The sequence below is a fragment of the Vibrio sp. Sgm 5 genome (assembly GCF_026241575.1).
Classification (GTDB): domain Bacteria; phylum Pseudomonadota; class Gammaproteobacteria; order Enterobacterales; family Vibrionaceae; genus Vibrio; species Vibrio jasicida.
This window is the reverse complement of the sequence record NZ_JAPHPY010000001.1, coordinates 115,344-230,686: the sequence shown is the minus strand read 5'-3', so window position 1 is coordinate 230,686 and position 115,343 is coordinate 115,344. Positions and strand designations below refer to the sequence as shown.

General features: G+C 44.5%; 107 protein-coding genes, 1 tRNA gene and 2 riboswitches (1 of these 110 only partly in view). Of the genes, 47 read left to right on the top strand and 61 right to left on the bottom strand.

The features are described from left to right. The first annotated feature begins 74 nt into the window (after nt 1–74). The 10 genes from OQJ86_RS01015 to OQJ86_RS00970 all read left to right on the top strand — a co-directional run bounded on the left by OQJ86_RS01015 (nt 75) and on the right by OQJ86_RS00970 (nt 7,921). A complete protein-coding gene (locus OQJ86_RS01015; RefSeq protein WP_265985253.1) occupies nt 75–1,400 on the top strand; it encodes a phage tail sheath family protein in 1,326 nt (441 codons plus the stop codon). Then, on the top strand, nt 1,397–1,882 hold the full coding sequence (locus OQJ86_RS01010) for a phage major tail tube protein (RefSeq protein WP_265985251.1): 486 nt from the start codon (nt 1,397–1,399) through the stop codon (nt 1,880–1,882). Before OQJ86_RS01015 ends, OQJ86_RS01010 begins: the two co-directional genes overlap by 4 nt. A 2-nt stretch (nt 1,883–1,884) precedes the next feature. Beyond that, nucleotides 1,885–2,853: a hypothetical protein gene (locus OQJ86_RS01005; RefSeq protein WP_265985250.1), complete on the top strand. Its 969-nt coding sequence runs from the start codon at nt 1,885–1,887 to the stop codon at nt 2,851–2,853. A gap of 2 nt (nt 2,854–2,855) precedes the next feature. After that, nucleotides 2,856–3,188: a hypothetical protein gene (locus OQJ86_RS01000; protein WP_265985248.1), complete on the top strand. Its 333-nt coding sequence runs from the start codon at nt 2,856–2,858 to the stop codon at nt 3,186–3,188. A gap of 1 nt (nt 3,189) precedes the next feature. Further along, nucleotides 3,190–3,555 (top strand): hypothetical protein, encoded by a 366-nt coding sequence (locus OQJ86_RS00995; RefSeq protein WP_265985246.1) that lies wholly within the window; start codon nt 3,190–3,192, stop codon nt 3,553–3,555. 59 nt (nt 3,556–3,614) lie between these two features. Next, nucleotides 3,615–4,619, top strand: a complete 1,005-nt coding sequence (locus OQJ86_RS00990) for a major capsid protein (RefSeq protein ID WP_265985245.1) — start codon at nt 3,615–3,617, stop codon at nt 4,617–4,619. 10 nt (nt 4,620–4,629) lie between these two features. After that, on the top strand, nt 4,630–5,163 hold the full coding sequence (locus OQJ86_RS00985) for a hypothetical protein (protein ID WP_265985243.1): 534 nt from the start codon (nt 4,630–4,632) through the stop codon (nt 5,161–5,163). Further along, the gene (locus OQJ86_RS00980) at nt 5,102–6,211 is read left to right on the top strand and encodes a phage portal protein family protein (protein ID WP_265985241.1); all 1,110 of its coding nucleotides are present in this window, start codon (nt 5,102–5,104) and stop codon (nt 6,209–6,211) included. Before OQJ86_RS00985 ends, OQJ86_RS00980 begins: the two co-directional genes overlap by 62 nt. After that, entirely contained in the window at nt 6,202–7,491 is a 1,290-nt protein-coding gene (locus OQJ86_RS00975) for a phage minor head protein (protein WP_265985239.1), read from the top strand. The genes OQJ86_RS00980 and OQJ86_RS00975 overlap by 10 nt, the downstream gene beginning before the upstream one ends. Before the next feature lie 172 nt (nt 7,492–7,663). Then, the gene (locus OQJ86_RS00970; RefSeq protein WP_265985237.1) at nt 7,664–7,921 is read left to right on the top strand and encodes a hypothetical protein; all 258 of its coding nucleotides are present in this window, start codon (nt 7,664–7,666) and stop codon (nt 7,919–7,921) included. A gap of 153 nt (nt 7,922–8,074) precedes the next feature. Here the strand turns inward: OQJ86_RS00970 and OQJ86_RS00965 are convergent, their stop codons facing one another. The 4 genes from OQJ86_RS00965 to OQJ86_RS00950 form a co-directional block, all read right to left on the bottom strand. Further along, the gene (locus OQJ86_RS00965) at nt 8,075–8,569 is read right to left on the bottom strand and encodes a hypothetical protein (protein WP_265985235.1); all 495 of its coding nucleotides are present in this window, start codon (nt 8,567–8,569) and stop codon (nt 8,075–8,077) included. Further along, nucleotides 8,566–9,075 carry a Panacea domain-containing protein gene (locus tag OQJ86_RS00960; RefSeq protein ID WP_265985233.1) on the bottom strand — a complete coding sequence of 170 codons (510 nt, stop codon included), beginning with the start codon at nt 9,073–9,075 and terminating at the stop codon, nt 8,566–8,568. The genes OQJ86_RS00965 and OQJ86_RS00960 overlap by 4 nt, the downstream gene beginning before the upstream one ends. 229 nt (nt 9,076–9,304) lie before the next feature. Beyond that, nucleotides 9,305–11,590, bottom strand: coding sequence for a phage tail tape measure protein (locus OQJ86_RS00955; protein WP_265985232.1), 2,286 nt, complete (start codon nt 11,588–11,590; stop codon nt 9,305–9,307). A gap of 66 nt (nt 11,591–11,656) precedes the next feature. Next, nucleotides 11,657–12,115: a hypothetical protein gene (locus tag OQJ86_RS00950; RefSeq protein WP_265985231.1), complete on the bottom strand. Its 459-nt coding sequence runs from the start codon at nt 12,113–12,115 to the stop codon at nt 11,657–11,659. Between the two features lie 121 nt (nt 12,116–12,236). Here OQJ86_RS00950 and OQJ86_RS00945 point away from each other — a divergent pair, with 121 nt between their 5' ends. Genes OQJ86_RS00945 through OQJ86_RS00925 form a run of 5 tightly spaced genes read left to right on the top strand, consistent with a single transcriptional unit; the run spans nt 12,237 to nt 16,826 of the window. Beyond that, nucleotides 12,237–12,857 carry a phage tail protein I gene (locus tag OQJ86_RS00945; protein WP_265985230.1) on the top strand — a complete coding sequence of 207 codons (621 nt, stop codon included), beginning with the start codon at nt 12,237–12,239 and terminating at the stop codon, nt 12,855–12,857. Continuing rightward, entirely contained in the window at nt 12,854–13,738 is an 885-nt protein-coding gene (locus OQJ86_RS00940) for a phage tail protein (RefSeq protein ID WP_265985229.1), read from the top strand. The genes OQJ86_RS00945 and OQJ86_RS00940 overlap by 4 nt, the downstream gene beginning before the upstream one ends. A gap of 9 nt (nt 13,739–13,747) precedes the next feature. Then, nucleotides 13,748–14,782, top strand: a complete 1,035-nt coding sequence (locus OQJ86_RS00935; protein ID WP_265985227.1) for a hypothetical protein — start codon at nt 13,748–13,750, stop codon at nt 14,780–14,782. Further along, the gene (locus OQJ86_RS00930) at nt 14,782–15,051 is read left to right on the top strand and encodes a hypothetical protein (RefSeq protein WP_265985225.1); all 270 of its coding nucleotides are present in this window, start codon (nt 14,782–14,784) and stop codon (nt 15,049–15,051) included. The genes OQJ86_RS00935 and OQJ86_RS00930 overlap by 1 nt, the downstream gene beginning before the upstream one ends. Then, entirely contained in the window at nt 15,048–16,826 is a 1,779-nt protein-coding gene (locus OQJ86_RS00925) for a tail fiber protein (RefSeq protein ID WP_265985223.1), read from the top strand. The genes OQJ86_RS00930 and OQJ86_RS00925 overlap by 4 nt, the downstream gene beginning before the upstream one ends. 236 nt (nt 16,827–17,062) lie before the next feature. Here the strand turns inward: OQJ86_RS00925 and OQJ86_RS00920 are convergent, their stop codons facing one another. The 4 genes from OQJ86_RS00920 to OQJ86_RS00905 all read right to left on the bottom strand — a co-directional run bounded on the left by OQJ86_RS00920 (nt 17,063) and on the right by OQJ86_RS00905 (nt 22,565). Continuing rightward, a complete protein-coding gene (locus tag OQJ86_RS00920) occupies nt 17,063–17,284 on the bottom strand; it encodes a hypothetical protein (RefSeq protein ID WP_265985221.1) in 222 nt (73 codons plus the stop codon). A gap of 344 nt (nt 17,285–17,628) precedes the next feature. Continuing rightward, nucleotides 17,629–19,503: a nuclease domain-containing protein gene (locus OQJ86_RS00915; protein WP_265985219.1), complete on the bottom strand. Its 1,875-nt coding sequence runs from the start codon at nt 19,501–19,503 to the stop codon at nt 17,629–17,631. 8 nt (nt 19,504–19,511) lie between these two features. Continuing rightward, complete coding sequence (locus tag OQJ86_RS00910; protein WP_265985217.1) at nt 19,512–22,010, bottom strand: AAA family ATPase; 2,499 nt, start codon at nt 22,008–22,010, stop codon at nt 19,512–19,514. 363 nt (nt 22,011–22,373) lie between these two features. Next, a complete protein-coding gene (locus OQJ86_RS00905; RefSeq protein WP_265985215.1) occupies nt 22,374–22,565 on the bottom strand; it encodes an AlpA family phage regulatory protein in 192 nt (63 codons plus the stop codon). 390 nt (nt 22,566–22,955) lie between these two features. Here OQJ86_RS00905 and OQJ86_RS00900 point away from each other — a divergent pair, with 390 nt between their 5' ends. Continuing rightward, nucleotides 22,956–23,537, top strand: coding sequence for a helix-turn-helix domain-containing protein (locus tag OQJ86_RS00900; RefSeq protein ID WP_155396573.1), 582 nt, complete (start codon nt 22,956–22,958; stop codon nt 23,535–23,537). 333 nt (nt 23,538–23,870) lie between these two features. On the opposite strand, the gene OQJ86_RS00895 is transcribed toward OQJ86_RS00900, so the two are convergent. Next, nucleotides 23,871–24,248, bottom strand: a complete 378-nt coding sequence (locus tag OQJ86_RS00895; RefSeq protein WP_235860722.1) for a hypothetical protein — start codon at nt 24,246–24,248, stop codon at nt 23,871–23,873. A 121-nt stretch (nt 24,249–24,369) separates the two neighbouring features. Between OQJ86_RS00895 and OQJ86_RS00890 the strand changes: the two genes are divergently transcribed. After that, complete coding sequence (locus OQJ86_RS00890; RefSeq protein ID WP_063345401.1) at nt 24,370–24,594, top strand: helix-turn-helix domain-containing protein; 225 nt, start codon at nt 24,370–24,372, stop codon at nt 24,592–24,594. A gap of 188 nt (nt 24,595–24,782) precedes the next feature. Here the strand turns inward: OQJ86_RS00890 and OQJ86_RS00885 are convergent, their stop codons facing one another. Both OQJ86_RS00885 and OQJ86_RS00880 read right to left on the bottom strand, forming a co-directional pair. After that, the gene (locus tag OQJ86_RS00885; RefSeq protein ID WP_063345400.1) at nt 24,783–26,099 is read right to left on the bottom strand and encodes a DUF6575 domain-containing protein; all 1,317 of its coding nucleotides are present in this window, start codon (nt 26,097–26,099) and stop codon (nt 24,783–24,785) included. Beyond that, on the bottom strand, nt 26,099–26,512 hold the full coding sequence (locus OQJ86_RS00880) for a hypothetical protein (RefSeq protein ID WP_063345399.1): 414 nt from the start codon (nt 26,510–26,512) through the stop codon (nt 26,099–26,101). The genes OQJ86_RS00885 and OQJ86_RS00880 overlap by 1 nt, the downstream gene beginning before the upstream one ends. Nucleotides 26,513–26,674: 162 nt before the next feature. Here OQJ86_RS00880 and OQJ86_RS00875 point away from each other — a divergent pair, with 162 nt between their 5' ends. Next, nucleotides 26,675–27,220 carry a hypothetical protein gene (locus OQJ86_RS00875; protein WP_084413424.1) on the top strand — a complete coding sequence of 182 codons (546 nt, stop codon included), beginning with the start codon at nt 26,675–26,677 and terminating at the stop codon, nt 27,218–27,220. A gap of 19 nt (nt 27,221–27,239) precedes the next feature. Here OQJ86_RS00875 and OQJ86_RS00870 read toward each other — a convergent pair whose 3' ends face one another. From OQJ86_RS00870 to OQJ86_RS00855, 4 genes are all read right to left on the bottom strand, one after another. Beyond that, nucleotides 27,240–28,379, bottom strand: a complete 1,140-nt coding sequence (locus tag OQJ86_RS00870; RefSeq protein ID WP_265985203.1) for a site-specific integrase — start codon at nt 28,377–28,379, stop codon at nt 27,240–27,242. 83 nt (nt 28,380–28,462) lie between these two features. Then, nucleotides 28,463–28,550: transfer RNA gene (locus OQJ86_RS00865), tRNA-Ser, on the bottom strand. Between the two features lie 145 nt (nt 28,551–28,695). Continuing rightward, nucleotides 28,696–29,145: an L-alanine exporter AlaE gene (locus OQJ86_RS00860; protein WP_038866830.1), complete on the bottom strand. Its 450-nt coding sequence runs from the start codon at nt 29,143–29,145 to the stop codon at nt 28,696–28,698. A 440-nt stretch (nt 29,146–29,585) separates the two neighbouring features. Then, complete coding sequence (locus OQJ86_RS00855) at nt 29,586–32,006, bottom strand: hybrid sensor histidine kinase/response regulator (protein ID WP_265985199.1); 2,421 nt, start codon at nt 32,004–32,006, stop codon at nt 29,586–29,588. Nucleotides 32,007–32,059: 53 nt separating this feature from the next. On the opposite strand from OQJ86_RS00855, the gene OQJ86_RS00850 reads away from it, so the two are divergent. Then, nucleotides 32,060–32,671 carry a YecA family protein gene (locus OQJ86_RS00850; protein ID WP_096030927.1) on the top strand — a complete coding sequence of 204 codons (612 nt, stop codon included), beginning with the start codon at nt 32,060–32,062 and terminating at the stop codon, nt 32,669–32,671. A 62-nt stretch (nt 32,672–32,733) separates the two neighbouring features. Here the strand turns inward: OQJ86_RS00850 and OQJ86_RS00845 are convergent, their stop codons facing one another. From OQJ86_RS00845 to aspS, 22 genes are all read right to left on the bottom strand, one after another. After that, the gene (locus tag OQJ86_RS00845) at nt 32,734–33,900 is read right to left on the bottom strand and encodes a glutathionylspermidine synthase family protein (RefSeq protein ID WP_248873823.1); all 1,167 of its coding nucleotides are present in this window, start codon (nt 33,898–33,900) and stop codon (nt 32,734–32,736) included. Between the two features lie 8 nt (nt 33,901–33,908). Then, complete coding sequence (locus tag OQJ86_RS00840; protein WP_038866823.1) at nt 33,909–34,478, bottom strand: DUF1190 domain-containing protein; 570 nt, start codon at nt 34,476–34,478, stop codon at nt 33,909–33,911. An 8-nt stretch (nt 34,479–34,486) separates the two neighbouring features. Further along, nucleotides 34,487–34,903 (bottom strand): DUF350 domain-containing protein, encoded by a 417-nt coding sequence (locus OQJ86_RS00835; RefSeq protein WP_038866820.1) that lies wholly within the window; start codon nt 34,901–34,903, stop codon nt 34,487–34,489. Next, a complete protein-coding gene (locus OQJ86_RS00830) occupies nt 34,903–35,946 on the bottom strand; it encodes a potassium channel protein (protein WP_038866818.1) in 1,044 nt (347 codons plus the stop codon). Before OQJ86_RS00830 ends, OQJ86_RS00835 begins: the two co-directional genes overlap by 1 nt. A 132-nt stretch (nt 35,947–36,078) precedes the next feature. Then, nucleotides 36,079–37,140 carry a quinolinate synthase NadA gene (nadA, locus tag OQJ86_RS00825; RefSeq protein WP_038875982.1) on the bottom strand — a complete coding sequence of 354 codons (1,062 nt, stop codon included), beginning with the start codon at nt 37,138–37,140 and terminating at the stop codon, nt 36,079–36,081. A gap of 233 nt (nt 37,141–37,373) precedes the next feature. After that, nucleotides 37,374–38,129, bottom strand: coding sequence for a tol-pal system protein YbgF (gene ybgF / locus OQJ86_RS00820; RefSeq protein ID WP_038866815.1), 756 nt, complete (start codon nt 38,127–38,129; stop codon nt 37,374–37,376). Nucleotides 38,130–38,144: 15 nt separating this feature from the next. Next, nucleotides 38,145–38,666 carry a peptidoglycan-associated lipoprotein Pal gene (gene pal, locus OQJ86_RS00815; protein ID WP_038866814.1) on the bottom strand — a complete coding sequence of 174 codons (522 nt, stop codon included), beginning with the start codon at nt 38,664–38,666 and terminating at the stop codon, nt 38,145–38,147. A gap of 30 nt (nt 38,667–38,696) precedes the next feature. After that, nucleotides 38,697–40,049 (bottom strand): Tol-Pal system beta propeller repeat protein TolB, encoded by a 1,353-nt coding sequence (gene tolB / locus OQJ86_RS00810; protein WP_080869721.1) that lies wholly within the window; start codon nt 40,047–40,049, stop codon nt 38,697–38,699. A gap of 16 nt (nt 40,050–40,065) precedes the next feature. Continuing rightward, nucleotides 40,066–41,088, bottom strand: a complete 1,023-nt coding sequence (gene tolA, locus OQJ86_RS00805) for a cell envelope integrity protein TolA (protein WP_265985187.1) — start codon at nt 41,086–41,088, stop codon at nt 40,066–40,068. Nucleotides 41,089–41,101: 13 nt separating this feature from the next. Further along, complete coding sequence (gene tolR / locus OQJ86_RS00800) at nt 41,102–41,545, bottom strand: protein TolR (protein WP_038866811.1); 444 nt, start codon at nt 41,543–41,545, stop codon at nt 41,102–41,104. Nucleotides 41,546–41,548: 3 nt separating this feature from the next. Then, nucleotides 41,549–42,247: a protein TolQ gene (gene tolQ / locus OQJ86_RS00795; RefSeq protein WP_038866810.1), complete on the bottom strand. Its 699-nt coding sequence runs from the start codon at nt 42,245–42,247 to the stop codon at nt 41,549–41,551. Then, entirely contained in the window at nt 42,237–42,656 is a 420-nt protein-coding gene (ybgC, locus tag OQJ86_RS00790; protein WP_010447291.1) for a tol-pal system-associated acyl-CoA thioesterase, read from the bottom strand. Before ybgC ends, tolQ begins: the two co-directional genes overlap by 11 nt. Nucleotides 42,657–42,828: 172 nt before the next feature. Then, nucleotides 42,829–43,131: a cyd operon protein YbgE gene (ybgE, locus tag OQJ86_RS00785; RefSeq protein WP_039975247.1), complete on the bottom strand. Its 303-nt coding sequence runs from the start codon at nt 43,129–43,131 to the stop codon at nt 42,829–42,831. Beyond that, complete coding sequence (gene cydX, locus OQJ86_RS00780; protein WP_000270284.1) at nt 43,124–43,231, bottom strand: cytochrome bd-I oxidase subunit CydX; 108 nt, start codon at nt 43,229–43,231, stop codon at nt 43,124–43,126. The genes ybgE and cydX overlap by 8 nt, the downstream gene beginning before the upstream one ends. A gap of 12 nt (nt 43,232–43,243) precedes the next feature. Continuing rightward, entirely contained in the window at nt 43,244–44,380 is a 1,137-nt protein-coding gene (cydB, locus tag OQJ86_RS00775) for a cytochrome d ubiquinol oxidase subunit II (protein WP_038866805.1), read from the bottom strand. A gap of 17 nt (nt 44,381–44,397) precedes the next feature. Then, nucleotides 44,398–45,984 carry a cytochrome ubiquinol oxidase subunit I gene (gene cydA / locus OQJ86_RS00770; protein WP_038866802.1) on the bottom strand — a complete coding sequence of 529 codons (1,587 nt, stop codon included), beginning with the start codon at nt 45,982–45,984 and terminating at the stop codon, nt 44,398–44,400. A gap of 460 nt (nt 45,985–46,444) precedes the next feature. Next, nucleotides 46,445–47,449, bottom strand: a complete 1,005-nt coding sequence (gene ruvB, locus OQJ86_RS00765) for a Holliday junction branch migration DNA helicase RuvB (RefSeq protein ID WP_265985178.1) — start codon at nt 47,447–47,449, stop codon at nt 46,445–46,447. Between the two features lie 21 nt (nt 47,450–47,470). Next, nucleotides 47,471–48,082, bottom strand: a complete 612-nt coding sequence (gene ruvA / locus OQJ86_RS00760; RefSeq protein ID WP_038866798.1) for a Holliday junction branch migration protein RuvA — start codon at nt 48,080–48,082, stop codon at nt 47,471–47,473. A 78-nt stretch (nt 48,083–48,160) separates the two neighbouring features. After that, on the bottom strand, nt 48,161–49,612 hold the full coding sequence (locus OQJ86_RS00755; protein ID WP_265985175.1) for a methyl-accepting chemotaxis protein: 1,452 nt from the start codon (nt 49,610–49,612) through the stop codon (nt 48,161–48,163). Between the two features lie 122 nt (nt 49,613–49,734). Further along, nucleotides 49,735–50,256, bottom strand: a complete 522-nt coding sequence (gene ruvC, locus OQJ86_RS00750; protein ID WP_005426231.1) for a crossover junction endodeoxyribonuclease RuvC — start codon at nt 50,254–50,256, stop codon at nt 49,735–49,737. A gap of 99 nt (nt 50,257–50,355) precedes the next feature. Next, a complete protein-coding gene (locus OQJ86_RS00745) occupies nt 50,356–51,102 on the bottom strand; it encodes a YebC/PmpR family DNA-binding transcriptional regulator (RefSeq protein ID WP_265985172.1) in 747 nt (248 codons plus the stop codon). 144 nt (nt 51,103–51,246) lie between these two features. After that, nucleotides 51,247–53,025 carry an aspartate--tRNA ligase gene (aspS, locus tag OQJ86_RS00740; protein WP_045422298.1) on the bottom strand — a complete coding sequence of 593 codons (1,779 nt, stop codon included), beginning with the start codon at nt 53,023–53,025 and terminating at the stop codon, nt 51,247–51,249. 272 nt (nt 53,026–53,297) lie between these two features. Here aspS and OQJ86_RS00735 point away from each other — a divergent pair, with 272 nt between their 5' ends. The 7 genes from OQJ86_RS00735 (at nt 53,298) to OQJ86_RS00705 (ending at nt 59,885) form a co-directional block, all read left to right on the top strand. Further along, a complete protein-coding gene (locus tag OQJ86_RS00735; RefSeq protein ID WP_265985167.1) occupies nt 53,298–54,164 on the top strand; it encodes a DUF72 domain-containing protein in 867 nt (288 codons plus the stop codon). A 104-nt stretch (nt 54,165–54,268) separates the two neighbouring features. Further along, on the top strand, nt 54,269–55,006 hold the full coding sequence (gene cmoA, locus OQJ86_RS00730) for a carboxy-S-adenosyl-L-methionine synthase CmoA (protein ID WP_038866790.1): 738 nt from the start codon (nt 54,269–54,271) through the stop codon (nt 55,004–55,006). A gap of 98 nt (nt 55,007–55,104) precedes the next feature. Next, entirely contained in the window at nt 55,105–56,076 is a 972-nt protein-coding gene (gene cmoB / locus OQJ86_RS00725) for a tRNA 5-methoxyuridine(34)/uridine 5-oxyacetic acid(34) synthase CmoB (protein WP_104025712.1), read from the top strand. Nucleotides 56,077–56,296: 220 nt separating this feature from the next. After that, the gene (locus OQJ86_RS00720; protein WP_038866788.1) at nt 56,297–57,043 is read left to right on the top strand and encodes an ATP-dependent zinc protease; all 747 of its coding nucleotides are present in this window, start codon (nt 56,297–56,299) and stop codon (nt 57,041–57,043) included. An 11-nt stretch (nt 57,044–57,054) separates the two neighbouring features. Beyond that, complete coding sequence (locus OQJ86_RS00715) at nt 57,055–58,560, top strand: inactive transglutaminase family protein (RefSeq protein ID WP_038866785.1); 1,506 nt, start codon at nt 57,055–57,057, stop codon at nt 58,558–58,560. Nucleotides 58,561–58,563: 3 nt separating this feature from the next. Continuing rightward, nucleotides 58,564–59,532 carry an alpha-L-glutamate ligase-like protein gene (locus OQJ86_RS00710; RefSeq protein ID WP_038866784.1) on the top strand — a complete coding sequence of 323 codons (969 nt, stop codon included), beginning with the start codon at nt 58,564–58,566 and terminating at the stop codon, nt 59,530–59,532. A gap of 125 nt (nt 59,533–59,657) precedes the next feature. Beyond that, nucleotides 59,658–59,885 carry a hypothetical protein gene (locus OQJ86_RS00705; RefSeq protein ID WP_265985362.1) on the top strand — a complete coding sequence of 76 codons (228 nt, stop codon included), beginning with the start codon at nt 59,658–59,660 and terminating at the stop codon, nt 59,883–59,885. Nucleotides 59,886–59,974: 89 nt separating this feature from the next. Here OQJ86_RS00705 and OQJ86_RS00700 read toward each other — a convergent pair whose 3' ends face one another. The 3 genes from OQJ86_RS00700 to OQJ86_RS00690 form a co-directional block, all read right to left on the bottom strand. After that, nucleotides 59,975–61,615, bottom strand: coding sequence for a GMC family oxidoreductase (locus OQJ86_RS00700; protein WP_265985160.1), 1,641 nt, complete (start codon nt 61,613–61,615; stop codon nt 59,975–59,977). Then, nucleotides 61,602–63,167 carry a long-chain-fatty-acid--CoA ligase gene (locus OQJ86_RS00695; protein ID WP_265985158.1) on the bottom strand — a complete coding sequence of 522 codons (1,566 nt, stop codon included), beginning with the start codon at nt 63,165–63,167 and terminating at the stop codon, nt 61,602–61,604. The genes OQJ86_RS00700 and OQJ86_RS00695 overlap by 14 nt, the downstream gene beginning before the upstream one ends. A gap of 81 nt (nt 63,168–63,248) precedes the next feature. Beyond that, complete coding sequence (locus tag OQJ86_RS00690) at nt 63,249–64,739, bottom strand: coniferyl aldehyde dehydrogenase (RefSeq protein WP_104034427.1); 1,491 nt, start codon at nt 64,737–64,739, stop codon at nt 63,249–63,251. A gap of 165 nt (nt 64,740–64,904) precedes the next feature. Between OQJ86_RS00690 and OQJ86_RS00685 the strand changes: the two genes are divergently transcribed. Continuing rightward, on the top strand, nt 64,905–65,936 hold the full coding sequence (locus OQJ86_RS00685) for an AraC family transcriptional regulator (protein ID WP_265985153.1): 1,032 nt from the start codon (nt 64,905–64,907) through the stop codon (nt 65,934–65,936). A 69-nt stretch (nt 65,937–66,005) separates the two neighbouring features. On the opposite strand, the gene mukB is transcribed toward OQJ86_RS00685, so the two are convergent. From mukB to cmoM, 4 genes are read right to left on the bottom strand one after another with little or no spacing between them, the layout of a single operon-like run. After that, entirely contained in the window at nt 66,006–70,469 is a 4,464-nt protein-coding gene (mukB, locus tag OQJ86_RS00680; RefSeq protein ID WP_265985355.1) for a chromosome partition protein MukB, read from the bottom strand. A gap of 2 nt (nt 70,470–70,471) precedes the next feature. Then, entirely contained in the window at nt 70,472–71,197 is a 726-nt protein-coding gene (mukE, locus tag OQJ86_RS00675) for a chromosome partition protein MukE (RefSeq protein ID WP_038866775.1), read from the bottom strand. Further along, nucleotides 71,178–72,515: a chromosome partition protein MukF gene (gene mukF / locus OQJ86_RS00670; protein ID WP_038866773.1), complete on the bottom strand. Its 1,338-nt coding sequence runs from the start codon at nt 72,513–72,515 to the stop codon at nt 71,178–71,180. Before mukF ends, mukE begins: the two co-directional genes overlap by 20 nt. Before the next feature lie 2 nt (nt 72,516–72,517). Beyond that, entirely contained in the window at nt 72,518–73,309 is a 792-nt protein-coding gene (cmoM, locus tag OQJ86_RS00665; protein WP_038867153.1) for a tRNA uridine 5-oxyacetic acid(34) methyltransferase CmoM, read from the bottom strand. A gap of 114 nt (nt 73,310–73,423) precedes the next feature. Between cmoM and elyC the strand changes: the two genes are divergently transcribed. Beyond that, nucleotides 73,424–74,230 carry an envelope biogenesis factor ElyC gene (elyC, locus tag OQJ86_RS00660; RefSeq protein WP_038866771.1) on the top strand — a complete coding sequence of 269 codons (807 nt, stop codon included), beginning with the start codon at nt 73,424–73,426 and terminating at the stop codon, nt 74,228–74,230. 93 nt (nt 74,231–74,323) lie between these two features. Here the strand turns inward: elyC and torR are convergent, their stop codons facing one another. After that, complete coding sequence (gene torR, locus OQJ86_RS00655; RefSeq protein WP_038866769.1) at nt 74,324–75,037, bottom strand: two-component system response regulator TorR; 714 nt, start codon at nt 75,035–75,037, stop codon at nt 74,324–74,326. A gap of 233 nt (nt 75,038–75,270) precedes the next feature. On the opposite strand from torR, the gene torD reads away from it, so the two are divergent. From torD to OQJ86_RS00630, 5 genes are all read left to right on the top strand, one after another. Beyond that, on the top strand, nt 75,271–75,918 hold the full coding sequence (gene torD, locus OQJ86_RS00650; RefSeq protein ID WP_039976227.1) for a molecular chaperone TorD: 648 nt from the start codon (nt 75,271–75,273) through the stop codon (nt 75,916–75,918). Between the two features lie 442 nt (nt 75,919–76,360). After that, on the top strand, nt 76,361–77,365 hold the full coding sequence (gene purR / locus OQJ86_RS00645) for an HTH-type transcriptional repressor PurR (RefSeq protein ID WP_038866766.1): 1,005 nt from the start codon (nt 76,361–76,363) through the stop codon (nt 77,363–77,365). Nucleotides 77,366–77,644: 279 nt separating this feature from the next. After that, a riboswitch (cyclic di-GMP riboswitch) is annotated at nt 77,645–77,734 on the top strand. A 116-nt stretch (nt 77,735–77,850) separates the two neighbouring features. Beyond that, nucleotides 77,851–78,441, top strand: a complete 591-nt coding sequence (locus OQJ86_RS00640; protein ID WP_038866763.1) for a TfoX/Sxy family DNA transformation protein — start codon at nt 77,851–77,853, stop codon at nt 78,439–78,441. 119 nt (nt 78,442–78,560) lie between these two features. After that, complete coding sequence (locus OQJ86_RS00635) at nt 78,561–79,250, top strand: TVP38/TMEM64 family protein (protein ID WP_038866761.1); 690 nt, start codon at nt 78,561–78,563, stop codon at nt 79,248–79,250. Further along, nucleotides 79,250–79,567, top strand: a complete 318-nt coding sequence (locus tag OQJ86_RS00630) for a putative signal transducing protein (RefSeq protein WP_265985146.1) — start codon at nt 79,250–79,252, stop codon at nt 79,565–79,567. Before OQJ86_RS00635 ends, OQJ86_RS00630 begins: the two co-directional genes overlap by 1 nt. Before the next feature lie 37 nt (nt 79,568–79,604). Here the strand turns inward: OQJ86_RS00630 and OQJ86_RS00625 are convergent, their stop codons facing one another. The 4 genes from OQJ86_RS00625 to topA form a co-directional block, all read right to left on the bottom strand. Then, complete coding sequence (locus OQJ86_RS00625) at nt 79,605–80,408, bottom strand: alpha/beta fold hydrolase (RefSeq protein WP_038866759.1); 804 nt, start codon at nt 80,406–80,408, stop codon at nt 79,605–79,607. A gap of 122 nt (nt 80,409–80,530) precedes the next feature. Next, the gene (gene glgA / locus OQJ86_RS00620; protein WP_038875955.1) at nt 80,531–81,988 is read right to left on the bottom strand and encodes a glycogen synthase GlgA; all 1,458 of its coding nucleotides are present in this window, start codon (nt 81,986–81,988) and stop codon (nt 80,531–80,533) included. After that, nucleotides 81,978–83,195: a glucose-1-phosphate adenylyltransferase gene (gene glgC, locus OQJ86_RS00615; RefSeq protein ID WP_042602682.1), complete on the bottom strand. Its 1,218-nt coding sequence runs from the start codon at nt 83,193–83,195 to the stop codon at nt 81,978–81,980. Before glgC ends, glgA begins: the two co-directional genes overlap by 11 nt. Nucleotides 83,196–83,729: 534 nt before the next feature. Further along, nucleotides 83,730–86,360 carry a type I DNA topoisomerase gene (topA, locus tag OQJ86_RS00610; RefSeq protein WP_038866755.1) on the bottom strand — a complete coding sequence of 877 codons (2,631 nt, stop codon included), beginning with the start codon at nt 86,358–86,360 and terminating at the stop codon, nt 83,730–83,732. Nucleotides 86,361–86,840: 480 nt separating this feature from the next. Between topA and OQJ86_RS00605 the strand changes: the two genes are divergently transcribed. Continuing rightward, nucleotides 86,841–87,089 carry a YciN family protein gene (locus OQJ86_RS00605; protein ID WP_104038016.1) on the top strand — a complete coding sequence of 83 codons (249 nt, stop codon included), beginning with the start codon at nt 86,841–86,843 and terminating at the stop codon, nt 87,087–87,089. Between the two features lie 63 nt (nt 87,090–87,152). On the opposite strand, the gene aroA is transcribed toward OQJ86_RS00605, so the two are convergent. Both aroA and OQJ86_RS00595 read right to left on the bottom strand, forming a co-directional pair. Then, the gene (gene aroA / locus OQJ86_RS00600) at nt 87,153–88,433 is read right to left on the bottom strand and encodes a 3-phosphoshikimate 1-carboxyvinyltransferase (protein WP_237303620.1); all 1,281 of its coding nucleotides are present in this window, start codon (nt 88,431–88,433) and stop codon (nt 87,153–87,155) included. A 160-nt stretch (nt 88,434–88,593) separates the two neighbouring features. After that, nucleotides 88,594–89,070 (bottom strand): glycine zipper 2TM domain-containing protein, encoded by a 477-nt coding sequence (locus OQJ86_RS00595; RefSeq protein WP_038866750.1) that lies wholly within the window; start codon nt 89,068–89,070, stop codon nt 88,594–88,596. Nucleotides 89,071–89,111: 41 nt separating this feature from the next. On the opposite strand from OQJ86_RS00595, the gene aat reads away from it, so the two are divergent. The 3 genes from aat to infA all read left to right on the top strand — a co-directional run bounded on the left by aat (nt 89,112) and on the right by infA (nt 90,819). Continuing rightward, nucleotides 89,112–89,822 carry a leucyl/phenylalanyl-tRNA--protein transferase gene (aat, locus tag OQJ86_RS00590; RefSeq protein WP_237303619.1) on the top strand — a complete coding sequence of 237 codons (711 nt, stop codon included), beginning with the start codon at nt 89,112–89,114 and terminating at the stop codon, nt 89,820–89,822. Further along, complete coding sequence (locus OQJ86_RS00585) at nt 89,819–90,520, top strand: arginyltransferase (protein WP_038875949.1); 702 nt, start codon at nt 89,819–89,821, stop codon at nt 90,518–90,520. The genes aat and OQJ86_RS00585 overlap by 4 nt, the downstream gene beginning before the upstream one ends. An 80-nt stretch (nt 90,521–90,600) precedes the next feature. Next, nucleotides 90,601–90,819, top strand: coding sequence for a translation initiation factor IF-1 (infA, locus tag OQJ86_RS00580; protein WP_001040192.1), 219 nt, complete (start codon nt 90,601–90,603; stop codon nt 90,817–90,819). A gap of 186 nt (nt 90,820–91,005) precedes the next feature. On the opposite strand, the gene clpA is transcribed toward infA, so the two are convergent. Then, nucleotides 91,006–93,276, bottom strand: coding sequence for an ATP-dependent Clp protease ATP-binding subunit ClpA (gene clpA / locus OQJ86_RS00575; protein WP_265985131.1), 2,271 nt, complete (start codon nt 93,274–93,276; stop codon nt 91,006–91,008). A 48-nt stretch (nt 93,277–93,324) separates the two neighbouring features. Beyond that, nucleotides 93,325–93,645, bottom strand: coding sequence for an ATP-dependent Clp protease adapter ClpS (clpS, locus tag OQJ86_RS00570; protein ID WP_005427554.1), 321 nt, complete (start codon nt 93,643–93,645; stop codon nt 93,325–93,327). Between the two features lie 698 nt (nt 93,646–94,343). On the opposite strand from clpS, the gene cspD reads away from it, so the two are divergent. Continuing rightward, nucleotides 94,344–94,562, top strand: coding sequence for a cold shock domain-containing protein CspD (gene cspD / locus OQJ86_RS00565; protein ID WP_038866741.1), 219 nt, complete (start codon nt 94,344–94,346; stop codon nt 94,560–94,562). Nucleotides 94,563–94,731: 169 nt separating this feature from the next. On the opposite strand, the gene OQJ86_RS00560 is transcribed toward cspD, so the two are convergent. Further along, nucleotides 94,732–96,957 (bottom strand): NADP-dependent isocitrate dehydrogenase, encoded by a 2,226-nt coding sequence (locus tag OQJ86_RS00560; protein ID WP_265985126.1) that lies wholly within the window; start codon nt 96,955–96,957, stop codon nt 94,732–94,734. A gap of 370 nt (nt 96,958–97,327) precedes the next feature. Between OQJ86_RS00560 and OQJ86_RS00555 the strand changes: the two genes are divergently transcribed. Beyond that, nucleotides 97,328–98,032, top strand: a complete 705-nt coding sequence (locus OQJ86_RS00555; RefSeq protein WP_039976242.1) for a pseudouridine synthase — start codon at nt 97,328–97,330, stop codon at nt 98,030–98,032. A 70-nt stretch (nt 98,033–98,102) separates the two neighbouring features. Here OQJ86_RS00555 and OQJ86_RS00550 read toward each other — a convergent pair whose 3' ends face one another. Next, nucleotides 98,103–98,780 (bottom strand): DUF2057 family protein, encoded by a 678-nt coding sequence (locus OQJ86_RS00550; RefSeq protein ID WP_038866735.1) that lies wholly within the window; start codon nt 98,778–98,780, stop codon nt 98,103–98,105. A gap of 76 nt (nt 98,781–98,856) precedes the next feature. Further along, the gene (locus tag OQJ86_RS00545; RefSeq protein WP_020195015.1) at nt 98,857–99,882 is read right to left on the bottom strand and encodes a porin; all 1,026 of its coding nucleotides are present in this window, start codon (nt 99,880–99,882) and stop codon (nt 98,857–98,859) included. A 516-nt stretch (nt 99,883–100,398) separates the two neighbouring features. On the opposite strand from OQJ86_RS00545, the gene dinG reads away from it, so the two are divergent. The 8 genes from dinG to OQJ86_RS00505 all read left to right on the top strand — a co-directional run bounded on the left by dinG (nt 100,399) and on the right by OQJ86_RS00505 (nt 111,170). Then, on the top strand, nt 100,399–102,474 hold the full coding sequence (gene dinG, locus OQJ86_RS00540; RefSeq protein ID WP_038866732.1) for an ATP-dependent DNA helicase DinG: 2,076 nt from the start codon (nt 100,399–100,401) through the stop codon (nt 102,472–102,474). Between the two features lie 14 nt (nt 102,475–102,488). Further along, nucleotides 102,489–103,274: a sulfite exporter TauE/SafE family protein gene (locus tag OQJ86_RS00535; protein WP_038866730.1), complete on the top strand. Its 786-nt coding sequence runs from the start codon at nt 102,489–102,491 to the stop codon at nt 103,272–103,274. Continuing rightward, complete coding sequence (locus OQJ86_RS00530) at nt 103,271–103,816, top strand: primosomal replication protein (protein ID WP_038866728.1); 546 nt, start codon at nt 103,271–103,273, stop codon at nt 103,814–103,816. Before OQJ86_RS00535 ends, OQJ86_RS00530 begins: the two co-directional genes overlap by 4 nt. Further along, nucleotides 103,816–103,980 carry a pleiotropic regulatory protein RsmS gene (rsmS, locus tag OQJ86_RS00525; RefSeq protein WP_038866726.1) on the top strand — a complete coding sequence of 55 codons (165 nt, stop codon included), beginning with the start codon at nt 103,816–103,818 and terminating at the stop codon, nt 103,978–103,980. The genes OQJ86_RS00530 and rsmS overlap by 1 nt, the downstream gene beginning before the upstream one ends. A gap of 84 nt (nt 103,981–104,064) precedes the next feature. After that, complete coding sequence (gene xthA / locus OQJ86_RS00520) at nt 104,065–104,871, top strand: exodeoxyribonuclease III (RefSeq protein WP_038875944.1); 807 nt, start codon at nt 104,065–104,067, stop codon at nt 104,869–104,871. Nucleotides 104,872–105,039: 168 nt separating this feature from the next. Further along, nucleotides 105,040–106,740, top strand: a complete 1,701-nt coding sequence (locus OQJ86_RS00515) for a type I secretion system permease/ATPase (RefSeq protein WP_265985114.1) — start codon at nt 105,040–105,042, stop codon at nt 106,738–106,740. Further along, nucleotides 106,733–108,076 (top strand): HlyD family type I secretion periplasmic adaptor subunit, encoded by a 1,344-nt coding sequence (locus OQJ86_RS00510; protein ID WP_265985113.1) that lies wholly within the window; start codon nt 106,733–106,735, stop codon nt 108,074–108,076. Before OQJ86_RS00515 ends, OQJ86_RS00510 begins: the two co-directional genes overlap by 8 nt. Nucleotides 108,077–108,139: 63 nt before the next feature. Then, nucleotides 108,140–108,221, top strand: a riboswitch (cyclic di-GMP riboswitch). Nucleotides 108,222–108,251: 30 nt separating this feature from the next. Next, entirely contained in the window at nt 108,252–111,170 is a 2,919-nt protein-coding gene (locus tag OQJ86_RS00505; protein WP_265985112.1) for a calcium-binding protein, read from the top strand. Between the two features lie 77 nt (nt 111,171–111,247). Here the strand turns inward: OQJ86_RS00505 and OQJ86_RS00500 are convergent, their stop codons facing one another. The 5 genes from OQJ86_RS00500 to OQJ86_RS00480 all read right to left on the bottom strand — a co-directional run. After that, a complete protein-coding gene (locus tag OQJ86_RS00500; RefSeq protein ID WP_038866714.1) occupies nt 111,248–111,925 on the bottom strand; it encodes an ABC transporter permease in 678 nt (225 codons plus the stop codon). A 3-nt stretch (nt 111,926–111,928) separates the two neighbouring features. Next, nucleotides 111,929–112,669, bottom strand: a complete 741-nt coding sequence (locus tag OQJ86_RS00495; protein WP_038866711.1) for an ABC transporter permease — start codon at nt 112,667–112,669, stop codon at nt 111,929–111,931. 80 nt (nt 112,670–112,749) lie between these two features. After that, on the bottom strand, nt 112,750–113,520 hold the full coding sequence (locus OQJ86_RS00490) for an ABC transporter substrate-binding protein (protein ID WP_038866708.1): 771 nt from the start codon (nt 113,518–113,520) through the stop codon (nt 112,750–112,752). Between the two features lie 84 nt (nt 113,521–113,604). After that, the gene (locus OQJ86_RS00485; protein WP_038866706.1) at nt 113,605–114,375 is read right to left on the bottom strand and encodes an ABC transporter ATP-binding protein; all 771 of its coding nucleotides are present in this window, start codon (nt 114,373–114,375) and stop codon (nt 113,605–113,607) included. A gap of 233 nt (nt 114,376–114,608) precedes the next feature. Beyond that, nucleotides 114,609–115,343 carry the 3' end of a 54K polar flagellar sheath protein A gene (locus OQJ86_RS00480; RefSeq protein ID WP_265985111.1) on the bottom strand. 738 nt of this gene lie beyond the right edge of the window, so only the last 735 of its 1,473 coding nucleotides appear in the window; its start codon lies beyond the right edge, outside the window — the gene reads right to left on this strand; its stop codon occupies nt 114,609–114,611.

Genomic DNA, 115,343 nt, shown 5'->3' with positions numbered 1-115,343 from the left:
GTTCGCTCGTGTGATCCGTTGATTTAAGTATTTTCTTTAATCTACTCCCTACTAACTGATAGGGAGTACCTCTCATGAAACACGGTGTCGATACCGTAGAAGTAGTCACAGGACCAACCCCTGTACTCGATGTGTCGAGTGCTATTGTCGGGGCGTTTGGTACAGCGACCATTGCCGCGCCAGGTAGCATTGTAAAAACGCTCTCATACGACGAAGCCAAAGAACTGCTTGGTGCTGGCTCTTTGCTTGATGCGCTAAGACGTGTTTACCAATACTCAGAACGCGCCACGGTGATTTCTTACGTCACGATGGCAGCGCCTTCTGAAGCTAAAGCAGCTGCTCAAGCTCAAGACAAAAAAGAGCCTGTAAAAAAAACAGCAGAAGCACTTCCTGATGTTGCGGTGCTTGATGCATCAAGTGAAGAAGAGAACGTCAAGCTGCAAGAAGAAGTACGCCTAGAGCGCATGAAAGCAGCCGACCCTGAACTTGCGGCATTTATTAACGCATTACCTTTGATCCGTAAAACGCAAGCCATCCTTGGTTTTATGCCAAAGATTTTCATTGCGCCAGGACTTATTGATAAAGAGGGTGCTGCCTCTCAAGCGATTGCAGCGATACGTAAGACTCGTGGTATGTGGATCACCGAGCCGCCAGCTGCCTCAACGAAAGAGCAAGCCAAAGCCTACGCCAATGGCATTAGTGACTATCGCGCAGCGTGTTATTACCCGCGCTTAAAAGTCCTGCAAGAAGATGGCTCATCGGCGCTTGACTGGGCAGCACCTTCTTATGCAGGGTTGATGGTTCAGATGGACAAGAACATGACTGGTGAGCTAATTGAAACTGGCTACTGGTGCAGTCCCTCAAACTTGAAACTGGTGGATGCCGTCGCGTCAGAGTTTGATTACGAGTATCTGCCGAACGATTCAGATTGCGATGTGATTGAGCTTAATGCCGCGGGCATTGTTACCACCATCAACTTCAATGGTCTTCGTGCCTTTGGCAACCGCAATACTGCTTATCCGTCTAAATCGGACGTGATGACCTTTACGGCATGGCGACGCACGATGGATGTGATTGAAGAAGCGATTGAGAAGTTTGCAATGCAATACCTTGATCGCCCGATGTTCACCAGTCCAGACGATTTAGCCAACACCTTGATTGGTCGCGTCGCTGAAAGCGTCAATGACTACTTGCGCGGCAAGATTGGGGAATCGCTGGTTTATGGTGAGTGCTTCATCAAACAGGAGCACAACCCACTGAGCAACTTGATGCAAGGTAAGGTGAAGTTCCATTACAAAGCCACGCCAGCAATGGTCATGGAAGCGATTGAGTTTGAAGCCGAGATTTATTCAAAAGGCTTGGAAGATGCGCTTTCTCAACTATTAGGGAGTAACTCGTGAGTAACGCTAGCGTCATTATTACAAACCAAGCGATTTACATTAATGAATCGCAATACATCGGTCGTGCAAAAGGCATGAGCGTTGAAGTAACCCGTAAAACTAAATCCGTAGGTGGATTGGGTGGTGTTGGTGGTATCGATGTGCCGACAGGTAAGTTTGAACCTATTAAAGCCAGCGTACCTTTTGAAAGCCTAGCGCCAGCAGACCTGCGCCGCCTTAACGAAAATGGCGGTTATGTGAAGCTTCGTTGTACAGGCATGGTTCGCGTTCTCGATACCCATACGGGGCTTCGCAAAGATGGCTCAATGACGGTGCGCATTCACGGTTATTTGCTCAATCCTCCAGTTCCTGCATTCAGTGACGAAGCGCAAGACTACACAGGCAACGTGTCCGTGCAGTTCTTGGAAGTCTCAGACAGCAGCGGTCAAGTCTTCATGGTCGACTTTGCCAAAGGTCTAAGTTACCCAGAGTTAGGAGCGTAACCATGGCTCGAATGCGCAAAATGTCCATTGTGACGACAGGCGTTCAAAAGACAGGTGATGTCGTCACAAAAGAAATGCTTGATAGCGCGGTGGCAAACTTCAACAAAGACGCAAGACCGCCAACTATCGCAGGACATATTGATGAATGGAGTGATCAAATCCCTGCTTATGGTCGAGTGGATAACCCCTACGTTCAAGAAAGCCAAGAGTTTCCAGGTGAGTGGGAGCTCATTATTGAGGTGCACTACACCCCATGCTTAGAAAGCATGGAAGACAGTGGCGAGTTTGAAGGCTTTAGTATCAGCCTTCATCCCTGTGAAGGACGCGAAGGTTGGTATATCCATCATCTTGCAATCTTAGGTTGTCTGCCTCCCGCAGCAAACACCAAAACACTTGAAGTGGTGGAGCTTAGCGCTTTACCAGAAGGCAAAAAGGCTGTGCAACTGTCAGCCGTTATTATCGAAGAGAGCATCTTAGATATGAAAAAAGAAGAACTAGAAACCATGGTGAAAGAGCTCACCACATCGGCAGTAAAAGAAGCCGTAACGGAAGCTTTAGCATCATCCAATAGTAACCCTAGCGATGCTACAAACACGAACCCAGCGGCAACCGTCGTGGATTCGGAAGAAACCAAAGCACTGAAAGAGCAGCTTGCTCAGGTTCAAGAAACGACAAAAGCAACGCGCATCGATGAAGTGAAAGCACTGGCTCAAACCAAAGAGATGTCTGAAGCAGAGCTGAAGCCAATCCTCGATACGCTAGAAGCGACGGATGCGGTGAACCTGTGTGATAACTCAGCGACGGGTATCTTCGCCAGTATGAAGCGCATTGTGGAAGCAAAGCCTGCGAAATCGCACTTGCCATCACAAACCTTGTTTACAGGTTTGCCTCAAGCACCTGTCAACCTATCGGCAGGTCAGCAGCCTAAAGACGTTGACCTGATGAGTGTCGCTGAAGATTCAGGATTCTAATTATGAAGTGTTCACAAAAAGTAGAAGTCAATCTTACCTCGGTTGTCACTGCAAACAACCTCAACCAAACGCGCCATATCGCAGTAAAAGCAGGGGTGACAGGCATCAAGCGTGGTCAGGTGGTCATCATCAAAACCACAGGCATTGAACCTTGGGATGGGACAGCCTCAGGTAAACTGGCTATCGCAACTCAAGCGCAGCTTGAAAGCCACACCGCAATCCCTTGTTTGGTGACGGGTGGTTACATGGCAAGCCAAGTGCTTGTAGGTGATGTGCCAGTCAATGCCGCACAAAAGCTGGCACTAATGAGCTCTATCTTGTTTGAGGGTCAATAAAATGGATAAACAAACCCTTTGTAAAGCGCATCAAGCGAAGTTCAACGAATGTTATTTAGGACTTCAAAACACACTTGGCGGCAATCCTCTTACGCTTTTGCGTGATGACAATAGCCCAGAACTGATTTACCGCGCAGGCACTTACCTTGAACAGATGCTTGCTATTGCTTCGCTGTGCCATGACAAAGGCGCAAAAGAAGATGGTTCAGTGCCAAACGGTCCTGGTGTAACCGATGACGGTATCGCTCAAACTGAGCCGCCAGCACTGGACAAGAACGCCAACAAGCCGAAGGCATCGAAAGACAAAAAAGCGTCTGAACCAAAGGCTGAAGACGAGCAAAACGATAACGGCTCAGACGAGCAGTAATGTAATACCGGCTTTCATGCTTGTTGTGTGAAAGCCCCTTTTTAGAAAAGAGAATATCCATGGATTTATTAGCCCTAATCAACAACTTGATGACCCCTGAGTTTATTTCAGAGCTGCTGGTCAAGTTTAAAAAGAACCACAACAAGAAGTACCCTATCCGCGATCTAGTTTTCGGCAAAGGTGTTCAGCATCCTTTCTCCAGTATTACGATGGCAGATTTGCAACGTGAGTTATCGAACGTGCCTATCGTTCGCCGTGGTACAGAAGCCTACGCACTCGATAAAGGCACAGGCAATGTTATTTCCATCGATCCAAGTGGTATTGATGTTTCTGACTTCGTTTCGGCTGCGGACATCAACGATTTGGCGGTGATATTCCAGCAACACGGTGAAAAGGCGATCAAGACTTATCTTGAGAATCGCATCAACGACATGTTGATTGTGGTGCAAAAAACCATTGAAGCACTTTCTGCTCAATCGCTCACTGGTTACATTGCCTACCCAATGAAAACGGATGCAGGTACAGAACTGTATGATATTGAATATGGCGAACCTATTTTGCACACATTGGAGACAAAGTTAACGCCAACATCTACAGTCTCAGATTTGTACATGCTTCTTGAAGATATGCATACAAAAATGCAAGAAAAGCATCACGGTGATGAAGTGATGGTACTTGCTGGCTCTAAAGCGTTCTCTTTGGCTTTGACTATCGCATCAGCGAAAAACCAGTCTGTCGTTAAAGTCTCGATGCCAGAGCAAGGTGTTCTGATTGTGGGTGGTTACAAGATCCAGAAAGAAACAGGCAAGTACAAAGGCGTCAATAACGCCATGACCGATAAAGTGGCGTCAACGAAGTTCTGTATGATTGATACCAACGCGAACCACAAGTTGTACTACTTGGCACTGGACGATCTAAAAGCGGGTAACAAACCACTGCCGTTCTTTGCTACTCATAACATCAAAGACAACCCATCTGGTCTTGAAATCTTGGGTAAGTCGAAGCCAGTACCAGCACCTATCGTGAATGCGATTTGTTGGTGTGAAGTTGTGGCAGCAGCATAAGGATTGCACAATGACCCTTGATGATTTCAAGCGGTTAGTGACTCCAGAGGGCGTGAAGAACGCCCTCGAACCCCAGCTCTATACGTCACTAACTGGTGACTCTGTAATAAGCACCAGACCAATGCCTAAAAATAGCCTGGTACATTACGATGAGTTTGATGATGACTACGAGACATTCAGTGACAGTCGAACGATTCCCGTCCCTGTAACGACAGCTTGTAATAATGCCGCCATGTGGGGTTACGTGACCTTGATGCAAGCTGAGGCTCTATGTAAGCCATACAGTGAAGACCAGCAAGCGGTCATTGGAATGGCTTTGGTCAATCGTGCGATTTATGAATTGGGACGCATCAGCCAGTTCGATGTCAGTTTTCACTCTAATAAAAAAGATGCACAAGCCATGCTTGATGCCGTGTTAGGTCGAGTGCCTGCCACTGACGGTCAATCGTCTTCTTACTTTGTCGGTGCGAGTATCACTAAAGATGAAAAATCCAAATCTCAGAATCTCAACCCTTTCTACCGCTTTACCCAGCACAACCTCTAACTACCTGACCCAATACTATCCTGTACCGTCACAGCTTGGCGGCAGTGTCCACCATTCCTATGATGCCTATTGGGGCGCAATTGAAGCCATGTTGCTTGATGATGAAGTCTCTGGTGACTTAGAGCTTCGCAAAACTGTCGCACTCAGTATGCCTTGGGTGTGGTCTGGTAGTGATGCTGCCATCGATAACGCCAAAAAGCTGCTTTCAAGCATCGACTTTGATGGTCTTTTGATGGCAGGTTTAAAGCATCTTGAATACGGTTTTAACCCCGTTGAGCTGGAATGGTTTCAAGATGCAGATAAGGTCTATCCTGTCGGTTTTAGCCATCGTGCGCCGCGCCAGTTCCGCATCGGTCAGCAAGGTGAGCTTATCTTTATGCATGGTGACTTCGAATCCATGACCGTGCAACCAGGTCAAGTGATGGTGTTTCTTCGTAATGCCTCGAAAGAAAAGCCCTATGGTGAAAGCTTATTGGAATCCGTCTGGCCGACGTGGCAGGTGAAATGGAACCACATTGCCAACCTCGATCGCCTTGGTGAGAAGTACGCTGTCCCTTCAGTGGTTGCGCTTGCAGAAAACGGTGCGACCCAAGAAAGCTTAAATACGATTTCGTACAACCTTGCCGAACTGGAAGGAGGTGCTGGTGTTGCCCTTGGCGGTGTAAAGAGTCTCCAGGAACTTACTATCTCAGGTAAAGCAACCGAACTGGTTGATGTTATTAAGTTTTACGATAACAAGATTTGTAAGCGCATTACAGGGCAAACCCTATCCACAGGCAATCAAGACTATGGCTCTCGCGCCCTTGGGGAAGTGTTCGAACGTGCCACGCTTCGCATTACTGCCAGTGATTTGAAAGTGGTGATCAACACCATCAACCTAACGCTCATTCGTTGGCTTCGTTTACTGAACCCTGGTTTAGAGGTGGCATCGATGCGGTTTGATGACGCAGCGTTTAAGGCGATGGTGGAAGGTGCCAAGCCAAGCTCAAACAAAGATCCATTATCTCTTTCTGACTCACCAAGAGAGGAGTTAATGCTATGTCTTTAAAAACACTCATCGCTAAAGAAAAGCGCAACCTCACCAAAATGAAAGGGCTGGAAGATTCAGCCCTTTTGTTTACCGCGAGCAAACTGTCACAGCTTGTTAAAGCTAAGCTCACCAAAAGTTCAGGCTTATCTTTGTCTAACACCAAAACCTTTGCTGAAGTTTTTACCTCAAGCATGGTCCTCGCCTGGTTGTATGGTCAGAAGCATATGATTGATGCACTTGACCAATCCATCAACCTAGCCAGCGATGATGTCATGGTGGAGTTCTCAGAAGCGATTGATCATCTTAAGAGTCAGGTGCCTCTTGATAGCAATACTTACCAAGAGCTAGAAGCCAACCTAAAACTTAGAGCCTTTACCATTGCGTCTGTGGTAGGTGAAGAAAGCTTACAACGGGTGAAGCGTTACTACACAGATGCGTTAGCACTAGGACAGAGTAAGTCGGAGGTAATGCAAAACATCGATGGACTCTTAGAGCGAGCTGGCATTGCTGAGAGCAACCCTTACTATTTAGAGCTTCACTATCGCAACAATATGATGGGTGCTTACAACATGGGGCGTTGGACTCAAGTAGAGCACAATGAACTGGTTGAGTACCTGATGTATTCATCCGTTCTTGATGATGGCACAACCAAGCTCTGCAAACACCTACACGAAACGGTTAAGCCCAAAAACGATCCCTTTTGGAAGCAATACTACCCACCAAACCACCATAAATGCCGCGCTATTGTCATGGCGATAGCGAAAGCCATGTATGACAGTTTGCCTGATAGTGTAAAAGCACAGTCAAAGAAAATCACACCAGACAGCCTGGACAAAGACGATACCTTTAAAAAGGAGCATCAGTTCAAAGGCAGTCCAACCAACAATATGGAGCGTATCCCTAAAGGGCTGATGAATGAGGCTAAGAAGTTCGACTTAGAAAAGGACATCATTGAACAAACGTTCAAACAGAATAAAAGCCTCATTCAAAGTACGTTCACCGCACTTAATACAAAAACGCTCACAGAAACGCAAACTAAGAAGGTTCTAGAAAAAAATAGCCGGCTTAAAAATCAGAGTGAGAAAGTCGCGGACCTCTCACTTGTGAGTGAGGCTTACTATGGATTTCATCACCTTAGCAATGGTGATGCTGTTGCCGCGCTGTATCTTGTGTTCTGGATTGAAAAGGATTTAGCGGTAGTCACTCGAACGAAAGCGTTTGGCGCTACGGTACAGTCAGTGGTATCGATGACAAAAGCAGAAGTGTTAGATCTCATTAAGGGGAAAGAACGCGTGTAGTTTATAAAATGGCATTCTCTTTCTCGTGAGGGTCATCACGTATGCAGTGCATTTACAATAAGCAAGGTTGCACCTAATGTGATGCTGATTCCAATAGCACTAACAAGCAAGGTAATCACTCAACGATTTTGTTATTGATTAATAATATTAATCGTAAAGAAAAGGAGTTGTTATGATTAACAAGTTGTTCGTTGCTTTATTTGGTTTGTGCTTGTCATCTTTTGCATTCGCTCAAGAAGTAACATTATCTTGGGGTGGTATCATCCCTCCGCCAACAACATCTGTGGCACAACCTATACAGCTTAAGAAAAATGAATCATTAGAAGTTGACATGCAAACCATTGCCAGTAAGAGCTCTCAATTAACGATTGAAAAAACGCTTCATGAAAGAACACAAACAGAAATCTTAGTGCTTTCAACCAATCTCTAGCGCAAAAAAAGCCCCGCAGAACCGATGAGAACGCGGGGCAAAAGGTATAACAACTATATACTTACAATAGAGACCAACCACTCATTCGGATGGTTAGCAATCATCAGACACAAAAAAGCCCTGAAAGTTCAGGGCTTTTTTAGTTTATTTGGGCTAAATTGTTACTGGCGTTTTTGGGAATAGCCAATTTGCGACAATATAAGATAGCCCCAAAACGTTAGCTGTCGTGGAACCAATCAGGGTTACAACAATCCCTTCACTCAAGTTTAAGAAATTACCTCGCTTGAGGTAATTGCAACCTTCAGGTATCGCTTTCAATTTTTGATGCCAATCTTGCAGCTCATACGAACCACAAGCACCGGATAAATAGTAAATTTCATAACTACCTAAAAATACCAGTCCAAAAACACAAACTAACCATATGGTTATCAAAATGAAAATTGCGACGGCAGCACCTTTACGCAAGTTATTCATCGAACGAAAATGGCGAATTTTCTCACGAAACTCCGTCTCTTGTTCTTTACCTGCTTTAATAACTTCTTGTAACTTAGTGTCTTCAACCTGTTGATATAGCTCGGTTTCACCCGTAGAACAACCCACGCTATCTGGGCTAGGGATAGCTTGACCAATTATATCAAATTGATTCATTGCGATTGTGCTCTTTCACGAGCAAGCTTTTTGTAGTGGTCATTGATGATGTTGTTATCCACAACGACACCGCGCATTCCATTATAAGTCAAATCCCATGGTGTACCTTGTTGGTGAGTGATGTTTGACAGTTGACCACCAGAGAATTTCTTATACGCATTCCATACGCTATGAATCAATTGCTTAGTCCTGTCGTCAGTTTCAGCAATCTCAGGCACATCATGATCAATTTCTAACGTATCTTTGTTAAGCTTAATATCGGTTGCTTTTTTAGTTATATTTCCGTTCCCATAAACTTTAAACTCATGATACAGCTCTTTTATTACGGGACCGTATTTCCAAGCTTGAATTTGCTCTCGAATTAAAGGTTCGTCCAACAAGCCCAATGACCAACCATGAGCGATATAGACAAGCTTTTGCATCTTCATCGGGCAGATGAATTGACCATCCGCAACTCCCAAATCATAAAACGCATTCGCGATTGCTTTAGCTGAATATGTACTCATACGCAAAATCCAAATCGGTAAAACTATAAAAACAGGTAAAACTATACAAATATGGTAATTCACTACTTCCGTTAAATGAAGAAATAAATTGCGAAAAAGGACACTTTTTAATGAAAAAAAAGATCTGCTATTGAAATCCTACATTGACGTGCGTTTTTTATCCAGGAATGGACATTTGATAAGCAATAAGGAGTGATACACTCCTTATTCAAAGATTAATTTGAAATGACTATGCTAGTGCGTTATCGACGGTTTCTTGAAACTGAGCCATAAGCTCTGGAGTGATATTTCTAAACGCTGTAATGAGTTGCTGCTGAAAGTCTTCAGGAACATTAGCTCCACTCTCGATCGTAATGGGTGAGCTAATTGTAAGCTGGATAGGTGCATTGGTACTTATCTGTGTGTTTGACACAGAATTGTCCATCTCTTGCACTTGCTCGGTAACCGTTTCGATTTCCTTGATTGTATCGGGAGCGAAGAAGTCCATTATCTCTTCAATGGCTTGTTCACCGAAGATGCTACCTATGATACCGCCAGCTACGCCCCCAACACCAATCCCAATCGGACCGCCTAAAGTGCCTGCTATTGCCCCAAGTTTTGCCCCTGCAACGCCTCCACTTAACGACCCTGAGAGTTTTCCCGCCTCTTTGTAGTCGCCGTCATACACCGATTTTGCTAACGGTGCCGCACCTGCAATCAAAGCCAACGGTTTAAACACCTTGCCTAGGTTCTGAAAGCTCAACTTGTCTGTGATGCCCGAAAGCATCCCTTTCAATTTGTTACTTCCAACGTTGTCTTCAGCACCATCAATTAACGTTTTAAGTTTACTTGGATTGGATGGAGCACTCTTTGGTTGCACATCGATGTCTGGGACATCTGGAATGTTAGGCTTACGGGTCTTTGGTGGGAACTCTACATCGCTCTGGCCTTTGCCTGTCACGAAGCCCTTCATCTTATCCTTGATTCCCTTGCCACGTCTTAACGCGCTGTAAGCACCATATGCAGACGTTGCCGCTGCACCAGCAGTAAGCGCCCCCGCAACTAATACATTATCATTCGCCGCTTCTCGAAGGTTTGAAATACCATCCGAGACACTGTCAAACATGCTTCCCATGCCGTTTTCTATATCGGTCCATACCGTAGATATTGCGCGACCTAATGCAAGGATTTCAGAAGTAAGCCGCTGCGTTGGCGATATCACTACTTCCATTGCATCAGCAAGTGTACCTTCGTAATCACCAAGAACGGCAAGAGGATCGTTTGACGCTTCAGCTATCGCTTTGATACCTCGCGCACCAATATCTTCCGCTAAAATGGTTCCGCCGACTCCTTCCGCAAGGTTTCGGGCGGCACCTTTGTCAGTATCTTGGAAAGCGGCTAACTGCATCATCATGTTGGCATACGCACTTCCTGTACCTTCACCTGTTTTCATTGCATTACGCATTTCAAACAGAGCACTCTTAAAAGCGGCGGCTTGCTCTGGATCTTTTATCAGAGTATCAACGCTTCCGGCTTTGGTTCCATCGCCAACCAGCTTTTTAAACTCGTCAGGGTCGGACAATCGCGCATTCAAGGTTTCTTTAAGTTGATCACCAATCTTGTCGTAGTTCCACACGCCAGATTGCCTACCAGCTACCAATTGAGCAACGACAGTTTTAGCGTCCAATCCTTTATCTGCAAACGTGGATGAATACTCTGATAGCGTATCAAGCAGATCGCCTTTGTCATCGCCTGTTTTACGAGCTGTTACGGCAATTAAGTCAGACGCTTCACGAGCTGATATATCGAATGATTTCATCATCCGTGTTTGAGCAGCAATAATATCTTGTGGTTGCCAGTTCAAATCGGCAAAGGCCGTGCTTAACTGCGATGCCGTTCTTGTTAGTTCAAGCGCCGTTTTGTCGTCGTATCCAGATTTGGAAGCTTGAATGCGAGTTTGCAGTATCTCTTGATAAGGTCGAGCAGTTTCAGTCTCGATGTCAGCCAGCTCATTACGCCAGCTCTGGATCGTTTCTAAAGACATATCGGTTGATGCAGCAGCTTGGCGTTCGATACGGTTTGTGTTCATGCCACTTTGAACACCCGCAACCACCGTTGTGCCGCCTACACCATATCCTGCCAATGATTCAGCGCTCATCATCTCCACGTTACCCATCGACTGAATTTGTCGCGCTGTCTGACCGAGCTCATTTTGAAGTTTGTTTTGTGATGCGGCTAAATCGTTTGTATCAATACCTGCTTTCTTAAGTGCTCTTGATTGTCTGGATAGCTCATTGGTCATCTTTTGAAGCTTTGCTGAGGCTTCTTCGCTTGGTGAACCCATTGCTTGCAGCTCAGCCTTGTAGTTCTTCATTTCAGCCTGAGCTTTCTTATACGCTTCAACATCCTTGACCTTAGTTTGCAGCTTGTTGTGCTCAGTCGTGAGCTTCTTGTACTCAATCTGAATTTCTTTTGCACCTTTTGTGAATTGGTTTTGGATCCCTACAACCAGACCTAGAGCGTAATTATTTTTCATCTTTCATCATCTCCAACGCAAAAAGCAACGAAGCCCAAGAACACTCAAGGGCTTCGGTATAGCTCATTATTCCGATTTTTCGGTGGGTGGCGTATTTGATGAGTTTTCTAAGGTCTGACTCTTTGATTCTGGCGAGGGCATCTCCTTTCCCAGCAAGCGAGCTAACCAGGTAAATTCGTCATAAGCGAAGCTATCAATGATCGTATCTGCCGCTAACGCTTGTCGGTTTGTCAGCGTTAATGGTCCAATCAAAGCGCCGTTCTCATCAAGCTCGGTATTGCCTTCAATCGTGCCAAACTCCATCACAGCAGATGCAATACCAGCGATGATGCCATCGCCCGTCTTGAACCCTAAAACTTCATCGCACCAGCGCTCTGCGTTGATTCGATCACGAACCTTAGCTTCTCGCGTTCTTGTCGCTCCAGTGTAGGTCACGCCATTGATGGTAACGGGTTTATCAAATAAGCACACATCAAAGCGTTCAATGGCTTGAGCAGGCTTCGGTAGTACATGGATGTTCTTCATATTTATCTCCTCATCAGCATGTATCTCATCATGCTCCATTAACACAACTTGAAAGCTCGCGTGATCACGCGCGCAAGTAAATAGTGGGAATATGCATTGGTGACCAAAAGGAGAGCACTTCATGTTGCCTTTAATACTGAAAACCAACCTAAGACAACGTGCAATTAGTGAGTTGACTAAGCAGGAAATGCAATCACTTAGGAAGGTAATCCTGAGCTTGCAAATCCTTGATATTGACCATGTGCATGAGTCTTTTCTGCCTTGGTTAGCGTGGTGGTTTCGAGCGGAACAATGGGATGACAGTTGGTCTATTGAACAAAAGCGAGCCGCTGTAAAAGAAGCGCTCGTCCTCTTTCGTTACAAGGGCACTGCTTGGGCTGTAGAACGCGCAATTAAGCTGAATGGTTTTGATTCCACGGTTATTCCCTGGCACACACAAAGCCCAATAGGGACAAATGGCACCTTTACTGTGAATGTGCCTGTCAACAACATGGCTCGCTCCGTTGATAACGCTCTTCAAACGACAATAAGCAATGCTATCGAGAAGAACAAACGAGGTAGCCAGCATTGGGATATTGAATATGAAATTAATGATGAAAAGCCAATCTATATCGGCGCTTATAAAGCCGCTGTATATGACATCACCATCGGCCCAAGACCTCCACAGCCAAATGTCTACGGAGAGGCGTTAGCAGCGCCTTATATCACTGTTTATGAACATATCGAGATACTGTTGAAATGAATGAGTTAAACACCCCTAATTTCGACCCTGAGCAACATGCGGTACTGACCGACATAGGCAAGCAGAAGCTTAATGCGCTTGTTGCAGGTCAAGAGTTACGCATCACTCAAATGGTGCTTGGAGATGGCAACGGTCAGCCTGTTACGCCAAGCGCTGGTGGACGTACGCTCGTCAATGAGATTGGTCGAGAAAGCATTACCAACAAAGGAACAACGTCTTTCGCTGCTGGTATTTTCATGTCTACCGAAATGGCAAACAAATACAAAGGTCAATGGCTTCGCGAGGTTGGCTTGATAGATGAAGATGGCGACCTGATTGTTTGGGCGTGCATGGCTGAAACACTGGTCTCTCTTTTTAGTGAGCGCACCATCATGGCACATCTCCCTATCGAGAATCGAGACCAAATGACCATCGTCATCGATACAACGAAGCAGTACGTGACGGTCAGCGAGTTTGAATTGTTCAAAGAGAGTATTCAATCACTCCTTAGTCCAATGGACTATTCCGAGCATGCAGCACGACTCGGTGATACCTCTAACGATATTTACGCAACACTACCAGCGTCAGTGATGGCAGCCATTCCCGTAGGTGTCATGCGCGGCATTTCTGATGGCTCTGCGTATCCACTATTTACGCCAAGACCAGATATTGAATACGCACTATCTATCATGACTTCGCGCTGTGCGATTGGGTTTGAGCAAACCTTGACCATCATTGAACGTACTGCTGATAAGCAAGACATCAACCTAACGTTTAAACGTTCTGGTCAAACATTCGAAGATGCAACCGTATGGGCTTCAATGGTGGGTTTACCACCAAACCAAGACTTGGTTGTTGATAACGTTTTCTTCCGTGGCGACTGCCGCGCCGTGGATATGTAAGGAGCATCTATGGCTTTAGTTATTGATGGGTTCGATAGTCTGACGAATGACGCACCACTATCACAACAATTACCCGGCTTTGTTTTGCATGGAGAAGAAAACATCTCTTTGGTTGCAGGACGCAACAACAAAGGCAAGGCGCTCAAATTAACCAATGGTGCTTATCTTGAATATTACATTGATGGTGGTGGTTTATATAACCGAACTGTCAACGTTGGGTGTGCATTTCGATATACAAAGAAAACTGACAATAACGTCCTACTGTATGTCTGCAATTCTGCATCTCCATCTATCAGCACAAACCATGAGACCCAATCGTTGGGAAATTCTACAGGCATTGCAGTTTTGTATGCAAAGGATGGCTTTTTATGGGCAGCAAGACCTGGTGCGAATAACCAGTTTAAATTAGCGAAATTTCCTGAAAATCAATACGCTTACATTGAAGTTCGCTTCGCATGGGAAAATAACGCAGACAGCCGGACTCCTCTCCCTAAAGTTTATATGAATGGACAAGAGTTGACCGCCTTTAGTCGTTTAGATTACGGACATTCTAAAAAGTTTGTTTCGGTTTATATCGGTCGCGGCATGCAAGATATGACGATGGAACTTGATGACCTTTACATTGAGTCATTCACAAGCGCAACAAACGGCAATGTTCCTGTTCTAGCGTCTGGAAGTGTTAGCGACTTAGCGCTGACGGTTGAGAGCAATACTTTTGCCATCACTGGTGAGAGCGTAGAAAGTGCATTATCTGACGATAGCGATGCCACCTACATCAGTAGCAATGAGCCAGCCGAAGTTGTGTTTAATGTTGAGCGCAACGTACCACAAATCTACGGCATTCAAATGGCAGCAAGAGGTAAGTCTGAAACCTCTGGTGTAACATCGTTCTCGCTCGTCGACAATGCAGGCAATAACATCCTTGCCGAACAAAACGTTGGTTTTCCAGCGTCATTAACGAACTACTACTTATCACCATCGACAGCAAACAGTACTACAACTGACAAAATCAAAGCTGGCGCAAAATTTAAGGTACGTACGTAATGACTCAAATTACAAAAGCTCAAGTATCGGTACTGCATCGAGCAAGTGGCTCAACGATTGCCAATGCGCAGTTAAGAGTTCTTGCAAGACAAAGTGGCTCGCATACCACATCAGCGTCTGTCATGACGTTAAGAAAGACAATGCAGCCGTCAGTTCGCGTGGCTGCAAACTACTTTGAAACAGAAAGAGTATCAATGCGCGAAGTGTTTGAAAAAACGGGTGAGCGAAGCTTAAGGGCATTAGTTGAGCGGGAAAACCAACAAATATGACAACTGAAAAGTATTACACCATTGCGACTAAGCGTGGTAAAGAAAAAATCCAAGATTACTATCGCCAAAACAAAACCCTGCCACTAACCCATATGGGGTTTGGTGGTGTTGATGGCGATGATGCAAACTATCAACGCCCAAACGTAGAAATGGCGGTAGTACCCAGTGAGTGGGCTCGTATCGGCATTGAGCGCAAACCAGATGAGGGGTTTATTGGTGGTGGTGCAACTATCGAGAACAAAGTCGATGAATACAAAGGTAAATGGATTTGTAACGTCGGCATCTACGATGAAGATGGAGAACTGATACTCATCAGCGCGTACAGACCGTTACTGGTTGACCCAGAAGAGTCAATTGTTTCGTCATACCCTATCAACATTCAAAGCGTTTTGGCTAACGCTGAGCACGTGGTGGTCCAAACTGATACCAGTATCACACATCCAACGCATGACGAGATGAATCAGGCTCTTGAAGAGCTCGATAATAAACTGAGTAAATATGCAACCACCGATGCGGCGGGATTGATTGAGCTTGCGACACATCAAGAAGTGTCAACAGGTCAAGATACAAAGCGTGCGGTCACGCCAGCAACATTGAAGCCTGAGCTTGATGAGATAAAAGAACTCATTAATGAGAGTGAGGGCTCACTTTCTCAGCCAGCAACAACAGAACGTTTGGGTTTAACCGAGCTGGCCACACAACAAGAAGTTGACCAGCGTACTAGTGGTGAGCAAGTTGTGACAGCTCAAACCTTAGATAAGCCGGGATTAATCTCGTTTCTTCAACGTTACGCTGATGAGGAAGTAAAGAAACTTAAAGAGTTAATATTCGGCGGTAACCCAAGCGCCGCGCTAGATACCTTGTTTGAGTTATCAAATGCTTATGAGGATGCAGCAGACTCAATCCAAAGCGTCTTAAATACGTTAAGCACCAAGCTTCCCACAAGCACATTTGAGACGTTTCAAACAACATACAACCAATGGAAATCCCAGATTCAAGCGCAAGTAAATCGCAAATGGGAAGCGGTAGATGCAAGTACATCGCGCAAAGGTATCGTACAACTGACTAATGCGGTTAACTCAACAAGTCAGGCTTTAGCTGCATCAGCACTTGGTTTAAAGACGGCGTATGACAAAGCGGTATCGGCTTACAACCTTGCTAATGGTAAGTGGACTGCTGTTAATGCCAGTACATCTGTAAAGGGCATTGTGAAGCTTGTTGACTCGGTAACATCAACAAGCACTTCTGATGCAGCTACGCCAAACTCAGTTCGACAAGCAAAAGCATTAGCTCAGGAAGCCCTTGATAAAGCAAATAGCATTTCAACAGAAGTACCTGATTTCTGCATGAGTTCATCAAAACTGCTCGACCTTGGCGGTGTAAGTTCTATTACTGAATCTAAGTTTAAACTCGATGTAAGAAGTTATAGCGATCCATTGATCGCGTCAGTGTTTACTAATGAAGGCAATGGCGTATCTAACTTCAGAATCCTTGAATCTGGCAGATACATGATCACAGTGACTGGGTACATACAAAAAAAACAAGGTGAACAAAAATTAGGTTTTGTTCGAATCGCAAACGTGGGCGGTCCATATCTTGAACAAACAAAAGTCAATGTAACAACTACGCAACCCAACGCGGTGTCACTTTCGTGGGGTGGCCAACTTTCCGCTAATACTGATTTAGAAATACAATTATCGCTTATTACATCAACGGATATCCCAGAGTCAGACATGAGCACTCAATTGAGAATTACCATATTGAAACTTAATTGATGACTTATTCAGGTCAAACAAAGATTATCTGCACAGCTCGCTTAGATACAGGACCAATAACATCGGACGATATTGGTCTCTATTGGCCTCGATTGGACGTAATTTTTGCGCAAAAGCGCAGTAATTTAGCTTGGTAATTTGTATTGTCTCGCGTTGGTACTATCGGCTGTCCGCTGTTATGTCTTAAATCGGAACAGTGCTCCTACAGTGTTTGAGTTACATTGATTGTCTTTGTGTCAATCATCAGAGCGCTTTCGAGTACCACGTAGAACTCGGTTACCTACCTTGTTCTCACGACTAAATGCTTTGTGATTCAAAGAATACTGAACCGAAGCGGGGAGCTGTTTGGAGTGACCATTGATACTTTTCAATGACATTTGGTCTATTTCAAGAGGTACACCAAGTTTCTTCAAGATTTCTAACATCACCCCATTCGTACCATCAGGGTGAGTCGGCATTGGTTTGTTCGTCAAACTGTTTATTATGGCTGTGGTGTATGAACTATACCCTATGCTCATCAATATACATTTTTCAATCAGCCATCATAAAATTATATAGAACACCACACCGCTGATGCAGGTGTCGCCGGATAACCCTATTCAGCAATTTTGCCAACTTTCACAAAAAAGATAGCTAAATAAAACCGTTATTAATACCTTAAACGTTTAATTTAATTAAGAATAAGGCCCCCAACTTATAATGCTAGAGACCTTTCTATGCTTCTTATATCTAGTATTTCCTACCACCTTAAACTGTTAATAAAATGCTATCTAATTACTATACAGCAACAGTGTTATATTTATCATCTTTCGAAATTAAGTAATTTATTTCGTGTTAAAGGAAAAGAATTCATGACCATTTTCTCGGTATCTGGATCGGATACAAAAATATCAATTCCAGTGTGTAGGATAAGCCCTTTAATTAATTCAGAAAGCCTATCTTGATCTCGGTTATCATCTAAGCAAATCCCTATCGACTGTATAGCGAGTGTGGCAGACAACTCCCCAAAGACGCTCTGTTCATCTGTATGAAAACTGTCAAATGAACCAGACTCACTTGGATGCACAATAGTTATAGATGAAACCGGTGAACCACTCACGCTCTTATATTGAATACCATGAGCATACTTCATGGTACAACTTGGCAAGTATTCTACAAATGCCTTTTCACGAGATGTGTACTTCGCATCAAGGACAATTAACTTTACAGGTTTATCATTCGTTCTAATTTCAATTGCAAAATCCGGAGTTCTACGTGAGTACACTTTATTTTGAGCCCTTTCCTTGAAGGAACTATTTCTTTGAATAGTATTCTTTTCTGCGTTTACAAGCTCTGCTTCGAAAGAGTTTTTATGCTTTGGCATCCAATAGTTAGGTTCATAAAGCAACTTTAACTCACTAGATCCAAGCACCCAAGAGTGTTGTGACGACTCATAAAGAATTTTTTGTAATGACTCGTCAATCCTATAAAAGCTATATAATTCAAACAGCTTGTCTACCGATGTTATCGCCATTAAATTCTTGTAAACAGACCAATCCGGCTTTCTTCTTTCTATCCAATCGATGTACTCGATAAAAATCGCCCTATATGAATGGTTTGCCTGAGCTTTGGGTGTAAGCATTGGCCTAGATAAGTAGCTTCTTTCGACAGGTAATCTTGAATCTAATTCACGCTTGAGTCTTTTAAGAGAGAGTATGACTTGATTACACCTTTTAATTTGCGAATCAAATAAATTGGTCTTAAATCTGTTAATTTGGCTAAAAAAGGAAACATACCCTAAGGGGTGCTTCACATTTTTAGGAATATTACTTCCAATAGTCGCTCTATAGTCGCATAGAAGAGCACTCACTTCAGTCAAAAGTAACTCAAGAGCACCATGAATTACCTGATTCTCATAAATATCTGTTTTCTCAACTAAGACTGAGGTTTGAATGACATTCGCTTTATAGTACTCACCATCGTGCTCTAAATGAGCGCGGTGAGGGTCATCCGTAGTTTCCAGAACAGATAAATTACCTGCTAACCAAGAAATTGCGCTTTCATCTAGGTGTTCTTCTCCATTGGCAAAGAGCATCTTTTTTTCTGGAGATAACTTACTCAAAGGCCGCATCAAAATTCTAGGAATAATGAATTCAATACGGCTCAAAGTTGATTCAATTCTCTCTAAATTACCATTTGGAGAGTCTCCTCCATATTTAAAATCTGCTCCAAACTTAGTCGTTTGAAAAAGAGCATGCAATTGATCTTCACCTAGTCTCGACAAGTAAACAATCATATCTTCCACACTACGGGCTCTAGCTTTAGATGCTAGGACTTCAATTGCATCAAATTGAGCTGTAGATATGAAATTTTCTTCTCGGTCCTCTAACCTGACGGTGAATTCAGCGACACCAAAGAAATTAAAAAACAATAACTCAAATTTACTATAAGCCCTAGCCTTAGGAGTCCATGTAAAGCGGATATAATCTTCGTCAACAAACTCATATCGAGTCGCATCAATCTTATGATCATACAAATAAAGTGAAGCTGACGTAAAGTTAGATGGTGCAACAAGACTGAGTTCAATGGCCTCACTATCTTTAAGCCAAAAATGAGGATGTGAAGGAACAATCATTTCTTCAATAAGAAATGATTGTCCTTTACGCTCTCCATTTAGAATAGATATTTCTAATTGCATCTTTGCACCTATCCAAAGAAAGAGTAGGAGCCTGACAAATTATTACCATTTGATAAAATCCTATCTAGGTGATCAGTAGTTCTCTGATACTTAGATAATTTATCTTGGAGCTGCTCAATTCTCACTCTGAAATCCGGCCCAAATCCTTCAATATGCGGTAGTACAAATTGAGATAACGCGAAATCCATTGCTGCCTCAGAACCGATTAGTTTGCCCGTCACATCAACATAGTGAGTAATCGCGTTGACTTTCCGATGGCTAATATTCAATGAAGCACCTAACTTTGCATCACGTTTTGTTAACTGAGCTAATACCTCATTTAAAAGACCATTCTGAGCACGGGAAAGCTCGGGATCTTCACTTGTAAACAAGTCTTTGAGTTTAGAAGCTGGAATGGTGCCACCTATTGTATAACCTGAACCTTCCGATAATTGTAAGTTTGTTCTATCTAAAGAGATAACTGGCACTCGGTCTATCAAACGAGGAGACAGGGGTTCAGTAGTAGAGTCATTATTTATGGTTGCAATAAATCGCGTATTCTGGTCAACAAATAGATAGCGTTTTTGGATGTCTGGGATTCCAATATCAAGCGCTCTCACAAGATTCTCTTTATCACAGTATGATAAAAAGTCAGACCAATAGTGCTCAACACTAGACAGGTTCGCTTCGTCTAGGAGAATTAGTTTTCTAGTATCTGTTTCATTCGTAGAATGATGTGATAAGAAATTATATAGGCCTGTTCTTGATTCTTGATAAACATCTTTTAGTGAATTATAGAAACCAAGAATATCTCGGCTAGATACCCACCCCCTTCCCACAGGAATACTCAAAAAGTTTTGATTAGTATAGCTACTACCCAAGTGCAAAGCCTCTGCCAAACGAGTTGCTGTTGAGGTTTTTCCTGTTCCAGGGGGACCAGCTAGTACAGTAAGGAATGATTGCTCTAAACAAACCATAAGGTTTGTCATTTCTTCCGCACTAAAGACTTTTCCACCATCGTTGGAGAACTGATTACATAAAGCTGATACTAAATCTTCAGCAGAATCAGGAAGAGAGCTACAAAACTCGATAGGCTTACATTCTAAGCAAGGTGTTTCACTACTTTGACTTGGTTTTTTACCGTTCAGAATTCTTTGTATTGCTTCCATCTCACCAATTTTTTCTGATAGCAAAGTTGTGTTATCCAATGCAGCAGTATAACCATCAACTAGTTTCTCTAACTTGGTTTTATGAGTTTCAAAATACGCGCACTCCTTTTTTAGGCTACCAATATCATCAATCAGTTCCAACGTGGAGCACTTGTCGCGAATTTCGAGCTCGACTTCTTCTAACTTTTGCGACATCGAGCTAAGCTCTTCTCTATGCCTTTCTTGATCTTCTGTAAGAATTCGATTTTTTTCTTCCTGAGTCTCAAGCGCTAATTTATCAATTTCCTCTTGAGCTTCCAGGCGTTTCCGAGTTACCTGAGATTGTATTTTCGAAATTTCGTTCTCGAAAATAGAAAGCTGTGATCTCTTATCGTCAAGTTGCTTCTGGATTTTAGCTTCTTCAGCATCAGCATCAGATTTGATTCTATCAATAACGCTACTGAGGAGTTTTTCCTTATGACTTTCAACATATGACGTAAGGAAACGTTGACCTGAAGTACTTTCTAAATAATCTTTAATAAGATCATAGCCAGTGTCCGCTTCTAAAAGGTATTTATCTAGCATACCTTTTAAGCGATTCATTCTTTCATCCTTTATAAATTTATTGTTTTTCTCGAAGTCTGCAACAAACTGCTGAAGTCTCTCTGCTTCCTTTTTACCCAATGCTTTGCGTTTTTGACCAAACCCGGTCTGGTTCACAACCTTAATTAGTTGATCATTGCTTAAGTAATCAATGCTCTTATTTTCTTTCCTGCCCTCAGCGAGATGTTTAAATGAAGCTACAAATAATAGTTGTTCATTACCCACAGTACATTTGACAAAGCTATTTTGTACTTCACTTACTGAGTAAACCCCCAGATACCCTTTGCCAAATGAGAAACTTGGATGGGTATAAGGCTCGATAATATACTTGTTATCGTCAGTTATGCTGCTAGTAATTGGACCATAAAGACTATCTCCATCTAAAATGAAAAAAGCCGTTGATGGCGGTTCTATTTCTCCCTCTAGTATTCCAGTTTCTTTATCTGGCAGGGATGTAAGGATAACTGGGAGTAGCGTATTTGGGTTCAATGTTGCGCAGAAACCATCATCAGCCCAGTATCTTGGCGACCGAAACTGCTCTGTTTTCTCTTCATCAAGCACATGAGACTTTAAGATAAAAAGTTGATTATCATCAAATTGATTATCTATTGCGGAGTAACCCTTAGAAATAAATATATCTGCAGGATAGTCATCCATCGATAACCTTTCAAAGTCTCCATTTTCAGCAATCTTTAACACTGGCTTAACAAAACCCTGACGTTCGTTAATTTGCCCGGTTTTATAAACAACCAATTTATTATTATTTGATTCTAACATCTAAATAAACACCTACCCGATTCGGACTATATAATGCTCAACCATGGTCAATATGTGTAAGAGTGCTTTACCCTCCCCACATTATAGAGCCAAAAATATAGACCAGAATATAACACAGCATGCTTATACTTCTACTATGTCACTTTGTAAAAGTTTGTCTTTACATCAAGTTAAATTGCAATAATTCGACATTCAACATAAGCTGCAATAGAGTGTTAGCTCTCGTTTAGGTAAATTGAGAAACAAACTCTTCCTAATTTATAACATGCTTACATTTTGGTCTTTAGGAGAGCCATCTTACTAAAGAGTCCTCTAAAGCGAGTATCTTTGCTTTCACATGGAAGAGGATAGATTTACTAATTTTTACCATTGTTCAATAGTACGAATAGCTTTTGTCCTCACTACACCCACCAACACGACCATCCATCCAACGCTTCGCGCGCCTAATTGAACGGATTGAGGAAATGCTTTTCCGTCTGCATAACGATAAATCGAACTTTTTGATAAGCCTGTCAAGGCAATAACCTCTTTGAGGCGAATGATGCGTAGAGACATTGTGGCACTCCCGTATTTAATTACATATCACTATGAATATGGCTAAGAAAACGGAAGCCCTCGAAAACAAAGAGTTATAAAACGAAAAAGCCCCAGCATTTCTGCTGGGGCTTTAGAATGTGGCGGTGAGTGAGAGATTCGAACTCTCGATACGTAAAGCTACGCTTTCACCATCACCTAACGGCGATGTGCCGTATATAGGTCAATGACTTATCTACACTGAGAAAACAAAACTAGCGCGTTAGTGTATGTTGTTGTGTGGGCTAATTCTATCTTGAAAACAAACATTACGCTTGCTTTTTTAACATTCCAAAACGCTAAACTCGCAGTCCATCTAAACGATAGTTTGGATGTTTATCCACATAGGGAATAGTGGATACACTTAGATGCATGCTGAAGATGTTTGGAGCAATCCATGGTTTCCTTAATCACAAGGAGCTATTGTTAATGCCTAGAAATCAATTTTCTATCACAAAACAAATCATTGAAGCCAATCTAAAAAAGTCACATGGTTTGACTGTTACTGACAAAAGCGTTTTAGTGACGCTTTCTAGTTACTTTGGTACAAGAGGTAACAGTAACACCTATAGCTGTTATCCAAGTCAAGAGCGTGTTGCAGAGCGAGTTGGGTGTACCCGCCCAACAGTAAACAATGCGCTTAATAAACTTGTGAAACTTGGTTTTATTCGTAGTTCTTATCGAGGTACAAATACTTCCAAACTCTATACGTGGCTTGGGATTCCAACACTTGAGAAAGAAGAAACAGAAGAGCTTAGCCCTACTAATGAGCGAGGTGATGCTGTGAGTTTGGAATCACAAACGGGTAACGATTCAGAGACTGAAAATCCCGACACTCTAGTTAGTGCGACTGTTGATTTAGCTCAACCACGGAGCGAGCAACATCAAACAACCAGTGATTGGTGGGCTGACTTTGAACAAGAAGCTTTAGAGGTTGATGAGTCACCGTTCTAAGATAGCCTCTTCGGAGGCTTTTTTTCTCACTGTATGGAGAGCAAACATCCATGTTCGCTGAGAGCTCCAACCATGTATGATAGAAGCTGAATCCTTGTATGCTTAGGCAACACAAACATACTAAGGAACATACTATTTATCCTACTATTTATCATACTAAATACTTAAGTTAAGCACTGAAAGAAAGATGAAAAATGGAAAAATAGATAACCATTTCCCCCTTTCAGTGAACCTTTATCCTCTCAGTGGATAGACACCGTAAACGGTTGGTTCTCCCACTCATACATATATCTAAGACCGTTGCCCTATATATTGTAATTTAGTAGCGAGAAGTTAGCTCCATAACCACCATAAAAGAAGTGCCCCAATCGTCAGTAGCACCTGTATAAGAGCTAAGTTTTGTACTGATAAGTAAACATACTTCCAAAACTCATTTTCTATTCCTTCTGGGTTCTTTGCCCCATAAACACGGTCAGAAACCTGAACTAAACAAAAAACATAATAAAGACACTGCGCTATGCCAATACTGCCTTGGCTTAGCATCCAATCTCCTGAGCCATCGTCAAGAAGCATAAAGGACATTTTCTGTACAAACTTAAAGCCAATTACCATCAAGATGAACGCGGTGCAGAACGCTATCAACTTCCACCATTTTGTTAACTGACTTTCAAAACCTACTTTCAGCGAAGGCGTATTAATCCCCTTTTTCATTCTCAACATCCTCATTTCATCATTAGTTTAACAAATCAACTGCTCCGCCAGCAGAGCAATTAGGGACACATTAACAACTAAAATTTGCTCTACAAGCAGAGCAAAAAGAGTTAACTAAAAAATGACAATGATGAATGTTGTTGGAGTGAACATAAGGCAATTGAGAAAACAGCAAAAAATCACGCAGGAGCAGTTATCAGCAAAATGCAATGTCATTGGTTTGGATATCAGTAGAGGGACTCTGGCAAAAATCGAAGCTGGCGTAAGACAAGTAACGGATGTAGAAATCGTGATGATAGCGAGAGCATTAAGGGTGAATGAAGGGGCTCTTTTCCCTAAAGAATGATAAAGCTGTAGACTCCTTATATCTCAGAAACTCACTCCCCCATTAGCGCAATAGATAACCTCATATCACGCCCATAAACAGGGCAAAAAAACAAAAAAGGAGAAAGAGCTGATAACAACTCCTCTCCTCTGTAAAGGCTATGACATCTTTTTTGTATAACGACCCATGAAACAAAAAGAATTTTCTATTTATTCGTCAACTAATTCAATTTCTCCGACATCATAATCACGTCGATAAGCCTGTAACTTCCTCAGCCATGCCGATAACGAAGTAGCTCGTCTAGGTATAGTGCCTCTTCTAAGCCCTTTAACACACTCTGTAATGAAAGCTTCTGAAGAGTCTGGGTTAAGCTCTGATATATTATTTACACCAGCCCATTTCATCCAAGCCCAACCGAAATCACTAGACTCTAGCCTGTCTGCTAGAAACTGGTATTGCGCAACTTTACTAGCTTTTTGGCATAACACTCGTCCAGGAGCGGTAACAGTTCTATTTTTATGCAACAGCCCTAGACACCACGCTGCATGAACGTAGTACTGCACTTGCCTGTAAGAGCCCAGACCATCAATATTTTCGTGCTTAAGTTCTCCTCCATTAAGGCGAAACTTAACTATCTCTATAACCCTATCTAAATCGTTAGCTTGTGGAACCTTTTGGGAGTCAACAAACGTAACAGTGCTCTCTTCAAGTTTCTGAATTACCGGACGAAGCCTCTCAGCACTAATAGTAACTGGGTTTTCTAATAACTCTGACGTTTTCGGTTTCAAGGTCAGTTCAAGTTTATGCAGATTGACTAAATCCAGTAGGTTTTTCAGCCTATAAGGATCAAGGCTTAAGTTCGTTAGCTTGTCCTCTACAGAGTTAATATCAGACAAAAGAACCCCCAACTGCTCTACGGCAACTCCAGCCCTATCACGATTGTTGGTGCTTAACTTCACATCGAATGAGCCGTATGTAGCAGTTAAGGGATAGACTCGAGGCTCACTTTTAGAATCATCATTCATAAGAGATTCAATTAGCTCACTAAATGCGTCAAAGATTTTTGAAACCACACTTCTATCTGGATTAGTTTTACCACTTTTTTTGGCTATCTTAAGGTTGAAGTCCCACTTAGACTCAGGTGCGATACTTTGTATCTCATCAGGCTCAATCGAAAAACTCACAGGAGGTAGATTTATATCTGTAAGGTTTTTACTATCTAGCAACTCTACATGAGCTTTCACTCCTGACCTTAAGGGAGTGTGGACTGCCATCAAACGTTTTGAAGTCCTAAATGCCATATGGAACGATGTCTCTTCTCGCACGAGCTCATCAAGAATTCGCTGAGATACAGGCATATAGACCCATTTTGAATATTGACCATCTTCATAATCCCCGCTCCAATAGACCAGATAAAGCTGTTCTAAATCATTTTTTACGGAGAAACATTTTGGTCCTTCAAAGTCATCATATATTTCAAAGAAATCAAGATGCCCGAGAATGGTTTGCCTTGGTAGAACACTCATCACTCACCCTCCCTTTCGGTAATATGTAAGTGAAGCTCAGTACCTTCTTGAGCCCATAAAGTAATGTGTCCATCTTTAGCTGGTTCAGAAGGAATAACCCCAAACTCGTGAACCAAATTTCCAGTAACAATCACCCTCGCCCCAAACTGCTCGGGACTAGGATAATTTTGTTGGACTCGCTTAATTTTTGACAACTTCGACCAAAACGAAATCCCATATGACTTGGGTTCTTCAGTTTTGGAGTACCTCCGAGATGGATATTCGATTCGGTGTATCAAAAAGTCTTCTTTTGTCGGCGGACAACTTCTAACGAGTCTATAAACTTTACCTTCTGCTGGGGCAACTCCCAATTCTTCTGGAATACCTTCAGGAAAGTCCGCTGGCCAACAATAGTTGATGCTATTGCCACTCATTTTTACTCTTACCAATGACATTATTCATCACCGAAACGTTATGCTATCGGTGTTATATTAACTATGCGGCATGCTATCATGCATACTTATAAAAACCTAACAAACAAAGTGTTAACGCTTCAAGACTTAGGCATACGTAACAGATATTAGTAGGAAGACAAATTGGAAAACGTTGACAACACAGAGAGCAATAGAATCAACATTGAAAGCTCGCCTAGCAAGCTCGTTATAATTAGTATCCCTCTGTACATTTTTGCTTATGTTGCAATAGCAACGTGGCTACTCTTCGATGGCTGGATAACAAACTTTTCTTCTCTCCAGTCAATTTGGTCTGTACCCGAGGGGGTGTTATCGCTACCCAGCCATGTCATTTTTTCAATCTACACCGTCATAGGAGCGATACTGGGCAGCGGACTATTGGGGATCATTTCATTTCATAAATACATTGCTGTTGAGAAATCATTTGATGATGACCATGCGTGGGGTTTTCTTTTTGCACCTTTGTTGGCAGCAATTGTCGGAATACTAATGTTTGCCATTATCCAGAGTGGTCTCATCGTCCTCTCAGGACAAATGAGCACTGCTGACAACGAGAGTAATGCATCGCTCGGTTACTTAGCTATCGGCGCGATAACAGGCTACAACTGGGATGTATTTGTACAAAAGATGCAAGAGCTATCCTCTAATATACTTAATACAAAAGAGTAAAAACTCGGGGGTCTGTTTATCAACGCTGTATGTGCAAACCTAACAACCCCATGGCAGCTAACCTTTTCTTATAAGAGAAGCCTGACAAATAGACCTTACCTGTGGTTAACTTACCTACGCTGTGCCCCATTAGTGTCCCTATCAATTCTTCTTTTACTCCCGCATTAAACAGCTCAGTTACCGCATAGTGGCGTAGAGAATGGAATGATACACCATCGATAGCTAAGGACTTTAGAAGCCCCGAAAAGTACTTACTGGGCTTTCCTACATAACCATTCTGCTTACTGTACGGAAGAGAAAACAAGTGTTCATTTTTTCCTTTACCTGCTGTCAACTCACTTAGCAAGTTCAGTAAAGGAGTAGTAACAGGCAAGACTCGCTTACTCGATGAATTCTTTAGTTTTTTATCATCATGATCATCATTAATGCTCAATGTTGGTTCATCTCCCAATTGAACATCACACACCCTCAACTGCGCTATCTCATTGAGCCTACAGCCTGTTAGAGCCGCTATGCGAGGAAGATAATACTTCCACTCATCTTTGCTCTTTTTATAGCACTGTGTGGCTTTCAGTAGCTTTCCAAGCTCTTGCTTGGTTATAGCTCGCTTAGGTCTAACTGGTGTCTTTTCGACTGCTACTTTAAACCAATCTTGTTCTACTTTATGACCAACTCTCCCGAAACAACTAGACAGCAATCTAAGCTTCTTCTTCATAGTAGTAAGGCTACAAGTTTGGGTTTTCTTCCATAGGTCAATGTGTGACTGTCTGACACTAGCTAATGTCGTTGATTGGCTGAGAGAGTTAACAAAACTATTCCAACAATTTCTGTATTCTGTTTGGCTTTTGATACTGAGGTCTGTTAGATGATTTGAGATATCAATGCTATGAAGCAGTAGAATTTTCTTTGACTCCGAGCCTTTGAAATCACTGTAGATTGACTTGATATCTTCTAAAGTTGGTTGGGTAATTTGCTGTATGCGAATTGCTATTTCTGACGCGAGCTTAACCGCTTGGAGGTAGTCCCTTGTTTTCAGACTCAATGTTGGCTGGTGGTGCTTACCATTAACTCTGAGATTCCAGCGGAACGCAAAAACGCCCGTCCTACTGGTAATCAAGTAAAGTGATTTTCTAGAAGGTAGCCTTTGATTCGATAACATGTGTTAGCTCCAGTGTGGGCTAGCGTTATCTCAATAAGCCTTAAAAACGAAAAAAGGCCTGATAAATCAGACCTCTTAGAATGTGGCGGTGAGTGAGAGATTCGAACTCTCGATACGTTGCCGTATACACACTTTCCAGGCGTGCTCCTTCAGCCACTCGGACAACTCACCGAATCAAATTTTGGTTGGTATCGTTAACCAACGAGGCGCTAATTTAATGATTATGTGCCTGATGGTCAAGGCTAAACACGAAAAAAAAGCGCCCTTTTGCGTTTGTTTGCTCACTATCTAGCTAAATTGCATAAAACAGGGGCAATTATGCTTCTTGATAGTAGCCAGGTACTCGGAACCAACGGCGGCATTGGTCAAGGAAGTAACCGTAAAGTACACCCATACCACAAGACACAACTGCGTTACTCGCTACTGCTGTGATAATTTGGTCAGTAGAAGCGCCTACCGCAAACAAAATGCCTGCGTAAACCGGAGATTGGAATAGCACGTAGGCCATCAAGTCAGATACGTTCTTCATGAAAGATGAAGGTGAAAGCTTGTTGCCTTGGCGCAATACCCAGTCACGGAACATGCCATAAGGCCATGCAATTGCGATGTTGACCGGAATAGACAACGTACGCGATGCCAAAGACTGCTCGAACGTCATACCCGAGATCAAAATCTCAATAATCATCCCTGTGATAAAACAAAAAACCACCATAGCAAAAGTATCCGCTGCGGCGTTACGAATACAAAATGGTCCACGAGACTTCATTTACAACCTCTAAAATCAAACACTATTAAAAACGACATCTATAAAATGATTTACTGCATTTAAAACCACATGGCAGTTAATGACGCTATTAGAGCACAATATTTTCAGTTTATGATTCCGTTTTAAAATCTCAGTTGTAAATTAATAACCAACTTTAAGGTTAAAAGTAGCAGCTTTCACCAAAACCAATAAAAGTCACCGCTAAAGGACCTAAAATGAAGTTAAAAAACGTAATTTACTTACCAACGAACGACTTAGCTCGCGCTAAAACACAAAAAACCAGACGAATATCTGGTAAGCGAATTTCAAAAAGATCGGCTTATGCTACTTGGAGAAGGATTTTCAGAGTAAATGCGAAGTTTGTGAGATTTTATGAATGGACAAGGACAGAAGAAGCAACTCGAACCTCTGTTCAAGCGGCTTCCTCTTTATGAGTGAGGTTATTGATCTGCCAATAAAATGGTGAGCTGATCGATGTCTTCTTGTTCAGGAGATAATGCGTTGATCAAGTGACTTTCAATACGTTCGATCACGCCTCTTAACTCCTGCGTGACGCTCGGTTGAACACTGTCAAAAATATGAGCGAGCGTTGTCATCGCTTGTTCTAAGTTACCATCATCTAACGCCATGTAAAAATTCAAAAGCAATGCCTCTACATTACGCGGCTTCGCTGGCTCGTCTCCCTGCTTATTTTGATATTGGTAGAGGATTGAAGAATGGCGATACAAGGCATCATCCAACTCAGACTCAACAATAGGTTTAGCAATAATGTGGTTGGCACCAACATCGAGCATCCGCTCTTGTGTCTCTTTAAATACATCGGCTGTACAACCGAAGATCAACACAGATTTTGCAGGCGAGTCCATAGAACGAATCACAGCGATTGCCCCTACCCCATCGAGTACTGGCATATGGTTGTCCATTAAGACCAAATCGAACTCTTGCTTGGCGACCTGCTCGACCGCTTGCTGTCCATTCTCCACACACACACACGTAAAGCCTTTGGCTCGTAAAAAGGTTTCCATAATGATGGTATTGGTTCGATTATCTTCGACGATCAGAGTGTGTAATCCTTGGCAATCAAGCTTATGTGTGTTGGTCGATTCCGAAACACCCGCTTCACACGGATTGAGCTCCAGTTCCACCACAAACTTGGTGCCAATACATTCTTGGCTTTGAACGCTAATGCCACCTTTCATGTGTTCAGAGATCTGCTTAACAATCGCTAACCCTAAACCCGTTCCACCAAATCGACGCATCGTTGAGGACTCGGCTTGCTCAAACGGTCGGAAAATTCGTTTTTGCGCATCGGGATGAATGCCAATTCCAGAGTCTTTGACGGTGATAATAAGCTTAGCGTGATCGCTCTGTATCTGTTCTTCCAACTCAACTTCAACAAAACCGCGATCCGTAAATTTCACGGCATTATTAAGAAGGTTAAACAGGACTTGGCGAAGGCGTGCTTTATCGTTGTTGTACCATCGCCCTTGTGGAACATTTGAGACCACTCGGAACTGTAAGCCCTTTTCAGCACAAAGTGTGTGGTAAACACTGTTAATACTGCCGAGAATGGACTCGATAGGAAATGGGGTGTTATCAAGCTCGATATGACCTTGCTCTATTTTGGAGTAATCGAGGATCTCGTTAAGCAACGTCATCATATGATCGCCAGAATCATACAAGGTATTGAGGTGTTTTCTTTGCTCATCTGTAAGTGGCGTCTTTAACAAGATTTGCGCGGTGCCTAGCACACCATTCATCGGTGTTCTGATCTCATGAGAGAGTGTTGCGAGAAAAGCAGTTTTCGCATTGGTAGACGCCTGAGCCTTCACCCTCTCTTGCTCTAAATAAACGGTTTTTTCGTTAAACTTAGTCACCAAGTGGCCGATTTCATCCTCACTATCATAAGCAATATCGATGATGCCTCCGGTCTTAGAATCATCGACTTTTTGAGCGATTCGCACTATCGGTTCAACGATGTATCGATTTAGCAAGTAATATCCGACCAGCACACAGAGCAATAAGAATGGAATAATACCTCGCTCTACACTCATGACTTGTTCAAACACTTGATCGGCAACTTTTACCTTTGCGTTAACAACGTCCATCTGCCAATTGAACGCTCCGAAGTCTAATTGGCTGATGTAAATGTCTTTGCTGAGTTGGAAATTGTGCTCAATCACGACTTGCGAATCAGCGTCACGGATAACCACCCCTAAAGAATATTGATTTGTATGCTCTCGAATAAATTGGAATAAAGCTTCTAAAGAGAGATCCACTGTTGCCACGCCAGCAAATAGCCCATCTTCATAATAGGGTGCAGACGCCGTAATCATTTGAACCTGAGTAAAGGTATCGATGTACACGCCAGACCAAGTGACGGTTCCTGAAGGCGCATTGGCCACAGATTGATACCAAGGTTCGTTGTCGTAACCGCCAGATTCAGGATTGTTGTATGAGTGGATCTGATCCAACCCGCCCGTTTCATTCTTATTGAAGAATAAGCTTGTGTATTGCCAACGAGCACCGTCTAGGGTTGGCTTCGGCCATAGGCCACCACTGACAATGATGTCGTCACTCACACGAAGGAGTTGAGGAATCGTCTTTTGTAAGGAGATGCTCTGTTCCGGCGTTTGCCCTAGTCCTACCAGACTATTAAGCAGACCAACTGAGTTGGTCAGCGGCTCTTCTATTTGAGACGCCAACAACTGCGTACGCAAATCGAGATTACGTTCGAGTTTGCTTCGAACTGGTGGCTCAACAACGAGATACACAACAGAGCCAATCGTAGCAATGAAGAAGCACAAATAAAGTGTTAGGGCGAGAATGCTTTTTTTTCTGAGTGACGAGCGAATTTCCATAGATGTAGCCGAATCATTCCCTAATATCGATTTATCACTAATTGATTGGTAATATGAGCGCAACCAACCAGCCCATTAACAAATGGTATTCTATTTTGAAACTACAAGACATCCTTTCTCTTCCAGAACTTGATGGAAAACTACTAAACCTAGCGAAAACTCAAGGCTTCGTAACGGCAATGGCTTCTGCGCCAAACGTGCTGAACCCTCAAGAGTGGCTGCCATTCCTATGGGGCGGTGAAGAAACAGCACCCTTCACAGACGGCGAGCAACTAGAACAGTACATTGATGAGATTGTTCAAATGTGGAACCAAACTCGTCCAGCGCTTCTAGAAGGCGCGTGGCAATGGCCAGAAGGCTGTGAGTTGGATGATCAAGATATCGTGTCAGCAAACACACGTGATTTCTGTGAAGGTGTCCTTCAGGGTTGGCAGTTGACTCGTGATGATTGGGAAACCCTAATGCCAGAAGATAGCGAAGACAGCGCGCTACTGGGCGGCGTTCTGCTTTCTCTGACGATGCTGTACGATCCAGAAACAACAATAGCAACACTGGCAGAACAAGGCATGGAAGGTCTTGAGCAATTTGAAGAAATCTTCAATGCAATGCCAATGATGCTTGGCGGCTTGACTCAGCGTGGTGTCATGCTGGCAGAAGAAGAGTAAGATTCTCTGCTCTGTTGAATACACTAAATGAAAAAGCTCTCCAAGTCGGAGAGCTTTTTTGATCAATCTAGAATGACATGGGGAATATAACGCGCCATATCTTGGGTAACTAAACTGCTGTCTTCACGAATAGAGATACCCGCGGCTTTATCGTTTACTAACCAACTGCCAATTAAAGTATGACTAGAACCAAACTTGGGTAACGGGTAGTACTGCTGAACAATGTTATGAGCCGACTCATAGGGACCTGGAGTTTTCACTAAACGCTGTCCATTCTTCACAATCTCTATATTCGCGCCTTCGCGAGAAAACAGTGGTTTGATGACGTAGTCTTTCAAACGGTCCGCTTTTGGATCATTAGCAAAATACGCCGGCAGTAAATTAGGATGGTTTGGAAAGCGTTGCCACAACAAAGGAAGCAGTGCTTTGTTAGACAGAACAGATTTCCACATCGGCTCTAACCAGTTCACGCTCGCCGTTGCCAAGTATTGGCTGTATTCCTCTTCAAACATAAATTCCCATGGATAGAGTTTAAACATCCATCGAATCGCTCGGCCATCGGCATCGACGAAACACCCTTCTTCCGTTACGCCAATATCTTCGACGTAGACGAACGCGGTCGACAGTCCTGCTTCTCGAGCGCAGTCTTCTAAATATTGGACCGTGCCTTTGTCTTCTTCTGCGTATTTACAACAACTGAAATGAAGCGTTTGCCCTGGCTGCAATTTGGCGATTTCCGCAAAACGTTCAATCAAGAAATCTTGCAAGATGTTGAATTGATCGGCTCTTTGATGGATACGCCCTTTGTTCACGACATCTTCTAACCACACCCACTGCCAAAAACCCGTTTCAAATAAGGATGTGGGGGTATCGGCGTTGTTTTCCAATAGCTTTGCGGGTGATGAACCGTTGTAAGCAAAATCCAACCGGGAATAAAGCGACGGCTCTCTACTTCGCCAAGAAGAGGCAACCTGAGACCACATGGATTCCGGAATCGCGCATTGGGTCAGTAATTGCTCACTTCGAATCACCTCATCCACAACTTCAAGGCACATTTGATGAAGCTCCTCCGTTGGCGCTTCGAGATCTCGTTCGATTTGCTCTAATGTGAATTGATAGTACGCACTCTCATCCCAATAAGGTTGGTCGTACATAGAGTGAAACCCAAAACCAAACTGGCGTGCTAAATCACGCCAGTTTTCTCTTTCTTGTATTTCTCTTCGAAACATAAATGCTGTTAACCGCCTCGACCAACAGAGACTGCTTTACCAAAGCCACCTCGCGACATGGCGCGCCCTATCGTGCCACCACCTCGTTTATTTAAGTTGCTGGTTGCGACTTTAGTTGATTGGTTACGGTAAGAACCATAGAACTGCCCTGCACCGTTGTAATACTTCGACTTGTAGCGATACATCGGCTCTGAGTAGTAACTCTTGTTGTAACCACTCAAGCCACTCACTGCGCGGCTAAAGAAGTAGCCACCAACAAACGGGACATACGAGCGGTGACGTGAGCTGTAATAACAATCGTCTTCATAGAAATCGTCTTCACACTCAAACTCGTTGTTATAGCGCGGAGCGTTTTCTTCTGCTCTCGCCATCGCTTCTTGGTACGCTATTTCACATTGTTCGCTGAATTCTGGCGCGTCTGATTTGCATTCATCCGCATCAACATAGATATAGCCTTCTGTTTCTGACTCTTGAGTCGCCAGAAAGAAGATGCCACCAAAAGCGACAAACGGGATGATTCGCCCAACTTTGAAGCTTTTATCCATCGAAGATCGTTTTACGTTGGAACTGCGTTTCATCGCCCCTCCTAGTAAGTCATGCAAGCTGCGTTAAGTACGCCGACAGAGATAGAGACTCCCGCGAGTACAATACCAGCGGGCACTTCGTCGTTCTCGATACGCTCAGAGACTTTAGGCAATAGAATGAATCGCACAATGCCAAAAGCAATGATTTGAGCCAACATGGCAACAACGCCCCACACCATAAAATCAACAATATTGACTGAGTTCGTTGCCGCTCCAGCAATCGCTAAGCAGTAACCAAGAAAAGCACCACTCAGTGCGACTGCTGCTGCGGTGTTTTTTTCTTCTTTGATTAGGTGCCATTCATCGTATGGCGTCAGTTTTACGTAGACGAATTTAAACGCCAGCACGAAGACAATCGAGACGGAAAAGTAGAGAAGAAAATTGGGAAAACCTGCCAACAGGTCAGCAATCATGTGCATTATTTGTCCTTATTCATGTCGTTCCATGCAAAATTATCAATGCGCTCATCTGCAATGTAGAACAGCTTGGTATTTGGTGGCACTTCTGCTTCGAGCTCGGGGTTTAGCTCAATGCCATTGCCAAGATCGAAGGCGATCAATGTGGCCTGATGATGCTTTTTAATGAAGCTGAACACCTTTTCGACACTGGTTGTCGCCTGATCTTCAGGGTAAATCACCGAGTATTGCGTCATACCTCGAGTAGAAGCTAATAACTCTTGGTGTAGAGCACTTGAACCGGGGTCCACGGCTGCTTTCGCCAGCATCTCAGCACCTACGGCAGGTATGCACTCCGCTTTAGGGCAATGCTGGCTCAACAATCTACCTAAAGCATCATCTTTAAAGTAGGCAAGCAAGTGTGCATCAGGATTCACAGAGGCACAATACAAGGCGGCCGAGAGGGTAATATCATCGGTGAGATTATCAACAATGATACAGTTGGCGCTGGTGATGTTGGCGTTTTTCATCTCTTGTGCATCGGTGTAACTGTTCACCTTGATGAAACCAATCTCACCCGGTAGCGGATTCTCTATATCAGAACGGCTACATAACACAATGGGACGCTTACCCGCTTCTTCATGCTGCAACATACGAATAAGGTGCATGGTCCTTGCGCCATTCCACCCCAACAATACGATATGGTTTTCCACTCTTACTCTCCGTTTACCTAATATACCCGCTCGCCAATAATCGATTGCACCGCCTGCCACACGCCCCAAAATGGCCGCAAACAAGCTCAAGCCACCAGGAATGATAAACAGAACCACGACCCATTTCCCTGCATCCGTCGTTGGTGAATGATCACCGTAACCAACCGTCGACGCAGTCACCATTAGGTAATAAATGAAGTTGGAGAAACTGTCGGTAAGTGCATGCTCCCCCGCGAGAGCCAGCAACAGCCAAGAAATACCAATGTAGCTACCGCTAATGACGAGAAGGTTTCGGTTGCTTAATTTGAAAAGATGGGTGCTCAGCCACTTTTTCAGTACTAGCCATACAGCCATAAGTTTCCGATTCCTTTCTGATTACTATAAGTAAATACTAACTCATTGATTGTAAGAAACAAAAAAACCAGCCAAATTCGGCTGGTTTTTGAGATTTGTCTTAACAAACTGGTGTCTGGGCAGACAGAACGACTATGCGTTCCCTTTCACTTGCATATTCAGTTGTTCAGCAAAGTCTAGCATGCGGTTCAATGGGATGAGTGATTTCACACGCAACGCTTCATCAACGAAGATTTCGTGCTCTTCACCACCTTCATTCAATGCTTTTTCAATCGCTTTAAGACCGTTCATTGCCATCCAAGGACAGTGTGCACAACTGCGACAAGTCGCACCTGCACCAGCAGTGGGTGCTTCAATCAGTTCTTTCTCTGGCACCAGTTGTTGCATTTTAAAGAAGATGCCTTTATCAGTTGCAACAATCATTTTCTGATGAGGTAGCTCTTTCGCCGCTTTGATAAGCTGACTCGTAGAACCAACCGCATCAGCCAGCTCAACCACGCTAGCTGGTGATTCTGGGTGCACTAGGATTGCCGCATCCGAGTATACGTTCTTCATCTTACGCAGTGCGTCCGCAGAGAACTCGTCATGAACTACGCACTCACCTTGCCACAACAGCATGTCTGCGCCAGTCTTGTTTGCGATGTAAGAACCTAGGTGACGGTCTGGGCCCCAAATGATTGGCTTATCTTCTGCGTCTAGGTGTTCAACGATTTCCAGTGCAATACTAGACGTTACAACCCAATCAGCGCGTGCTTTAACCGCCGCAGAAGTGTTTGCGTATACCACGACCGTATGGTCAGGGTGAGCGTCGCAAAACTCGCTAAACTTGTCCGCTGGGCAGCCAAGGTCAAGTGAACATTCCGCTTCTAGTGTTGGCATTAGAATGCGTTTTTCTGGTGTTAAGATCTTTGCAGATTCGCCCATAAAGCGAACACCACCAATGATCAATGTGCTTGCTGGGTGACGGTTACCAAATTTCGCCATCTCTAACGAATCACCAACAAAACCACCCGTTTCTTCCGCTAATGCTTGGATCTCAGGATCGGTGTAGTAGTGTGCGATAAGCACGGCATCTTTCTCTTTAAGCAGCTTTTTGATTCGCTCGATGTAATCGGCTTTTTCTTCTTGGCTTAATGGGATTGGTTTTGGAGGGAATGGGTAAACTGTCTCGATTTTATCTAATATGTGGCTCATTGCTCTTGCTCTACGCAACTTCCTTTAATCCGAGTATTGTAACCTCGTTAATTTTCAAAAACCAACCCAGAGCGGGAATTTCTAGCAGTCTAGCCGTATATCTTTGACGCAAATAACTATTCTATCGACAAAATAGAATTGGGTTGTTGCAAAGAAAAACCAGTGAAGTAAAACGAGCAAACAAGAAAAAAGGAGCCGAAGCTCCCTTTATTAGTCTCAATGTATGAGTTTTATTACTTCAGCTTAGCGCTCGCGATTTTCGCTGACGCACTGCCGGCATATTCATCGACAACTTGCTGATAGTATTTCTTCGCTTGTGCAGCATTATTGTTACGCTCAGCAATATCGCCTAGCTTAACCAATGCGTCTGCACGCTTGTTAGAATCTTTGTAAGAAACCACAGCGGCAAAACTCTTCGTTGCTTCTTTGTCTTGCTTCTTAGCAAAATACAACTGGCCTAGCCAGTAGTGGGAGTTTGCTGAGTAAGTCGAGTTCGGGTAATCCTTTTGGAACTGCTGGAAAGCCGCGATAGCGCCTGTGTAGTCTCGTTTCTTAAGGATCAAATCCACGGCATCTTGATAAGCAGTTTGCTCATCAGCGTTGGACGTGTATTTACCACCTGTTTCTGCAGGCTTGGTTTCTTTTACTGGCGCAGCTTTCATTTCACCACGCACACGATCTAGCTCGACAAACAACTCACGTTGACGCTTTAACATTTGCTGCATTTCGTAGCTATTGCGTTCTAACTGACCACGTAGATCACTGATCTCTTGTGACATTTGGTCAATTTGCTCTTGCATTTGGAGCTGAACACGGTTGCGGTTTTGCAGCAAGCGCTCTAAACGCTCGACATCTGATTCTGAAGAAGATCGAGTTGATACTGATGATGTGCTGTTGAGATCTGATACTGGAGCTGGTGCAGCGAACGCGAAGTTCGCTGCACTTGCCAGTAACGTAAGCGTAACAGCGCGCTTAGTGTTACTGAACATGAGGTTTACCTCGAATTAGTATACTAGAACCGCACGACGGTTTTTAGCGTAAACATCTTCTGATTGACCTAGAAGAAGTGGCTTCTCTTCACCGTAACTAACGATTGCGATTTGGTCAGCTTGAACACCTAGCGCTTGTAGGTAGTTTGATACTGCTTCAGCACGACGCTCGCCTAGTGCGATGTTGTACTCTGGCGTACCACGTTCATCAGCGTGACCTTCGATTGTCACTTTAAGAGCAGGGTTCTTGCTTAGGTAAGCTGCGTGAGCTGCTAGCATCTCTTCGTAGTCACCTGCAATTGTTGAGTTATCAAATGCGAAGTAAATAGTTTGAGTTTCGCGTAGTGCTTGCTCTTTTAGCTCTTGCTCTGTCAATTGACCGTTTGGATCGATTGGCGTTACTACTGTTGTTTCAGAACCGCTAGTGTTGGTTTCTGCACCCGTATTTGAAGCCGCGTCATCACTTGAGCTACAAGCCGTCATTGCCATCACAGGAATCGCGATTAGCAGTCCTTTTAGAACCTTGTTCAGTTGCATCTTATTTTCCTTTATTAATCAATTTTATTACTACAAAAACGGTGACCATGCGGGAGCTCTGACACGCCCATTTGTTGCCGGTAATCTAGCTTTAAATCGACCATCAATTGACACCATCGATAGTACGTTTTTCTTGTTGTAGATTGAGCTATAGATAACCATGCCACCATTTGGGGCAATGCTCGGAGACTCATCAAGCAATGTTTTTGTTAGTACCTGAAGAGCACCTGTTTCCAAATCTTGCTTAGCCAAGTTGAAGCCCGAATCACTGCGATTCACCATGACAAGGAATCGACCATCAGGAGTGATTTGACCGCCTAAGTTTTGGCTGCCTTGCCAAGTCAAACGGTTAGTAGAACCGCTGCCCAAATCTACTTGATAAATCTGAGGTTTACCACCCCTGTCAGATGTGAAAATCAGTGATTTGCCATCAGGGTGCCAGTACGGTTCTGTATTATTTGATCTGCCACGCGTAATTTGTGTCAGCTTACGAGTTTTCAGATCCAACGTGTAAACCTGAAGTGAACCTGTCTTTGAAAGAACCAAAGCTAACTGACTGCCGTCAGGCGAAAATCTTGGCGCACCATTGTGACGAGGGTATGACGTAATCTTCTCTCGCTCGCCGGTGTAGATGTTCATAATGAAGATCTCAGCTTGGCCGTTCTGGAAACTCACGTAAGCCAATTTCTGGCCATCAGGAGACCATGCTGGAGACATCAGTGGCTGTTTAGATTGAAGTACTAAACGTTCGTTGTAACCATCGTAATCAGCAACACGCAGCTGGTAAGGGAAGCGATCTTTGTCGTTTACAACAACATAAGCGATACGAGTCATAAATGCGCCGCGTTCGCCAGTCAATTGCTCGTAGACAAGGTCCGCAATTCGGTGAGCGTACTCACGCATGCGTGGGCCTTCTACCGTCGCTACCTTGTTAAACAACACGTGGTCTTTGGAAAGAACCAGTTCTCCGTCATCACCGAGAGCTTTGCTCTGACCCTTCGTTAATTGGCCACGAACAACGTCAACTAACTGGTAGTTAACCACGTAGTTACCTTGTTCGTTTTTCTTAATTGAACCGGTCAATAATGCATCTACGCCCAATCCGGTCCACGCATCAAAGTTTACTTCTGATTCGTTGGTTGGCGTTTGGGGCATTTTGCTGGTCGGTACCGGGCTGAATTTACCACTGCGTTGCAAATCAGAAGCAATCACAGCGGAAATATCAGTCGGAAGAGGCTCACTGCCTTCCCACTTAAAGGGAACAACAGCAATTGGTCGTGCTGAATCAATACCATCGGTAATCACCAGCTCTAATGCAGCGTGAGCCACATTCGTTAGACTGCCAAGCAGTACAAACATTCCTAGTAAAAGGCGTTTAATCACGTCTCAGTTCCTTAAATTAATAATCAACTGTTAAGTTAATATCACGAATTTTATCTATAATTGCGCGGTCTTTTGGCATAGGGAAATTGCCAACTTGGTTTACTGCACTCTTTGCCGCACCACATAATCGAGCATCACCGCTAATGACTGAAACGCCACTTACTACGCCATCTGTTCCAGTTGGCACAAGCTTAATATTCAGCCTACACGACTTTCCCACAAGGTAATCATCCTTAATGATTCGACTTTCGATTAGCTGTTTATAGATGGCTGCATAACGACCAACTTCCGAATCAACATGTTGACTCTTCGCTACTTGGTTAAGTTCGGATTCACTTTCTAGACCAGCAAAAATGTCATCCAAAGCCGCTTCTTGCTCTTTGCGTTCACGCTCTGCTTTCTCTGCGGCTTCTCGAGCTTTACGTTCGCGCTCAGCGGCCTCTTTGGCTGCTTTTTCTTTCGCGATGCGTTCTTGCTCGGCTTTTGCTGCGGCTTCACGTTCACGTTTCGCTTTCTCTTCGGCTTCTTTCGCCGCTTTCTCGCGCGCTACACGTTCTTGCTCCGCTTTACGTACGGCCTCTTCTTTGGCTTTACGCTCTTGTTCGGCCTTTGCTGCCCGCTCTTTCTCTTTACGAGTGCGTTCTTCTTCGGCCTTACGTTCTTGCTCTTTCTTCTTACGAGCGACCTCCGCTTCGCGAGCGGCTTTTGCATCTTTTGCTTGCTGCTCTTTCAGCTTACGAATTTGCTCTTCTTCAGCTTTGCGATTCTTTTCCAGCTGCTCAGCTTCACGTCTCAGTTTATCAAGACGATCTTGCTCTTTTTTTGCCGCTTTCTCGCGTTGCTGACGAATTTCTTTGGCTTGTTGTTGGACAAGCTTCGGGTCAATAACAACCGCCTGCACCATCTGCCCTGTCGGCTCGGGTTTAGACATGTTGAAATCTGTACCCCAAAGTAACGCTACGACCAAAAGCGCATGCAAGCCAACCGATATTGCTATCGGCTTGGTGTATTCTTTGGTTTTCTTCTTATTGTCTTTCATAGATGTTCGATGTCTATTCCCTGATATCGGTCATCAGACCTACTTTAGGGATGCCAGCCCGACTTAGCTCATCAAGCAGAAGTACCACATCTGCATATGGCGTTGCGGCATCACCCCCTACTGCAACCGGAGAATCAGGTTTGATTTCCCGCTCTGCTTTCACACGAACAATAACGTCTTGTAGTGATAGACCGCGTTGAACCTCTTCATCATTCACGCTTAGGCCCAAATTACCATCGCGATCGATTTCAATAATGATGAAGCTACTGTCTGTTTCACCAGCAAGATCTTGCATTGATTCCGCGGTAGAGGTTTTTGGAAGGTCTACATCCACACCTTGAGTGACAAATGGAGCGGTCGCCATGAAAATGATCAGCAGTACAAGCATAACGTCGATATAAGGTACAACGTTAATCTCTGCGGTCATTTTACGCTTTTTAGGTTGGTAACCCGCCATGCCTTATTCCTTATTCGCGCTGTCTCGACCCGCCATTGCTTGACGGTGCAGGATGCTGTGGAATTCTTCAGAGAAAGTTGCGTATGTATGCTCTAGCTTACTTACTTTGTTGCTTAGACGGTTGTAAGCCATTACCGCAGGGATTGCTGCAAACAGACCCATCGCTGTTGCGATCAGTGCTTCTGCGATACCGGGTGCCACCATAGATAGTGTTGCTTGTTTCACTTCACCCAATGCAATAAAGGCGTGCATGATCCCCCATACCGTACCAAATAGGCCGATGTATGGGCTGATAGAACCGACCGTTGCGAGGAACGGTAAACTGGTTTCTAGTTCATCCACTTCACGAGCTACAGAAACGCGCATTGCACGCCCTGTACCTTCCATGATGTAGGCCGGTGAGTTTGCGTTACTCTTACGCAAGCGTGCAAATTCGGTAAAGCCAGCATAGAAGATTTCTTCTGTGCCACCGATGTCGTCTTTACGAGCTTTCACTTTTTGGTACAGCTGTGAAAGATCGGTACCAGACCAAAATTTGTCTTCAAAGGATTCAGCGTCTTTTGATGCTTGAGACAGTACTTTGCTGCGCTTAATGATCATTGCCCATGACGCAATTGACATGCCTAGTAGGGTCAACATCACAAGCTTTACCAACAGACTGGCCTGAAGAAAGAGATCTAAAATGGAAATATCAGCAGTCACTATTTGTTAGCTCCGAATTGATAAAAGATGGGATAGCTATTGGTTTCATTTTCTTATTATCGATACATGCTACCTTAACAATTGTCTTGCACAATGTTTTGCCTTCATCATTGACTAACTCTTGACAGAATTGCAGGGACGCACGCTTTATTTCTGACACTCGGGTAAGAACGGTCAAATGCTCGTCCAGTCTCGCCCCTTGGTTGAAATCGATATCCATGTGTCGGACAACAAAGCCAATGTTTTGTTCCAATAACACATGTTGAGAAATGCCTTTTGCACGCAACATCTCAGTGCGTGCGCGTTCAAAGAATTTTAAATAATTAGAGTGATATACAACGCCACCCGCATCGGTATCTTCATAATACACGGTGATCGGCCAGCGGAAGGGATTAGATGTGCCTTGCAAGGGAGTACCAGTACTTTCAATTCTTTAAAGCAATTACTATAACTGAAGCGGCAGTAATTGGTACTGAGCGAAGGGAATATTTTTGAATTTTGTAGAAAAAATAAAAGCCAGACAAGACGTCTGGCTTTTTATTCGATGATTTAATAACCGACTTTATTTCAGAGTGTAACGCTTACATGAAATAGAGTGCTGTTAAATAAACTAAGATAGCGAGTGAGAAATAAGGGCTGAACAATACTTGCCAGTACCAATTTCTTGGCTTGAAGCCCACACCGTAAACCATGCTTGAGCAGACTGCCCAAATCAGTGCCGGTGCGATAAACGCATTAAAGCCACCAATTTCTCGATGGTATGCGTTTGGATCCCACATCACCAATCCTACATGCATAAAGCCGAGGATTAAGGCCAAGACTCTCAGTAGAGTCTTGTCCATTGGTGCGTGAAGTTTCGCTACCTTGTCAGCGAGATTACTCACTGTCTTTATCCATCATTTCTGAGTGCTCTAACCAAAGAGCGTTGATGATACCGAATGCACAAGCAAGTAGTACACCTAGAATCCATGCGAAATACCACATAGTAATAGCTCCTTAGTAAAGTGAGTTTTTGTTTTCTTCGATGAACTTGTCATCCAAGCGACCAAACATCTTGTAGTAAGTCCAAGACGTGTAAGCCAAGATGATTGGAACCATAACAAACGCAACGCCTGTCATTAGGTTCAAAGTCAGTTCAGATGAAGTTGCATCCCACATTGTCAGACTTTGGCTTGGCATTAGGTCTGATGGCATTACGAATGGGAACATTGCAATACCAGCAGTAAAGATAACACCTGCGTTACCAAGGCTAGAGGTTAGGAACGCGATACCACACTTCTCTAGGCGAGATGCCAATACAGCTAGAAGCGGCATTGCAACACCCAGTACAGGCGCAGCCCATAGCATTGGGTAAGCTTCGAAGTTGTTCATCCACGCACCAGCTTCACGGATAACCTCTTTGTTTAGAGGGTTAGAAGCAGCGCCTGTATCGATACCACCTACGATAACGTAACCTTCGATGCTCTGAATCCAGAAGCCAGCTGCTACGAATGCAACCACAGTTAATAGACCCATTAGCTGAGCAACGTTACGAGCACGAGTATGAACTTCGCCTGTTGTCTTCATTTGTAGCCAAGTTGAACCTTGCATCAGGATCATGAACAAGCTTACTAGACCACATAGCAATGCAAATGGGTTAAGAAGACCAAAGAACGAACCATGGTACGTTGGCATTAGGAATTCGTTCAGTTGGAATGGAACACCTTGCAGAAGGTTACCAAACGCCACACCAAAGATGATTGGTGGAACGAAGCCACTGATTGAGATACAGATATCCCAAGTGTTACGCCATTTTTTATCTTCAATCTTTGAACGGTAATCAAGACCAATTGGACGTAGCCAAAGTGCCGCTAGGGTTAGGATCATCGCTAGGTAGAAACCAGAGAACGATGTCGCGTAAACCAAAGGCCATGCTGCGAACAATGCACCACCAGCAGTGATAAGCCATACTTGGTTACCATCCCAGTGAGGTGCGATCGAGTTAATCATCACACGACGTTGCGTGTCGTTTTTACCGATAATAGGTACAAGCGCGCCCACACCCATATCGAAACCGTCAGTAATTGCAAAACCAACTAGTAGAACACCGATCAGTACCCACCAGATGAATCGCAAGATTTCGTAATCAAACATCTTGTTGTCTCCTTGTCTTACGCTTCTACTTGGCGACTAACTTTGTCTTCAACAGAGTCAGCGTTTTGCTCGAAGTGGTAGCGGCCAGTTTTCAGGCTGCTTGGACCTTTACGAGCGAATTTCACCATTAGGTATACTTCTGCAATTAGGAATGCAGTGTATAGCGCTAGGATTGCAAATAGTGAAGTCCAGATTTCACCTGCTGTTAGTGCTGATGCAGCAACGTGTACCGGTAGGATTTCACCTACAGCCCACGGTTGACGACCGTATTCAGCAACGAACCAACCCGCTTCGATCGCAATCCAAGGTAGTGGAATGCTGAACAATGCAGCTTTAAGAATCCAAGGTTTCTGTTCGATCTTCTGACGACATGTTTGGATGAATGACGCACCAAATACGAATAGCATGATGAAGCCACACGCAACCATGATACGGAACGACCAGAATAGCGGCCATACTGTTGGGATTGAATCATCCGCAGCCGCTTGGATTTGGTCTTCAGTCGCATCAACAACCTTGTCTGTGTAACGTTTTAGAAGTAGGCCGTAACCTAGGTCACCTTTCACTTCGTCAAACGCTGTCATGTTTGCTTCAGACTTGTCGCCTGCACGCAGTTTTTCAAGCAATTCGTATGCGTACATACCAGTACGGATACGGTCAACGTGCTCTTCACGTAGATCGTGTAGGCCTGTTACTTGCTCATCAAACGAACGCGTTGCGATGATACCCATAACGTAAGGGATCTTGATTGCGTAATCGGTGTTCATTGTTTCTTGGTTCGGTAAACCAAACAGTGTGAACGCCGCTGGTGCTGGTTCTGTGTGCCATTCAGCTTCTACTGCTGCTAGCTTCACTTTTTGAACTTCACCAAGCTCGTAACCAGATTCATCACCCAGCACGATTGTAGACAGGATTGCTGCCATACCGAAAGAAGCTGCGATAGCAAACGAACGACGAGCGAACGCCACATCACGACCTTTCAATAGGTAGTAAGAACTGATGCCAAGAACGAACATTGCACCACACGTGTAACCAGATGCTACTGTGTGTACAAATTTAACTTGCGCTACAGGGTTTAGTACAACGTCTGCGAAGCTCACCATTTCCATACGCATGGTTTCGAAGTTGAATTCTGCGCCAACTGGGTTTTGCATCCAGCCGTTCGCGATAAGAATCCACAGTGCAGAGAAGTTAGAACCCAGAGCAACCAACCAGGTTACCGCTAAGTGTTGACGTTTTGATAGACGATCCCACCCGAAGAAGAATAGACCAACAAAAGTTGACTCCAGGAAGAAAGCAACCAGTGCTTCGATCGCTAGTGGTGCACCGAAGATGTCACCTACATAGTGGGAGTAATAAGACCAGTTCGTACCAAACTGGAACTCCATGGTAAGGCCAGTAGCCACACCAAGTGCAAAGTTAATACCGAACAGCTTACCCCAGAACTTGGTCATGTCCTTGTAGATTTGCTTGTTCGTCATTACGTACATTGATTCCATAATGGCCAAAAGGAAGGCCATACCAAGGGTCAATGGTACGAATAGGAAGTGATACATCGCTGTCAGTGCAAACTGCAACCGCGACAGATCAACTACGTCAATCATGGTAACTCCTATGTGTCGGCTGAATGACACTCTCTACATATTGCAATCCATACACAAGTGTTATTTACACTTGAAAAATGTTGAATTATCACAACGCTTTGTTGCAAAAATGTGCTTCGTTGGTTAGTTAATTGTTAAGCATCAGCTAATATAGCTGGGCCTAATATTACTGCTAAAAACAGTTTGTTTCAAAAGGTTTATAGCGAGAAACCGCTTTGATGTATATCAATCTTTATGCGCTGAATTTGAACAAAAATCCATCACATTGATCCAGATCAAACGATATCAGAAGAGTATGTTAATAGAGAGTAATCAGGAGAGAAAATAATCAGTTAGGCAAGAACATAGAGTTAACAATCTATAAGTTTTTATTACCTATTTAGTATTAGAAGAGATTTAATAAATGAGAGGTTGGTCAACATTGGTGAAATGCTGAGCGCTGTGCGCCCAGCTTGGAATCTTACTTTTCAATTCCGAAATGCAGATAGGCGCGATCGGTCGCTATTCTACCACGAGGTGTGCGTTGTAAGTAACCTTGTTGAATCAAATAAGGCTCTAGCACATCTTCAATGGTGTCTTTCTCTTCACCAATGGCTGCTGCCATGTTATCCAGACCGACAGGACCACCACCAAACTTTTCCATGATCGCAAGAAGCAGTTTTCGGTCCATGTAGTCAAAACCTTTAGCGTCGACATCGAGCATGTTCAGCGCTTTATCTGCAACTTCCGCACAGATGTGTCCATTGCCCTTTACTTCAGCATAGTCACGAACACGGCGTAGTAGTCGGTTAGCGATACGTGGCGTACCACGAGCGCGGCGAGCAACTTCTAACGCACCTTCCGACTCCATTGACAAGCCTAGGCAATCTGCGCTGCGCTGAACGATATCCTGCAAGTCTTTGACCTTGTAATACTCAAGGCGCTGAGTAATACCGAATCGGTCACGCAATGGCGAGGTCAATGAACCCGCTCGTGTGGTTGCGCCGATAAGCGTGAAAGGAGGCAAGTCAATCTTGATAGAGCGAGCGGCTGGGCCTTCACCAATCATGATGTCTAGCTGGTAGTCTTCCATCGCTGGATACAGCACTTCTTCAACCATTGGGCTTAAGCGGTGAATCTCGTCAATGAACAGCACATCGTTCTCTTCTAAGTTGGTCAGCAGCGCCGCCAAGTCCCCTGCTTTCTCAAGTACTGGGCCGGAAGTAGTGCGAATATTCACTTCCATCTCATTAGCAACGATGTTCGCAAGTGTGGTTTTACCCAAACCTGGAGGACCAAATATCAAAAGGTGGTCGAGCGCTTCATTTCGCAATTGAGCGGCTTTGATGAAAATCTCCATCTGACCACGCACGTGATCCTGACCTTGGTAATCCGCCAGCGTCTTAGGACGAATCGCACGGTCGATGACATCTTCATCACGAAATGAAGGATTTTCTGGCGCGATTAAACGATCGGCTTCAATCATATTGTTCCCTTGAACTTTTCGTTACACCATTGATTTTAGTGCTTCACGGATCAGTTGCTCACTGGTCATATCCGGTTTAGCGATCTGAGAGACTACTTTCGACGCTTGAGTTGGTTTGTAGCCTAGAGCTAGAAGCGCACTGATTGCCTCTTCTTCAGCATTGCTAGATGCCGCACCAGAATCCGCAGGAGCCGCATCCGTAAACGGAGTAAATAGGTCGCCAGCACCCCAACCTTTAAGGCGGTCTTTCATTTCCACAACAAGACGTTCTGCGGTTTTCTTACCAACGCCAGGTAGCTTCACAAGTGTTGAAATGTCTTCACGCTCTACGCAAGAAACGAATTGGCTTGCCGTCATACCAGAAAGTATACCCAGCCCCAGTTTAGGACCGACGCCGTTCGCTTTGATTACTTCACGGAAGAGCGCACGTTCTTTGACTGTGTTGAAGCCGTAAAGCAGCTGAGCGTCTTCACGCACAACAAAATGAGTATAAATGATCGCTTCTTCGCCGACGTTTGGCAGTTCGTAGAAACAGCTCATTGGCATCTGTACTTCATAACCAATGCCATTAACTTCAATTAAAACTTCAGGTGGTTGCTTTTCAAGCAGAGTGCCGCGAAGACGTCCAATCACTATAAATACTCTTTGGAAATGAATTTGCGACAGGATAATAAAGAACTGGATAGACATCCAGTCCTTTATGCCGTTCGGTTAGATTTTTGAGACAACTTGATCAAGTTGTTGAGTCAGGTTTCTCACGGTGACGACTTGGCTACTGAGCTCAGTGCCATATTGAGCGACAGTTTCAGCAATGGTCTTGGTGTTCACTACGCCGTTAGCGACTTCGCTACTGGCTTCATCAAGCCCTTTTAATGCGGTCATTTGCGTCGCCATGATGCCAGAAAGACTCTGCACATCATGAGAAATTGTGGTCACTTGCTGGATGATGGTATTCATTCGTTCTGTGCTTGAAGTAACAACATTCTGCCCGTGTTTCACCTCTTGCTCGCTGCGATCAAGCAAGTTACGAATCTCGATTGCGGATTGACTACTCTTTGCAGAAAGCTCTCTCACTTGGTCCGCGACCACTGCAAAGCCTCTGCCCTGCTCCCCCGCTCGCGCCGCCTCAATAGCCGCATTCAGTGCCAATAAATTGGTTTGCTCTGCGACCGACGTAATTAAGTCCGCCACTTTCATGATGTCTTCATGGCTGGTAATGATCTGGCTGATCGCTTGTGTAGAGTCTTCGAGCAATTCAGAGCTTTTCTCAGCTTGTTGATGAACGTCTTCACTCTTCTCACGAAGCTCTTCAACAAACTTGCTTGACGTTTCAATCCCCGTCGCCATGTGGTGTACTTGCTGACTCATTTGCTCAGCCGCACTGGCTTGAGACTCACTGTTGATATTGAGAGCATTGACTTGAGCACCTAACAGCGAAGATTGTCCATCCAACACTTGCGAAACTTGTTTAAGCTCCGCCGAATTTTGATTAGCTTGCTCTAGTACCTCTCCTAGCCGTAGCTCCCCTGCCGTTGCTTTTTGTGCGACCAATTCACTTTCTGCTTTAGATTTCTCTGCACTTTCAATTGCAATATCCCGTTGCTTAGCGGTAAAGGCTTGCGCAATACAAATCACCACCAGCGGTAACACGGTGCCTGACCATATTTCCACGCGCTGCGCAGATTCAGACAACACGAGTTGGGGAAAACCAAAACCAGACACATGCTGATACGTCATTACTGCAGAAACCGCGATGACTAATGCACTCCATGAGATCGCCATGATACGAGTGCCAGATAAAAAGAAAGCGACGACTAACAAAGGCACCCAGTAAGTTTGGGTTGAATCGACCACGCCACCACTTTGATAAATGATGTTGAGTGCATGCACTGACATGCCTACAAACCCCAGATTGAGCGACAATGCTGGTCGTTTGAACCATCTCAGGCTGAAGGCGGATATCAGTTCGAGTGCGATTAAGAGTACTGAGGTGAAGATTAAGCTTTCATGCCCATGTTTAGACCATTTGATCAGGCTGTAGATCCCGACGAGAAAAGCGATGAAGGTAAATAGAGAGAGGATGTCTGCTTGACGTTGTTGTGTTCTTGTCCATTGAGTTTGGCGCGGCATAAATGCACTGCGCCACAGCGTGGCTGGATTCATGTTCAATCTTCCTTGATTGATTTCTTATTAGACCTCTGACCACTATAGTTTTGTAACATTTTCTCAACAAATCCAATCCTTAAATCTGTCTGAGATGTCTCATTTTTAATACGAGAACACGCTTAACGGTAACGACCTTTTCTTGCGCTGGTTGCTTTGCCTGCGAGCGCCACCAGCGTCTTATTCGTGTTAGCGTGACAAATAGCAACACCCAACGCATCGGCAGCATCAGCTTGAGGTTTAGCGGGCAACTTAAGCATGTGTTGAACCATATGCTGAACCTGAACTTTGTCTGCACCACCTGTGCCCGTTACCGCTTGTTTAATAAGACGAGCCGCGTACTCATGCACCGGAAGATCCGCATTCACAGCCGCCACAATTGCACTACCACGCGCCTGCCCTAGCTTTAGTGCAGAATCGGCATTCTTCGCCATAAACACTTGTTCGATGGCAAATACATCTGGTTGAAACTGGGTGATGATTTCCGTCACACCTGCATAGATTTGCTTAAGTCGACCTGGCAGCTCTTTTTCAGAAGTACGAATACAGCCGCTGCCTAGATATTGTAGATGACGTCCCTGCTGACGAATCACACCGTAACCCGTAATGCGAGAGCCTGGGTCAATACCCAAAATAATTGACATGAATTTTCCTAAGAAAGCAGATCAAGAACGATCTCTATCTCGTTATTATAATTAATGAAAATAAATGGGAACAGAACGCTCTGTCCCCATTGAGTAATCTTATTCTAATGTGGCTGCCACTTCGTCAGAAATGTCACCGTTGTGATACACCTCTTGAACATCATCCAAGTCTTCTGACGCATCAATCAGACGTAGAAGCTTAGGGGCAGTATCCACGTCCAATTCTGCTTTCGTTGATGGGATTAATGATACTTCTGCATTGTCAGCCTCAAAGCCTGCTGCATCCAAGGCATCTTTGACGCTACCGAAATCAGCTGGTGCCGTGTACACATCAATAGAACCGTCTTCGGATGTTTCGATATCATCTGCGCCGCTCTCAAGCGCCACTTCCATCACTTCGTCTTCATCTAAGCCGGAGGCATAAGAAATCACACCTTTCTTATCGAACAGATAATTAACACTTCCATCTGTACCTAAATTACCGCCAGACTTCGAAAACGCGTGACGCACGCCAGAAACCGTTCGATTGCGATTGTCTGTCATGCATTCAACCATTACGGCGGTGCCACCTGGACCGTATCCTTCGTAGATGACGGTTTCCATGTTGTCATCGCCTTCACCACCGGCACCACGACTGACCGCACGGTTCACCGTGTCTCGCGTCATGTTGTTAGAAAGTGCTTTATCGATAGCAGCTCGTAACCGAGGGTTATTGTCAGCTTCTCCGCCACCCTCTTTCGCGGCAACGACAATTTCACAAATTAACTTGGTAAAGATTTTGCCACGCTTGGCATCTTGCGCAGCTTTACGGTGACGAATATTCGCCCATTTACTATGACCTGCCATGATTCACCTTTTAATTTATTTTGACGTTAATGCTCAACTTTGATTGCTCAATAACGTTACTTGGGAAAGTGCTCGGAATAATTCTTGGGTTCATTAAAACAAAAACTCCCGCAAATGCGGGAGTTTTCTTTAAATGTTGTGCGCTTATTCTGCGTCTTTTTCTTTCGCAACAGTCACTGCAATTGCTAGCTCTTCTAGAGCCGCTGGGTTTGCAAGGCTCGGTGCGTCTGTTAGTAGACACGCCGCTGCTGTTGTTTTAGGGAATGCGATAACATCACGGATGTTCTCAGTACCACAAAGCAGCATCACTAGACGGTCTAGACCGAATGCAAGACCTGCGTGAGGTGGCGTACCGAATTTCAGCGCTTCCAATAGGAAACCAAACTTCAGTTTTTGCTCGTCTGCATCAATACCTAGGATATCGAATACCGCTGCTTGCATTTCTGCGTTGTGAATACGTACAGAACCACCGCCCACTTCGTAGCCGTTTAGAACCATGTCGTATGCGTTTGAGTTCGCTACTGCTGGGTTCGCTTTTAGCTCTTCCGCAGTCACACCTAGAGGTGATGTGAATGGGTGGTGCATTGCGTGCAGGTTGCCTTCGTCGTCTTCTTCGAACATTGGGAAGTCAACAACCCAAAGTGGAGCCCAAGTGCCTTCTTTAGTTAGACCTAGGTCTTTACCAAGTTTAAGACGAAGTGCACCTAGTGCTTCAGCAACGATGTTAGCTTTGTCTGCACCGAATAGGATGATATCGCCAGATTCCGCTTGAGTGCGATCTAGAATACCGTTGATCACGTCTTCGCTTAGGAATTTAGCTACTGGAGATTGGATACCTTCCATGCCTGCTGCACGGTCGTTAACCTTCATCCATGCTAGACCTTTCGCACCGTAGATACCTACGAATTCTGCGTAACCGTCGATTTGCTTACGAGTAAGCTCAGCACCACCTGGTACACGGATAACGGCAACGCGACCTTTCTCGTCGTTTGCTGGACCAGAGAATACTTTGAATTCAACGTCTTTTACTAGGTCTGCAACGTCTACTAGTTCTAGTGGGTTACGTAGGTCTGGTTTGTCAGAACCGAAACGACGAATCGCTTCGCTGAACGGCATTACCGGGAACTCCCCTAGGTCAACGTTCAGTAGCTCTTGCCACATTTCACGAACCATTTTCTCAGTCGTTGCACGAACTTGGTCAGCCGTCATGAATGACGTTTCGATATCGATCTGAGTGAATTCTGGTTGACGGTCAGCACGCAAGTCTTCATCACGGAAACACTTAACGATTTGGTAGTAACGGTCAAAACCAGACATCATTAGAAGCTGTTTGAATAGCTGTGGAGACTGAGGAAGCGCGTAGAAGCTGCCTTTGTGAACACGGCTAGGTACTAGGTAGTCACGAGCGCCTTCTGGTGTCGCTTTTGTTAGTACTGGTGTTTCGATGTCTAGGAAGCCGTTGTCATCTAGGAAACGACGAACAAAGCTAGACGCTTTAGCACGTAGCTTGATGCGGTCACTCATTTCTGGACGACGTAGATCTAGGTAACGGTACTTCAGACGTTGCTCTTCAGAGTTCTTTTGGTTGAAGTCTAGAGGCAGAACGTCAGAACGGTTGATGATTTCAAGACCTTTCGCAAGGATCTCAACTTCACCTGTTGCCATGTCTTTGTTTACTTGGCTCTCTGGACGAACGCGAACTTCACCAGTTAGCTTGATACAGAATTCATTACGAAGTGTGTTAGCCACTTCATACGCATCTGCCATATCTGGATCAACAACTACCTGAACGATACCTTCGCGATCTCGCATATCGATAAAAATAAGACCGCCTAAATCACGACGACGGTTAACCCAGCCGCAAAGTTCTACAGTTTGTCCTGCAAGGGACTTGTTCAGGTGACCACAGTAATGGGTACGCATAATGAAATTCCCAATCTCTCAAATATTGTTAACTACGCTCTGTCAGCCTCATTGCCGAGCAGAGTAAAGATCCATTTATACGCTGAAAGCCTATGAAAATCGACTACTCAACATACAATTAAGTGTGTTTTATCATTCATTGGTGGTTTTTAGTACAACAAATGTTCAAAAGCGCACCAAAGCGAAAAAATTGGTGGGGATTATAGCGTGAAATTACCCATTTCAGCAAAACTCTCGTAAAGTGGGCTCAGGAAAAAACGTAAAGCAGAGATATGGATAATTTACCCCTTCGACTTGGATTGACCATGTGGTCGCACAACCAATGGCAACAAAGCTTTTATGGCAGCGGAACCAAGCCCGCAGAGCGACTCGAAAAGTACGCGCAGGTGTTCCATACCGTAGAGGGCAACACCACCTTTTATGCCACACCGACGCTCAACACGGTGCAAAACTGGAAAGCCGCGACTCACGACAATTTCAAATTCACCTTTAAGTTGCCAAAAGCCATTACTCACGAGCAGATGCTCAGAGGTTGCGACGAGCAGTTACGTGACTTTATGAAGGTCATGGAACCGCTTCATGAGCGTGTCGGGCAATGGACTATTCAGCTCCCTGCTGCATTTGGTCCAGAACACCTCGATAGATTAAAGAAGTTCTGTGCTAGCTTTCCACCGAATTTTCCACTTGGAGTGGAAGTTCGCCATATGGCGTTTTTCTCCAAAGGTGAAGAAGAACGTGCGTTGAATCAATGGCTACTTGAGAGTGGCATTGACCGCATTATCATGGACAGCCGCCCAGTGTTCGCCGCGCAGCCGACGACCGAAGCGGTGATCGATGCCCACCAGAAAAAGCCTCGCGTTCCAGTTCATGCAATTGCAACTGCTAAGCACCCGATGATTCGCTTTATCAGTCATCCCGACATGGAAGACAACCTGCGCTTTTTCGAACCTTGGTTGCAGAAGTTACCGATGTGGATTGAACAAGGCATTCAACCTTACTTGATGATCCACACGCCAGATAACGTCTTAGCACCAGAACTGGCTGAAAAGCTTTATAAGCAGCTACAACTTAAGCTCTCGCTGCCCAATTTGTCGTCGTTTCCTGCCAATGATGGCAACTCACAAATACAAATGTTTTAGGTAAGCTTATAATTAAGCAAATGACAGAGGCGCGAATTTCCCATAAAATACGCGCCTTTTTTGATGCCTGACGTTTCGGGCAGCTTGTATGCAGAGATTTGGTTATGAACCCTAACAGCAATCCAGATACTATTTTTTCGGCTCCAATCGATAAAATTGGGGATTTCACGTTCGATGAACGCGTAGCGGAAGTTTTCCCTGACATGATTCAACGATCGGTGCCGGGTTACAGCAACATCATTTCTGCCATTGGTATGTTGGCAGAGCGTTTTGTTAAACCTCACTCAAACATCTACGATCTAGGCTGTTCTTTGGGTGCTGCTACACTGTCTATGCGTCGTCATATCAAACAAGAAGGTTGTCAAATCATTGCAGTGGACAACTCTCCTGCGATGGTTGAGCGCTGTAAGCTTCATGTAAATGCCTACCGAAGTGACACGCCAGTTGATGTGGTAGAAGCGGATATCCGCGATATTGAAATCGAAAACGCGTCGGTTGTGGTATTGAACTTCACACTGCAATTCCTTTCTCCAGAAGACCGCTATGCGCTATTGGAGAAAATCTACGCGGGTTTGCGCCCAGGTGGCATTTTGATTCTGTCTGAGAAGTTTGTGTTTGAAGATGAAGTATCCAATGAGCTACTGATCGATCTTCATCACGACTTTAAACGTGCGAACGGCTACAGTGAGCTGGAAATCAGCCAGAAGCGCAGCGCAATTGAAAACGTGATGCGCCCTGATTCGAAGAAAGATCATAAAGAGCGTTTCGCGAAAATTGGTTTCTCAAGCTACGACGTTTGGTTCCAGTGCTTTAACTTCGGTTCGATGTTTGCGATTAAATAACGAGAAGCGAGAAGCGAGAAGCGAGAAGCGAGAAGCGAGAAAGTCTTAACGTTTCGAATTTAGTGTCAATTTTTTAATTTATTACTCAGTGAAAAACTATGTTTAATTTTGCTAATTTTTATCAGTTAATCGCGCAAGACACTCGTCTTCAGCCGTGGCTAAACGTATTACCTCAACAGTTAACAGATTGGCAAAATGCTGAGCACGGTGATTTTGGTCGCTGGCTGAAAGCACTGAACAAGATCCCACAAGGTGCGCCAAACCAAGTGGACATCAAAAACTCAGTGACCATCAGCAACGATACGCCTTTTCATGAAGGTGAGCTGAAAAAGCTAGAAAGCCTACTGCGTACATTCCACCCTTGGCGCAAAGGCCCATACACTGTGCACGGTATTCATATTGATACCGAATGGCGCAGTGACTGGAAATGGGATCGCGTGCTTCCGCACATCTCGCCACTGAAAAACCGCAGCGTATTAGATGTGGGTTGTGGCAACGGCTACCACATGTGGCGCATGCTAGGTGAAGGTGCACGCCTAACGGTTGGTATCGATCCTTCTCATCTGTTCCTAATTCAGTTCGAAGCGATTCGTAAGTTAATGGGCGATGACCAACGAGCTCACCTTCTTCCATTAGGGATTGAACAGCTACCTAAGTTAGAAGCGTTCGACACTGTATTCAGCATGGGCGTGCTTTACCACCGTCGCTCTCCACTGGATCACTTGGTGCAGCTAAAAGACCAGTTAGTATCAGGCGGTGAGCTTGTTCTTGAGACACTAGTCATCGAAGGCGATGAGAACGCGGTATTAGTTCCGGCATCTCGTTACGCGCAAATGCGTAATGTGTACTTCTTCCCTTCAGCGAAAGCGCTGAAAGTGTGGCTAGAACTGGTTGGCTTTAAAGATGTGTGCATCGTAGATGAAAACGTAACGACGGTTGGTGAGCAGCGCACGACCGATTGGATGACGCATAACTCACTGCCGGATTACCTTGATCCAAACGACCCGAGCAAAACGGTAGAAGGCTACCCTGCCCCTCGTCGAGCGGTACTTGTGGCAACCAAGCCATAATTAACTGAGATTTCTGACATTGTCTTAACTCACTCCTTCCTTTAAGACATTAACCTCTCTTCAATCTAATTAAGGATGCATATTGCGTCCTTAATTTTTTGGCTTTTCGTCACTATTCCTCACTCTGTAAGAGACTGCGAGAGATTCTTACTTGTGAGCCTTTGGCGATAACGCTAAACTCTTAAAAAACAAACAACTTAATCCAATCCCAAGGTTTTCAATGTTTATACGATTGACTCCGGTTGTTGCAATCGCCCTATTGTCAGGATGTACCCTTACAAAAGGCGAACAGTACCACCAAGAAACGTTAGCCGCTATTCAAGCTTCAGAGACGAATTTCAATACTCGCGTTACCAACTTAGAGCTTCAACTTAGTAACCAATCGGATTACATCGAAAGTTTAGAAGGCCAAGTGGATAAGTTAAATGGCGAACTCAATACCTTCCGTAAAGAAGCGATGGACGAAGTAAGAAAGCCGAAAGAGCCTATTATCGTTCAAGCTCCTGCGCCTGTTCAGGCGACTCCTACTCATGACATTGTCCTGGGCTCCATAGAGCGAGTGACCATTGACTCCATCAAACAAACTTTCGATGCACGTGTCGATACCGGCGCAGCAACGTCTTCATTAAATGCAGTCGATATTGAAGAATTCGAAAGAAATGGCAAAAACTGGGTGCGTTTCCATCTTGCTGACAATACCAAGTCAGATGAAGAGAAAGACATTTGGATTGAAGCGCCAATTATTCGCTACGTGAAAATCCGTCAAGCAACCACTGAAGAACTAGAGCGTCGAGCTGTTGTTGAACTTTGGGTGCGCGTTGGAAAAATTCATGAAAAAGCGCAATTTACGTTGGCAGATCGTTCTCAAATGAACCATCCTGTGTTACTAGGAAGAGAGTTTATGCGCGACATCGCACTCGTTGATGTGAGCCGTAAATACGTTCAAACGGAAGAAGATAAAAAATAATAAGGTAGATTATGACGTCCAGAATACCGTTTTACCTGTCAATCATCCTGTTGGTGATTGCAGGCATCGCTTTGAGTGTTTTCAGACATCAGAATTACGGCGTACCTTGGACTCCAGGTGAAACACGTCAAATTTGGGATGTTGAAGCCCGTATCGAATTTAATGCGAATGGCAACGAAGTAAAAGCTTCTCTTGCTGCGCCGCATACTCAAAATGGTTACACCCTGATTGGTGAATCAGCATCGTCTCCAGGTTACGGCGTTTCTTACGTCAACTCAGACTCTGGTCGTCGTGCAGAATGGTCAATCCGTCAAGCAAGTGGCCCACAAACTATTTACTACAAAGCCCAGTTCTTAGTTGACCCACAAGCAAAAGTGGATGAACAGCCACCTGCAGGTGAAATCACAAAACCTACCCTTTCAGCGCCGCAACAAGCCGCCGCAAATGCATTGATTGAACGTGCAATGAGCCGCTCAGCAGACAATGTCACCTTTGCTCGCGAGCTGATCAAAACGCTAAACGATCCAGACAGCCAAAACTCAGCGCTGATTCTTAATGACTTTGATCGTACCGATGCATTACACAAGATCCTACTTACTGCAGGTGTGCAAAGCAAAATCGTTGGCGTAATCGAATTAGAAGACGGCCGCCGTCGTCAAGCTATTCAGCCTATGGTTCAGGTATGGTCGGGGGAAGAATGGGTTCTCTTCTCGCCAAATTCAGAGCAAGCCGCAGCACAACCTAACCTTCTCGTATGGGATGAATCGAACGTTTCCCTACTTGACTTAGTTGGCGGTAAAAACAGCCAAGTTCACTTCTCTATGATTAAGCAGGAAGTGACTCCACAGCAAGCCACTGACAATAAAGTGGAAGCGGATGGCCTACTCAACCTTTCTATACATAGCTTGCCACTTGAAGAGCAAGCCATGTTTAAGACCATCATGTTGATCCCAATCGGCGCACTGATTGTTGTGTTCCTGCGTGTCATCATCGGTCTGAAAACTTCGGGTACCTTCATGCCAGTATTGATTGCGGTTGCCTTCGTTCAAACGCAACTGGTAACTGGTATTGTCGGCTTCCTATTAATTGTCGGTACTGGCTTGATAATACGAAGTTACCTCTCGAGGCTTAACTTACTTCTGGTTGCAAGGATATCCGCCGTAATCATAACCGTAATTATGATCATCTCGGTCTTCACCGTGGTCGCATTCAAGATTGGCCTAACAGAAGGTCTAACAATTACGTTCTTCCCTATGATCATCTTGTCATGGACGATCGAACGTATGTCGATTCTATGGGAAGAAGAAGGTGCGAAAGAAGTAGTTCTTCAAGGTGGTGGTTCACTACTAACCGCTGTCTTGGTTTACCTAGCGATGACGAACGTTTATATCCAACACTTAACGTTTAACTTCATTGGCCTACAACTGATTGTTCTTGCAGGCATCCTATTACTAGGTACTTACACAGGCTACCGTCTAACAGAGCTACGTCGATTTAAGCCACTAGCGGAGGACTAAACGATGTTTGAACGTTTCACTTCGCCAGCTAAGCTTCGCCATAAAGGCATTATGGGGATGAACAAGCGTAACCATAGCTATATTGGTCGCTACAATGATCGCTCAAAATACCCGTTGGTGGATGACAAGCTAAAGACAAAAATCATTGCTGAAGCAGCAGGTGCGACAGTGCCTGCTCTTATCGGCGTGATTGACAGCCAAGCTGAAGTCAAAAAGATCCACAAGATGGTATTGGACTGGCCAGGTTTTGTAATCAAGCCAGCGCAAGGAAGTGGTGGTAAGGGTATCCTTGTTATCACTTCGCACAAAGATGGCGTTTACACCAAGCCATCTGGTGCAACCATCAATAAAGAGGATGTAGAACGCCATATCAGTAACGCACTGGCTGGTCTGTTTTCTCTAGGTGGTAAGAATGACGTTGCAGTCGTAGAAAACCTAATCAAGTTCGATGACTGTTTTGATGGTTTCAGTTACGAAGGCGTGCCTGACGTTCGTATTATCGTCTTTAAAGGCTACCCAGTGATGGCAATGATGCGCTGCTCTACTGCAGCCTCAGATGGCAAGGCCAACCTTCACCAAGGTGCAGTAGGCGTTGGTATTGATATTGCGACAGGCAAAGCCATTCGTGCGGTGCAATTTGACCAACCTGTTACGCATCACCCAGATACTGGCAAAGATCTATCAACCCTACAAGTACCTCATTGGGAGCGCTTATTAGAGCTTGCATCGAGTGCGTGGGAAATGACAGGACTTGGTTACATGGGTACTGACATGGTGTTGGACAAAGAAGAAGGACCAATGGTGTTGGAGTTGAACGCTCGTCCGGGTTTGGCTATTCAAATCGCCAACGGCGCGGGTTTGTTACCTCGTTTAAAACACATTGAAAACCTTGGTATGCCGGCCGAATATCCAAAACCAAAAGAGCGCGTTGCTTACGCTGCTGAACAGTTTGGTTCTAAATCTCAGTTCTAACCTCTTAACTAGCAGCTATTAACGTAGCTGCTAGCTAACCTTTCATATTTGAGCTCTATCGCTCGCTTTCTAAGTAATTCATCACTTCTATCACTGCAATCGATGATCCAGCTAACAGATTACACATGGATCGTTTCTTTTTTTCTCATACTTTTGCTTATTATGTCGTCTCCCCCTTACTCAACTCAAGAGGTTGGGCGATGCTAACAAAAGAAATTAATAACAATAAAACACCGCTTGTTGAACAAGAGAACTTTGATAAACATTTACAACGTTTGTCGGAAATCTCTGTCCAAGCACTTGATGAGCTTGCTGAAATGATCGAAACCGGAAACGACTTTTCAGAAGAATAGCACTTACCTTTTCGCTTTTAAGTGCCTGCTAATAAGCCGAGACTGTTGTCCTACAGCCTCGGCTTATTTTATTTTTTGAAGGGTGTAACTTATATCGAAGCGGTGGCTTGCTTCTCAATACTCTCATCTAAGCGATAACTAGCTTTGATGGTATCCGCCACTTTCTCCGCGATCATAATGGTTGGCGCATTGGTATTCCCGCCCACTAGCGTCGGCATAATCGACGCGTCGACAACTCTTAGTGCCTCTAATCCATAAACCTTAAGATTGCTATCTACCACGGCTAAAGGATCGTTCGCCATACCCATTTTGCAGGAGCCTACGGGATGATATTGGGTATCCGCTCGATTACGAATATCTTGCTCGATGGCTTTCTCATCGTTCGCATCCACGGGATAAAAGCTGGCCCCGCGTATGTCATCAAACGCTTGGCTTTCCAGCATTTGGTGTTGCTTCTTCCAGCCTTTAATCATGATTTCCATGTCTTCAGGGTGACTAAAAAATGCAGGGTCGATACGCGGTACATCGTAAGGGTTGGTGCTATTGAGTTTAACGGTCCCAATGCTCTTTGGTCTTAGTAAAGTGACGTGAGAGCTAAAGCCATGGCTCATGTGCATTTTGCGTGCATGGTCATCGACAACCGCAACAACGAAGACGAATTCCAAATCCGGCACTTTTACCTCGTCATCGGAGCAAAGAAATCCAATGCCCTCGGCAAAGTTACTGCTCATTTTTCCACTGCGAGCTTTCATCCACTGTGGTAAAGCTTTGGTCATCTCTGTTGCCATTTGCAGCGAAACACCGAAGGTATCGCGCTTCGCTGTGCATCGATAGGTATGTACTAGGTCAATGTGGTCTTGCAAGTTTTCACCAACGCCCGGCAGTTCATGAGCTTGCTCTATCCCGTGCGCTTGTAAATCTTGCTTTGCCCCAACACCAGATAGCATCAGAATTTGTGGCGAGCCGAATGCTCCTGCAGAGAGAATCACCTCTTTGTTGCACTTGATCTGAAAGCTATTCCCTTTCAAGCCATATTCCACGCCAACCGCTCGTTTGCCTTCAAACAATACTTTGTGCGTAGTTGCCTTAGTAATAACGGTCAGATTCGGCCGGTCTAAATTAGGAGTCAGATAAGCTTTGGCGGCACTGCATCGCTCGCCATTGATTTGCGTGACTTGCGTTTGCATGGCGCCCAGCTGATCTGCGCCATTTATATCTAGATTACGAGGTACGCCGATCGATTCACATGCATCTAAGAAGCGCTCTACAACGCCACTCGGTGAACGCAGATTAGCAACATTAAGTGGCCCACCTTGCCCGTGAAATTCATCATGATGGACTTCGTTATTTTCGGCTTTCTTGAAGTACGGCAGGCAATCTTGATAGCTCCACCCTTCATTCCCAAGGCTTGCCCAAAGATCGTAGTCGTATCGGTGTCCTCTGGCATACATCATCGCATTGATCGAACTCGAGCCACCTAACGTCTTGCCCCTTGGTTGATAACCCTTGCGACCATTCAAGCCCGATTGAGGAATGGTTTCAAAACCCCTGTTGTTTATTTTGGTTGGCATCATCGCTACGACACCAACCGGCGTATGAATAAAGGGACTTGAATCCGGCCCGCCCGCTTCCAACAAGCATACAGTGACATTAGGATCTTCAGTGAGTCGAGACGCTAAAACACATCCGGCTGAACCACCGCCCACAATAATAAAATCATAACTGTCCATCATCTACCTCCGCGACATCTAAAGGGTGAAGCTCTCGCTTTAAAATCTTGCCTGTGGCGGTCATAGGCAGTGCTTTACGAATGAAAACACGGCGTGGGTATTTGTAGTCAGCAAGTTGTTCACGGCACCAAGCGATTAAAGTGTCAGGGCTACAATGCGCATCTTGATGAAGCACAACATGCGCATGTACCTCTTCACCAAGGCGGTCATCGTGTTCACCGACAACAGCGACCATTTCTACATCAGGATGACACATTAAGACTTCTTCTATTTCACGCGGATAGACGTTATAACCGCCTCGGATAATCATGTCTTTAACGCGGTCGACAATGAACAAGTTGCCGTGTTTATCCACTCGTCCAATATCGCCCGTTAAAAACCAACCATCGCGCAACGCCTCACGAGTTGCTTCTGGTCGTCCGTAATAGCCTTTCATTACACTTGGGCTTTTTATGCAGACTTCCCCTAATTCACCCACGGCTTGGGCGTGACCTTTTACGTCCGCAATCTTAATCACGTAGCCACATAATGGTTGTCCAACACTGCCTGGTAGTCGGTCTCCATCACTATGATTAAACGTGGCCACTGGTGCGGTTTCTGATAATCCATAACCCTCCAATACTGGCAGCTCAAAGCGTTGTTCAAATTGACGAATCACTTCTACAGGCATAGAAGCCCCACCAGACACTCCTATGCGAAGACTGTGCTTTACTAATTCGGAATGCTCCGGAGATTGCTCACCCGCTCTGAGTAATGCGATGTACATTGTAGGCACACCTGCAAACACGCTGACTTTATGCTGGATGATTTGTTCAATCACAAACTTTGGCTCAAAGCGCGGGATCAACACCATAGTAGAGCCTGTCAGCACACTGGCATTCATCATTACAGTCTGACCAAAACTGTGGAACAGAGGCAAGGTTGCCATAGTGGTATCACTGTATTCCAACCGCATCAGATACTGGGAAGACATAGCGTTCGTTAACATGTTGGTGTGAGATAACTCCGCCCCTTTCGGCTGACCGGTCGTGCCTGAGGTATAAAGAATAACGGCGGTATCATCACCATTTCTGCTGATTGACTCAAATAGCTTATTGTCTTGCATAAGCCAAGCATCAACAGCGTGCTCTTCTTCTCTGCATCGTTCTGACAAAGAGATAAAGTGTTCGCACTGCTCAGCTTCAGAGAAACCGTGTCTACCGTAGCTTCCCATTGGCAGCTCTTCGCTTCCTTCAAAGCAGAAATACGCTTTTGCATCAGAGTCGTTGAGGTGGTAAGCAATCTCACGGCCTTTAAACAGCACATTCAAAGGAACTACGACACAGCCTGCTTTTAAAATCCCGTAATACACGATTGGGAAGTAAGTAATGTTTGGACAAGACAGTGCAACTTTGTCACCAACTTTTAGTCCAAGTCGATTTAGGTTCGTAGCAATATTGCCTGCAAATTTGTCGAGCAGTGCGTAGTTGATTTCATCATCGCCCATCCTGAGCGCAGCTTTTGAAGGAAAGAGCGCAGCACTGCGCTCCAGATTGACAGCAAGGTTGTGCATCCATGATCTCCTTTGGTCGCAAGGCAGCCAGCGAGCACTGGCTGCTGAAGATTCTTTATGTAGAGAGGTAAGTATCGAGGGTTATGAGTGCTTGTTTAAATCTGGGTCGGGTTTGCCCGCAAACACTCGCAGTACCAGCTTCTGCACCATGTTGCCATATGGCGGTGCAAACAACTGAATCGGGAACCAATCGCGCATTTTTAGTACCGTGCGCGCATGGCTGAGTTCGCGAAAACCTTCTTCTCCATGGTAATTACCAATGCCGGAGTTACCCACGCCACCAAATGGCACTGAATGGTTGAGTACATGCCACCCCCAGTCGTTGATCGTGACACCACCACTATGGGTTTGAGTAAGCAAGATTTCGCGTTGCGCGGCATTATTGCTAAATAAGTAACATGCTAGCGGTCGTGGCCTCTCGATAATGTATTGAATTACCTCATCGAGAGAACGGTAAGTGTGAATAGGAAGAAGCGGGCCAAAAATTTCCTCTTGGCAAATACGCATTTCGGGTGTCAGGTTGGTAGCGATGTACAGCGGTGTTTTACGCCCTTCACCATAGTCGAGGCATTGAGTGATAGTCGCCCCTTTATCACGTGCATCCGCCAGTAGATCGTGGAATCGTTTGTGCTGGGCATCATCGACTAACGCGGTGTAATCCTGATTGGCTTTGATCTCACCGTACATGGTTTGATGTGCGTGCTTTAACGCCTCAACAAACGCTGCTTGCTTACCTTCTGGCACAAACGCGTAATCTGGTGCGATACAAATTTGCCCTGAATTAAAACCTTTACCATGAGCAATGCGCTCTGCGGCTTTTGCAACGTCATAATCATCAAATACCACCACAGGGGATTTACCACCTAGCTCTAAGGTCACAGGCGTTAGATTCGCTGCCGCATTGGCCATGATGATTTTTCCGCTGGCTGGTGACCCAGTGAACACAAGGTGATCAAAAGGTAGATGAGAGATTTCCATCGCCTCTGGGTGGTTGCCATCCACAATACGAACTAAGTTCTCAGGGAATATTTCGCCTAACATACGACGCATTTGTCGAGTGGTTGCCGGGCAATTTGGTGGCATTTTAATCATGCAGCGATTACCCGCAGCCAACGCAGTGATCATAGGACCAATCGACAGATAAAGCGGGAAATTCCAAGGACAGATGATACCAACTACCCCTTTTGGTTGATAACGCACTTCCAGCTTATTGCCCTTGAATAACCACTCTGTTGGTCTTCGACTTGGCTTCATCCAACCTTTAAGGTGGCGAACAACATGGTTGATATCGAGGATAGGCGCAAGCACATCAGCCATAATGGACTCGGTGTGACTCCGGCCACCAAAATCTTCACTCATCGCGTCTGCCAAGACGTCTTGATAACGGGACAGTTGTTTCTTTAACGCCAAGAGTCGGTGCTTTCTCACCGCAAATGTCGCGTTCGGCTCAGCTTGGTATGCAGACTGTAATTCCGAGAACCACATGGTGAGCTCACCGACTAAAGGATCATTGGTTGCAAACGTGCCTTGTTCGCGTTGTATTTCCTTATTTTGCGTTGCCAGTACATTCATGTTTCTCTCCTACCGTGCATTTTATTCAATTACAACATTTTGATAACATGTCGCACAGGTTACAAAAAGACAATAAACGGTGATATTCGGACAGCTTTGCGACAAGCATGACTGAATAGCATCTCAATACCCGCTAGGATTGATCCGATTGTAGAGGAGAAACGCATGGAATACACCGCAGTTTATGAGCCAGATACCGAATCCTGTGGTGTTTTGGACTTGCAGCTACTCACACGCGACCTTGAGCCCAATATAAAGGTAGAAACGTTACTTGAAGGCAGTGGTATTACTGCTCTCGAACTTTATGCGCCGGACACGCATATTACCCTTGCTCAGAAACTGACCATTTTTAGTAACGCAATTGCTCATTCAGGAGAACCGGGGCTTGGCCTAAAAGTAGGACAACAAGCTCGATTTAGTGACTTTGGCGTACTTGGGTATGCCGTTTTCAGCAGTAGCACCCTACTCGATGCTTTGATGATGGGCTTTAAGTATCTTCGGCTGGCAGGACCCGTTTTAAAGAAAAAAATGTGGGTGGAAGATAATTCGGGCTACTTTCGTGCAGAGCAACTTATCGATCTACAATCACTACTGCCATTTTGTTGTGAATATTGGTTCGCGGCCATTCAAAGCTTGTGTGAGGAGGTAATGCAGAAGCCTTTCCCTTCGAAGGTGATCCGCTTCCCCTATCCTGAACCAGAACACAGCGAACTTTACGAACAAGTGTTCCATTGCGAAATTGAATTCAATAGTGATCGTTTAGAATGGCAGTTTGATGCCACCAGCTTATATGAGCCGCTACCTGCAGCAAATACAATGACGCTACAAATGTGCTTGAAGTCTTGCGATGAAATGTTGGCAAAAGTGAGTGGCAGTGCCAGTTTAAAAGAGAAGATCACACAAATGTTCGTCGAAAGGCCGGGGAGCTATCCGTCGATAGAGCAACTGTCCAGTGAATTAAGCATGTCTTCAAGAACGCTACGACGCCACCTTAAATCGGAAGAGACCAGCTATCAGCAAATCCTCGACCATGTTCGCTTCCACTTAGCGCGTCACTATCTCGCATCGACACAAATGAGCGTTGAAGAGATCTCCGAACGTATTGGCTTTTCAGACAGCGCAAACTTTCGCTGCGCCTTTCGTAAATGGAGCGGGGACTCACCAAGACAATATCGACGACAAGCGCCTCAGTTGTAAGCTTGTTGTTCATCAGAACAGAAACAAAAACGCCCGCATTCATTGCGGGCGTTTTATTAGATTCGGAGTTTAGGATTCAAACTCTTCAATCATCTCTTGCGCTTCGGTCTTAGGTTTGTCTGTTTGACCAAAGCCACGTAAACCAACCACGTGTACGTGTTCGTGATCTTTAAACACCTTACGCACCAGTTTGTAGGTCGTCCCTTTCTCTGGGCTGATGTTTTCTGGCGCTGCGATAAGAAGCTGCATATCCAGACGGTCACACAATTCAAACAACGTCGCGATCGATTTTGTATCCAGACGCGCTGCTTCATCCAAGAAGAGCAAACGACAAGGTACAATGTCTTTGCTGCGCAAACGGCGTGATTCTTCTTCCCAGCTCTGAACAACCATCAATAGGATTGACTGACCAGTACCGATCGCCTCACCTGTTGATAGCGCGCCAGATTCCGCTTGCAACCAGCCATCTGTACCACGGTTCACTTCTACACTTAGCTCTAGGTAGTTACGGTAATCCAATAACTCTTCACCCAAAACCTGAGGAGAACGTTGACCCATATCGATGTGTGGGTTCACGCGTTGGAACAGTTTCGCCATTGCTTCAGAGAAGGTAAAGCGAGTCGATTCAAACAGATCTTTATGCTGCTCTTGCTGTGTCGCTAGACCGTTCAGTAGCACTTCGTGACTTTCGCGGATCTTCACGTTTAGACGTACGCCCTTCACCTGACCGAACGAGATGTTCGACAAACCTTGGTTCAGCATACGGATACGGTTTTGCTCACGCTGAATCGTCTTCTTGATGATGCTTGCTACTGACTCAGAGCTGATCGCTAGGCGGTTTTCACGTTGCGTTAGCTCTTCCGTTAGACGCGCTAGCTCTACTTCCATCTCTTCGATCGCTTCGACTGGATCATCAGTACGGATGATATCTTGACGAATACGTTCACGAAGATGTTGGTAAACCGCGATGTAGAACAGAACCTTACGCTCTGGACGTGCATTGTCTTCTGATAGACGCAGCGCATCACGAAGATCATCGTTGTTCGCAACCGCTAGACGTAGCGCACCCAATGATTTATCCGACATTGAACGCAGTTCATCCGCTGACATGTAAGCCAGTTCACGTTTGTGTAGACGACGCTCAACATCGTTCTCACGCGCTAGGCGCAGTACTGAGCACCAGCCTGCTTTCGCGGCAACCACGAACGTACGCAGCTCAACGTATTCTTTCTGAACTTTCTTCAGACGTTTCGCCAAACCCTTCATTTCTAGCTCAGTAGAAGTAATGGTACGTTCGTATTCACTCTTACGGCCACGAGACGTATGCAGACGCTCATGCAGCTCGTCACGACGACGCATTGCACGTTCTTCTGAACCTTCGTCTGCGTTAACACCAAACTCTTGCAACTCTTGCTTGAACTCTTGGACCGTCTCAAGCTTCGCTTGGTGTGAACTCTTCAGAGACGCTAACACTTGATTGTATTGGTTCATTTGACCTTGCGATTGCTTCAACTCTTCACGAGAGCGTGTGCGCATCTGCTCCGCTTGAACCAATTTCGCTTTTAACTGCTCACTCAATTCGCTGCTCTTGTTCAGTAAGTCTACTGAGTCTGAGTAAGCGAAGTAGTGACGACGTTCAACGAGATCTGAGAGTGCAAAGATTTGCTTCTTAAGATCTTGCAGCTGTTGGTCTGCCGCTTTGTATTCCGCTTCTAGCGCGTCGAATTGCTCTGGGTCAGCATCTAGGGCAACTGCAACTTTTTCCAGTTCCGCCACCGCTTTCGCGTGGTTATTTAGGAAAGCTTTTGCTTCTGAAAGCTGGGCGATTTTCTCTTCCAACTCATCAAAGCGTGCTTGCAGCGACTCGTCTTCAATCAACGCCATGTTTGGTGCTAGCTTGTCTAGAGAAGACAACGCTTGCTTGCTGGTTTGAAGCTGAGAACGTTGTTGTTGTTCTTTCGCATCCAGATCAGCCAGTACGCGAGCGATTTGGTTACGCTTGTCGCGAATGGTTGCCAGCGTTTGCTCTGGGTCAGCTTCGAATGCTACTTGAATGTGGCTTGCCACGAACTGGTTGAACGCTTGGTACAGACGCTGCATTTTTTGCGAATCGAATGCTGCTTTCGCATGCTTCTCAACCACTTCCTCACGTTCGTTACGCAGTAGCTCTAAACGTTGCTCACGTGCTGCACGACCAAACAATGGGATTTCAGGCAAGCGAGAGTAACGCATTTGGCGATCGTTCATGCGAACACAAACCGCGCCTTCTAACTCTTCTGCGTCGAATGAGCTGTCATCAAAGGCATCGATGTCACCTTCAATGATGTACAAGTCTTCTGGACAGTCGTCTAGCTCTACCAGTTTCTCTTCGATACCAGATAGGTCAGAAACAACGATAGCGTGACGAGCCGGACCGTACATCGCACTGAAGTAAGGCGCGTCATCAATAGTGATGTCATCATAGATCTCTGACAGCAATACGCCGCCTAGAGTATCTGCCAAACCTTTCAGACGAGGGTCGTTTGAACCACCAGGAGAAGCAAGACGCTCAATCTCAGTATCAAGCTGACTACGACGCTCTGCCAGTTTATCTTTCGCCAGAGAAAGGGTTTTCTCTTTCTCAAGCACCACTTGCATTTGGCTCATGACCGACTGGCTATCTTCTAGCTCAGCGCCACTTTGCTCACGCAGTTTTTCTAGTGCATCGTTCGCCGCAATCCACGTTGGTGCAATGGCTTCTAGCTTGTTGATTTCCGCCGCTGCATCTTGCTCTAGACGACGCTGTTCGCTGCGTTGTTCACGCACGTCTTCTTGCGTCATCTCTAGCGAGTCGATTTGCATCGCGTGACGCTCACGTTCTTGTTCAAACGTGATTTCGTCAGTCAGTTCAACATGGAACTGCTTTTGGTATTCGTTAACGAGCTCACGTGCTTGACGTTGCTGGTTAAGGCTACGCTCAAGGTCACGGTGCTGTGCACGCCATTGTTGTTCGTTTTGCGCGACTTGCTGAGATTCACGCGCTTTCGCAATTGCGGTTTTCGCATGTTCAGACGCATCTTTGCGCTCAACTTGACCAACGATGCTTTGTACCAGTTTAAGTGCGGTTTCGAACTGCTCTGCCGCTGCAGAAGACATATCCAGTTTGTGCTTAACCGATAGCAAAGCGTTGGTGCTTTCTGATTCTTTGCTCTTAAGCTCAGCAACAAGCGCTTGCGCCGATTCTGCCGTTAGGCTGTCGTCACCAAGTAGTTGTTTCGCTTTTTCCAGCGCTTGAACCGCTTGTTGGTATTGAAGGGCACGAGTTTGCTGAACGTCGAGCGCTTGTTGGTAGTCTGCCAATTGCGTCTTAAGGCTATCCACCTCTTCTTCCGCAACAGTCGCTTGCTCTTCTACCATCATCACGCGTTCTTGCGCTTCTTCCACTACCATCATCTGTTCTTCAAGACGCTCACTCAGCTCTTCAAGATCTTCTTGGTAGCGTTCGATCTTCTCTTGCTGACGCAGTGCGTTTTGCACCAATTGCAAGTGATCAGAAGCAGCTTGGTAATCCTGCTCTAGCGCAGATTCCGACTCGATCAACAGTTCTAGCTCTTCTTGAACACGGTTAAGCAGGTTGTTTTGCTCAACGAGAGTTTCACGAGAACCGAACAGCTCTGAACGCAATGACAGCGTTTTATCCAGCTTATTGCGACGATCGTTCGCGTGACGCATGTAGTCCGCGGCCACGTAGTTAGTCGACTCTGTGATCAAGTGTTTGAACAAGTCTCGGTCTGCTTGCGTGGTTTTGATCGCTTCTAGTGTCATGCGGTTTTCACGCAGCGCCGATTCCATATCTTGGAACGCTTTCTTCACGCCGCCGTTTTGTGGCAGAAGGTAATCACGTAGCGAGCGTGTAATTGCACTTGAGATACCACCGTAAAGCGATGCTTCGATCAGGCGGTAGAATTTAGAACGGTCACCAGAGTTACGCAGTTTCTTCGGAATCACACCGAATTCAAACATTTGCGCGTGGTAATCCACAATAGAAGAGAACGCTTTGAATTGAACGCCCTCAAACTCGGCGATCGATTCTTTTACTTCGTTGATTTGACGTACACGAGCTTGAGTCGCAGATACGCTTTCAACCAAGATATCCGTTGGTTTCACATGACTTGGAAGACCTTGGATAACAAACGGTTTGATGTCTACTTTCTTATCACGACCCGCAACTTGCTGCAGTTTTACTGCGAACAATAGACGTTGGTTACGTGAGTTCACCACGTCCAGCGCCGCGTAACACGCGCCCGGTTGTAGCTTACCGTACAAACCTTTGTCGCGAGACGACTGGCTGCTGCCTGCTTCTGTCGTGTTACGGAAGTGCAGTAGCGTTTGGTCAGGAATCAGTGCGGTGATGAATGCCGCCATAGTGGTTGATTTACCTGCACCATTACCACCTGATAGCGTGGTGACCAGACCATCGATGTCAAACGTACGGGCAAAGAAGCCGTTCCAGTTGACCATGGTCAGCGATTGGTATTTACCGCGTTCAATCATGCTCATGCTTCACCCTCTTCTTTAATTTCTTCTTGGGCTTGGTCGTCTTGTTCTTCTTCAGACAATAGGCTGCCTTGACTTGGTTCTTTAGTGTGCACTACCGCTTCACCATCACGGATCAGACGCAACTGTGCTTCACGCACATCATCGCCAACACGTACATCAGCACCAAAACGGAATACCGCTTCGCTGATGCTGAATTTACCCGTTTCACCGATGTTGATGATCATGCCTAGGCGGCGCAGACGACGAAGTGACGTACGTACTTTTTCAAACAGCTTTTCTTTATCAAGGTCAGAACCGGTTGCGCGGTTCGTCACTAGCTTCATCAGCTTGTTTTCATCTGCTAGTGCAAGCAGTTCGTCGTATAACTCTTGGTTAGTGAAGATGCCTTCGTGCGCAAGACGCTCCGGGCTTAGGTAAAGGAAACACAGTACCTTACCCACCAGCATATCCAGCTCAGAAAGGACACTACGACCAATCAAAGAAGTAGAACGTGGGCGAAGGTAGAAGAAACCTTCTGGCGCTTTCACCAATTCGGTGTTGTAACGCTGGTAAAAAGAAGAAAGCTCAAGTTCGAAATCCGACAACAACGCGTGGTTGTCTAGATCTTCACTTGAAACATGGCGCCCTGCTCGAAGCATGCTATCTAGCGCTGGGAACAGAGGGTTAGAAATTGCTTTTGCCAGATTATCTGACATGTATTCATTAGTATCGGTCGATGACATTCGCTTGTACCTTTGCCCCAAATTCGTTGATTGCTTTCCAGTCTGGCTGAATGGCTTGATAGTCGGATTCTGAATAACCCAGACGAACCGCCTGATCAACGACAATGCGAGCTAAATCAAAGTGATGAGTATATGGGTGCTGTGCAAGGTAATCTCGCAGAACCACGCTCAAGTCGATTGGTGTGCCTTGATCTTTATGCGCTTTCAGCATGTCACCAATTCGCTCTGCCAACTCATCATTGACTTGTTGAAACTCTTCGTATTCCACTTCCATCGGAACTTGGCCAGTGACTTCGTCATCACGCAGTACCAAAGCTTCGTCACGAAGGTCAGAAAGCCTTTCCGCATCTGCATAAGTCAGATACCAAGGCATATCGAAGTAATCTTTCATGGATTGACGCAAACGCGAGCTAAATGCACGGTTCTTATCCATATCGATAGCGGTACGGATGAACTTGTGCACGTGTCGGTCATAACCAATCCAAAGGTCGATCGCTTGCTGGCCCCAGCTGGTAATTCGGTCTAGCTTCATTTGCAGACCAAACAACGCTTCATCGATGAATTCAAGTTCAGGGTCACCGTAGACGATCTCTTGGATATCTAGGATCTGAGTTTGCAGTTCATCACTGGCAGCTTGCAGCGTATCTTGAAGTTCACGCAACGTGCTGGAGGTTTCTGACAGTAGCGCTTCACAGTTGTTGATCGCTTCACGCCAGTCTTTGTTAAGCAGGTCTGCAATCTGTTGTTTCACAGACTGTTGCTGCTCATCCATCACACGTTGGTTAAGGTCGATTTGATCGAAGATTTCGCCTACAGAATATTTCAAAATTCCGTAAACGTTTTTCTTCCAGTGGCCCGGAGTGCCACCTTTTTGTGCTGCTTCAATCGCTTTTGCCATTTCATCCGCTACCATCGATAGCTGAATAGAAAGACGCAGTTTCGAGAACTCGCGATGACGCACGTAATAATCGGTGATTCCTATCGCTAATGGCGACAAGCGGTAAATGCTCGCTCCGTCAGTAATCTCACTGACAAAACGGCTCATAAGACGCTGCTTAACCATCTCGTTGATGGCATTATTCGCGCGGAAAGCCGAAGCTTCGCCCGTCTCATCAAATAGTCGAGTGACGATGGCAAATGCGTCGTGCAATTCACCTTCACCCAATTCTTCATCGAACCTTTCATTACTTAGTACGGCGATGGCAATCAAAAACGCCAGTCGCTCAGTGGTCAGGTTCAACGAGAAATCGTGCTGCTTAACCCAGCCAACCAACTCATCGATTGGTTGCTCTGCAGCATTGAGAGTCATCTCACTCATCGTTATTCCTGTTTATCGTTCTTCTTAGCCCACACGTGGATATAGCGGCCTAATGAGAGGTATGGCTCTTGTCGACAAAGTTGTTTTTCTAGCGCCAACACATCTTCAAACTCGTAATCGCCCATGTATTCCATATTACCTATGTAATCACTAAAGGAACGAATACCAGATTTACCACAAATACTAAAACCAGAATCTTCTATCCATTGATAGACCTCTTCGGGTTTTAGGCCTTTTTGTGGCTGTAGTTTAAATCTTTTCCGATGAGGCATGCCGTCTAAAATATGAGGAATGTTGCCACAAACCACATTTTTATAGACTAAGCCGTGGTGGTTATAGAACATAACCGATGCAATGCCCCCCGGTTTGACCTGCTCCAATACCGTTTCGAGTGCCGTTTTTGGATCAACGAGCCACTCCATCACAGCATGGAACATGACAAGATCCACCTGCGCGTCCATATGCTCACCAATGGATTGGACAGGTGAATGAATCAGGCGATACTGCTCAAGCAAACCGTTTTTTTCAATATCCTGTTTCGCTAGTTGCAGCATTTCCGAAGATAGATCACATAAAGCGACGTGATGTCCGAGCTTAGCAAGCTTTTGCGACAATTGTGCTAAGCCACCTCCGGCATCAAGTACTTGGAGGGCTTGATGGTCGGCGTCTAATTCACTTAGAATCTGTAGAAAATCTTCCCACACAATGATTTGGCGGATCTCCCCTTTATCGGAGCCGTAAATATTTTTTGCAAATTTGTGGGCGATATCGTCGAAATTGCGGTCTTCTGTCACTTCTGCTGAGTTATCATAACGGATTGTGCCGCTATTCTGGCACAAGGAAAGCAGGAATAAAGAGGGTTATCCTCATTTTTATTATCAATTGATGTTTTTTCGGACTATTTATGTATGTTTGAGCTGAAAAAAGTAATGTCAGCCTTGCTGATGCCATTACCAGCATTGCTACTGATAGGCTTGTTAGGTCTTGCTCTCATCAGTTTTACCACTAAACGTAAAACTGGCTGCTTTGTTGTTCTTTTCTCTTTTGTTGGCATCTTCCTTGTTGCCTTCCAACCCGTTTCAACCAAGCTTCTTATGCCTCTAGAACGCGAGTACAAAGCGTTCTTGCCGGTTTCTGGCACTGTGGACTACGTTATGGTTCTTGGTAATGGACACGTGGTAGATGATGAAATACCACCAACGTCTCAACTGAGCCGTACCGCTTTAATGCGTTTAACTGAGGGTATTCGTATTTTGCGTATGTACCCAGGTGCGAAGTTAATTCTTTCCGGTTACGCAGGTGGCTCTGAAATCAGCCATGCTCGTATGATGGCAAACGTAGCGCTTTCCCTAGGTGTCGCAAAATCCGATATTATTTTATTAGAGGATGCCAAAGATACTTGGGAAGAAGCACGCCAAGCTGCCGCATTTGTTAAGCAGAAAGACATTGTTTTAGTGACTTCAGCCAGTCACATGAAGCGTGCTCTTTATGAATTCAACGCAGCGGGCATTAAGCCAATCCCTGCCCCAACGAACTTCATGGCGATTGATGATATCGAACAACCTTGGCAAAAGTACGCGCCAAAAGCTCGCTACTTAGAGCAAACTGAGCTGTATTGGCATGAATACCTTGGCGGGTTATGGCAAAAACTGCGTGATAACGTAGGTCAAACACCGATGGTTGAAGTTGAAGATCCTGAAGTGGCGCAGCCATAGAAGGCTTACCAATCGCAGATGAAGTCCATCATCGCTAAATTGCAGACACAAAAAAGGAGAGCCTATGCTCTCCTTTTTCTTTGTCGCTATGAATTAGTCACCCGCGAACATGTAGCCTTCACCATGAACCGTCACAAAGATTTGTGGGTTCTTCGGATCAAACTCCATCTTAGCGCGCATGCGTCGAATCAATACATCAATAGTACGATCGTTTGGCGCATCCACTCGGTGGCTGATCATATTCAAAATACGTTCGCGGCTTAATACCTGATTTGGGTACGATGAGAGTGCGACCAAAAGCTCATATTCAGCTTTGGTTAGTTTCACGGGCTCACCATTACGGCTAAGAGCACGACGTTGAATATCAAACGTCCACTCACCGAAACGTACAATGTGTTCTTCATTAGTGTCGTTCGCGATTTTTTGTGAACCATTGCGAGCTGCAGAAATGCGCCACAACAGGTTCTTAACGCGAACCAATAATTCCCTTAATTCAAAAGGCTTTGTCACATAATCGTCTGCACCCATTTCTAGGCCAACGATTTTGTCAATGCTATCCGTGCGTCCTGTCACTAATATGATGCCGATATCTGATTGGCTGCGTAATTCACGCGTAAGCATAAGACCGTCTTCACCGGGCAGGTTAATATCCAGCATGATAAGGTCCACATCACCACCTTGAAGCACTTCGCGCATTTCTGCACCGCTTTCTGCTTCACTGACTTTGTAGCCTTCATTTTGGAAGTAGCCCGCAAGCTTACTACGAGTTACAACATCATCTTCTACGACTAATACGTGATAGCTCATTTACACCACTTTCTGTCTTTTTTATTTTCCAAGACGTATTCTATTCATAACTAGTAACATTTCTAGTCATAGATACATTAAAAAGCAAGATTTTGCGATTTTATTGATTCAAAGCAAGCTTATTTACAGCCATTCATAAACCGGCACATTTTCCCATAATGGATAACAATTATAGTTACTGCTATTCATCTTAATTGTTTACACTTAGGGGATAACCATTCAGGAGCAAAAAAATGCAAGAAGTGAAAGCTTTTAACGAGAAACGCGCAGAAATCTATTGGTGGTTTTCTAGCCTGTTCGCAAAAGAACTGACAGAGAAAGAACTAGAAAGCTACCACAGTGTTGAAATTCGAAGCTTTTTGGCTGGCCTTGGTGAAAATGAGTCATTAAAACCAGCTGTGGATACCCTTGTTGATGCACTTAACCGCCTACAGGATCGTGAAGACGCGCAACTTGAATTGGCTGCAGACTTTTGCGAGCTTTTCCTGAAAACAGAAAAGCACGGTGCACTGCCTTACGCATCTATGTACATCGGTGAATCTGGTCTTTTAAATGACAAGCCAGCAGAAGAGATGGAAAAACTGATGGCCGATTTTGGTGTTCAGGTTGATGAGAACCTGAAAGAGCCAGCGGATCACTTAGCGGTTGAACTAGACTTCTTAGGTAACATGATCATTCGTTCTAACGAATTAGAACAAGACAAACACATGGAAGAAGCGTTCGAGAAACAGAACGACTTAATCCAAAAGCATCTTATGTCTTGGTTGCCACAGTTTGCTGCGAAATGTAAGCAATTCGACGAATTTGGTTTCTATGTAAGCGTTGCGCAACTATTAATTGCATTTTGTAAACTGGACAGCACCTACCTTCTTGGTGAATAATTGCCGCCAATTTCAGGGAGCTCGCAAGCGGGCTCCCTATTTTATTCGTTAATTTTTAATCTAGCACATAGAAGCCCTTTCCATTTAGCAGTTAAAATGTGACCTCAATAGCGCAAAACACCTGCTGAAAATATTGCTAGTGTGCCCACATCAGTCTAAAATGTGAGCGCAAACGATTAAATACGACTTATATGTAAACCGCTGAAATATGGCGGTTTTTGTGTTTTATTAACAAGATTGCTGACCAATTCCTCACTTATATAAGTAAGGAACATGAGATTCAGCAACAAATGTTGCTACAAACCTTTTTATACCGATTTCGGAACAACCGCTGCCTAATTAATTGAACCTTAAACTTCAGATATGGTTCAATTCGCGCAACATACTAAGCGTAAGGTTGTATTCACTACGGTATTCAGTAGCTCGATACAGGACATCATTTATGGCCACTATAAAAGACGTTGCTCGCTTAGCCGGCGTTTCTACCACAACAGTTTCGCACGTAATCAACAAAACGCGTTTTGTTGCTGAAGCAACCCAAGAAAAAGTAATGAAAGCGGTTGATGAACTAAATTACGCGCCAAGTGCAGTTGCACGTAGCTTGAAGTGTAACTCAACTCGCACTATCGGTATGTTGGTAACGCAATCGACTAACCTTTTCTTCTCAGAAGTTATCGACGGCGTTGAGAGCTATTGTTACCGTCAAGGTTACACGCTGATCCTATGTAATACTGGCGGTATCTACGAAAAGCAACGTGACTACATTCGCATGCTAGCGGAGAAACGTGTAGATGGCATTTTAGTGATGTGTTCTGACTTAACGGAAGAGCTAAAAGAGATGCTTGACCGTCATTCAGATATCCCGAAAGTGGTGATGGACTGGGGTCCAGAGAGTTCGCAAGCTGACAAGATCATTGATAACTCTGAAGAAGGTGGCTACATCGCAACAAAATATCTGATCGACAATGGTCACACTGATATTGCTTGTTTGAGCGGTCACTTCGAAAAAGCCGCGTGCCAAGAACGCATTGCAGGTTACCGCCGCGCAATGGCAGAAGCAAACTTAGCAGTAAATGAAGATTGGGTACTTGAAGGTAACTTTGAGTGTGATACTGCCGTACTTGCTGCTGACAACATCACAGCAATGGACAAACGCCCGACTGCCGTTTTCTGTTTTAACGATACCATGGCGCTTGGTTTGATGAGTCGCTTGCAGCAAAACGGCATCAAAGTACCAGAAGATATCTCTGTCATTGGTTACGACAACATCGAGCTAGCAGAGTACTTCTCGCCACCGCTAACGACTATCCACCAGCCAAAACGTCGTGTTGGTAAGAATGCCTTTGAAATTTTGCTAGAACGCATCAAAGACAAAGAACATGAAAAACGCATTTTCGAAATGCAGCCAGAAATTGTTGTTCGCAACACAGTTAAGAAACTGAACTAAGCGGCACCGAAGTTTTATAAAGCGCTCGTAAGGGCGCTTTTTTATTGCCTAAAAATAACATTCCAAAAACATTTCAGAATATAAATACCTCCCCTAATTTAGATAAGTTGCTGTTTTAATTGGGCGTAGTCCATTTCCTACGTCAACCTTTTGTATGACAAGGGACCGTTCCCAAATATGAAACCAAACACATCAAAAAATCACTATTAACTGAACCAAGATCACACTTTCATGTTTGAAACGTGATGTTAATTCAATATACGAAGTATTCTCAAAGTGTCACGCACAGGGCAAACCATTCGAAAGGGTGGGACGCAAAGCCTCCGGCCTGAACCATCTTATTAGATGGAAGGTAGCGGGGTTACCGATGGCAAATATGCATTAAGTGAGTTTACCCTTTAATGACATTGTGTCTGCATGCATTTGCTAATCTCTCGGACCTGATTTTTGGTGGCGTAATATTAATTACACCGAGATAACACATCATGGATAAACCGATACTCAAAGACTCAATGAAGCTGTTTGAGGCACTTGGTACTATCAAGTCGCGCTCAATGTTTGGTGGCTTCGGGCTTTTCGCCGATGAAACGATGTTCGCACTAGTTGTAAACAATCAACTTCATATTCGAGCAGACCAACAAACTTCATCTGACTTCGAGACTCAAGGACTAAAACCGTACGTCTACAAGAAACGTGGTTTCCCAGTGGTCACGAAATACTATGCTATTTCTGATGATCTATGGGATTCAACGGATCGCTTGATTGATGTTGCAAAGCAATCTCTTGAGACTGCTAAGCAAGAAAAAAAACAGCAAGCGAGCACCAAGCCTAATCGATTGAAAGACCTTCCAAATCTACGCCTAGCAACTGAACGTATGTTGAAGAAAGCAGGCATCGACTCTGTCGAGCAATTAGAAGAAGAAGGTGCCTTAAGCGCATACAAAGCAATCCAAGATACGCATGCCTCTACGGTAAGCCTTGAGTTGTTGTGGGCGTTAGAAGGTGCAATCAACGGCACCCATTGGAGCGTCGTCCCTCAGTCTCGCCGAGAAGAACTGATGAGCGCATTGTCTTAACGCGCACTATCAGCATGACATTGAGTAAAAACCGCAGTTTTCATACTGCGGTTTTTTTTTGAAATTTTTTCTTCTCTTATTCTGTCTTATTATTTAAGAAGCCAAATGGAGTAATTACGATGAATAAGAAACTGATTTTAGGACTGATCCTGCTCGCAACCATCCTCTTTTTAGGAGTGAATTTTGGCCAGTATCTCACCTTAGAAAATGCCAAAGCACAACAAGCAGCACTAAATACGTTCATTGACCAAAACTTTGTGTTTGCTGCGGCGACCTACTTCTTGGCTTACATCGCAATCACCGCTTTCTCTATTCCAGGAGCCGCCGTTGTTACCCTGCTCGGCGCCGCCCTATTTGGTTTTTGGACCAGTTTATTATTGGTGTCTTTTGCTAGCACCATCGGCGCAACAATTGCTTTCTTAAGCAGCCGCTACTTATTACGTGAATGGGTACAAAGTAAATTTGGTAATAAGTTAAATGCCATTAACCAAGGTGTAGAAAAAGACGGAGCGTTTTATTTGTTTTCACTGCGTTTGATCCCAGTATTCCCATTTTTCTTGATTAACCTCTTAATGGGGTTAACACCAATGTCTATCAGCCGCTTCTATTTAACAAGCCAAATCGGCATGCTGCCTGGTACTGCCGTTTACTTAAATGCGGGCACTCAACTAGCCACTATCGACAGTCTTTCAGGAATTGTGTCACCAACCGTATTAGCATCATTTGCTCTGCTTGGTTTGTTCCCTATTATCGCTAAATGGGTTATGAATAAGGTCCGCCCTGCTCAAGTTCAAAATGGAAATGCCTAATGAAAATCTTCATCGCTAAAAACCCTGCGGAAGCTCATATCGTTTGTGAGCTCCTCAAAACCGAACAGATTCACTGTGAAGTAAGAGGCGAAGGTATGTTTGGGTTGAAGGGAGAGTTGCCCTTCAGCGATGATACAGACCCGTATGTTTGGCTTTTACATCCGGAACAGCAGTTGAAGGCGTCTGCGATTGTCGAAGACTATCGACAACAAACAGAGCTTACTTACCAAGACTGGCAATGTCCGCAATGTGCAGAGAAGAATGAGGGACAGTTTGGTGCTTGTTGGCAATGTGGATATCAAATAGGGGGGCTATGATGGCTCCCCTATCTTTTTAGATCGGTTCTCAAATCTATTAAGCCGCTAGACTTTGCTGCTTAATAAACTCAATAGAGTGTTGATTAAAATCTTCTGGACGTTCTACGTTGCACACGTGGCCACAATTTGGAATTTCACGTAATGAGCTTAGCTTATGCACTGCAACCATTTCTTTTACTGGCTTAATGAACATGTAGTCTCTATCCCCCATTAGGTACAGCGTCGGAATAGGCAACTCTTTATCTTTAAAATACTTCATTAACGGATTTACATCCGCCGCCAGTGTGAACCAACGCTTAAACTCTTTTTGGCATAACTTCTTTGCTTCACGAATAAACAAGTGACGAGATTCGCGTTGATTTTTTTGTGGCATAACGATGTAAGCAAAGAGCTTATACAGCCACATGTAAGGGAGGATGTGCTTTCCAAGATTACCGAGTTTAACTAAGATCTGAGAGCGAGTGTTTAAGCGCGTTACCGCCCCACCAAGCACCATAGAGCTCACACGCTCTGTTGCCATTTCGGCAAGGTTACGCACAATAATTGTACCCAAAGACATACCAACAAAGTGTGCGGATTGGATCTTCAAATGATCCAGAACCTTTAAAATGTCCTGTGTCACCTCAGTAAAGGTATAACGACTTGTCATCAGTTCTTTGATCAACTGGTTTGACTTGCCGTGTCCACGGAGATCGATTAAGACCAAATTAAAGTGCTCTTTATAGGCCTTTAATTGTTTAAACCATATTGAAGAACTGCCACCAGCACCATGCACGAAAACGACCCACTCATTGCTGGTAGGGTGTAAATAGGTTTTATGGAATAGAAGTGGCTGAGTCATTTATCAGTTTGAAAAGCATTCTGTATGAAAAAGTGTGGGTAAATCCTACCACACTCCATAAGAGCAAAGTAATAAAGGCACCTAATTCGGTGCCTTTCGTTACACTTTTTAAAGATTTTGCGTCAATTTAACGCAGCCCTATACAGTTGCAAATACTCTTCTGCAGCTTTTCGCCAACAAAAGTCTTTTTGCATAGCATGAAGTTGTACACGTCTCACTTCTGTCACATTTTGTGCGTAAAGAAGAAGTGCTCTCAACATTGTCAGTAATAGACCTTGCGGTGTTGGTTCATAGAAAACGAAGCCCGTTGCATCAGCTGGATCCACATCGTAGTCATTCACGCTGTCTTTCAAGCCACCTACCCCACGAACGATTGGCAAAGTGCCATAGGCCATGCTGTAGATTTGGTTCAAACCACACGGCTCGAATTCAGAAGGCATTAAGAAGAAATCCGAGCCTGCCTCAACCAAATGTGCTAGCTCGTTATCGTAAGCCTCTACAAAAACAAACTTACTCGCAAATTGTGCGGCTACGTCTCTTAACTGTGCAGCAAGAACAGGATCACCAGTGCCAACAACGACGAGTTGAACATTATGCTTAAGGAAATCAGCTAATGCAGGCAGCAGGTAATGCACACCTTTCTGTTGCGTTAGACGACACACCATACCGAACATGGCGTTGTCTGATTCTTCAATCCCCAGCCTTTGCTGTAGCGCTTTTTTACATGCATTTTTGCCACGGACCATGCTTTGACGGTTCGCTTTGTAATTTAACGGAAGATTAGAATCGGTTTCAGGGTTCCATGTTCCGTAATCGCAACCATTTAAAATCCCAACAAGATCACCTGCGCGTTGCTGGAATTCCCACGCCATACCATGGCTGCCAAGTTCTGTTTTAAGCTCTTCAGCGTAGGTGGGGCTTACCGCATTGATTTTATCCGCGTTCATCACCCCTGCTTTGAGCATCGTGATGTGCGTTGCACTTACCGCGGCATCAGGAACATTTCGACTGTGAAATTCAGGTAAACACTGGACGTCATCGTAGCTAAATACCCCTTTAAAGACTGCGTTGTGAATGGAAATTACACTGCGAGTCTTGGCAAAAAATGCTTCATTGCCATAACGATGTTTAAGCAAAAATGGGACTAAACCAGTATGCCAATCGTTGGCATGCACAATATCTGGTTGAAAACCAAGTTTTGGCAACATATCTAGACACGCTGCACTAAAAAACGCGAAGCGCTCACCGTTATCCGTGTAAGCTTGGTTATTTTCAGCGTACATTGACGGACGATTGAAATACGGAGGGCAATCAATCAAATAGACCGGATTATCACCAAGGTTTAGCTTCAACACTTTGTATGCCGTATACGGCCAGTGCGCTAACTCGGTATCTAATTCCAACTCGGCTTCCGCTAGTCGCTCGATAGCGGTGTAAGCTGGAATTGTAATTCGTACATCCTGCTGAAGGTTTTGAAGGGCTTCTGGCAGTGCCTTGGCTACATCAGCCAAGCCACCACTCTTTATCAGTCCTTCGACTTCAGACGCTACAAACAGTACAGACAAATTGTTAGTAGCCAACTCTTGCTCCTTTTGGAATCACAACAATGCCATCTTCTGACACGTGGTAGTGCTTTTTATCTTCTTGTAGATTTACACCAATTTGCGTACCAGGTGCAATGTCGGCATCCTTGTCTACAATCACGCGACGAAGTACACATCCTTCACCGACCTTAACATCACCAAGTAAAATACTTTGGCTGATGTCACACGCAGAAGCGATGTTGCTGCGGAAACCCAGTACCGATTTTTCAATTCTTGAGCCTCGCACGTAACTCCCGTTACATACTAAGCTGTCGATGATTTGAACTCGGCCATTAACTGAGTCGGTAAACGTTGCAGGCGGCAATGGTGGGTAGTAAGTGTGCAGTGGCCATTTGCGGTTGTAGAGAGAAAACGGGGCGTCTTTTTCCAACAAATCCATATGAGCTTGCCAGTACGCGTCAATAGTACCGACATCACGCCAGTAAACTTCTTCTTTTTCACCAGTAATACGGTTTGTGCTGAAGTCATAAACAAACACGTCGCCACGTGGGAACATCTTAGGAATGATGTCTTTACCAAAGTCGTGTGAAGACGCTTCATTATCCGCATCTTCAATCAGCTCAGAAAATAGCGCTTGGGCTTCAAATACGTAGTTGCCCATGGAAACGAGTGCATGTTCTGGATCGCCCGGGATTGATTTAGGTTGTGCTGGTTTCTCTTCAAAACCGATCATACGACCTTCGGCATCCACTTCAATAACACCAAATTGCGATGCTTCACACAAAGGCATACGTAATGCTGAAACGGTCAACGATGCCTCTTTTTCTTTGTGGAAGTTCAACATCTGTTTGATGTCCATTTTATAGATGTGATCAGAACCAAAAATACAAACTTGGTCAGGCTCAGCAAGCTCCATAAAACGTAGGTTTTGATAGATAGCATCCGCCGTACCTTCATACCAACGCTTACCCGTACGCATTTGTGCTGGGATTGGGTCGATGAATCGATCGGTAATACCGTTGATGTTCCAACCCTTCTTCATATGATGGAACAAAGATTGAGACTTAAATTGAGTGAGGACATAAATGCGCATCAGATCCGCATTCACGAAGTTGTTCAAAGCGAAATCAATAAGTCGGTAACTTCCGCCGAAAGGGACCGAAGGTTTACTGCGGGATTCCGTTAAAGGTCTCAGACGAGAGCCTTCACCGCCAGCAAGAATCATTCCCAAAACACCAGCCATTCGTTGTTCTCCATATATAGTTATAGCTTGGAATTAGTGTTCGTTTGAGGTGAGCAGGACTCGGGGAGTCAAGCGAACACGTTAGTACATCCATACCGATGGGCTTCTCTGAGCTCTCGCGGTATAAACAAAAAAAGCTATTGCACATCCTCTATGCAGGCACCTTATTTATTTTTTATTCTCAGCACCAAATAGCAGCATACAGTTGCATTATTTGTGTAATAAGTTATCGAACTGGAACTAAATTACAATTTTAAATACGCCATTCTGTGTGACATACAGATGTTACTTACTCAAGACGATATCTTGATCACACAACGGGACGCAAACGATTACATTGTGAAAACAATTTACAAACCGATTGACTACACAAGTGCAGTTTTGCGACAGGATACGATGAAACTATGACCGGAAGATGAAAATAAAAATGCAGGGAGTTGAAGTGAGTCGTATTGATATAACTTATAAAACAGCAGGAATTTACGAAAAAAATAAGGCAGCGAATTCGCTGCCTTATTTCATTTGAACCATTAATTATGCTTTGGCTTTTTTACGTTTGTCGGTGATTTCCCATTTACCGTCAATGTAAAGTGCAGTCCAGCCACTTGGTTTGCCATCGTCTTCCGTTCGCACATAGTTCTCTTTGCTCTTACGGCTAAATCGAACCACTGTCGGACGACCATCAGGGTCAGCAACTGGCGCAGTCGTTAGGTACTTGAACTTCTCAGGCAAACGCTCTTCAAAGCGTGCTAGTTCTGACACTAACGGTGCACGAGTCTCACGCGATTTAGGGAAGTTACTTGCTGCCATGAATAAGCCAGAAGCACCATCACGCAAAACAAAGTACGCATCCGAGTTTTCGCATGGCAGTTCAGGGAAATGAACTGGGTCTTCTTTCGGTGGCGCAACTTCGCCATTTTTCAGAATCTTACGAGTGTTCTTACACGTTTCACTCGTACAATCCATGTATTTACCGAAACGACCGTTCTTAAGCACCATGTCAGAGCCACACTTGTCACACTCGACAACTGGGCCATCGTAGCCTTTCACCTTAAACTCGCCGTGTTCAACGATGTAGCCTTCACAGTTCGGGTTATTACCACAAACATGCATCTTGCGCTTATCGTCGATTAGATACGCATCCATCGCTGTTTCACAGATAGGACAACGCTTTTTAGCACGCAGTGCCGCTGTTTCAACGTCCTCTTCAAGAACATTGATGATGCCGTCTTCATCACCCAAGTTGATCGTTGTCTTACAACGTTCTTTCGGTGGTAATGCATAACCAGAACAACCAAGGAATACACCCGTTGAAGCGGTACGAATACCCATTGGACGGCTACATGTCGGACACTCAATATCTGTCATCACAATGTGATTCAGCTTCATGCCACCTTCAGTTTCGTCTTGCTCTGCTTGTTCTAGGTCACCAGTAAAGTCAGTGAAAAAGTTATCAAGAACCGATTTCCACTTCACCTCACCTTCTGCGATTTGGTCAAGCTTTTGCTCCATACGTGCAGTGAAGTCATAGTTCATTAGATCGTTGAAGCTATCATCTAGGCGGTCTGTCACGATCTCACCCATCTTCTCTGCGTAGAAGCGGCGTTGTTCAACTTTTACGTAACCACGATCTTGAATCGTAGAAATGATTGACGCGTAGGTTGAAGGTCGGCCAATGCCACGTTTCTCTAACTCTTTAACGAGAGCTGCTTCAGTAAAGCGCGCAGGTGGCTTTGTGAAGTGTTGTTTCGGGTCAAGAGACTCAAGGTTCAGCTTATCACCCAATTGGACCGCAGGAAGAATCGTGTCTTCATTTTTGCCCATTGGACGCTGAACACGAGTCCAACCATCGAACTTCAGAATGCGGCCTTTCGCTTTTAGCGTGTATTCCGCTGCTTTTACGCTGATGGTCGTCGAATCGTATTCTGCTGGTGTCATTTGACAGGCAACGAATTGGTTCCAGATCAACGAGTACAGTTTATGCGCATCTGCATCAACACCTTGTAGGTCTTCTGCTTTCACCGCAACATCGGAAGGACGAATCGCTTCGTGCGCTTCTTGTGCACCTTCTTTGCTGCCATAAGTTAATGGTTTAGCTGGAAGGTATTTGTCACCAAATTCTGAACCGATAAATCCACGAACCGCATCCACCGCCTCTGAACTCAGGTTTGTCGAGTCGGTACGCATATAAGTGATGTAACCCGCTTCATACAAACGCTGAGCGAGCATCATGGTTTTCTTCACACCGTAGCCAAGACGTGTACTTGCCGCTTGCTGTAATGTCGACGTAATGTAAGGCGCAGACGGTTTGCTCTTCGTCGGGCGGTCTTCACGCTTACACACTTCGTAGCTTGCGTTTTCAAGTACAGACATTGCAGCTTTAGTTTCCGCCTCATTCACAGGCTTAAATGCAGTGCCTTCTTTTTGCGCCACGAGCAACTTAAATGCTGTCTTATCTTTTGTATGAGTGTTTGCGTGAATATCCCAGAACTCTTCTGGAATAAATGCGTTAATCTCGCGCTCACGTTCAACCAATAGCTTAACAGCCACTGACTGCACTCGGCCCGCAGACAAACCACGCGCCACTTTCTTCCATAGCAATGGAGAAACCATGAAACCGACTACGCGGTCCATGAAACGACGTGCTTGCTGCGCGTTCACGCCATCCATATTCAACTCACCAGGAGTCTGGAAAGCTTGTTGGATAGCATTCTTTGTAATCTCGTTAAAAACTACACGTTTGTATCGCTCTTCATCGCCACCGATGATCTCACGAAGGTGCCATGCGATAGCTTCCCCTTCGCGGTCCAAATCGGTTGCGAGATAGACGTGATCAGCATCTTTGGCTAGTTTTTGCAGTTCACTAACGACTTTTTCTTTACCCGGAAGGATTTGATAGTTCGCTTCCCAGTCATGATATGGGTTAATCCCCATTTTCTTGATCAGAGCTTTACGGTCTTTTTCTTTTTTGACACGCGCTTTTTCTTCCGGGCTCATTCCTTTCGTAGAAATTGCCGCGGCTTTTTTCTCACCAGTGCTTTGACCGGCCGTAGGCAGATCACGCACGTGACCAACACTAGACTTAACAATAAAGTCTTTACCAAGGTATTTGTTTATCGTCTTAGCCTTGGCTGGTGACTCCACTATAACGAGCGATTTACCCATAACTGACTCTAACGTCCTTCATAATAATGCGGGTGAAAACTCCAAAAAGAGCCTACCCGCATAATGTTCTATTTCATTGCTTCTTTTTTTACTATTGTGCGAGATGAAAAGAAGATCAACTGCTTTTTTGAAATTCAGATCCGATTGGTTGACAATTCATCGCCTTTATACTTTAACAAGGCAGGGTTCTGCAAAAGGTCTTGAGCGGCATATACTAAGCAGGCAAAGTTTCTGCCCGCTAGTCGAATTCAATAAATTTTGTCTCTCATCACAAAATATTTTTTCTTTCGCTATCAGAACGTAACCTTAGATCATGACAGCGAAATAAGCATCATTAGCATATGAGAATGCTTTGCGGTTTTTCTTCTATATTAATGTGTGCTTTGTAGCAAACACGTAATCACAAATTTACCTCTGCAAAGCCACGGCAATTGTAGGTATACTGCGGCCAATTAAGTTTCATTGAATGACGAGAACGCTATGTCTGATAGAAAACACATTGAAAGATTCGACCTCCTGTTGATCGCAAACCAAATCATCCAAGAGCACGAGGATTTTATCGAAGGAATGCGTGCCACAAGCGTAGAAGAAAAAGAGGATGTTTTGGTGTTTAAAGGTGAGTATTTCCTAGACGATAAAGGCCTACCGACGCCCAAAACCACTGCGGTATTCAATATGTTTAAATACCTAGCGCATCATCTTTCAAAAGAGTTCACACTAAGTAAATAAGCTTTTGAAATTTCATCAAAAAAGCCAGAGTATCCACTCTGGCTTTTTCTTTCAATAAGTGAGTTAACAACTCAGTGCTTTCAACTTATCAAAGTAGTCAGGGAATGTCTTTGACGTACACTTAGGATCGTTAATCGTCACAGGTGTATCGCTTAGCGCCACCAGAGAAAAACACATCGCCATACGGTGATCATCGTAGGTGTCAATCGCCGCATGCGTAAGCTGTGGTACAGGCTTAACGATGATGTAATCCTCACCCTCTTCCACTTCTGCACCGACTTTACGAAGTTCAGTTGCCATTGCAGATAGACGGTCAGTTTCTTTTACGCGCCAGTTGTACACGTTACGAATCGCGGTTGTACCTTCAGCGAATAATGCAGTCGTTGCGATTGTCATTGCTGCATCTGGGATATGATTGTAGTCCATATCGATGCCTTTCAATTGACCAACACGAGAAATGACGTAGTCTTCACCCCACTCGATTTCAGCACCCATTTTCTCCAGTGCGTCAGCGAATTGGATATCGCCTTGAATGCTGTTTTTACCAATGCCAGTGACTTTGACCTCACCACCTTTTATCGCTGCTGCAGCCAAGAAATAAGAAGCCGATGATGCATCACCTTCTACCAAAAAGTCACCCGGCGCAATGTATTGCTGACCAGCAGGAATAACAAACTCTTGGTAGTCGTTATTGATCACTTCTACACCAAACTGCTTCATGATATGCAGCGTGATATCGATGTAAGGCTTTGAAACCAATTCGCCTTCAATATTGATGCGAATTTCGCTCTCAGCCAAAGGCGCTGACATTAAAAATGCTGTTAAAAATTGGCTAGAAATCGAACCATCAATCGATACAGAACCAGATTTGAGACCAGTGCCGACGATTTTCAGTGGTGGGTAGTTTTCGTTTTCTAGGTAAGTAATGTCTGCACCAGCCGTTTGAAGGGCTGTCACTAGGTGACCGATCGGACGCTCTTTCATACGAGGTTCACCAGTCAGAACATACTCACCATGTCCAAGACACAATGCTGCGGCAAGCGGGCGCATCGCTGTCCCCGCGTTACCAAGAAATAGCTCTACTGGTTCAGAAACTGAAAATGGACGACCAAGACCTTCTACAACACATTCTGTTTTGTCTTCAGACAGTTGGTACTGCACACCAAGCTTAGTCAGTGCATTCAACATATGGCGAATGTCATCGCTATCTAGAAGGTTGGTCAAACGAGTCGTGCCTTTTGCAAGGGCAGCGAGAAGCAGAGCTCGGTTAGAAACGCTTTTCGATCCAGGAAGATTCACTTCCCCTTGAATTTTGTTGATAGGTTGTAACGTTAGGCTTTCCATTGAAAGTAGATAATCCTTTGTGCCCTCTTTCGATTTTATTAGAGAGCTAAACAATTCTTCGTGAATTCAGACTAACGAAAAAACCAACACAAAACCAGAGTAAATCCATGCTAATTTTTGAATAATTAGTCAGCTCAAAAATTAGTATGCTAACGTCAGCTTAATAAGCGATATCGACCCTTACACCGTCGTCAAAATATAGGATTCGCACATCGTCACCACGGTTAAACAACATACTATTGTCCACGTCTTGAATCACATTAATTAGCTTGTTGCCGTCTACCTTGACCAGTAATTCAACCAATTTATATTCAACCGTATATTCGTAGTTATTACGGTTTTTGACCACGGCCGCACCTGCCAACGCGCCAACTGCGGTTGCGACTTCTTTACCTGTACCACCACCAAACTGGTTACCAACTAAGCCACCAATGGTCGCACCGAGTAGTGTTTCCCAACCGTTGCTTTGCGACTGTTTAACTTCTTGTTGAGTAATGTATCGCACAGAATCAACCTTGCCATACACCACTTGATTCACTGGTTTTGCGACATTTCTTTCATAAGCTGCATTGGCGAAAAATGGTAAAAACAGTATGATCCATGCCCATCGTTTTGCGCTAAGTATTGCTCTGCTCATATTTCATTCCTATAGGCTTTGATGTTGGTAAACTCTTCTTTATGGCTATTTATTTAACTGAACTTGATGACTCTTTTGCCTTCCCTTCTCCCTATGAGGCCCTACACGACCCAAATGGCTTGTTAGCATTTGGGGGCGATCTCAATCCTCAAAGGATCCTAACGGGTTACCATCAAGGAATCTTCCCTTGGTATGGGCCTGGAGAACCAATCTTATGGTGGAGTCCATCTCCGAGAGCGGTTTTTGACACAGCAACTTTCACTCCATCAAAGAGCCTTAAAAAGTTTCAGCGTAAACAACAGTATAAAGTAACGCTAAACAATGCAACCGAGCACGTAATTGAATTGTGCGCTTCTACCCGTCCAGCGGAAGAAACATGGCTCAATCCGGAGATGCAAGCTTCCTATATTGCGCTTGCCAAGCAAGGACACTGCCACTCAGTAGAAGTATGGCACGATGATCAATTGGTCGGGGGGTTGTATGGTATCAGCGTCGGCCAACTTTTCTGTGGTGAGTCGATGTTCAGTCTCAAAGACAACGCTTCTAAAGTTGCATTGTGGTATTTATGCGAACATTTGGCGTCAAACCAAGGCCAATTAATCGATTGTCAGGTGATGAACCCTCACCTGCGATCCCTTGGAGCCTTTGAACTTGAGCGTGACGATTTCGTACAAAAACTACTATCTTTAAGGGATAAGAAAATTAATTTGGAAACGTTCGAACCACAAACTTTGCAAGGCGCTGAATCATGAGCACGGATCTTCAACAAATTCGTATCGGGTTGACCAACAATCACCCATGCAGCTACCTACCGGAGCGCCAAGAGCGCGTTGCAGTGGCGCTAGATCCTAGTTTACACAGCGACCAGAACTACCAAATACTCATGGCCAATGGGTTTCGTCGCAGTGGCGACACGATTTACAAACCTCACTGTGAGCAGTGTAATGCTTGTCAGCCGATAAGGATTGCTGTGCCCGATTTCATCCGTTCTAAAAGCCAAAAGCGTTTATTGAACAAAGCGAAGACCATTCAATGGGAAATGAAATCTGAGCTCGATGATGCATGGTTCGATTTATACAGTCGATATATTTGTAAACGCCACAAAGATGGCACTATGTATCCACCGAAAGAAGATGAGTTCGCAAGATTTGCGCAAACGACTTGGTTGAAGACGGGTTTTCTCCATTTATACACGGATTCTGGGCAATTAATCGCCGTCGCAGTTACCGATATAATGGAGAATTGTTCAAGCGCCTTTTACACCTTCTATGACCCTGATTTTTCCTTATCTCTCGGTACGTTAGCTGTGTTGTATCAGATTGAGTTTTGCCAGCAACAGAACAAACATTGGCTTTATTTGGGCTATCAAATCGATGAATGTCCGGCAATGAACTACAAAACTCGCTTTCAACGACACCAAAGGCTAGTAAATCAGCGTTGGCAAGGGTAGAATACGCCCCAACTTTACATAATTACTGTTTAGCGGCAAAATAAGCGCGCTAATACCGCCTAATTTCTAAAGAGGATTAAATGGCTAAAGAAGACGTAATTGAGATGCAAGGCACTGTGCTTGACACTCTACCAAACACTATGTTCCGCGTTGAACTTGAAAACGGTCACGTTGTGACTGCACATATCTCTGGCAAGATGCGTAAGAACTACATCCGTATCCTTACTGGTGATAAAGTAACTGTAGAGATGACTCCATACGACCTATCTAAAGGCCGCATCGTCTTCCGTGCTCGTTAATCTCTGATTTTCGAATACAATAAAAAACGGAGCTCAAGGCTCCGTTTTTTATTGTCTGTTTTTTTGCTCTCAATACCAAGCTTATTTTTGGGAGTTTCAATACACTCCACAGGCTTGCTCCATTCTTGCAGACACAAAAAAGCGCACACCTAGGCGCACGCTTTTAAAATAGATTTCAACAGAGAATTAGTGAAGTGCTGCTTCTTTCTCGCTTAGGCATTCAAACTTAAGTTCGTCTTTCACAAGCGTTACTCTCACTGTTCCGCCATCTACAAGTGAACCAAACAACAGTTCATTTGCCAGAGGTTTCTTAAGCTGCTCTTGGATAACACGCCCCATAGGACGAGCTCCCATCGCTTTGTCATAGCCTCTATCCGCCAACCAATGGCGAGCGTCTTGAGACACTTCCATTGATACGCCGCGAGCATCCAATTGTACTTGAAGCTCAACAATGAACTTATCAACAACTTGATGAATGACTGTTTCGTCCAGGCTATTGAACCAAATGATATTATCTAGACGGTTACGGAATTCAGGTGTGAACACCTTCTTAATTTCCGCCATCGCGTCATGACTGTGGTCCTGTTGGATCAGACCGATCGATTTCTTCTCAGTTTCAGCTACACCAGCATTGGTTGTCATAACAAGGATCACGTTACGGAAATCCGCTTTGCGACCGTTATTATCTGTTAGCGTACCGTTATCCATGACTTGCAGCAGCAAATTAAAGATATCTGGGTGTGCTTTTTCGATTTCATCAAGCAGAACCACTGAGTGCGGGTGTTTTAGCACCGCATCAGTCAGCAAGCCACCTTGATCGTAACCAACATAACCTGGGGGTGCACCAATCAGACGACTCACAGAATGACGTTCACCATACTCAGACATATCAAAACGAAGAAGCTCAATGCCTAATAGTTTAGAAAGCTGAACCGTCACTTCTGTTTTACCTACCCCAGTTGGACCGGCAAACAAGAATGAACCAACAGGCTTGTTATCAACGCCTAAACCAGCACGAGATAGCTTGATCGCCTCTGACAGTGCGTCAATCGCATTGTCTTGGCCAAAGACCAGCATCTTCATCTTGTCATCAAGGTTCTTCAGAATGTCTTTGTCAGACGACGACACAGATTTCTCTGGAATACGCGCCATCTTCGCAACCATGGATTCGATGTCTGCAACGCCAACCGTCTTCTTACGACGACTCGCCGGCGCTAAACGGCTGCGTGCACCAGCTTCATCAATCACGTCGATCGCTTTATCTGGCAAATGACGTTCATTGATGTATTTTGCCGATAACTCAACCGCTGCACGTAGCGCTTTGTTGGTGTAACGGACTTCATGGTGCGCTTCGTATTTTGGTTTCAAACCAATTAGGATCTTCGTCGTATCGTCCAGCGATGGCTCTACGACATCTATCTTTTGGAAACGGCGAGACAACGCGCGCTCTTTTTCAAAGATGTTGCTGTACTCTTGGTAAGTTGTCGAACCGATACAACGCAGTTTACCGCTACTCAGCAGAGGTTTGATTAGGTTCGCTGCATCAACTTGACCACCAGAAGCTGCACCTGCACCAATGATGGTGTGAATTTCATCAATAAACAGAATCGCGTCTTCTTCTTTCTCAAGCTGCTTCAAGACTGACTTAAAGCGTTTCTCGAAATCACCACGATATTTTGTACCAGCAAGCAAAGAGCCGATATCTAGAGAATAGATAACACTGTTTTGAATCACTTCTGGTACTTGGCCTTCAACAATTCTCCAAGCTAGACCCTCAGCGATTGCTGTTTTACCAACGCCTGCTTCACCAACTAGCAACGGGTTGTTTTTACGTCGGCGACAAAGAACTTGAATAGTACGTTCTAGCTCTTTATCTCGCCCGATGAGTGGATCGATATTACCAGCTTTCGCGACTTGGTTTAGGTTAGTCGCAAAGCTTTCCAATCGTTCTTCTGGATTCGTTTCTTCTGGCGCTTCTGAGCCAAAGGAGTCAGACGAAGATGGGTCTTCATTAGAACCCGAAGCTTTTGTGATGCCGTGGGAAATGAAGTTAACGATGTCTAAACGAGAGATGTCGTTCTTCTTCAATAGATAAGCAGCGTGAGATTCTTGCTCACTAAAGATAGCAACAAGTACATTTGCACCGGTTACTTCACTACGACCAGACGACTGTACATGGAAAACGGCGCGCTGAAGTACACGCTGAAAGCTCAATGTCGGCTGGGTTTCGCGCGTCTCGTCACTTTCTGGGATGAGTGGCGTTGTTTGGTCGATAAAAATATCGAGTTCATTGCGCAAAGCATCAAGATCCGCTTTGCAGGCTAGTAGGGCTTCCTTAGCTGCATCATTCTCCAATAATGCAAGTAGGAGGTGTTCGACAGTCATAAACTCGTGGCGTTTATCACGTGCACGAGCGAATGCACCGTTAAGGCTTGATTCTAGTTCTTTATTTAGCATAAGTACCTCCCGAAAGAACAACTTTGGTTGCTCGAGCAAGTCTTCTTATTACGCTTGCTCCATAGTACATAGTAGCGGATGCTCATTTTCCCTTGAGTACATCGTCACTTGCGCTACTTTTGTCTCAGCAATCTCTGCGCTATATGTGCCACAGATTGCCTTTCCTTCATAGTGGATCTTGAGCATGATTTGCGTTGCTTTATCAATATCATGCGAGAAGAATCGCTCAAGTACCTCTATGACGAAATCCATAGGTGTGTAGTCATCATTGTTTAGAACTACGTTGTACAGCTTAGGTGGCTGAACTTTCGTACTTTCTCGCTCCAGAAGATCAGAGTCTGGAGTCACCCATTCAAAATTTTTACTCATGGCAATTCAAAGATATCGTATCAAAGGGTTGATGTTTTTAACCTATAAAAACAATCTACCATAAGCATGCCATGCGGTGTAGTGAGATGTGGCACCTAATTGGACTTTGATAGATAAAATTTATGTCCTTACATAGAGACTAATGCACCTCTGGCAGGGGCGCAAATAAAAGATTTTTATCCCAACACATGCTTATTTTTGCGGTTGTGTTTACCAAATTTCGACTCACTTCACTTATATTAATTAGTGCTCCGATAAGAAAGAAGATCACATTTAATGGTTGATAATCGGTTATTTATCACGAAAACGTCATTTTTTATTCATTCAGTAGAATCTTCTAATGTAATCAACTTGGTTAGTATGCCTCCCCCCTATATCAACACCTTGCAGTCCTTTTAACTAAAAGCTTACGCATGCGGCAGAAACACTTTGCAAAATTGTTAATCTCAAAAGTGATTTGTTTTCAATAATGTTTCCGATTGTTGCCTTTGACTATTGACTGTCAGAATTCATTGACTACAGTGGAAAGTGTTGATGCATAAATCCTCATTTTGAATTTGTTGGATTTCTAACAATTTGATGAATATGGAAGTGCCCAACTCGACGTGTGTTAGTGAACGCTAGCAATGAGACCAAGCTAAAGGTATGGCTTGGTGTTGTAACAACATCAGTAAAAAATGCATGAGGGATGTAAAAGCATGGCTACAGGTACAGTAAAGTGGTTTAACAATGCCAAAGGATTTGGGTTTATCTGTTCAGATGAAGAGGAAGGAGACATCTTTGCCCACTACTCAACTATCCAAATGGACGGTTATCGTACACTGAAAGCAGGCCAACAAGTCTCATACGAGATTGAAAAAGGTCCAAAGGGCTCACACGCTAGCAGCGTTGTTCCAATAGAAGCCCAAGCCAAATAACTAGAGCGCTGTCGGAAAGACAAAACCATTTGCTCTCATAACACTGGCTTTACCTTCTAGTGTTATGAAGAGAAAAATAAACCCGCCTATGAGCGGGTTTATTACGTTTGTAAAAGCACTAAACTAAGTAACATACAAACGCGCTACCGAAATAGCGCGAAATCAATGCTTACTTGTTAATGATGCCGTTCAACGTCGTACTTGGACGCATTAGTGTTGATGCAAGAGCATCATCTAGCGCGTAGTAACCACCGAGTTCACCTTTTACACCTTGTGCGTTGTTCAACTCAGCAACAATCGCTTCTTCTTGTTCTGCAAGGGCTTTAGCAACTGGTGCGAATTCAGCAGCCAGTTCTGCATCTGCACTTTGTTCCGCCAAAGCTTTCGCCCAATACGTCGCAAGGTAGTAGTGGCTACCGCGGTTATCCAACTCACCCACTTTACGTGACGGTGATTTATTCTCGTCTAGGAATTCACCTGTCGCTTTGTCCAATGCCTCAGCCAGAACCTGAGCTTTCGCATTACCAGCAACTGTACTTAGGTGCTCCAATGATGCAGCTAGAGCAAGGAACTCACCCAGAGAATCCCAACGCAAGTGGTTTTCTTTCTCAACTTGTTGGACGTGTTTTGGCGCAGAGCCACCAGCACCAGTTTCAAATAAACCACCGCCGTTCATTAGTGGAACAATTGACAGCATTTTCGCAGAAGTACCCAGTTCCAAAATCGGGAATAGATCCGTTAGGTAGTCACGAAGTACGTTACCTGTTACAGAAATGGTGTCTAGCCCCTCTTTAATGCGCTCTAGAGAGAATTGACATGCATCGATTGGCGCTAGAACCTTGATCTCTAAACCTGAAGTGTCGTGCTCAGGAAGGTATGCATTCACTTTCTTGATCAGTTCAGCATCGTGTGCACGCGCTTCGTCTAACCAAAACACCGCTGGTACACCTGTTGCACGTGCGCGAGTGACGGCAAGTTTCACCCAATCTTGGATTGGCGCGTCTTTCACCTGACACATACGGAAGATGTCACCTGCTTCGACAGTTTGCTCAAGAAGAACCGCACCAGAAGTGTCGACAACACGTACAGTACCAGCAGCGTCTAGGATAAATGTCTTATCATGTGAGCCGTATTCTTCTGCTTTCTGAGCCATTAGACCCACGTTTGGCACGCTGCCCATTGTAGTTGGGTCAAATGCACCGTGTTCTTTACAGAAATCGATAACCGCTTGGTAGATACCCGCATAGCTACGATCTGGGATCATCGCTTTCGTGTCTTTTTGCTTACCATCTGGTCCCCACATCTGGCCAGAAGCACGAAGCATTGCTGGCATAGATGCATCAACGATAATGTCACTCGGTACGTGGAGATTAGTAATACCACGATCAGAGTCAACCATCGCAAGCGCTGGTTGACTCTCGTATACCGCTAAAATAGCTGCTTCAATTTCCGCTTTTTGTTCAGCAGGTAGAGATTCAATCTTAGTATAAACATCACCAAGACCGTTGTTTACATCTACACCAAGTTCTTCAAATAGCTTGCCGTATTTTGCGAAAACGTCTTTGTAGTACACTTTAACTGCGTGGCCAAAGATAACTGGGTCCGATACCTTCATCATGGTTGCTTTCATGTGAAGAGACAGAAGGACGTCTTGCTGTTTTGCTTCTGCAATTTCTTTCTCGAAGAACTCAACAAGCGCTTTCTTGTTCATGACTGAACAATCGATCACTTCTTTGTCTTGCAGAGGGAATGCTGATTTAAGTTCTTTTGCCGAACCGTCAGCAGCGACGAATTCAATTTTAACGTCAGTAGCACCAGTAATGGTCGTCGATTTTTCGCTACCGAAGAAGTCATCTCCTGTCATGCTTGATACATGAGATTGAGACTCAGCTGACCATGCACCCATTGAGTGTGGGTTTTTCTTCGCGTAATTCTTAACTGATAATGGAGCACGACGGTCAGAGTTACCTTCACGAAGCACCGGGTTTACCGCACTACCTTTGATTTTGTCGTAAGTCGCTTTAATTGCTTCTTCTTCGTAAGTGGTCGGTTCTTCAGGGTAGTTTGGAAGCTCATACCCTTTCGCTTGCAACTCTTTGATTGCGGCTTTTAGTTGAGGAATTGAAGCCGAAATGTTTGGAAGCTTAATGATGTTCGCTTCCGGTGTTTTCGCTAACTCGCCAAGTTCTGCTAGAGCATCACCAATACGTTGTTCTTCTTTTAAATGCTCTGGGAAGTTAGCGATAATGCGTCCCGCTAGCGAAATATCACGAGTGTCTACGTTGATGCCAGACGATGCGGTAAACGATTGAATGATTGGTAGTAATGAATAGGTTGCTAACGCCGGGGCTTCATCAGTGATTGTATAGATAATTGTAGGTTTTTCTGTAGGCATGAAATTTCCCTATTTTTTACTCAACTTAGCTGAACTTCTCAGCAACTGAGTTCGTTGAATTGACGCATTGCTTAACGTTAGTAGTGCATTCCTCCTCACCAACGCGACATGCGGTTTGCACTCTTTCTTATAGTTTGAAGCTCTATGGCTCTATATCCATGAGTGCACTTGGTGCCAAGCTTACTTTGGTGTCCATTTCCGTTAGAAATGTCTCACTAAAGCAACTTAGCTATATCATTAAACAAATAACACGAAATAGTCTATTATTCTCTGCGCTTTTGTTAGTTTTAGGCGCGCAAATGATAGCCGATAACAAGAAAACATAAAACTTTCAAACACAGTTCATTTACATTTTTGCAAGGTAGTTAACATGTCATCTCGCTCGGGTCATGAAAAAGGTCGCGGTACTCACCAATCAAAAACAAGTCATTTTAAACGCTCTGGAAAAGCAAACCACTCAAATGGACAAGCGAAAAATCGAAAAAGTCGCCCTGCCCGCGCTTCAAAAACATCTAAGCCACGCATTGCCCTAGAAGATCGCAAAGTGATCATTTTTAATAAGCCGTATGACACGTTGAGCCAGTTCACTGATGGAGATGGTCGCAAAACGCTAGCCGACTTTATTCCAGTGAAAGATGTGTATGCCGCAGGCCGCTTAGATCGAGACAGCGAAGGATTGATGGTCTTAACAAACGATGGCATTTTGCAAGCGAAGTTGACGCAGCCCCAATCAAAATCACCAAAAACTTACTGGGTACAAGTGGATGGAGCCCCTAAAGAAGAAGACTTGGAGATGCTACGTAAAGGCGTAGAGCTAAAAGATGGCGTAACCTTACCAGCAAAAGTAGAAGTGATGCCTGAACCAGAGATCTGGGATAGGACTCCACCTGTCCGATTCCGAGCAAACATTCCAACCACGTGGTTAGCGATTACTATCATAGAAGGAAGAAACCGTCAGGTAAGACGTATGACTGCACATATCGGTTTTCCGACACTGCGACTCGTACGCTACTCGATGGGAGGGATTGAGTTACACAACCTCAAACCTGGCGAGTGGAAAGAAATAACGCTCTAACAATAAACATCAAAAAACATAAAAGCAGACTTTTGTCTGCTTTTTTAGTTTTTATCGTCACCAATAACGATTATTGTTGAGCAACCCACTTTTTAAAGGTTTCTTTTTCTTGTGGAGTGGCCTTTTGGTACATCGTCTTAAGTAGATCAACCATTTGGCTGTCTTGTGCAGTCGCAGATTTCGTGTCGACTACCGCAACCGCTTTAGGCTCTACGCCTGTAACAGCTTGGCTGTGTTGGTTTACTGTCACATATGTCACAGCAACCCCAGCGACACCGCCTGCAATATTATAGTTGCGAGCTTCCTGAGCATAGTTACGACCAATTTGAACGCCATCGGACTCAAGAACGTCTTCAACAAGGTCGATTGGCTGGCCTTTAGAGTCTAGTAGTTGCCACTCTAAAGGAGAGATGTTGGTTTGTGCTTGGCGATAGGTTTTGAACTTTGGTAGTTCAAATTTCAGTTCTTCGTCTTTTACATCAAACTTGGCAATAATGGCGTCGCCATAAACCCCTTTGATATCATCACCAATCTCAAATTCTGGTTGATACTTGAAGACAATTTGGTTGGTACCGTCAGGAATCTCTATTGTTTTCTCATCCGAAAACAAACCACCCTCCAACTTTGGCTTCTCCATATTTACCGCAAGTAATTTTACGTCTTCAGGAACCACCAAGGTCGTTGCAGCATATAAGTTTGTACTGGCTAGAACAGAAAGTGTGATTGCCACTTTTAATGATAACTGCATAGAAATTAAATCCTTATCTCCAATAGTAAAAGACCCAGCATAAAGCTGGGTCTTACAATATCAAACTGGGTTTTGATTACCAGTAGAAACGTGCACCAACACCGAAGTCAGTTTTGCTGTCTGTCTTCACGTTGTCAGTTGAAGTTTCTTCAAATACGTATGCGCCTTCAACGAATACGCGAGCCCATTTAGAGAACTTGTACTCAACACCAGCGTAGAAACGTGAATCATCACCGTCTACAGTACCAGCTTGGTCAGAAGAAGACATTACTAGCTCGTAACCAGAGTAAAGAGTTGTCTTAGGAGCTACTGCAAACATACCTGCTAGAGAGATACCATGAGAATCAACAGTCTCGTCTGAGATCTTGTTCTCGTCTTCGTTGTAGTAGTATGTTGCACCAAGAGTGTGCTCACCTAGAGCGTACTCACCAGTTACTTCAAAAGATAGGTTTTCTGAATCGTGAGCAACCTTGTTTACCGCAATCTTGTTTACAGAAGAAAGGATACCAGCGTGCATAGATAGGTCACCGAAAGACTTACCTACGAATACTTCACGAACTTCTTCGTTCTTGTCTTTCTCGCCTAGAGCGTAACCCGCTTTTAGCCAGAATGCGTCGTTTTCGAATGCGTATTTAATTTGAGAGTCGTTGTTCCACTCGTGTCCGTAAAGTAGAGCAGAGCCACCGAAGAAGTAAGAGTAATCCGCACCGTAAACGTCATCTGCGAAAGTACCTTCTTTACCGAAGCGGATAGTACCCATTTCGCCCATGTCGAAACCGAAGATGTGGCGACGAACGAATACAGTGTCGTCAGTACGCTCACTTGAATCAGCACCAGCGCCGTAGTTATCACCTAGAGCTACACCGATTTCAACTTCACCTAGAACTTTTAGGCTATCGTTTACAACGTAAACACCGTTTACACCCATACGTGAAGAGCTAGTGTTTAGCTCTGCAGTGTGGTCTGTGCTGTCTAGGAATAGAAGAGTTGGACGTAGCTGACCGTAGAAATCTACAGAACCTTCGTCAGATTTGAATACTTCAGCCGCATTCACAGTAGTTGCTGTAGCAGCAACCGCTAGTGCTAAAAGAGTCTTTTTCATATTTAATCCACTGCCTTTTCTTAGTTCGGGATATCCTTGTCCGATTCCCTTTTTTTATATTTTTGAGGTAGCTTGTTATCGAAACGTAACAATGCTTTACCTACAAAATCTGGGCACTAGAGTGCAAAAGATTATTCTGACTGTCAAATTTTCTAAATAGTTTTATCAAAAAACAAAAATAACCTTTAAATACAAAGTCTTGCGCATTTACATTTAAAATATTCGATGAAGTTCTAAACAATGAACTTGATTTTTCTTAATTTAGTAATTCATTAATAACAAATAGAAAACACCTTTCAATTGCCATGCAACAATAAACTTTAGAATAAAACACTACAAAGGTATCATTTTTGAAGTTTTATATTTTTCGACTAATGAAATTATTTTCATTTAGTTTAGGTTCAATATTTTTTTGTGAACAAGATCGATATTTATCATAAAAGCATTCCGTTTTGTGAACTACAGTACAACTAGTGATGTGTGCTACTATGCGCCTCCAACGCATTTGAGGCCCGTATGCTAACCAGTAACATTCAAAAATCGATTCGCACCAGTTACCAAAACTTACAAGCGCAGCTTGATAATTTTGTTCCACGAAGAGCACAAAACTACTTAGTTGCAGAAATTGCGAAAACACTATGCGGGCAATACCACAAGTCAAATCGCATGTTGATTGCAGAAGCTGGTACTGGCATCGGTAAATCACTCTCTTATCTGATGGCAGCGATTCCTGTGGCGGTTTATAACAATCGTAAAGTAGTGATCTCAACAGCCACCGTCGCTCTACAAGAACAGTTGGTGAATAAAGACCTGCCTCTTTTTCGTCGTATCACCGATCGAGAGTTTTCTTTTATTCTTGCAAAAGGCCGACAGCGTTATTGTTGTGCTGAAAAACTCGCGACGGCAAGTGGTGTCGATGGCGGCCAGTTAGCGATGTTTGAAACTAAACCGAAGAAGAAAGATATTGAGCTACTGGAAACCATGTATCGCTCCCTCGCTCAAGGGAAGTGGGATGGCGACCGAGACTCTTGGCCGAAACCAATAGATGATCAGTTATGGCAACTTATTGTCAGTGATAAGCACAGCTGTAACAACAGCTTACCAGCACACCGAGGCTGCCCTTTTCAAAAAGCTCGAGCAGAGTTGGATAAAAATGACGTCATTATCGCCAATCATTCACTCGTAATGGCCGATGCAGATTTGGGTGGTGGAGTGATCCTCCCTGAGCCAGAAAACACAATTTACGTGTTTGACGAAGCTCATCATCTACCTCATGTCGCTCGCGATCACGCTTCTGCGTCAGCCAGTTTAAAAGGTGCAGCTGCTTGGTTAGAAAAGCTCAACCAGTCAATCACCAAATTTTCTTCGTTAACAGATGAAAAACGTGTTGGTCGATTCCGTAATGATCTACAAGAATCCGTACAGGAACTGATTCCTGCGTTGACCCAACTGACTAAACAGTTTGATCCAGCCCAGTTTGAGGAAGGGATATACCGTTTTGAACATGGTGAGCTACCGACTTGGTTGGAAAATCAATCAAAAGATTTAAAACAACTAAGCAAAAAGGCAAACCAAAGCGTCGCAAAGATCGCCGATCTAATAGCTGAGCGCGTTAAAGATGGCGAACTTTCATCAAGATTGGCGGAACCAGCTTTGGCTGAGTTAGGGTTTTACATCCAACGTTTGGAAAACCTAGCTCAAGTCTGGCGTTTAATGGCCGAGCCAAGCCGAGACAAAGGTGCACCTCTTGCGCGCTGGTTAGAAAAACACCCAGATCGTGAAGGCGATTTTATTGTCAGCGTTTCCCCGTTGGAAATTGGATGGCAATTAGACCAACAAATCTGGAGTCGTTGCATCGGCGCCGTATTGGTTTCTGCCACTATGCGAGCACTAAACTCATTTAATTACTTTTGCCATCAAGTGGGCGTTGACGCCAAACCGGACTCAGGAACACAGTTTTTGGCACTAGCGTCTCCTTTCGATTATCAAAATCAAGCCGAACTGCTGATACCAGCAATGAAGTATGAACCGCAGGCACCGCAGTTTACTGAATATCTTATTGAAATTTTGCCTAAGTATTTAGAAGACAATAAAGCGAACTTGGTATTATTCTCCTCTTATTGGCAGATGAACCAAGTTGCTGATGCACTCAATGCTGGTTTCATAAAACGAGGTTGGGCGTTGCAAGTTCAAGGCGAAAGTTCACGAACAGAAATTCTAAAAAAACATAAAAGGCTCATTGATAAGCAGAAAACCAGCATCCTTTTTGGTACAGGCAGCTTTTCTGAAGGCCTTGATTTACCTGGAGAGCTATTGGAAAACCTCATTATCACAAAAATTCCATTTGGGGTCCCTACTTCTCCAGTTGAACAAGCACACTCGGAGTACATCGAGAAAAAGGGTGGTAACCCGTTTATGCAAATCACGGTTCCAGATGCAAGTAAAAAGCTGATCCAAAGCGTTGGTCGATTACTGCGCAAAGAACGAGATTCTGGTAGAGTGACCATCCTCGACAGACGCTTGATAACAAAACGCTACGGACAAGCTCTGATTGATTCGCTTCCTCCGTTTAAACGCAAAATAGAATATTAAAAGAATAACTATTTATGGAAATGATTGAGCCAACCATGCTGTTGGTGTTGGCGCTAGTCGCTTTTGTTGCTGGATTTATCGATGCTGTTGCTGGCGGTGGTGGTATGCTGACTGTTCCCGCGTTACTGTCGTTAGGGCTGCCTCCCCACATCGCATTGGGCACCAATAAGTTAGCTGCCTCTTTTGCCTCTTCGACGGCGGCCTATACTTACTATAAGAAACGTCTTTTTAAGCCCCAGTGCTGGGGCAGAGCGTTTGTTGCCACTCTTGTTGGTGCAACACTAGGAACGCTATTTGTTGATGCAATTAGTACAGAATGGTTAGAGAAAGCGCTGCCGCTGATCATTCTCGCTGCTGCGATGTATACTGTTTTCCATAAACCACCACAGTCGACTCATCAAAGCCCAACTCCCGAACCTTGTCCGATGCTAAATAAAAAGCAGTATATGCAAGGCTTATCGATAGGCTTTTATGATGGTTTAGCGGGGCCAGGAACTGGGGCTTTTTGGACGGTGAGTTCCATGGCCTTATACCGACTCAATATCTTGCTTGCGTCTGGTTTGGCTAAAGCAATGAACTTTACCAGTAACTTTACTTCATTGGTTACATTTGCCGTATTAGGACACATCAACTGGGTACTAGGCTTAACAATGGGCGTCTGTTTAATGGCTGGTGCTTTTGTTGGCGCGCATTCAGCAATCCACTTTGGTGCTAAGTTCATACGTCCGGTCTTTGTTACCGTTGTTAGCGTGCTTGCCATTAAACTCGCTTACGATGCATGGTTTGTAGGATTAACATGAACATCAGCCAGCTTTCAGAACATCTAGAACAAATGTCTAAACAGGCTGCAATGCTTGACCGTCAGCGTGGAGAACACCATGTTCCTTTGTTTGATGAGCGTTTGTTCCACTGCCGCTCTCGGCTACTCGTACCCTGTGTAAAAGAAGCAACAGCAACACTTGATTCGATTGTACGCGAGCAAAAGGAGCAAAAGCTCACGGCATTACGAGCAGAGTACTTAACTGAAAGATTAGTCGCGCAAATTGGCGCAATTCAGCGTGAAATTTCCACCACAAAAATTCGCAAAAACGAAGTAAAACACAGCAGTCACTTTAGAAAGCCAATTAATGTCTTGTATCAAGAACTAGCTCAACACCAAGAGTGGGCTCGTCGATTACGAGAAATGGTGCTGGAGAAAGAGAGAGCTGTTGAGTTTTCCCCAAGCTTTGCTCGTGCTGAAGCGCAGAAAGTACTTTTAGCAACAGAACAACGATTAGAACGATGCGAAGCAGCGCTGCTTAAGCTAGAAAATCAAATCACTCACAGGGAAAAGAACCAGTAATGACTGACCAACCAAAATCTCCGCTCGATGATGCCCCAGAAGAGGTGAAGTTAGCCGTCGATTTGATTTACTTGTTAGAGTCGAATGAAATCGAACCTGAAACTGCATTAAAAGCAATTAAAATCGTACAGAATGACCTAGAGAACAAACTCAGTAACAAATAACTGTTCTTATTTACTTTCGACGTTTCCAGCCTATGCCGCCAATGGTAAAATCAAGCACAAATACGCCCTTCAGAAGGATAGAAAATGAAAGTAATTAGCTTTAACATCAATGGACTTCGTGCTCGTCTGCATCAGCTCCAAGCCATTATCGATAAGCACCAACCTGATGTCATTGGTCTTCAAGAAATCAAAGTGCACGACGAAGCTTTTCCAATCGAAGATGTCGAAGCCATGGGTTATAAAGTTTACTTTCATGGGCAAAAAGCACACTACGGTGTCGCGATGCTATGTAAACAAGAACCAATCAATGTGCAAAAAGGGTTCCCTACCGATAACGAAGAACACCAAAAGCGCATGATCATGGCGACGTTTGAAGATGAGAGTGGTGAAAAGGTCACTGTGTTAAACGGTTACTTCCCTCAAGGCGACAACATCGCTCATGAGACCAAATATCCATACAAACGCCAGTTCTACAAAGATCTGATGACCTACCTAAATGATCACCATACAAATGATGAACAACTGATTGTAATGGGAGACATCAACATCAGTCCGATTGATGCAGATATCGGCATCGGCGAACCGAACCGTAAACGCTGGTTGAAGACTGGTAAATGCTCATTCCAACCGGAAGAACGCGAGTGGTTGAAGACGCTAATGGATTGGGGATTCGAAGATACTTTCCGTAACCTGCACCCAGAAGTGGATGACCGTTTCTCTTGGTTTGATTATCGATCTCGCGGCTTTGACGATAATCGAGGTCTACGTATTGATGTGATTCTTGCGACGCCATCGCTTGCACAAAAATGTGTTGAGTCCGATGTTGATTACGAACTGCGTGGCATCGAGAAACCGTCAGACCATGCTCCTATTTGGTCTACTTTCAAATAGATAGCTTTAAAGGGCTAATCATCTTGCCAACTTATCGTGATTAGCCCCGACTTACCCCCCTCTTAGTTCATTTTTCGCTTTCCTTCCTCGTCTCAATTTTGAGGCATTTCTCGAACATTCACTTTCTATACTCATTACTACTTCTTTAGTTCATGGAGTAAAGGAAGTATGGTTCAAAAAAGTTGGAGCAACTTGTCTCCTTTTACATTTAAAGCATTAGGCCCAATGACACTGGTGAGCGCCGTAATTAATGCTTTGATGCTAGTTGTTCCAATCTACAGTCTTCAATTGTTCGACCGTGTATTGTCGAGTAGAAGTACAGATACACTATTGCTACTTACTGCTATCGCTCTGTTTCTGTTGATTTCACAGGCATTGCTTGAAACCTTAAGACAAAAATACACCCAAAGAAAAGCTCTTCAGTTTGAATCGGAAAGTGCTCAATGGTTATACCAACTGTGCGGTCAACATTACGACACGAAGACACGTTACGTGTTTAACGACATAAATGAGATACGAGCTCTTCTCATGTCTCCCGGTTTTTTTGTTGCTTTCGATCTGCCTTGGACGCCGTTGTTCCTTCTGGTCATGTTTATGCTCCACCCTATTATCGGATTGGTTGGTTTGATTGCTGTTATCTGTGTATTAATGGTCGCCCTACTCTCTTTCTACGCGAAAAAGAAATCATTTGAAGCATCTTACGCTACCCAAGTTGCTGCGAATCGAAAAGTCGATGAGCTATTCAACAAACAAGAAACCCTGTTCTCTCAGCAAGCAGCCGATGGAACATTTAACAAATTTCAGCCTGTCCTTGCTGAAAAGTTGTGGTTCAGAAACAAAGTAGACCTCGCATCTATTAACCTGACATCTCTTGCCAAACTTGTCCGCATGACGCTACAAATTGGCATTATGGGAACAGGCGCGTTTCTTGTGATTCAAAATTCAATGAGTGCGGGCGGAATGATTGCTGGATCAATTCTTATGGCGAGAGCGCTCCAACCAATAGAGCAGCTAACCTCTGGGTTTCAAGGCTGGAAGACGGGGTTAGCCGCAGCCAAGCGCATAAAAGCGGTTGTCAGCCAATCCAAAATAGAGCTTGAACGTACAACGCTCCCCCAAATCACCGGTGAATTACGCTTTGAAAACGTGAGTTGGTCACCAGAGAATCACAAAAGCGAAGCTATCCTCAAACAGCTGAAACTTAGGCTAGAGGCTGGAAACCGTGTTGCAATCATCGGGGCAAGTGGCTCTGGAAAAACCAGCCTTTGCAAATTAATAATGGGAATACACAAACCGACATCAGGCAAGGTGTCTATCGATGGCTTAGATGTCACCCACTGGGAGAAGACACAATTCAAACATACCGTAGGTTACCTCCCACAGAATATTCAGTTTGTCCAAGGCAGCGTGAAAGAAAATATTGCCCATTTCGACACTGAGATCAGTGACTCTCAAATCATTAAAGCCGCCATTCGCGCTGGTGTACACGAGACGATTCTTCAACTTCCAAACAGTTATGAAACCTTGATTGGTGATGGTGGACATCAATTGTCTGGCGGGCAAGCCCAAAAGCTCGCCTTAGCACGAGCATTGTGCTTTAAACCCAAACTCTTGGTCTTAGACGAACCCAACTCTCACATGGATAAAGAAGGGGAAGAGTACCTCACAACCCTCCTCGCAACATGCAGAGAAGAAGGCATTTCCGTCGTAATGATCACCCACCAGCCACACTTGCTGCGCCATGTCGATTGGGTGGTTGAAATCAATAGAGGTCAGATTGCGAGAGCCGGAGAAGCAAGCAAGGTTCTCCGCTCGATGATAGATGTGCGTTCAAGAACGCAAACTCAATCAGAGGCTTCCAATGAGTAAGACCACACTTAACGAACATGGCATCGATTTCGAAGATGGTCGTAAACTCTCTTTTACTACCAAGCCCGTGGTCATCACTTCTCTGCTCGTATTACTCATCATGATCGGCGGCTTCATTGCATGGGCAAGTTTGTCACCTCTGAGTTCGGCAGCGATAGCTCCCGGTGTTGTTATCGTCGAATCAAAGCGAAAACCCGTTCAGCACCTAGAAGGTGGGATTATCGAGAGCGTTCATGTAAAAGATGGGGATAAGGTCAGAACAAATGATTTGTTGATTACTTTGAGTGCGACACAGGCTCAAGCCAGCTTGAATCGACTAAGAGCTCAGTGGGAAAGCGATCTTGCTCGCTTAAACCGACTTCAGTCCGAGCTCGCTGATCATCCTGAAATTCAATTCGATACACGCTTACTTTCTCGAAATTACTCCAAAGAAATTCAATCCATCATTCGTACTCAGCAAGCTTTATACGAAAAACGCCGCTCATTAAGGGATGGAGAAAATAACATTCTGGCAGAAAAGATTGAGCAAGCTCGATTAGACATGTTCGGCCTACAAAAGCGATATCAAGCCGGCAAAGAAAGTTTGCGCTATCTTGCAGAACAGGTCGCCATGCATAAAAAGCTGCTCACCTCCGGCAATACATCAAAATCACGTTACCTCGATCTCCAACGAGAGCACTCACAACTTGAAGGACAAATTGCCGACCTCAGTGCCCAAATTGGACGAGCAAAAGGCTTTGTTGCGGAAGCGAAAATGGAATTAGCCAATGCGGAGTTCAATTACGCCAAAACCTTAGGTGAAGAAGTTCAGGAGCTTGAACGAAAACTCAATGAGACAAGAGAGGCAATGATAAACGCGAATGATGTACTCAAACGTGTCGAAATCAGAGCGCCACAAGGTGGTGTTGTCGTTGGCCTCAATGTTGTCGGTCAACATGCGATTATTGCTCCAGGCGACACGCTCATGGAAATCGTCCCACAAGAGGACGAACTCATTGTGGAAGCCTTGGTAAAACCCGAAGATATTGAAGCGCTTCATATTGGACAAGCGACTCAAGTACGCTTAACCGCATTCAGCTTTAGAAAAACGCCACCTATAGAAGGCAAGCTTATACATATTTCTGCTGACCGCATCAGCGACCAAGCGACAGGCTCTTCAGCCTACCTCGCTCGCGTGTCACTAGATGCAAACATGTTAGCTGAATTAGGGGAATCAGTTTCGCTCTACCCAGGCATGCCTGCGGAAGTCATGATTCTAATTGATGAACAAACCCCACTCAATTATTTGCTCAATCCTCTCGCCGTTGCCTCATATAAGGCAATGCGAGAAATGTAAGACTTATTCATAAAATCATAATCCCTCGACGTTACTGGCTAATTAATTGATTAATAACATAACGGATGACAAAGCCAAACCTACTGCGAAGTGGGGACGGAAAGCTACAGATCTCAAACGGGACTGAGATGGCTGGGCTGCCTCTATGTATCTCGCGATATATGAGGATGAAACAATGGCGGAAGAAGTTTCTGTAACAGAGACCAATGCACAGGTTGGTACCTTAGTTGATGGCCCTACTCAAGATGGAGTGTCAAGGGATGTAGATAATCACCTTGAAGACAATTCAGGTGCAGACCTGGAAGTGCGTGCAGGTAAAGGTGATGATATCGTTAAAACGGGTGATGGTGATGACTTTATCGCTGGCGGTAGAGGTTCAGAAGCGATCAAATCTGGAGATGGCAATGATGTCATTGAATCGTGGAATCACACCATAAATGCAAAAGACGAAGCCGGAGAAAACCCTAACATTAACTTAGCGCGCGAAGGCGATGTTGAAAAAGTGGGCTGCGTTGACGACATCATTGTTGCTGGTTCTGGTAATGACTATGTCGAAGGCGGTGGCAACAACGATATTATTTATGGTGATCGTCGAGCTAAAACGGATGATACCAATTTATTAGCCGATGGCAATTTTGACGATGATGTAGGTGATACCCCTGTCGTCGATCATGGCGGCTGGCAAACCTACTCTAGCTACGGTGGATGGGAAGCGACCGAAGGTCTAATCGAAATCCAAAATGGTGGTGGCTATGGAGATAACAAAGATCCCGCACGAGGAAACGTGTTAGAACTTGATTCTCACAAAGACGGGGACAATACCGTTACCAACTCGACCGTTAGTCAAACCTTCACTGTTGATACTGCAGGTACATTCAAACTCTCTTTTGATCACACCAACCGTACCGATAATACAGATACAAATGGGCTAAAAGTCCTCATTGACGGTGAAGTTGTTGGAACATACAACAACGATGGTTGGGAAACGGTCAATCTAGATCTAGATCTAGGCGCTGGCGAGCATACCATTTCGTTTATGGCCGATGGTAATGAAGATTCTCTTGGTTCCCTGCTCGATAACGTCGCTCTTCATCAATACCAGGCCAACGATGTGTTGATTGGTGATGGTACTCCTAGAGACGGAGACAACGTCGATAATAGCTCGATGCCGGGAGATGACCTTATTCGCGGTAACAAAGGGGCTGATGTGCTCATTGGTGACAATTTCGATGCCCTCTCTTTCAATGAGCAAACAGGCAACTTTGAACTCGATCTTGACTCAGCACAGACTCCTGAGGGGGAGGATTTAGGTCTTGATAACGCCACAGCATACAACCCTGATGGCTCTGAAGGAAACACGACCCAACAAGGCAGTAAGTATGGAGTCGAAGGCACGGATGAAAGTGGTAAAGATGCACAAATTGGGTATAGCTACGATGACGGAGATTCGGAACCTGGCGATGCAGTTGGCTCCGAAATGCTTTCTGTTTGCTTAGATGAACATACTATGGCCGCCACCGTCGGGATCTCAAATCTTTATGCCAATGAAGGTCGTGGAGAAGATGATGATGTGGACGAAATTGGTATCTGGACTGCATTTCGAGATGGCATTGAAGTCGCAAGTGGATTTTTTAGCGCAAATGAACCTGACGCAGATACCCTAGCCCACTACGCCGCTGCGGGCATGACACTAGAAAATACTAAAGTGCTTTCTACTGATAGCAACAATAGCGGTGAGTTTAGTATTGGTCCAAACGATACTGGCTTCAAAGCCTTTGATGAAATTCAGTTCTCTGCCGCAGGTGAACAATTCAGTAAAGGGGGAGAGAAAGAAGACTCAAGTGACTATTTTGTCACATCAGTAGAAACACTTGGGCTCACTGGCGACGGTACCGACATGCTATATGGCGGGCGTGGTGATGATGTCTTACTCGGCGGTGACAATAACGAAATACTGCCGACGCCATCTGATGGTATGTATGATATCAGCCAGTTCAACGGAACGTTCGACGTTGAACTCATCGGGTCCAATGCAGGGTTCAATAACTCCCTTGGTTTCTACACAGCAGACTCAAGCGGTGAAGTCGTGAATGTCGGCATTCTTTGGTCAAATGTAAAACAGCCTGATGAAATGAACACCTCAATATCGAAAGAAATGATGGGTGGAGATGCTTGTAAGCTGGGGTTCTTCGTGGTCCCTGACGGTGCCGATAACGGCATTGAATCTGAGGGATTTATTGATGTTTCAGAATTCGATCTAGATGCGCAATTACTCGGTGAAGCTGCATTTGAATTGGGTCTCCCAGTCCATGCACAAGTCACTCCTATGGGGGATGGAACCTCCTTATTCGAATGGAATGATAACACTGACCTTTCAACTAACGATGATGACTTCAACGACGTGATCCATAACGTCACTACCATAGCAGAACCTGAACTTCTCAAAGGCGGTCGTGGTGACGACTGGCTAGATGGCGGTGCCGGCGTTGATGTACTTAAAGGCGGCAAAGGCGATGATGTTCTTATCGGTGGCAGTGGCGCTGACGAGCTTCGTGGTGGTAAAGGCAACGATACGATCGCTTACGACGCAGATGATACACTAATCAGAGGCGGAAAAGGGTTCGATGTTCTTGTCGCCAATGAGAAAGACGGCCCTATCGATATCGATATGTCTAAAGGTCAAGATGCAGACAACATTAAAGGTATTGAAGCGGTAATAGGTACAAGTAGTGACCAAGATTCTGTTACCTTGACCCTTGGCAAGGCGTACCATCAAGGTGGAGCTAGCGACAATAGTAAGAGTAAAGATGATGGTCAATCAGAGTTCTTTGCCCTTGGCGTTGAAAACATCAAGTTGGACGAAAGCAATAATTGGAGCCTAGAAAGCGATACTCAAGGCGATCCCGATGATGGTGTTACTATGACGGTGGCGGACCTTATGGCGTCATCAGATTACAAGCTAGACCAAGGCATGATTGATTCCTTAGGGTTATCAGGCTCAGATGTCTTAACGGCCTATACCTTTACAAAAGGTGGTAAAGAAGTCGTCATTTATACCGACGCAGCCTTTGACGGTGATTTCCAATTTGTATAGGTAAACTCACTCGCCCTTCATCTACCCAAAAAGAGCGCTAATCGGCGCTCTTTCTTTTAGATATCTATAAAAACGCCTTAGCTTAATGGCCTTAGATATGCCAAGAAGCGCTTCTCTGCGATTTTGAAACACCACAAAATAATGAACGTTAATCCCATGTAGAAGAGACCAGCCGTCAGGAATGACTCAAATGGTGCATAGTAACGAGAGTTCACAAGTCGAGCTGCGCCTGTCAAATCCATAATAGTGATGATCCCAGCGACTGCACTGCCGTGCAGCATAAAGATCACTTCATTCGAATATGCAGGTAAAGCACGGCGTAATGCGCTTGGCAAGATGATGCGACGATAAGTCATAAACTTGCTCATGCCGTATGCTTTTGCTGCTTCTACTTCGCCCTTTGGTAAACCATTGATCGCACCACGAATAATTTCCGCCGTGTAAGCCGAAGTATTAAGAACGAAAGCCACCAAGGCACAGAACCAAGCATGTTCCCAAAGTGTGTCTTTCACAGGAAAGAATTGGTCCATGCCGTAGTAAATGAGATAAAGCTGCACCAACAACGGCGTACCGCGGAAAAAGTAAATGAACGCCCATGACGGCAAACTTAATGCGTAATTCGTGCTATTGCGCGCTATAGCTAAGGGAATCGATACACAGAGCCCGATCACCAGAGCTAATGCCACCAGCCATACCGTTGTCCACAATCCATCTAAGTAGACAGGGAAGCTTTCAATGATCAATGAAAAGTCCATTATCTACCTCGCATGAATACTGAATTTGCGTTCAACAAGCTTAAGTAGACCGGTTGATACACTGGTGAAGAATAAGAAGATGATCGCGACAGCCATGTAAAAAGTGAATGGCATCTTTGTTGTACCAGCGGCAAGTGAACTAATACGCACCATATCTTCCAATCCAATGATTGAAACAAGAGCGGTAGTCTTGAGTAATACCAACCAGTTATTACCAAACCCGGGTAACGCGTGTCGAATCATTTGAGGTAATAGAATTCTTCTAAACGACATAAAAGAACTCATTCCGTAGGCTTTTGCCGCTTCCAACTCACCTTTGTCGACGGCCATGATCGCACCACGGAAAGTTTCCGCCATATACGCACCAAAGATAAAACCGATGGTCAGTACACCAGCAATAAATGGGCTCACATCGATGTAATCAGGGAGGTAAGCAGTCCATTCATGTTCAGGGTTGCTTGCGGTAAACCACTCGTTGAGCGTTTCATTGATCGAATAAAGGCTGTTATTCAGTAGAATTTGGCCACCAAAGAAGATAAGCATCATCAAGACTAAGTCAGGAATGCCACGAATAATGGTGGTGTAGAGTGTTGCAATAGCTCTTGCCCATTTATAGGGCGCTAATTTCGCAAGTGCCCCAAGCATGCCTAAAATGACAGCAAGCAACAATGAGAGTATTGCGACTTCGATGGTTACTAGAGCCCCTTTTAGTATCGAGGCTTCATATCCTTGTAAATCCAGCATAGGTGAGTTCCTAATCCCTAAACTCAAAAATCGGCCGTTGGTTACTTCTAGGAACAAGCCAACGGCCGCTTAGTTACGGCTTATTTACCGTAAACATCGTAGTTGAAGTACTTACCTGCGATTTCTTGATAAACACCTTTTTCACGCAGAGATAAGATTGCCGCATCTAACTTTTTAGTAAGATCTTTGTCTTGCTTACGAACCGCAATCCCGAAGCCATCACCAAACCATTTAGGGTCAGTTAGAGAAGGGCCAACAAACTCGTAAGCCTCACCACCCGCCTTATTTAGTACACCTTCTTCAAGAGCTGAAGCATCACCAAGTACTGCAGCGACACGGCCATTTGCAAGATCTAGGTATGCTTCATCAAACGAACCGTAACGTACGATTTCAACTTTATCGCCGTAGTTATCTGTCAGATACTTGTCATGCGTTGTCGCGCGTTGTACCGCAATTTTTTGACCATCAAGGTTGTCGAAGTCTAAACCCGCACCTTTTTTAGCAATGAATTTGTTTGGAATGAGTGCGTACTTACCCGTAAAGTCGACTTTCTTCTTACGCTCTTCGGTGATAGACATTGCAGCAATGATCGCGTCGTACTTACGAGCAAGTAACGAAGGAATGATGCCATCCCAATCTTGAGCAACGATTTGACACTTCACTTGCATCTCTTCACAAAGCGCATTCGCCATATCAACATCGAACCCCTTTAAGGAGCCATCCGTTTCAGTCCAGCTAAACGGAGGATAAGCACCCTCAATCCCAAAACGAACTGTTTTCCATTCTTTCGCTTGGGCGACACCAGACACTGCTGTTGCAGCAAGCGTTGCTGCCAATAACCACTTTTTCATTTCCATACTCCTGTGATTGCTATTTTATTTGGTTTTGTTTGTTGTGCTTGTTTAGGAGGCAAAAAGCTGCCACCCAAAGAAATATTAGTAGATAGAAGAGATAAATTGCTGTAATCGCTCCGAATCTGGATTCGTAAAAAGCTTAGCTGGATCTCCCTGTTCTTCCACTAAACCTTGATGCAAAAACATCACATGGTTAGATACATCACGCGCAAAAGCCATTTCATGCGTGACAACTAACATGGTGCGTCCTTCCTCGGCCAAGTCTCTCATTACCCCTAACACTTCACCAACGAGTTCAGGGTCAAGTGCAGAGGTAGGCTCATCAAACAACATAACCTCTGGATCAACGGCCAAAGCACGAGCGATTGCAGCGCGTTGTTGCTGACCTCCGGACAGGTGTCCTGGGTAGTAGTCTTTGCGTTCGTATAACCCAACTTTCTTCAACAGTACTTCCGCATTTTCAATCGCTTGCGCCTTAGGTACACCAAGTACGTGCACGGGCGCTTCAATCACATTTTCTAAAACCGTTAAATGCGACCATAAGTTAAAGCCCTGAAATACCATAGCTAAACGTGAACGAATACGCTGAACTTGCTTTTCATTTGCTGGGACAGACTCCCCTGCGCGGTTGTTCTTCATTTGGATAAGTTCGCCGTTTACCCAAATTTCACCCGCAGTTGGTGTCTCTAATAAATTGATACATCTTAGGAAGGTACTCTTACCTGAACCGGAAGAGCCAATGATGGAGATAACATCGCCTTTATGGGCAGAAAGTGAAATGCCCTTTAATACTTCATTTTGTCCGAAGGTTTTGTGCAGGTCTTTAATATCTAGCGCTGGTACATCATTCATGCGCCCTACTCCCTGTGTTTTAGTCACTGCAATAAAGGGACTCCGCCCTCTTTGAATTGGAACAAACTATCACCACCCAAGAGAAGTTGCAACAAATTATTAACCTAAATAAATCGAATAGATAGATACAACAATCAAATGAATATGCACTTTCTAGCAATATATTCTTTTAATGATGAATAACTGACATAAAAAAGCCCCTCAAGAGAGGGGCTCATTAAGATACAAAAGTGTTAATTAAAACGTGTCACAACGAGAGAATTCGAAGTGCGTAATGTCACTTCATTTTCCATTCCATCTTTTTCAGAAGTTAGAATACCGTCTAGGTCAGCTTCTAGTTCAGGCTCCGAAGCTTCACCATTAGAGAAGAAGCTCATGAACATTTCTGAGTCAATATCGCTGTTACCATCAAGAATGACTGCAGAACGGTTGAAGTTGTCCGTTTCCGATACTTTCAAACCATTTATCGCGGAAGATGGAAAATTGTAGTAGTCCAGCTCAGGTACTACAACATAATCACTATTGCTCTTAGTGAAAATACGATGAGTTACTTTGTAATCACCTGAAGCAGCAAAATATGCGGTACGAGTGAAACCTTCTGTAGAGTTAGTTAATCCCATATTAATATCAATCACCGACTCTCGTCCGCTCTGAGATATCACGCTAGGCTTGGAGTTCGGTAAGTTTTTGATATTTAGGAATGTACTTGGATCAGCATCAATATCCCAGCTTGAATCAATAGTACCAGTTAATAGTGAATCCCAACCATTTGTAGCGCTTTCAGCAACGGCTAGGTAAACCCATTCTTCTTTATTAGCTTCACTAGGTCGACGATATTCATCAACGGAATTACCCAGCTCTAAGGCATCATATAAGTAGTCGTTTGATACAAAGCCAATATTCAAGGAGTCATACTTGTAGCCAGACGATGAGTAAATACTAGAAACAACATCTGTCGTAACTAGGTC

Bases quoted from the DNA above. Each gene is read 5' to 3' on its own strand.
- OQJ86_RS01015 (WP_265985253.1), top strand. From the start codon at position 75: ATGAAACACGGTGTCGATACCGTAGAAGTAGTCACAGGACCAACCCCT.
- OQJ86_RS01005 (WP_265985250.1), top strand. From the start codon at position 1,885: ATGGCTCGAATGCGCAAAATGTCCATTGTGACGACAGGCGTTCAAAAG.
- OQJ86_RS01000 (WP_265985248.1), top strand. From the start codon at position 2,856: ATGAAGTGTTCACAAAAAGTAGAAGTCAATCTTACCTCGGTTGTCACT.
- OQJ86_RS00995 (WP_265985246.1), top strand. From the start codon at position 3,190: ATGGATAAACAAACCCTTTGTAAAGCGCATCAAGCGAAGTTCAACGAA.
- OQJ86_RS00990 (WP_265985245.1), top strand. From the start codon at position 3,615: ATGGATTTATTAGCCCTAATCAACAACTTGATGACCCCTGAGTTTATT.
- OQJ86_RS00985 (WP_265985243.1), top strand. From the start codon at position 4,630: ATGACCCTTGATGATTTCAAGCGGTTAGTGACTCCAGAGGGCGTGAAG.
- OQJ86_RS00980 (WP_265985241.1), top strand. From the start codon at position 5,102: ATGAAAAATCCAAATCTCAGAATCTCAACCCTTTCTACCGCTTTACCC.
- OQJ86_RS00975 (WP_265985239.1), top strand. From the start codon at position 6,202: ATGTCTTTAAAAACACTCATCGCTAAAGAAAAGCGCAACCTCACCAAA.
- OQJ86_RS00970 (WP_265985237.1), top strand. From the start codon at position 7,664: ATGATTAACAAGTTGTTCGTTGCTTTATTTGGTTTGTGCTTGTCATCT.
- OQJ86_RS00965 (WP_265985235.1), bottom strand. From the start codon at position 8,569: ATGAATCAATTTGATATAATTGGTCAAGCTATCCCTAGCCCAGATAGC.
- OQJ86_RS00960 (WP_265985233.1), bottom strand. From the start codon at position 9,075: ATGAGTACATATTCAGCTAAAGCAATCGCGAATGCGTTTTATGATTTG.
- OQJ86_RS00955 (WP_265985232.1), bottom strand. From the start codon at position 11,590: ATGAAAAATAATTACGCTCTAGGTCTGGTTGTAGGGATCCAAAACCAA.
- OQJ86_RS00950 (WP_265985231.1), bottom strand. From the start codon at position 12,115: ATGAAGAACATCCATGTACTACCGAAGCCTGCTCAAGCCATTGAACGC.
- OQJ86_RS00945 (WP_265985230.1), top strand. From the start codon at position 12,237: ATGTTGCCTTTAATACTGAAAACCAACCTAAGACAACGTGCAATTAGT.
- OQJ86_RS00940 (WP_265985229.1), top strand. From the start codon at position 12,854: ATGAATGAGTTAAACACCCCTAATTTCGACCCTGAGCAACATGCGGTA.
- OQJ86_RS00935 (WP_265985227.1), top strand. From the start codon at position 13,748: ATGGCTTTAGTTATTGATGGGTTCGATAGTCTGACGAATGACGCACCA.
- OQJ86_RS00930 (WP_265985225.1), top strand. From the start codon at position 14,782: ATGACTCAAATTACAAAAGCTCAAGTATCGGTACTGCATCGAGCAAGT.
- OQJ86_RS00925 (WP_265985223.1), top strand. From the start codon at position 15,048: ATGACAACTGAAAAGTATTACACCATTGCGACTAAGCGTGGTAAAGAA.
- OQJ86_RS00920 (WP_265985221.1), bottom strand. From the start codon at position 17,284: ATGCCGACTCACCCTGATGGTACGAATGGGGTGATGTTAGAAATCTTG.
- OQJ86_RS00915 (WP_265985219.1), bottom strand. From the start codon at position 19,503: ATGCAATTAGAAATATCTATTCTAAATGGAGAGCGTAAAGGACAATCA.
- OQJ86_RS00910 (WP_265985217.1), bottom strand. From the start codon at position 22,010: ATGTTAGAATCAAATAATAATAAATTGGTTGTTTATAAAACCGGGCAA.
- OQJ86_RS00905 (WP_265985215.1), bottom strand. From the start codon at position 22,565: ATGTCTCTACGCATCATTCGCCTCAAAGAGGTTATTGCCTTGACAGGC.
- OQJ86_RS00900 (WP_155396573.1), top strand. From the start codon at position 22,956: ATGCTGAAGATGTTTGGAGCAATCCATGGTTTCCTTAATCACAAGGAG.
- OQJ86_RS00895 (WP_235860722.1), bottom strand. From the start codon at position 24,248: ATGAAAAAGGGGATTAATACGCCTTCGCTGAAAGTAGGTTTTGAAAGT.
- OQJ86_RS00890 (WP_063345401.1), top strand. From the start codon at position 24,370: ATGACAATGATGAATGTTGTTGGAGTGAACATAAGGCAATTGAGAAAA.
- OQJ86_RS00885 (WP_063345400.1), bottom strand. From the start codon at position 26,099: ATGAGTGTTCTACCAAGGCAAACCATTCTCGGGCATCTTGATTTCTTT.
- OQJ86_RS00880 (WP_063345399.1), bottom strand. From the start codon at position 26,512: ATGAGTGGCAATAGCATCAACTATTGTTGGCCAGCGGACTTTCCTGAA.
- OQJ86_RS00870 (WP_265985203.1), bottom strand. From the start codon at position 28,379: ATGTTATCGAATCAAAGGCTACCTTCTAGAAAATCACTTTACTTGATT.
- OQJ86_RS00860 (WP_038866830.1), bottom strand. From the start codon at position 29,145: ATGAAGTCTCGTGGACCATTTTGTATTCGTAACGCCGCAGCGGATACT.
- OQJ86_RS00855 (WP_265985199.1), bottom strand. From the start codon at position 32,006: ATGGAAATTCGCTCGTCACTCAGAAAAAAAAGCATTCTCGCCCTAACA.
- OQJ86_RS00850 (WP_096030927.1), top strand. From the start codon at position 32,060: ATGAGCGCAACCAACCAGCCCATTAACAAATGGTATTCTATTTTGAAA.
- OQJ86_RS00845 (WP_248873823.1), bottom strand. From the start codon at position 33,900: ATGTTTCGAAGAGAAATACAAGAAAGAGAAAACTGGCGTGATTTAGCA.
- OQJ86_RS00840 (WP_038866823.1), bottom strand. From the start codon at position 34,478: ATGAAACGCAGTTCCAACGTAAAACGATCTTCGATGGATAAAAGCTTC.
- OQJ86_RS00835 (WP_038866820.1), bottom strand. From the start codon at position 34,903: ATGCACATGATTGCTGACCTGTTGGCAGGTTTTCCCAATTTTCTTCTC.
- OQJ86_RS00830 (WP_038866818.1), bottom strand. From the start codon at position 35,946: ATGGCTGTATGGCTAGTACTGAAAAAGTGGCTGAGCACCCATCTTTTC.
- nadA (WP_038875982.1), bottom strand. From the start codon at position 37,140: ATGAGCCACATATTAGATAAAATCGAGACAGTTTACCCATTCCCTCCA.
- ybgF (WP_038866815.1), bottom strand. From the start codon at position 38,129: ATGTTCAGTAACACTAAGCGCGCTGTTACGCTTACGTTACTGGCAAGT.
- pal (WP_038866814.1), bottom strand. From the start codon at position 38,666: ATGCAACTGAACAAGGTTCTAAAAGGACTGCTAATCGCGATTCCTGTG.
- tolA (WP_265985187.1), bottom strand. From the start codon at position 41,088: ATGAAAGACAATAAGAAGAAAACCAAAGAATACACCAAGCCGATAGCA.
- tolR (WP_038866811.1), bottom strand. From the start codon at position 41,545: ATGGCGGGTTACCAACCTAAAAAGCGTAAAATGACCGCAGAGATTAAC.
- cydX (WP_000270284.1), bottom strand. From the start codon at position 43,231: ATGTGGTATTTCGCATGGATTCTAGGTGTACTACTTGCTTGTGCATTC.
- cydB (WP_038866805.1), bottom strand. From the start codon at position 44,380: ATGTTTGATTACGAAATCTTGCGATTCATCTGGTGGGTACTGATCGGT.
- cydA (WP_038866802.1), bottom strand. From the start codon at position 45,984: ATGATTGACGTAGTTGATCTGTCGCGGTTGCAGTTTGCACTGACAGCG.
- ruvB (WP_265985178.1), bottom strand. From the start codon at position 47,449: ATGATTGAAGCCGATCGTTTAATCGCGCCAGAAAATCCTTCATTTCGT.
- OQJ86_RS00755 (WP_265985175.1), bottom strand. From the start codon at position 49,612: ATGAATCCAGCCACGCTGTGGCGCAGTGCATTTATGCCGCGCCAAACT.
- ruvC (WP_005426231.1), bottom strand. From the start codon at position 50,256: ATGTCAATTATTTTGGGTATTGACCCAGGCTCTCGCATTACGGGTTAC.
- OQJ86_RS00745 (WP_265985172.1), bottom strand. From the start codon at position 51,102: ATGGCAGGTCATAGTAAATGGGCGAATATTCGTCACCGTAAAGCTGCG.
- aspS (WP_045422298.1), bottom strand. From the start codon at position 53,025: ATGCGTACCCATTACTGTGGTCACCTGAACAAGTCCCTTGCAGGACAA.
- OQJ86_RS00735 (WP_265985167.1), top strand. From the start codon at position 53,298: ATGGATAATTTACCCCTTCGACTTGGATTGACCATGTGGTCGCACAAC.
- cmoA (WP_038866790.1), top strand. From the start codon at position 54,269: ATGAACCCTAACAGCAATCCAGATACTATTTTTTCGGCTCCAATCGAT.
- cmoB (WP_104025712.1), top strand. From the start codon at position 55,105: ATGTTTAATTTTGCTAATTTTTATCAGTTAATCGCGCAAGACACTCGT.
- OQJ86_RS00720 (WP_038866788.1), top strand. From the start codon at position 56,297: ATGTTTATACGATTGACTCCGGTTGTTGCAATCGCCCTATTGTCAGGA.
- OQJ86_RS00715 (WP_038866785.1), top strand. From the start codon at position 57,055: ATGACGTCCAGAATACCGTTTTACCTGTCAATCATCCTGTTGGTGATT.
- OQJ86_RS00710 (WP_038866784.1), top strand. From the start codon at position 58,564: ATGTTTGAACGTTTCACTTCGCCAGCTAAGCTTCGCCATAAAGGCATT.
- OQJ86_RS00705 (WP_265985362.1), top strand. From the start codon at position 59,658: ATGGATCGTTTCTTTTTTTCTCATACTTTTGCTTATTATGTCGTCTCC.
- OQJ86_RS00700 (WP_265985160.1), bottom strand. From the start codon at position 61,615: ATGGACAGTTATGATTTTATTATTGTGGGCGGTGGTTCAGCCGGATGT.
- OQJ86_RS00695 (WP_265985158.1), bottom strand. From the start codon at position 63,167: ATGCACAACCTTGCTGTCAATCTGGAGCGCAGTGCTGCGCTCTTTCCT.
- OQJ86_RS00690 (WP_104034427.1), bottom strand. From the start codon at position 64,739: ATGAATGTACTGGCAACGCAAAATAAGGAAATACAACGCGAACAAGGC.
- OQJ86_RS00685 (WP_265985153.1), top strand. From the start codon at position 64,905: ATGGAATACACCGCAGTTTATGAGCCAGATACCGAATCCTGTGGTGTT.
- mukB (WP_265985355.1), bottom strand. From the start codon at position 70,469: ATGATTGAACGCGGTAAATACCAATCGCTGACCATGGTCAACTGGAAC.
- mukE (WP_038866775.1), bottom strand. From the start codon at position 71,197: ATGTCATCGACCGATACTAATGAATACATGTCAGATAATCTGGCAAAA.
- mukF (WP_038866773.1), bottom strand. From the start codon at position 72,515: ATGAGTGAGATGACTCTCAATGCTGCAGAGCAACCAATCGATGAGTTG.
- elyC (WP_038866771.1), top strand. From the start codon at position 73,424: ATGTTTGAGCTGAAAAAAGTAATGTCAGCCTTGCTGATGCCATTACCA.
- torR (WP_038866769.1), bottom strand. From the start codon at position 75,037: ATGAGCTATCACGTATTAGTCGTAGAAGATGATGTTGTAACTCGTAGT.
- torD (WP_039976227.1), top strand. From the start codon at position 75,271: ATGCAAGAAGTGAAAGCTTTTAACGAGAAACGCGCAGAAATCTATTGG.
- purR (WP_038866766.1), top strand. From the start codon at position 76,361: ATGGCCACTATAAAAGACGTTGCTCGCTTAGCCGGCGTTTCTACCACA.
- OQJ86_RS00640 (WP_038866763.1), top strand. From the start codon at position 77,851: ATGGATAAACCGATACTCAAAGACTCAATGAAGCTGTTTGAGGCACTT.
- OQJ86_RS00635 (WP_038866761.1), top strand. From the start codon at position 78,561: ATGAATAAGAAACTGATTTTAGGACTGATCCTGCTCGCAACCATCCTC.
- OQJ86_RS00630 (WP_265985146.1), top strand. From the start codon at position 79,250: ATGAAAATCTTCATCGCTAAAAACCCTGCGGAAGCTCATATCGTTTGT.
- OQJ86_RS00625 (WP_038866759.1), bottom strand. From the start codon at position 80,408: ATGACTCAGCCACTTCTATTCCATAAAACCTATTTACACCCTACCAGC.
- glgC (WP_042602682.1), bottom strand. From the start codon at position 83,195: ATGGCTGGTGTTTTGGGAATGATTCTTGCTGGCGGTGAAGGCTCTCGT.
- topA (WP_038866755.1), bottom strand. From the start codon at position 86,360: ATGGGTAAATCGCTCGTTATAGTGGAGTCACCAGCCAAGGCTAAGACG.
- OQJ86_RS00605 (WP_104038016.1), top strand. From the start codon at position 86,841: ATGTCTGATAGAAAACACATTGAAAGATTCGACCTCCTGTTGATCGCA.
- aroA (WP_237303620.1), bottom strand. From the start codon at position 88,433: ATGGAAAGCCTAACGTTACAACCTATCAACAAAATTCAAGGGGAAGTG.
- OQJ86_RS00595 (WP_038866750.1), bottom strand. From the start codon at position 89,070: ATGAGCAGAGCAATACTTAGCGCAAAACGATGGGCATGGATCATACTG.
- aat (WP_237303619.1), top strand. From the start codon at position 89,112: ATGGCTATTTATTTAACTGAACTTGATGACTCTTTTGCCTTCCCTTCT.
- OQJ86_RS00585 (WP_038875949.1), top strand. From the start codon at position 89,819: ATGAGCACGGATCTTCAACAAATTCGTATCGGGTTGACCAACAATCAC.
- infA (WP_001040192.1), top strand. From the start codon at position 90,601: ATGGCTAAAGAAGACGTAATTGAGATGCAAGGCACTGTGCTTGACACT.
- clpA (WP_265985131.1), bottom strand. From the start codon at position 93,276: ATGCTAAATAAAGAACTAGAATCAAGCCTTAACGGTGCATTCGCTCGT.
- clpS (WP_005427554.1), bottom strand. From the start codon at position 93,645: ATGAGTAAAAATTTTGAATGGGTGACTCCAGACTCTGATCTTCTGGAG.
- cspD (WP_038866741.1), top strand. From the start codon at position 94,344: ATGGCTACAGGTACAGTAAAGTGGTTTAACAATGCCAAAGGATTTGGG.
- OQJ86_RS00560 (WP_265985126.1), bottom strand. From the start codon at position 96,957: ATGCCTACAGAAAAACCTACAATTATCTATACAATCACTGATGAAGCC.
- OQJ86_RS00555 (WP_039976242.1), top strand. From the start codon at position 97,328: ATGTCATCTCGCTCGGGTCATGAAAAAGGTCGCGGTACTCACCAATCA.
- OQJ86_RS00550 (WP_038866735.1), bottom strand. From the start codon at position 98,780: ATGCAGTTATCATTAAAAGTGGCAATCACACTTTCTGTTCTAGCCAGT.
- OQJ86_RS00545 (WP_020195015.1), bottom strand. From the start codon at position 99,882: ATGAAAAAGACTCTTTTAGCACTAGCGGTTGCTGCTACAGCAACTACT.
- dinG (WP_038866732.1), top strand. From the start codon at position 100,399: ATGCTAACCAGTAACATTCAAAAATCGATTCGCACCAGTTACCAAAAC.
- OQJ86_RS00535 (WP_038866730.1), top strand. From the start codon at position 102,489: ATGGAAATGATTGAGCCAACCATGCTGTTGGTGTTGGCGCTAGTCGCT.
- OQJ86_RS00530 (WP_038866728.1), top strand. From the start codon at position 103,271: ATGAACATCAGCCAGCTTTCAGAACATCTAGAACAAATGTCTAAACAG.
- rsmS (WP_038866726.1), top strand. From the start codon at position 103,816: ATGACTGACCAACCAAAATCTCCGCTCGATGATGCCCCAGAAGAGGTG.
- xthA (WP_038875944.1), top strand. From the start codon at position 104,065: ATGAAAGTAATTAGCTTTAACATCAATGGACTTCGTGCTCGTCTGCAT.
- OQJ86_RS00515 (WP_265985114.1), top strand. From the start codon at position 105,040: ATGGTTCAAAAAAGTTGGAGCAACTTGTCTCCTTTTACATTTAAAGCA.
- OQJ86_RS00510 (WP_265985113.1), top strand. From the start codon at position 106,733: ATGAGTAAGACCACACTTAACGAACATGGCATCGATTTCGAAGATGGT.
- OQJ86_RS00505 (WP_265985112.1), top strand. From the start codon at position 108,252: ATGGCGGAAGAAGTTTCTGTAACAGAGACCAATGCACAGGTTGGTACC.
- OQJ86_RS00500 (WP_038866714.1), bottom strand. From the start codon at position 111,925: ATGGACTTTTCATTGATCATTGAAAGCTTCCCTGTCTACTTAGATGGA.
- OQJ86_RS00495 (WP_038866711.1), bottom strand. From the start codon at position 112,669: ATGCTGGATTTACAAGGATATGAAGCCTCGATACTAAAAGGGGCTCTA.
- OQJ86_RS00490 (WP_038866708.1), bottom strand. From the start codon at position 113,520: ATGAAAAAGTGGTTATTGGCAGCAACGCTTGCTGCAACAGCAGTGTCT.
- OQJ86_RS00485 (WP_038866706.1), bottom strand. From the start codon at position 114,375: ATGAATGATGTACCAGCGCTAGATATTAAAGACCTGCACAAAACCTTC.